This window comes from Pusillimonas sp. T2 (assembly GCF_002236805.1).
Classification (GTDB): Bacteria; Pseudomonadota; Gammaproteobacteria; order Burkholderiales; family Burkholderiaceae_B; genus Neopusillimonas.
Genome location: NZ_NIQA01000004.1, coordinates 57672 through 173014 on the forward strand (window position 1 = coordinate 57672; position 115343 = coordinate 173014).

Below are 115343 nucleotides of genomic sequence, written 5' to 3' on the forward strand. Positions count from 1 at the left end.
CCGGGGTGCAGGTCGCCCCGCGCATACAGTCGTTCAACTTCATCCATCAAGCCTTGCTCTAGCATGAGCTCGTAACGCAGCGCGATGCGTCGATGCAATGCGAGGCGGTCTGAGGGTTCGAGGCTTAGCGTGATGAAGTGTCGAGGCGTGCCGATAGGCTGAGATTTTTGTTGTTGCAGCAATACCGACATTGGCTGTCCGCTAAGACGCCAGATTTCCAGGGCCCGCTGAATGCGCTGGCTGTCGTTCGGCGCAAGTCGCGCTGCCGTAGCCGGGTCCACTTCGGCCAGGCGCGCATGTAGCGCTGGCCAGCCTAGCTGTTTTGCATCGGCTTCAAGCTCAGCCCTAACTGCCTGGTCGGCTTGGGGTAAGTCGTTCAGCCCCTCGCGCAGGGCTTTGTAGTACATCATGGTGCCGCCGCAAAGCAGCGGGATGCGGCCCCGGGCAAGAATCTGGTCAATAAGTGTGGTTGTGTCGGTGCAGAAATCGGCGGCTGAATAGTTTTCAGCCGGGTCGCGGATATTAAGCAGGTGTTGCGGTACCAGGGCTTGCTCGGCGGGTGTCGGCTTGGCGGTGCCGATGTCCATTTCCCGGTAAATAGTGGCCGAGTCGACGTTGATGATTTCGATGGGCCAGCGTTTGGCCAGCGCCAGGGTCGATGCAGTTTTACCGGCAGCGGTGGGGCCGGCCAAGCACAATATAGGTAGGGGATTCATTGGCCGCGTAAAAAGAATTTGTCGAGTTCGGTCAGGGACCAGTGCACCCAAGTGGGACGTCCGTGATTGCATTGGTCGGCACGCTCGGTTTGCTCCATTTTACGCAGCAAGGCATTCATCTCGTCGAGTGTGAGGCGTCGATTTGCTCGAACTGACCCATGGCAGGCCATGGTGGCCAGCAAGACGTTACGTTGCTCAAGCAACTGCGCCGACGAACCAACAGATGACAAATCGTTCAAGACATTGCGGGCCAGCGATTCAATGTCGCCGCCGGCCAGCAACGCGGGGACGGCACGCACCATGAGTGTGGCCGGTCCTGCTGGGCGCAGGATCAGGCCTAGGTCTTCAAGTGCGTCGGTGTGCTCATCGGCGATTGCGACGTCTTTTTCGCTTGCCTGAAATACAACGGGTACAAGCAGTTCTTGTCTTGGCAGGTCGCGCATATCTATGGCGCGTTTGAGCTGTTCGTAGACGACGCGCTCGTGGGCTGCATGCATGTCGACCAGAATCAGCCCATTTGCCGTTTGCGACAGAATATAAATACCGTGCAGTTGGGCCAGTGCCATGCCCAGCGGGAACTCGTGATTGGGCAGGGCCGCCGGCTGTATGCGTGCAGTGTGGGCAGGTGCTGTCGGGGGCGCCAGCGGGCGATACAACGTTTGCCAGTCGGTACCCTGCGCTTGACCAGAGCGGCTATCGCGCAGGTTAAGGGCGTGTTGACCGTAGGGTGCAAATGAGGGCGCGCGGTGCTGGCCTGCCGGTGCAGGCGTACCGTACGGCATCAAGGACGGTGAGCTTTCGTTGCTTGTATTGACGGGTTCTGGTTGCGGGCGTGCATCGTGCTCGGACAACGCGCCAGGAGAGCCCTGGCCATCGGCGTATGCGGCGTCGACAGCTAGAGGCTGGCCACCGGCCGTTTGGGCCAATACTTGCGACAGCGCGCGCGCAACAAATTGGTGTACTGCACCGCTGTCGCGAAAACGGATCTCGTGCTTGGCCGGATGCACGTTGACATCGACCGCATTGGGGTCGATAGACAAAAACAAGACAAACCCGGGTTGGCGATCGCCATGAAGGACGTCGGCGTAGGCCTGACGGATGGCGTGCGAGACTGTTTTGTCGCGGACGTAGCGCCCGTTGACGTAAAGGTACTGACGATCGGCCCGGGCGCGAGCGTAGGTGGGGCGCGTAATCATGCCGTCGAGCCTGATCAACCCCTGGTCGACACTGACGCCCAAACCCTGGCTGACGAATTCGCTGCCGAGAACGTCGAGTATGCGCTGGGCGATATCGCCGGCCCGCCAGTGCCGTTGCGGCTTGTCGTTATGAAACAGCCGGAACGCAACGTGGGGGTGGGCCAGTGCAATGCGCTCCAGAATATCGACGCAATGTCCGTATTCGGTTGATTCGGTACGCAGGAACTTCCGGCGGGCCGGTACGTTTTCAAAGAGTTGGCGAACGTCGACCGTCGTGCCCTGCGGGCCGGAGGCTGCGGTGATGTCGGGTTGCTGGGCAGTGATTTGCCAAGCGTGAGGAGCGTCGTCGGTACGCGAGGTCAGTGTCAGCCGAGCCACCGCGCCAATGGATGCCAGCGCCTCGCCTCGAAAGCCCATTGAGGCGACCGACTCGAGATCATCCAACGACTTTATTTTGCTGGTGGCGTGTCGGGTTAACGCAAGGGCCAGTTCGTTTTGAGCAATGCCGCAACCATTGTCGGAAACGGCGATGCGTCGAATGCCACCGCCGTCAAGACGAACCTCGATGCTGGACGCGCCGGCATCGATAGCGTTTTCAAGAATCTCTTTCAGCACCGAGGCGGGTCGTTCGATAACCTCGCCGGCGGCGATTTGGCTGATGAGCAGATCGGGGAGGGGGGCAATTACGGGGCGTTGCGACATCGTAGGGGCAATTATGCCCGACGCGCGAGCCCCGGGCTAGTTGCGAAGTAGTCGTTAATGCCTTTGAGCATGGCCGTGGCGATTTTGTCTTGGTGCCCGGCACTGCGCAGCAGGCGTTCTTCTTCGGGGTTGCTGATAAATGCTGTTTCGACCAGGATGGACGGAATGTCCGGCGCCTTGAGGACGGCAAACCCTGCGCGTTCAACATATTTTTTGTGCAGCCGGTTGATCTTGCCGATTTCACTCAGGACCCGGTCGCCCACTTTGACCGAGTCGTTGATTTGCGCTGCCGTCGACATATCAAGCAGAACTTGCGCTACCTGCTGGTTGTGCGACCCTAGGTTAATGCCACCGATCAGGTCGGCGTCGTTTTGGTTTTTGGCCAGCCACCGGGCCGCAGCACTAGAAGCCCCGTTTTGTGACAAGACAAAAACCGAAGACCCCCGTGCACTAGGTTTGACCCAGGCGTCAGCATGGATAGATACAAACAGGTCGGCCTTCACACGCCGTGCTTTTTGCACCCTGACCTGCAGGGGCACGAAAAAGTCGCCGTCGCGGGTCAGGTAGGCGCGCATATTGGGCTGGGCGTCGATCAGTTTCTTGAGTCGACGGGCGATCGCCAGCACGATGTGCTTCTCGTATGTGCCGCTGGGGCCGACTGCCCCGGGGTCTTCACCGCCATGGCCTGGGTCGAGCGCAATCAGAACCGGACGATTGGGGCGCTCGGCGTCGGGTAGGGCAGGGGCGGCCGGGGGTGCCGGCCGTTTCTGGGCAATAGAGGGTAGTTGCTGGCCGTCAACCGACGGGATGGGGGCTGAAGGCGAGCCTGCCTGCGCTAAGTTCTCAAGAACTTCGGCCAACGGGTCGCTATCTTCACCCATTTTGCTAAGTGCCAAGAGCGGGTCTTGCGCAATTTTCGGGTACAGGTCAAGTACAAGGCGGTACTTGTATTCGCCAATGGGCTTGAGTGTGAAGACCTGCGGGGCAATGGCCTGCTTCAGGTCAAAAACCAGACGAATGACGTCAGGCCGGTTTTGCGCTACGCGCACGGAGGCAATGTACGGGTCGTTAGGTTTGACCTTGGAAACCAGCTCGTTAATAGCCTGGTTCATGGTCAGCCCGTTGATGTCGACCACGAGACGGTGCGGCCCTTCAAGGGTGAAGTGCTCGGCTTTGAGTTCGGTGTCGAGTTCCAGGGTGACGCGGGTGTATTCGTCGGCAGGCCAGGTACGGACCGCCAGAATGGTTGCTGCCTGGGCCATTTTCGGGATGACAGGCAGCGCAAACAGCGTGGTAGCGGTTGCGATCAGACGCCGGCGGACGCGCCCGGCGGGTGAGATCCCCTCGGTGGAAGCACTAGTCTGGTTAGCCATGATTGTCCTTTGTTGCTATAGGCGATTAATCGTGCTTGTCGTCCGGATTCTGCGTAGCTCAGGTTGATTTCAAGGTCGGGCAAAGGGAGTAGCCCGCCGGCCTGTTCCGGCCATTCAATGAGCACAACTGCTTGTTTTTGCAGGATATCTCGGAACCCAGCATCTATCCATTCTCGTGGATCGCTAAATCTATAAAAATCAAGATGATACAAGTATAAGTTAGAAACTTTATAGCTTTCAAGCAAAGCATAGCTCGGGCTTTTGATTCGGCCGGTGACGCCGCACGCCCTCAGCAGGGCGCGGGCAAAGCTGGTCTTGCCTGCACCGAGGTCGCCACGAAGATGAATGCGTCCGCCTTGTGGCGTGCCCGGATGACCAGGGTCGTCGGCCAGCAACAAGGGCGCAATTTGCGAGGCCAGTGCAATAGTGCTGCTTTCGTCCTCTAAAAAAGTTTCAACTTCGCCCAAAACACGGTTTTCTGTCGTCATGATGGTTTGCCTGATAAGGTCGGCGGCATTGTAGTGCATGCCGGCTTGGTGGCGGCATCGTTTAGCGTGCCGCTGTATCGTCTGCGGCCAGAAAAGCAACAGCACTTGCATTGTCCGGGAATGCAAGTGCTGTCATTAACAATTCGCGTTAATACTGAGACAAAAATACAACATTACATGCTGCTAAAATGGCGGCGCTGCGTCTCCGTAGTTAAATGGATATAACTTTCCCCTCCTAAGGGAAGATTACAGGTTCGATTCCTGTCGGGGACGCCAAACTCACCGATCTCAGCGCGGTTTCGATGCATACACCGTGGCGCCGTTAACCAAAGATCAAGCTGATATGGACTCAAAACATATGAGTAGGTGTTTCATAGTTGCACAATTGTTAGTAGGTGCAGTTTTGTTCGCTGTCCATGGTGGCGCCAACGCTGCTCAGACCAAGTGTGAGCAAAAGCTTGCAGGCTACGAAGCCGTCCTATCCAACGTTGCATCGGGCTCGAGTGTCAATGACCCTGATAAGCCGTTCAGAAAGGAAGTCTCGGCGGCCATATCCGGCATAAAAAACACCGCGCCACAATGTGATGATCAACGTTTCTCGCCGGGACACTTGTTGAATTCAGCGGTCCATCTGGCCCATTTTAGTCCCCACGAAGCCCGAACCGTCACCAAGCTGTACCTGGATTACGTGAATCGATATCCATATGCGTCCACGCAAGTCAGCGTGAGGGATATTGAGTGGATCCAGAAGGTAAACGATGAGCAAGCGCGGCAGCTTCTCGATATCGCACTAGAGCGCGGTATAAGCTTTGTCGCCAGACTGGATGAGTACATCGCCATTGCCAATGCTGAGTCGAGTAGCCCATTGTCCAAGTTGATCGGAACAAAAAGGGCGCAGCTGGAGCAATTAAGACCTGTACTTTTTGCGGCCGAGCGTGCCGCTGTGACTGCCGCTTGTCCGGCTAATACATGTAACCCCGAAGTTTTCAACACTACTTATGCTAGCGAACTGCGGCGTTTGGGCTATGGCGATACAGCACGAGCGCGTACGGCGGAGAATCTGGCTTTGATTCTTGCAAATAAGACACCGCTAGCCGACAACAAAGCCGCCGTGCGAGCACATCAAGGGAAAAACGCCGCTGCGACCAGCGCTGGTTGCCAGAATGAAATGGCGAGCTATTGCCAGGCGCGGATGGATGGTCAGTTAAGAAGGCCATACGATTACATCGAATTGACTTACGATGAGTGCATCTCCTTGGCTAAGGGTTGGGCCAACTATGATCTGCAAGACAAATACTTCATGGACATCATCCAGGAAGCCGCGACGAGCGCCAGTACAGAGCGGCAGCTATATGCGAAAACCTTGCAGTGCCTGTCGCAAGCAAAGAAATCTGGCTCCGATAGGGGAGCCGCTGCCTCCCCTGCCAAAGGGAAGGGTGCGTCCCCATCCGGCAAGCAGAAAGAGTATCGTCAGGCAACGCAATGCATTAGTTTTCAAACGGCGCACGGCCAATATCCAAATCGCATACATAACGGGTGTAACTTTCCGGTGCTCGTGAAATGGTGCGATAACAAAGGTTGCGGTACTGAGTGGGCGACAGACGGCATTAAGCCTGGCGCAACCGTTTCCATTTCGGCAATTAAGGGTACGTACACTTATGCGGCCTGCGAATATCCCGGAAGCCCCCGTGCTACCAATGGTGGAGACTGGCCCGGCGGCATGGTGGATTACTACTGTCGTCGGTGATAGGCATCGCCGGTCTGCAACGGTTGTGATAGAAAAATAAGAAGCTCTTTGTTTTGAACTAACGAGCGCGCGCTCAACGCGTCATTTCAACCCGGTTACGTCCATTTTTCTTGGCGTTGTATAGCGCATCGTCAGCCCGTTTCAGTGCAACTTCTACGCTGCCGCCTTCGGGTGACCAATAAGAAACGCCCAAAGAAATCGTAATGTGCCCCGGTCCGGGTAAGCCGTGCCACGTATCAACGTGGGTGCGCAGACGTTCGGCGACCTGCTGGGCGCCTTCTGGCGGCGTTGCGGGCAGCAGCATTAAAAATTCTTCGCCGCCGCTTCTGCACAGCAGGTCTTCATCGCGCGAGCAAGTGCGCATGGCGTCAGCAAGGAACTGCAGGATCAGGTCGCCGGTGTCGTGCCCCCAGGTGTCATTGACGGGCTTGAAGTGGTCGATGTCGACCGCAACGATCGAGAAGTCCTGGCGGCTTTGCTCCAGAGCGGCCAGGGCCATTTCCTGGCCTCGGCGATTTAACAGGCCTGTGAGGGCATCGGTTTGCGCATCAAGATTGAGTTTGACTATACGGTGATGAAAAGTGTTCATGCTTTCGAGCATGGCCTTTTTCAGCTGGCTGGCTTCGTAGTACCAAGGTTCGACTTGAGCGATTTTTTCAGCGGTTTCGGGTTGATCGAGGGCGCGGGCGCCTTGGGCCAGTTGCGATAGCGGCCGGGAAATCAGGCGGGCGATCCACCAGGCCAGGCCAAGAATGATCAGTGCCGGTACGGCCGTGTCTTGGAGTACGCCGGCCATCAGGGCGCCAAGGGGTTCAAGTGCCGCATTGGTGGGGGCTTGGGCCACAATGCCCCAGCCGGCAATTGTCAGTGGTGCATAGCCCGCCAGCATTTCTATTCCTTGGCTGTTGCGTGCCTGCATGTAGCCGGTTTCTCCGGCCAGCACGGCATCGACGACCTGGTTTTGACCAACCGTGGTGCCCACTCGGCGCGACTCGGGGTGGTAGATTAATTGTCGATCTTGGTCGACGGCGAACAGGTAAGACCCATCGCTGTAGTAGTGTTCGCTGAGTAACCGGTCAAGACTGTTGGCTTGCCCTAGGTAAATACTGCCGCCGATATAGCCCAGGTATTTTCCCGAAGCCGAAAAAATAGGTTGGGACAACACAATGATCCGATTGCCGCTGACGCCGGTGTAAGGCTTCGAAATAACAGGGCTCTGAAGCTTTAAAGCTTCCATTGCTCCGGGGGAGTGCAGTGTTTTGCCGACTAGCGTATCGAGGGGGGCGGTGGCCAGCACCTTGCCATTAGTGTCTGTGACCAGCACGGAGTCAAAGCTCTCGGTTTGCCTGTATACACGCGATACCTCGGTCTGCAACGCCTGAGGAATGTCCATGAGTTTGCTGACTTCTTTGGCGCTGTAGCGAAGTTGTTGCATGGCTGAGGCGAGATAGTCGCTGGTGGCCGAAGCTACTTTGGTGGCATAGGCGTGATTAAGTTGCAGCCGGTTCTTGATGAGGATTTGTTCCTGTGCTTTGTAGCTGGCATAAAAACTGTTGGCGAGCATGATCAGGCCGGTAATAACGGCCAGAGAAATAATCAGTCGGCGCAGGTCAAGCTGTTTGAGTCGTGTCATTAGGTTTGGCTGTTTACCTTCGTACTTTCAAGGCTTAACCCCGCGGGTGATGTTGTGCATGCAGGGTTTTTAAACGTTCGCGCGCCACATGGGTGTAAATTTGCGTGGTCGAAATATCAGCATGACCTAACAGCAACTGCACAACGCGCAAGTCGGCGCCATGGTTCAGCAGATGGGTGGCAAATGCGTGACGCAGTACGTGCGGCGATAACGGCACGGTGATGCCCGCTCTGAGCGCATATTTTTTGACAATAAGCCAGAATGACTGGCGGGTCATTGCGCTGCCTCGCGTCGTGATGAAGAGTGCATCGCTGCGCTTCGCGCCGAGCAAAGCATGGCGTCCGCCCCCTAGATAGCTTTGCATCCAGTGTACCGCCTCGGCGCCAAGCGGAACCAGTCGGTCTTTCCCGCCCTTGCCCATCACTACTCGGACTACGCCTTCGTCAAGGTTGACATCCAGCAGTTTCAGCGAAACCAGTTCGGTGACTCGAAGGCCTGTGGCGTAGAGTGTTTCCAGCATTGCCCTGTCGCGCATGCCAAGCGCAAGATTGGTGTCGGGCGCGGTCAGCAAAGCGTCGACGTTGGCTTCGGAAAGCGTTTTTGGAAAACGAGTTGGCTGCCGCGCGCTTTTCAGCGTAAGGCAGGGGTCATGCTGTACATGATTTTGCCTTTTCGCCCAAAGAAAAAATCGTCTCAACGTGGCCAGGCGACGGTTGGCTGTGGTGGCTTTGGACGTCGCGTGCTGGCTGGCAAACCAAGCCTGGATGTCGGACGTTTGCGTGTGGATGAGCGTTTTGCCCTGTGTGTCGCCCAGCCATTGGGTAAACGCAGACAGGTCTCGCCGGTAGGCGGCAAGGGTGTTGTTTGCCAACCCGTCTTCAAGCCACAGGGCGTCAAGAAAGGGCTGAATCAGGGGCGACGGGAGAGGCGAGGTTCGGGCAAGGCTCATGAGGAACAACTCGTAGGCAAAATGATCTGGCCGGGAAGCGAGCGACCATGAACGACACGGTAAACTGCCGGTTTCTGAACCGGGCCGCAGCCATGCAAAGTACTGTAACTGATTTGGATTCATTGGACATCACGACGCTTGCACAATTGTTGGAAATGGACAGCCAGCAGACGTTAGTGTTGACGGTGAACAACCGGCATGCTCGTCGTTTGTTATCTGAGCTTTCGGATTCGCTGCGCGATGATCGGCGTGTGATGCCCTTGCCCGCCATAGTGCCGCTGGCGGCGTGGTTCCGGCAGGCGGCAGATCAGTTATCGTTTTTGGCTCAGGCCGGTACACCTGCGCACTATCTTGATGTTTTTGCGGCGCGCGGTCTTTGGCAGCAAGTCATCGAGTCGGTTGAGGGTGACGATACGTTGCTGGATACGAGTATGGCGGCACGACTGGCCGCCGAGGCCGACACGCTGATGAGTGAATGGCAGCTTCATGTTGATCCCGCCGCCGAGACGCACGATTTTCAGCGGTTTGCGCTTTGGCAAAGCCGTTACGCCGAATGCCTTGCAGAACGTGATGCAGAGGATGTGAACGCTAGCATTGGGCGGGTATGCGATGCCGCCGCAACGGGTGAGTTGCCGCTTGATTTTACGACCCTGGTATTGGCCGGCTTCAATGAGTTGTCCCCGCGGATGACCACTTTGTTGTCAGCGCTTGCACATCGCGGCGTGCATTGCTTGGTGTTGCAGGGCAGGCGGTCGTCTGCGGGTGCGCGCATGCGCTACGTTTTGCCCGACACCGACCAAGAGTGGTGGGCCGCTGCACGTTGGGCCAAGCATCGGTTACAAGAAAACCCCCAAGGCCGTTATGCCATCGTGGCCAGCCGCCTCGAGACGGATATCGCATTGGCGCATCGCGTGTTGCGACTGACGTTGCCGCCTGCCGAAGGCTACAACGTCGCTGTAGCGCGCCCGTTGGCGCAGTGGCCGCTGGTACGAGCTGCGTTGGCATGGCTCAGTGTGCTTGCCGATTTTCGTATTTCAGGTGTTTCTACACCGCGTCAACTGGGCGCGGCGCTTTTGGCAGGCGCTTGTGTGGGGGCTCATGCCGAAGCCGCGGCGCGCGCACGGCTCGATGCCGATTGGCGTCACAAATCGGTTATCCAGATATCGTTACCCCAGTTCACCGGCATGTTGGCCAATGTCACGCCGCAATTGCATCAAGCCTGGTTGGGGTGCGTTGATGTACTGATGGCTGATCGCAGCCGTCTGGGTTTGCATGCCTGGGCGGCGAAATTTCGTGACCTGTTGGGTAGGTTGGGGTTTCCCGGGCAGTCCCCAGGCAGCGCCGCGTTTCAAACCCTCGAAGCTTTTGACCGCGCCTTGGGGCAGTTAGGCCAGTACGACGTCGTCTGGGGCGAAGTGTCCTTTGCAAAGGCCGTTGGTTTGTTGACTCGATTGGTGAACGAAACCTTGTTTCAGCCCCAGCGCGACCCATCGGCTCGTCTTGATGTGTTGGGTCTGCTCGAAGCCGAGGGCGGCAGTTGGGACGGCGTTTGGGTACTTGGCCTGACCGATGAGATTTTACCGGCGGCGACGCGTCCGAACCCTTTGCTGCCGGCCCATGTGCTGCGCCATGCGGGTGCGCCTCGCGCCACGCCCGAACGAGAGTTGCAATGGGCGGGAGTACTGTTCGAGGACTTGTGCCGCTTGGCGCCGCAGGTGTGTTTCAGTCATGCAGAGCACGAAGGTGAGCGCGAGTTGCGGCCCAGTCCCTTCATTGCGCAAACTGATGAAGCCGCAATACCCCATTATCTTCAGCCTTCGCCTTTAAGCGTGGGCATCCGCCTGGAGTCCGTGGTCGACGACTTGGGCCCTGCGTTGCAGGCCGACGCGGTCGTGCCAGGAGGGATATCACTCATTGATTATCAATCGCGTAATCCGCTCTGGGCCTTCGTCAAGTATCGACTAGGGGCGTCGCAGTTGCCTGACTATGGGCAATTGGCAGATCAGAATGCACGAGGTTTGTTCATGCATCGGGCGCTGGAGCTTGTCTGGAAGCGTTTGGGTCATCAAGATGCCCTTCATGACGCCGTAATACAAGGGCAATTGATATCGATTGTTGAAGAGGCCACGGCTGTTGCGGCCCAGGAATATCTGGCGGGTTATGGCGATACGTTGACGCGGCTTGAGCAAGGGCGTGGGTGCGCGGTTGTGCTGCAGTGGCTCGCGTTGGAGCAGGCCCGTACGCCGTTTGCCATCGAAGCGCTTGAGCAGCCGGTGGTCTGGCAGTTTGGCCCGCTTGGTTTGAAGCTCCGGCTTGATCGTATCGATCGAATGCACGATGGCAGTTTGGCTATCCTCGATTACAAAACGGGTAACGGCAATATCGACCCTAAAGCTAACTGGTCGCGTCTGCGATTGGTCGATTTACAGTTGCCGTTTTATGCAGCAGTCATGGGGGCTGCCGACAACGATGCCCAGGTGGGGGCGTTAGTGCTCGCGCAGTTGCATGCCAAAGGCTGTCAGGTCCGAGGCTTGGCTGACGCCGACGTTGGCGTGCCCGGTCTGGCGTCAGTTTCCGATTGGCCCGCACTCGAGGGCTTGGATTGGTCTGCTGTGCTGGCACGCTGGCGTCAGGCCATCGAGGGTCTGGCCAGCGACTTTATTCGAGGCGATGCCCGTAACCGGTTCGAGAAGAAGACCGATCTTGATTACTGTGATGTGTTGCCCTTTTTAAGATTGAATGAGGACGGGGTTGCTAATGTCTGAGCCCATTCACGATGCCGCTGCGCGACAGCAAGCGCTCGATCCGCAACGTTCGTTCCTGGTGCAGGCGCCGGCAGGCTCCGGAAAAACCGAACTATTGACCGATCGTATTTTGGCTTTGCTGGCTACGGTTGAGCGACCAGAGGAAATTGTTGCCATTACCTTTACGCGTAAGGCCGCCTCTGAAATGCACGCCCGTGTGTTATTGAAGCTGGGGCAAGGCTTGGGGCCGGAGCCGCCCGAGGCGCATCGCCGTGAAAGCTGGCGGCTGGCGCGTGCGGCCATCGAGCGTGATCGTCAGATGGGGTGGCAATTGCTGCAGTATCCAGCACGGCTTAGCATCCGGACGATCGACGCATTCTGCGCGCATTTGGTCAGGGGTATGCCATGGCTAAGCACAATGGGCGGAATGCCTGGGGTGTGCGATGACGCCGGTCGGTATTACCGCGAAGCGGCGCAGGCAACGATAGGATTGGTTGACGATGTCGAGTCAGTGGCGCGGGTGCTGGCGCACCTCGACGTTGATCTGCGCGCCGCCGAGACTTTGCTGGCCGAAATGCTGGGCAGTCGCGACCAGTGGATGCCGTTGCTCGATGCCGGCAGTGACGCGCGGTTGTTATCCAGGTTTTTGGCTGAAACTATTGACGAAGACGTCGCGCGCCTGGCCGTGCTTATGCCGGTGGGGTGGTCGCACGACTTGGCAGTGTCTTGCCGAACTGCAGCAGACATTCTGGCTCAGGAGGGGAAGATGCCAGAGGTCTTGCCGTTGGTGGACTGGAGTGGCGCGCCGTTTGACACATCGCAGGCCGATCTGCCTCGATGGCAGGCCTTGGCTGCATTGTTGCTGACCAAAGACGGGCGTCTGCGCAAGACAGTCAACAAGACAACCGGCTTCGAGGCCAAGTCGGATCACCGAGCCGCCTTTATGGCCTGGCTTCAGCATTTTGACGGCACTGAGCCTTGGGTGTCTGCGCTGGCTGAAATCCGGACGGCGCCTGCTCAGGGGTATCAAGACTGGCAGCTTGACGTGCTGAGTGACCTGCTGGAGGTGCTTCGGTTGGCCTGGGCGCAACTGATGGTTCAGTTTTCACAGGCGGGCGAAGTCGACTTTATCGAGGTTTCTCAACGGGCGCTGCGTGCGTTGGGTAGCGCCGACGACCCGACTGACTTGTTGCTGTCCCTAGACGGCGCTATTCGCCATTTGCTGGTGGACGAATTTCAGGACACCAGCCAGGCGCAGATAGAGTTGCTGGAACGCTTGACGTCAGGCTGGATGCCCGACGACGGTCGGACCTTGTTTCTGGTGGGTGATCCCATGCAGTCCATTTATCGGTTTCGTAAAGCCGAGGTTGGGCTGTTCTTGAAGGTGCGCGAAGCGGGCTTGGGGCAGGTGCCGTTGACGTCGCTTCAATTAACGACCAATTTTCGCTCCCAAACGTCAGTTGTTGATTGGGTCAATAGCGTCTTCGGGCCCTTGTTCCCGGCGGCGCCTCATATTGGCCTGGGGGCGATTCCTTATTCGTCTTCTGTGGCATTCAATCCGCCGCTTGATGGGTTGGGCGTTTCCCTTCATCCGGTATGGTCGGTTGGCGAGGAAGGCGCTGACGAGTCGGGCATGCAGGAAGCCGCTCAAACAGTCGTGCAGCTCGCGCGTGACGCCTTGGCACGCAACCCAGACAGCGGGCATCCCGTCGCCATACTGGTGCGTGCGCGCAGCCATTTAAAAGACGTTGTCCGTCAATTGACAAGCCAGGGTATCCCGTGTCGCGCTGTTGAACTGGTGTCATTGAAGACCCGTCAAGTGGTGGCCGATCTGGTGCAGTTGGCGCGTGCGTTGTCTCATCCGGGTGACCGGCTGGCTTGGCTTTCGGTGTTGCGTTCGCCCTTGTGCGGCTTGCGTTTGCACACCCTGCATGCGCTGTTTGGTCAAGAGGCTTCTAGACCTGCGCCGTTGATGCTGGCCGACTATGTGCGTGACGACGATCCGGCCGCCTGGGGGGTGGACCAGGATGAGCATCAGCGCGTGTTGCACGCGGCGGCCGTGTTGCTTGACCGGACTAACGATGAGGGCGTTGTACCGTTTGCTTCCTGGCTGCAAACCGCTTGGCAGCGGCTGGGCGGTAGCATGGTTTACGCGACCCAGGACGACGAGGCCGACAGCCAGGCATTTTTCCGTCTTATCGAAAGGCTGGCTCCGTTTGGCGGGCTGGACCCTGCCGAGCTTGAAATCCAGTTGGATAAACTGTTCGCTAAACCAGGGCATCAGGCCGGCCCTGCGGTTGAGGTCATGACGATTCACAAGTCAAAAGGCTTGCAATTCGATACCGTCATTTTGATGGGGTTGCATCATGGCGCGACCAGCGATAGTCAGCGACTGGTGCATTTCGAGTTCAGCGAAGGGCGCTTGTTGATTGGTCCGATCAGGCCCAAGGCGTCCGAGCAGGCCGATCCGATTACGACTTATTTGCGTGAGCGCGAGAAAAAAAGATCGGCGTATGAAATTGACCGTTTGTTGTATGTGGCGGCCACCCGTGCCCGGCATCAACTCTGCCTTGTCGCCCAGCTTTCGCTCGATAAAAATGGCGAAGTGGCGGCGCCCAGGGCGGGCAGCTTGTTGAGCCGGCTTTGGCCGTATATTTCACAGCCGTCAGCACCCGAGATTACCGCGATGTCGTCCGGTAGCGTCGAGGGCGTCACTGATACAGCAACCGATGGCCGACCGTTGTTACGCCTGCCATCGAAGGCGTTGCCGGCGCCCGACAAGTCGTCATCTGCTTTATCGAGCGATGCCGGCCGGCCCTGGGAGTGGTCGCAGGCGCTTAATGAAGATGCACTTGTCGGAACGGTGGCGCACGCCTGGCTTGAGCGCTTGGGCAAAGCGGGTGCCGACACGTGGACCGTCGAGGGTGTCAGGGCGCAGGAGCCTGTGGTTCGGCGTCAGTTGTCGCGAGCCGGTGTGCCCGGCGATCGCCTTGATGCCACCGCGGCCGCAGTTTGTGAAACATTGGAAGCTACCTTGAGCAGTGCGCGTGGCCGCTGGCTGCTGGCTTTGGCCAAAGCGTATCGCGAGTGGTCTTTGCTTGACGTCTCGGGGCGCGTGTCGGTGATTGACCTGGCTGTATCCGACGAGCAGGGCTGGTTGGTTGTAGACTATAAAACCGGCCGCCCTCAAGAGGGCGAGTCTGCCGATCAGTTCGCCGACCGCATGCGGGTACGCTACGCCGAACAGATGGCGCGCTATCGTGCGCAGGTCAGTGCGCTCGATGGTCGGCCTGCACGTTCGGCGCTTTATTTTCCGCGCGCCGACATTTGGATCGACGATTGAAAATCCTGTTAAACTGCTTGTTGGCGGGCCCCTTCGCATGGTTCGGCGGCAAACCTGGTCAGGTCGGGAACGAAGCAGCCATAGTCGTTCAGAACCAGTGCCGAAGTCAGGCTCGCCTCTTCATTGATACGTACACTTAATGACATATCTGGTACTGGCGCGCAAATGGCGGCCCCGCTCGTTTGACACCCTCATTGGCCAGGATCATGTGGTCAGGGCCCTTACCCACGCCCTCGAGACCCAGCGTCTACATCATGCGTGGCTGTTTACCGGCACGCGTGGCGTTGGCAAGACAACGCTGTCCAGGCTGCTGGCTAAATCCCTAAATTGCGAAACCGGCATTACGGCGAATCCGTGTGGCCACTGTCGCGCTTGCGTCGAAATCGATGAAGGCCGGTTCGTAGACTATGTCGAACTCGATGCAGCCTCAAACCGCGGCGTCGACGAAATGACGCAGTTGCTCGAGCAGGCGGTATACGCGCCGAGCGTGGGGCGGTTCAAGGTTTACATGATCGACGAGGTGCACATGCTGACCGGGCATGCGTTCAACGCCATGCTCAAAACCCTCGAAGAGCCGCCCGCTCACGTCAAATTCATTCTGGCAACAACCGACCCGCAAAAAATTCCGGTGACGGTGTTGTCGCGTTGCTTGCAGTTCAATCTTAAGCAAATGACCGCCGACGCCATCGTTGGGCATTTGCAGGGCGTACTTCAGCACGAAAACATTCCCTTCGATGTGCCCGCTTTGCGCCTTATTGCGCAAGCCGCCTCTGGTTCCATGCGCGATGCCTTGTCGCTAACCGATCAAGCTATCGCCTACAGCGCGGGCCAGTTGTCGGCCGATGCGGTACGCGGCATGTTGGGCACTATCGATCAGCGTTATTTGGTACGTTTGTTGCAGGGTTTGGTGGCCGGTAGTGGTCAATCGGTCCTCGAAGTGGCTGACGAGCTCGCAACCCGTGGTTTGTCGTATTCGGGTGCGCTGGCCGATTTGTGCATTTTGTTGTCGCGTATTGCGATCGAGCAACGCGTACCCGGGGTTGCGCCGGCCGATGATCCGGTTGCGTCCGAGCTGGCTGCCCTGGCCGCCGGCATGCCGCCCGATCTCGTCCAGTTGTTTTACACCGTAGCGGTTCATAGTCGTTCCGAGCTGGCGCTCGCGCCCGACGAATACGCGGGCTTTGTCATGGCGTGCCTGCGCATGCTGTCGCTTGCGCCGGCCAATGCCGGCCAGCCTTTGCCGCCGCCGTCCGGCCCTTCTACCCGTGCAGATAGCTCCGCGGCATCTGCAATGTCCCAGTCCGCGCCATCGCCGGTAGACATCAGCCGGGCAGCGCCGACACCCGCCGTGTCGCCAGTGTCGGCTAGCAACGCTGCGCCTGCATCCAGTGTGTCGCCTGTTGCCAGTAATGCGGCGCAGTCAGACGTCCCTCCGGCCGTCGACGACTCCGTCAGGTCGGACGATACGGCTGTATCGGTGGCGTTGCCTACCCCAGAGTCTCAAGCGATGCCGGAGCGCGATGCCGAGGCTGATACCGAGGCTGATACCGAGGCCGAGATCGAGACCGCTTTGGTGCAAGCCCCCCGGTCGGTGTCTGCACCGGTAGCCGCGTCTGCTCCTGCTGTCTCTGCCACGCACGGCCTCGCGCCAGCGGCGGTTTCTGCCGAAGACGGCATTCCGGCCTGGGAAGATATTCCCTCAAACGACACCGTTGATCCTCTTCCCGAGGATGACTTCGAAACCATGGTTGCGGGTGGCGCCTACGACGACGCTGCCATGATGGGGCAGGGGTACGATGCTGGTGTAGACGAGAACTACGACGATCTCGCTTTGTCGCGCGACCCGGGCGACGATATCAATCCTATACCCGCCGACGTTCTGGCCGGTTTGTCCGCCGACGCGCCGACACGGCGCGGCCGGGCACCTCGGCTGTCCAGTATGGACAGCAAAGCCTGGGTGACGCTCGTCGCGTCGCTGCCGGCTACCGGGGTGGCCTCTGAACTGGCCCGTCAAAGCGAATGGGTCGGTGTCAAAGACAACGAAATTCATTTACGTGTCGGTATTCGCATGTTTGCTGACAGCGCCGGCCAGGCGCGCTTGTGTACACTGCTGTCCGAGCACTTTGGCACGGTTGTCCGGCTCAAGGTCGAGTATGGTCAAACCGGCGACGATACCGCGCATGCCGTCGAGCAGGCCGAACTTGCGGCCCGTCAGCGCGATGCCGAGGCGGCAGTCGATGTCGACCCGCTGGTGCAAGCTTTGGTTACCGATTTCGGCGCCAGGGTGATACCGGGCTCCATTCGTCCTTTACCGCAAAGCAAAGCGGCCTAGTCGCCGGCATTGTTTTGCGGTACCTATGAATCCATTCAATTTCTATCTCAGGAAGTTCATGCCATGATGAAAGGTCAGATTGCCGGCTTGATGCGCCAGGCACAGCAAATGCAAGAAAACATGAAGAAAGCCCAGGAAGCGCTGGCAGACATCGTTGTTGACGGTGCTTCGGGCGGCGGCCTGGTCAAGGTCTCCATGACGTGCCGCCATGATGTCAAACGGGTACAGATCGACCCCAGCTTGCTGGCCGACGACAAAGACATGCTCGAAGATCTGGTGGCTGCCGCGTTCAACGATGCCTTGCGTAAAGCCGAGGCGACATCGCAAGAAAAGATGGCTTCGGTCACCGCCGGCATGCCCTTGCCCCCCGGCATGAAGCTGCCGTTCTGATTGTCGCAGTCGCTTACCCCTGATGGACGTTCAGCTACCCGAACCCGAGCCCCTCAAGGCCTTGGTCGACGCTTTGCGTCGGTTACCAGGCGTTGGGGTGCGCTCGGCACGGCGCATGGCCTACCATTTGCTGCAAAACGATCAGGTTGGCGCACAACGATTGTCGCAGGCGCTTGCCTCGGCCCTGCAGCAGCTTCGGCATTGTCAGCGCTGTAATAACTTTACCGAAGACGATCTGTGCGCAACCTGCGCCAATCCCCGACGCGACCCGTCTTTGCTGTGCGTTGTCGAAAACCCCGCCGATCAGAATACGCTTGAATCTACCCACGGTTATCGGGGGCTGTATTACGTGCTGATGGGTAGGTTGTCACCGCTAGAAGGTGTTGGCCCGGTCGAGCTCGAGTTCGAGCGCTTGTTGAAGCGGGCCTGTGACGGCGAGGTCAAAGAGGTTATTTTGGCCACCAATTTTACGCCCGAGGGCGAAACTACCGCCCACTACCTGACCGAGCTGCTGCGCGCCCGCGGGTTGACGGTGTCGCGTTTAGCCCGTGGTGTGCCGGCAGGCAGCGAGCTTGAATACGTTGATGCCGGCACGTTGGCATGGGCCCTGCTCGAGCGTCGTAACGCCTAGGCTGCCCGCGCCGCGTTCAGTAGTGCGTCGAGCTTGATGGCGTCGGCGACAAACAACCTGATGCCTTCAGCCAGTTTTTCGGTGGCCATGGCGTTTTCGTTGAGTTGTGTCCGAAATGAAATTTCGTCACACGCTAGCGCGGGCACGGCCTGTTTGGCGGTTGCGGTGCTGTCTAGTATTTTTTCGAGCGGTTCCGTGCTGTCTGCAAGTTGGCCCAGGAGTTCGGGGCTGATGGTCAGCAGGTCGCAGCCTGCCAGAGCTCGTATTTGATCAATGTTCCGGAAGCTTGCCCCCATGATTTCGGTGGCAATACCGTGATGCTTGAAATAATTGAAAATAGCCGTGACCGACTGAACGCCGGGGTCGTTGATGCCGGCGCTTGCAGCTTCGTCCCATTGGGGGCCGGCGGCTTTTTTGTACCAATCGTAGATGCGGCCCACGAACGGCGAAATAAGTTGCACTTTGGCATCGGCGCAGGCAACGGCCTGGGGTAGCGAAAACAGCAATGTCAGATTGCAGGCAATACCTTCGGCCTGCAGTATGCGTGCAGCCTGGATGCCTTCCCAGGTTGATGCAATTTTGATCAGAATGCGTTCGCGCGGTATGCCCGCTTGCGCGTACAAATTGATGATGTCCCGTGCGCGGGAAAGGGTGGCTTGTGTGTCGAACGACAGGCGGGCGTCGACTTCGGTGGAAACGCGGCCGGGCACGATCGCCAGAATTTCGCGGCCAAACGCCACCAGTAGCCGGTCGGTCAGTTCGGGCAGCGTTGCGTGGGGAAAGTCTTGTACGGTGCGCTCGAGCAGTGGCCGGTAAGTGTCTTTTTGAACGGCTTTCAGGATGAGCGACGGGTTCGTGGTGGCATCGGTAGGTTGATGCGCGCGCATGGTTTCGAAATCGCCGGTATCGGCAACGACCGTGGTGTACTGGCGCAATAATTCAAGTTGGCTGGGCATGGGTGATAACAATTGGCTTGGCTTCGAAAAGCGGGTGAACAGACCCCGAGCGCGCGGGGTGATGGCGCAAACTAATATCGTTTGATTTTAGCGGCAACTGAAAGGCTGTGCTTCTTCAAGGTATAATTCCAAGGTTTACTTATCGACTTTATAACCGGGGTTCACTGTGCTGCCGTCTCTACTTCCCGAGGGGATTACATCGTCCTCTCCTGCGATCTTGGCTTTGGCGGACGGTACCATCTTCAAGGGTGTCTCTATCGGCGCCGATGGACATACCGTCGCCGAGGTTGTTTTCAATACGTCAATGACCGGGTACCAGGAAATTCTTACCGACCCGAGCTACAGCGGTCAAATTGTCACCTTAACCTACCCGCATATCGGCAATACCGGGGTCAACCCCGAAGATGTCGAATCCGACCGTGTGCATGCGGCTGGTCTGGTCGTGCGCGATTGTTCGCTGCGTGTTTCCAACTTCCGCGCCACGCAATCATTGCCCGAATACCTGCGTGCTCAGGGTATCGTGGCTATTTCGGGTATTGATACCCGTAAGCTCACCCGCATTTTGCGCGAGGGCGGCGCCCAAGGGGCGTGTATTTACGTGGGTACCGATCACCACGAGGCCGTGCGTCTGGCAAAAAGTTTTGCCGGCATGGCGGGTCAAGATCTGGCCAAGGTCGTTTCCACAAAAAGCCAACACGAATGGACGCAAGGTACCTGGCAATTGGGTCAGGGCTTTGCCAAGCCAGAAGGCAATCAGTATCACGTCGTAGCCTACGACTTCGGCGTGAAATCGAATATTTTGCGTTTGCTGGCCGATCGCAATTGCCGTGTAACTGTCGTGCCCGCGCAAACGCCGGTCGAAGAGGTGCTGGCCCTTGATCCCGACGGCATCTTTTTGTCGAACGGCCCAGGCGACCCAGAGCCTTGCGACTACGCCATTCATACCGCGCAAGTCGCCATCCAGAAAAAAATCCCGCTGTTTGGTATTTGCCTCGGGCATCAAATCATGGGTCTGGCCCTTGGCGCGCAAACACTAAAAATGAAAACCGGCCATCACGGTGGCAATCACCCCGTGCAAGACCTCGATTCGGGCCGTGTTTTTATTACTAGCCAAAACCACGGCTTCGCCGTCGAGGCCGCCAGTTTGCCGGCTAACGCGCGTGCCACTCACGTTTCGTTGTTCGACGGCACGTTGCAGGGCTTCGAGCTCACCGATGCGCCGGCATTTTGCTTCCAGGGTCACCCCGAAGCCAGCCCCGGCCCACACGACATCGTGGTGCTCTTCGATAAATTCATCAGCCTTATGGCCGGTCAAAAGTAAATCAGCATTATGCCCAAGCGTACAGACATAAAAAGCATTCTTATCATCGGTGCCGGCCCCATTATCATTGGTCAGGCCTGCGAATTCGACTATTCGGGCGCACAGGCCTGCAAATCGCTCAAAGCCGAAGGCTATCGCACGATTCTGGTCAACAGCAACCCGGCCACCATCATGACCGACCCGGAAACGGCCGATGTTACCTACATCGAGCCCATCACCTGGCAGGCCGTCGAGAAAATCATCGAAGTCGAAAAGCCCGATGCCTTGTTGCCCACCATGGGCGGCCAGACCGCGCTTAACTGCGCGCTCGACCTCGAACGTCACGGTGTTCTGGCCAAGCATGGCGTCGAAATGATCGGCGCTAACGCTCATGCCATCGACAAGGCCGAAGACCGCCAGAAGTTCAAAGAAGCCATGACGAAAATTGGCCTCGAATCGGCCAAGTCGGGCGTAGCGCATTCTATGGACGAGGCCTGGGAAGTACAGCGCCGTATCGCCGAAGATACCGGCACGTCGGGCTTTCCGACGGTTATCCGGCCGAGCTTTACCATGGGTGGTTCGGGCGGCGGTATTGCCTACAACCCCGAAGAGTTCGAAGCCATTTGTCGTCGCGGTCTCGAGGCTTCGCCGACCAACGAACTGCTTATCGAAGAGTCGTTGCTGGGCTGGAAAGAATACGAAATGGAAGTGGTGCGCGACCGCGCTGACAACTGCATTATCGTGTGCTCGATCGAAAACCTCGACCCTATGGGTGTGCACACGGGCGACTCGATTACCGTCGCGCCTGCCCAAACCCTGACCGACAAAGAATATCAAATCATGCGCGACGCCTCGATTGCGGTGTTGCGCGAAATTGGTGTTGATACCGGCGGTTCGAACGTTCAGTTTGCGGTCAATCCCGATAACGGTCGCATGATCGTCATCGAAATGAACCCGCGTGTTTCGCGTTCGTCGGCGCTGGCGTCCAAGGCAACGGGCTTCCCCATTGCCAAAGTTGCTGCGCGCCTGGCCGTAGGTTACACCCTCGACGAACTGCGCAACGAGATCACCGGCGGGGCGACACCGGCGTCTTTCGAGCCCTCCATCGACTATGTCGTCACCAAGGTTCCTCGTTTTGCTTTCGAGAAATTCCCCCAGGCCGACTCGCGCTTAACGACGCAAATGAAGTCGGTGGGCGAAGTTATGGCTATTGGCCGTACATTTCAAGAATCATTCCAGAAGGCCCTGCGCGGCCTCGAGGTCGGTGTTGATGGCCTTAACCAAAAAACCACCGATCGTGAAAAGCTGCAAATCGAGTTGGGTGAGCCCGGCCCCGAGCGTATCTGGTACGTGGGTGATGCTTTCGCCCAGGGTTTCAGTCTCGAAGAGGTTCATCAACTGACCAAGATCGATCTCTGGTTCCTGTCGCAAATCAAAGAAATTGTCGACATCGAATTGGCGCTCGAACAAAAGACGCTGGCCGACCTCGGCCAAGACACCATGCGTGAGCTCAAGCGGCGCGGCTTCTCCGACCGTCGTTTGGCCTTTTTGCTCGACACGTCCGAAGCCGAAGTGCGCAAGGTCCGCCATCAGTTGGGGGTTCGCCCGGTTTACAAGCGCGTCGATACCTGCGCAGCCGAATTCGAAACCAAAACAGCGTACATGTACTCGACCTACGAGGAAGAGTGCGAGTCCGAACCCACTGACCGCAAGAAAATCATTGTGCTGGGTGGCGGCCCCAACCGTATCGGGCAGGGTATCGAGTTTGATTACTGCTGCGTTCATGCCGCACTGGCGTTGCGCGACGATGGTTACGAAACCATCATGGTCAACTGCAACCCCGAAACGGTTTCCACCGATTACGATACCTCCGATCGTCTTTACTTCGAGCCGTTGACGCTTGAAGACGTACTCGAGATCGTTCACAAAGAAAACCCGGTCGGGATGATCGTGCAGTATGGCGGGCAAACCCCCCTGAAACTTGCGCGCGCGCTCGAAGCCAATGGTGTGCCGATTATCGGCACCAGCCCAGAGTCCATCGACGTTGCCGAAGACCGCGAGCGTTTCCAGAAGCTTCTGACCAAGTTGGGTCTGCGTCAGCCACCCAATCGCACAGCACGTACCGAGGGCGAAGCCCTGGCCCTGGCTTCCGAAATTGGTTATCCGTTGGTGGTTCGTCCTAGTTATGTGCTGGGCGGTCGTGCCATGGAAATCGTTCACGAACAGCAAGACCTCGAGCGCTACATGCGTGAGGCGGTCAAGGTCAGTAACGATTCCCCCGTATTGCTTGATCACTTCCTGAACAACGCCACCGAGGTCGACGTCGATTGCATCTGCGATGGCGAGCGTGTGTTTATCGGCGGCGTCATGGAGCATATCGAACAGGCGGGTGTTCACTCGGGCGACTCGGCGTGCAGTTTGCCGCCTTATTCGTTGTCGGCCGACGCCATTGCCGAAATCAAGCGCCAAACAAGTCTGATGGCGCGTGCACTTAATGTCAAAGGCCTGATGAACGTTCAGTTTGCCATTCAGGACGGCGACGTTTACGTGCTCGAAGTCAACCCGCGCGCATCGCGTACCGTGCCTTACGTTTCCAAGGCCACAGGGCTGCAATTGGCAAAAATTGCGGCGCGGGCCATGGCAGGCAATACCCTGGTTAATCAGGGTGTCACCGAAGAAGTCGTGCCCAAATATTTCTCGGTCAAAGAGGCCGTGTTCCCGTTCGTCAAATTCCCGGGCGTCGACACGATTCTTGGCCCCGAAATGAAGTCAACCGGCGAGGTCATGGGTGTGGGCGAAAGCTTTGGCGAAGCCTTCGTCAAGTCTCAAATGGCGGCTGGTGTGACGTTGCCCGAATCGGGTACTGCATTCATTAGCGTCAGGGCTCAAGACAAGCCCAAGGCCGTCGAAGTAGCGCGCGGTCTTGTGGCGTTGGGTTTCAAAATCGTGGCTACCCGTGGTACGGCAGCCGCCATTGCCGATGCTGGAATCCCCGTACAGGTGGTCAACAAGGTCACCGAGGGTCGCCCGCATATTGTCGACATGGTTAAAAACCAGGAAATCGCCCTGGTCATTAATACGGTCGAAGAACGGCGCAACGCTATTGCCGACTCGCGTCATATTCGGACTGTAGCGTTGGCGTCTCGCGTGACCTTCTTCACCACGATCGCCGGTGCGCGTGCAGCGGTCGAAGGTCTGCAGTATATGCGTCAGGGCGAGGGCCTCAAGGTCTACAGCCTGCAAACCATGCATGCTTAAGCCGGGTTAAACCAGCGCATGCAGCGTGTGTTCATCACGGGGGCGAGCAGCGGCATAGGTGCCGCGCTCGCCCGTTTTTATGCGGCCCGCGGCTGTCAGCTTGGTCTGGTGGGGCGTCGTGCCGATGCCCTTGAAACCTTGGCCGATGCGCTTCCGGGCGTGCATAAAGTCTATGTCCTCGACGTGATCGATCGCGATGCGCTGCATCGGGCCGCAAACGATTTCCTGTCTCTGGGGCCCGTCGATGTTGTTATCGCCTCGGCCGGTATAAGTGTAGGCACACTCACCGAAGAGGCCGAGGACTTCGATGTCTTTCAGCGTGTCATGACCACTAACGTGGCCGGTACGGTTTCTACATTCGAACCTTTTGTGGCCGCCATGAAGGCGCAAGGGCGGGGCACTTTGGTAGGGGTGGCCAGCGTTGCTGCCGTGCGGGGCTTGCCGGGTGCAGGCGCTTACAGCGCGTCTAAAGCCGCTGTGCGAAATTATTGTGAAAGCCTGCGTGTTGAGCTTTACGGTACAGGCGTTAAGGTGGTGACTTTGGCGCCGGGCTTTATCCGTACACCAATGACCGCGAAAAATCCCTACAAAATGCCATTTTTAATGCCCGTCGATGCTTTTGCCCGGCGGGCGATACGCGCTATCGATAACGGCGTGTCGTATATTGTGATCCCCTGGCAAATGGGATGGGTTGCAAGGTTACTGCGCTGGGTGCCAAATAGTCTGTACGATCGCGTGGCATCACGACGCGAGCGCAAGCCTCGCCAGACGTCTCAGCCTTAAACGGCATTTTCGATTATCCCGTCTACGTAAAGCCACTGGCCATTTTCTTTGATGAAGCGGCTGGTTTCGGTCAGGCGGTGCGCCCGTCCTGCTTCGCGGTACCTTGCGGTAAAACTTACTTCCGCATGCGTGTCGTCGATCTCGCGAAAGGTGTGAACGGTCAGCCCAAGCCAGCGTGTTCCGTGCGGGGCATCCGGTGCGTCGAGCACCAGTTCGGTTGGTCGGGTGTCAGAGTGCCAGCTCGCCCTTAGGTAGTCGGCGCGTGCCAGGGTATAGGCGGTATATCGTGAACGCATCAGGTGTTCGGCGCTTGGCGCAATATGTCCTGCGTCGATGTACTTTGCGCAACATCGGTCGTAAGACGAACCCGTCGGTAGTCCGCCGCATGGGCAACCCTCGGTCGCTTTTTTTTTCTTCATGACTTATTCCAGCAATTATTTGTTGCGAACGGGTCTAGCCTGCCCGTAAACTTTCGGCTTTGTGAGAAGCTCCATTTCATAACTACTTCAAGAAGGCATTTCAATGTCAAACTCATATTTTCCGCGGTGGCGCCAGGTTAACCCCGACGCCTCGGGCGGGGTCGTACAGCCCGACGAACGCTTGTCGTGGCCTCAGAATGTTGCCATGGGCGCCCAGCACGTGGTTGCTATGTTCGGTTCTACCATTCTTGCGCCGTTACTCATGGGTTTTGACCCGAACGTCGCTATTTTAATGTCCGGCATCGGCACGCTTATTTTCTTCTTGTTTGTGGGTGGGCGTGTGCCCAGCTATCTGGGCTCTAGCTTTGCATTTATTGGGGGTGTGATTGCGGTCACCGGGTATGCCGGCGGCGGTGCCAACGCCAACATCGGTGTAGCGCTGGGGGCTATCATTGTCTGCGGTCTGGTTTATACCCTTATTGGTCTGGTGGTGTGGTTGCTTAATGCCCGTTCAGCTAATGGTTCCGACTGGATCGATGCCTGGATGCCGCCCGTGGTGACGGGTTCTATCGTTGCGGTCATCGGTCTTAATCTGGCGCCTATTGCCGCTAAGGGCGCCATGGGCGGGTCAACCTTCGAAGCCATCATGGCGCTGATCACGGTGCTGTGTGTTGGTGGCGTTGCAGTTTATACACGCGGCGTCACACAACGGCTGCTGATTCTGGTCGGACTTATCCTGGCCTGCGTTATTTATGCCATTTTGGCTAATGGCTTCGGGTTGGGTAAACCCATGGACTTCAGCGGTATTGCCGGCGCGGCTTGGTTTGGCCTGCCGACATTCTCCAGTCCAGTCTTCGAAGTCGGCGCCATGAGCGTCATCGTGCCTGTCGCCATAATTCTAGTCGCCGAAAATTTGGGCCACATCAAGGCGGTCAGCGCTATGACGGGCCAAAACCTCGATAAATACCTGGGCCGTGCGTTTGTGGGCGACGGTGTGGCCACCATGGTGTCGGGCTCGGTGGGCGGTACTGGCGTCACAACCTACGCTGAAAATATCGGGGTTATGACTGTCACCCGCATTTACTCTTCAATCGTATTTGTGGTGGCTGCGTTTATTGCTATTTTCCTGGGCTTCTCGCCCAAGTTCGGTGCGCTCATTCAACTCATTCCTGGTCCCGTTCTTGGGGGGATGTCGATTGTTGTATTTGGCTTGATTGCTATTGCCGGCGCCCGCATTTGGGTGGTCAACCAGGTCGATTTCAGCGACAACCGTAACCTCATCGTCGCGGCCGTAACATTGGTGTTGGGCGCGGGTAATTTCTCGCTCGAACTTGGCGCCTTCCGTTTGGACGGTATTGGCACGGCTACTTTTGGTGCAATTATTCTTTACGCACTGCTAAGACAGTCAAAACGCGGCTAACTACCGGCTATTTTTGGTTTTTTAGCAATTTTTGCCCAAGGGCTTGCTTTTTGGGCCAACTTTGCCGACAATAGGTTCAAATCCCCGGTTGTCACCGACCGGGGATTTCCTTTGTACCTTGCAGTATTAACGTTTTACCAATCGGGCGCTCCTTTGGGGCGTCTTTTTTACTTTTTATTCAGGAAGCATTATGTCTGCGATCCCGTTGACGGTAAGTGGCGTTGAGCGCTTGCAAAAAGAACTACATCGACTGAAAACAGTCGAACGCCCCGAGGTCATTAACGCTATTGCCGAGGCGCGTGCTCAGGGTGATTTGTCTGAAAATGCCGAATACGACGCGGCGCGTGAGCGTCAGGCGTTTGTAGAAGGCCGTATCCAGGAGCTTGAGGGTACGCTATCGAATGCGCAGGTTATTGATCCGGCTGCACTCGACGCTGAAGGCAAGGCGGTATTTGGCGCTACCGTAGAAATTGAAGAGTTGGAATCGGGCAAACGTGTGGCCTACCAAATTGTGGGCGACATCGAAGCCGACATCCGTGAAAATCGTATTTCAGTATCCAGCCCAGTCGCCCGTGCCCTAATCGGCAAAAGCGAAGGCGATGTTGTTGAGGTACAGGCGCCCGCCGGTGTGCGCGAATACGAAATTCTTTCTGTCAGCTACGTCTGATTTTTGCGCCGGCTGGCTGGCGCCCCTAATGTAAAGCCCGAGCGAGTTTTGCCGGGCTTTTATTTTTACCTTGCCACTACAGAAGCCTGCAACATGAGCTGCAGGCCAGACGCGTAGCGCTTTAACGAATTTTTGGCCGAGCAACAGCAGAGCGGCGGGCGCCAGCCTTGAGCGACAAGGCGCTGCCGCCACGGCGCGGAATACCGTGTGCAGCACCAGCGGCGGGTTTTGCGGCCGTTTTGCGTGCTCCCGATGCCACTGTGCCGGGCGTTGATGCGCGGCGTACTTTTGGGGCTGCATTTTCGAGGCGTTCGGTTTTACGCGCCGAACGTTCGGCGATGCCTGCCTTACGGGTTTTGGTGACCCCGGCAGCAGCCAGTTTTTTGGGTGTGTGCGGCTCGGTGGGTTTGCGCACCGCGCGCGTGGCGTTAACGCTTTCTTCTTCGGCCCGACGCTGTTTTGGGTCGGGGCGGAACAAGATAAGTGTTTTACCCAGGTGGTGCACCGGGGCGCATGACAATTGCTCGCACAATGATTCGAGCGAAGCTTCACGCTCGTCGCGCTCTTGGCCGGCCATTTTGACCTTAATGAGCTGGTGCGCGGTAAGATTACGGTCGATCTCTTGAATAACCGATTCCGTCAGGCCACGGTCGCCGACGAGGACGACAGGGCGTAAAGGGTGGGCGCGGGCGCGAAGTGCGCTGCGTTCTTGCGAAGTAATGTCTAATTTGGGCATATTTGAATTGTACGGGAATGGCCAAGAAAAAATTCTCAAAAGAGTGGGTTCAGCAACACATTAATGACCCCTATGTGAAAATGGCGCAACAAAAAGGCTATCGAGCCCGCGCTGCGTTCAAACTTATCGAAATTCTCGACACAGAAAAGCTCATGCACAAGGGCGATATCGTTGTCGACCTTGGGGCGGCACCGGGCAGCTGGTCGCAGGTGGCTCGCGAACGCCTGGTAGGCACCGGTGGTGTTATCGACGGGCGGGTCATAGCGCTTGACCTGCTTCCCATGGAGCCTATTGCCGGGGTCGAGTTTTTGCAAGGCGATTTTCGCGAAGACACGGTTTTGCATCAACTTGAAACCATGCTTGAAGGCAAGCAGGTGAATCTTGTAATTTCAGATATGGCCCCCAACTTATCAGGGGTAGGGTCTGCTGATTCAGCTCGTATTCAGCATGTTTGCGATTTGGCGTTAGAATTTGCTGTGAATCATCTCAAGCCCGATGGCGCGCTGATTGTCAAAGCGTTTCATGGCAGTGGTTTTTCGCAAATCGTCGAGTCGTTCAAAAGACATTTTGTCCGGGTTGTCGAGCGCAAGCCCAAGGCATCGCGGGGCAAGTCGTCCGAAACTTTTCTGGTCGGCCAGCGTCTCAAGTCTTGAGCCACACTTTATTATTAACGGGTTAGAATGACCTGTTAACCGTATTATCGGGGCCGCCTTATATGTTCCCCGCAAGCCGCAGTTTCTAGGAGGTTGGCTTTGAACAACTCGTTTTCCAAAGTAGCGATCTGGATGGTGATTGCGCTGGTGTTGTTTACTGTTTTTAAACAGTTCGACGGCCGGCCTGCCACCAGCGATTCCGTGACCTACACTCAGTTCATGGATGAAGCGCGCGCGGGGCGCATTTCCAAAGTCGACATCCAGGGCGACACCATTTTCGTTACGCCCGATTCCGGCCGACCCTATAGCCTGACGTCTCCTGGCGACCTCTGGATGGTTCCAGAACTGGTCAAGGCTGGCGTACAGGTGTCTGGCAAAGCTCGCGAAGAGCCCTCGTTCTTGACCAGTGTGTTCATTTCCTGGTTCCCCATGCTGTTGCTTATCGGGGTCTGGGTCTTCTTCATGCGTCAAATGCAAGGCGGCGGCAAGGGCGGGGCTTTCAGTTTTGGTAAGTCGCGTGCTCGCATGCTCGACGAAAACACCAATAACATCACGTTTGCAGATGTCGCCGGGTGCGACGAGGCCAAAGAAGACGTCAAAGAATTGGTCGACTTCCTGCGTGACCCCACAAAGTTTCAGCGCCTGGGTGGTCGTATTCCCCGTGGCGTGTTGCTGGTAGGCAACCCCGGTACAGGTAAAACCTTGCTTGCCAAGGCTATTGCTGGCGAAGCCAAAGTACCGTTCTTCAGTATTTCTGGCTCCGACTTCGTCGAAATGTTTGTTGGGGTGGGCGCTGCCCGCGTCCGCGACATGTTCGAAAACGCCAAAAAGCAGGCACCTTGCATTATCTTCATCGACGAAATCGATGCAGTCGGCCGTCAACGCGGTGCAGGCCTGGGTGGCGGCAACGACGAGCGCGAGCAAACCCTGAACCAGTTGCTGGTTGAAATGGACGGCTTCGAAACAGGCCAGGGCGTCATCGTTATTGCGGCGACTAACCGCCCCGACGTCCTCGACCCCGCCTTGCTGCGTCCCGGCCGTTTCGACCGCCAGGTGGTCGTGGGCTTGCCTGATATTCGTGGTCGCGAGCAAATTCTTAAAGTGCATATGCGCAAAGTACCGTTGGCGTCCAATGTAGATGCTATGGTCCTGGCGCGCGGTACGCCCGGGTTTTCGGGTGCCGACCTGGCCAATCTGGTCAACGAGGCTGCCTTGTTCGCTGCGCGCCGTAGTGGCCGCACTGTCGATATGCAAGACTTCGAGAAAGCCAAAGACAAAATTATCATGGGTGCCGAGCGCCGTGGTTTGGTCATGCCCGAAGAAGAGCGTCGCAATACGGCTTATCACGAATCCGGTCACGCACTGGTGGCGCGCTGCTTGCCTAAAACTGATCCTGTCCACAAGGTCACCATCATTCCGCGTGGCCGTGCCCTGGGCGTTACCATGCAGTTGCCCGAAAGCGATCGCTACAGTATGGACAAAGAGCGTTTGCTCAATATGATCGCGGTTCTGTTTGGCGGTCGTATCGCTGAAGAGGTCTTCATGAATCAAATGACGACCGGCGCGTCCAACGACTTCGAGCGTGCCACGGCCATCGCCCGCGACATCGTTACCCGTTACGGCATGACCGATACGCTCGGGCCTATGGTGTACGCCGAGAACGAGGGTGAGGTGTTCCTGGGCCGCAGCGTGACCAAAACCACGCATATGTCCGAGTCCACCATGCAAAAGGTCGACCAGGAAATCCGTGCCATCATCGACCAGCAGTACACGGTTGCCCGCAACCTCATCGAAAGCAATCGCGACAAAATGGAAGCGATGGCCAAGGCGCTGCTCGACTGGGAAACCATCGACGCTGACCAGATCAACGACATCATGGAAGGTCGTCCTCCCCGTCCTCCCAAAGACCTCGATGATCTGTCTTCTTCGGGTGGTGCATCAAGCGGTGGCACACCCTCCGAAGGCGTCTCGTCATCCGACGGAAAAGACAAGGGCGCTGCCGATACCGCTGCAACGCCTGTGTAATTCACTTTATCGCCGCGTGCTCCCTACATGACGCAACGTCTCCAATGCGGGCGCTTCGAACTGACCTTCGAGCGCCCGCTTGTCATGGGTATCCTTAACGTTACCCCCGACTCCTTTTCCGATGGCGCCCTGCATTTTGCAACCGAAGATGCCATTGCTCACGCGCGTCAGCTCATTGCCGACGGCGCGGACATTATCGATATTGGTGCCGAGTCTACCCGGCCGGGCGCACAACCTGTTGAAGCCGACGAAGAGTTGTCGCGCCTGTTACCTGTCATCGAGGCGTTACGGCCGCTGGGCGTGCCCCTTTCCGTCGACACGTTCAAGCCCGATGTCATGCGCTGCGTCATCGATGCGGGCGCCGACATGATCAACGATATATTTGGCTTTCGGCAGCCTGGTGCGATTCAGGCGGTCGCGGGGTCGCAGTGCGGGTTGTGTGTCATGCATATGCAGGGTGAGCCCCGCACGATGCAGCAAGCCCCCAGTTATATCGACGTCGTTGCCGAGGTACGTGCGTTTTTGAACGAGCGGGTGCAGGCCCTGCGGGCCGGTGGTGTGGCCGCTTCTCGAATTTTGCTCGACCCAGGTTTCGGTTTTGGTAAAACAGCAGCTCAAAATTACCAGTTGCTTAAGCAACTTCACGATTTACAATTCGACGATTATCCTTGGTTGGTGGCGCTGTCCCGCAAGTCCATGATTGGTCATGTGACCGGGCGTCCGGCGCACGAGCGTCTGGGCGGCAGTGTGGCAGGTGCCCTTGCCGGGGTAATGCGGGGTGCAGCCATGGTGCGTGTTCACGACGTTGCGCCCACCCTCGATGCCATCAAGGTCTGGCAAACAATAGAAAATGGAATAGAAGAATGAGTCAGCGCAAGTATTTTGGCACAGACGGGATACGCGGGGTTGTTGGTGGTGCCACCATCAACCCCGAGTTTGCCTTGCGATTAGGTTATGCAGCGGGTCAGGTGTTGGCCAGGCATCACACGCACGGGCGCGGCCGGCCTACGGTGGTTATTGGCAAAGACACGCGTATTTCAGGCTATATGCTCGAGTCGGCACTCGAAGCCGGGCTCTCGGGGGCCGGTGTCGACGTCTTGTTGGCCGGGCCAGTGCCTACGCCGGCTGTGGCTTACCTTACGCGGGCCCTGCGTCTGACGGCGGGTATTGTCATCAGTGCGTCGCACAACCCTTATCAAGACAATGGCATCAAGTTTTTCTCGGCACAGGGCATGAAGTTGCCTGACGATATCGAGTCTGAAATCGAATCGGCAATCGATGCGCCGCTTGGGTGTGTGTCATCCGAGGCCCTGGGCCGTGCCCGTCGCATCGACGACGCTGCAGGGCGGTATATCGAGTTTTGCAAAAGCACCTTTCCCAACGAGCTCGACCTTTCGGGCATGAAAATCGTGGTCGATGCGGCGCACGGTGCGGCGTATCACATCGCTCCCCATGTGTTCCGCGAACTGGGTGCTGAGGTCATTGCCATTGGCTGTCAGCCCGATGGTTTCAATATCAACGAGGGTGTTGGCGCATTGCACCCCGAAAATCTGGCGCAGACGGTTCGCGAGCACGGCGCTGATCTGGGTATCGCACTAGACGGCGATGCCGATCGACTGCAGATGGTTGACCGCGAAGGCCGCGTTTACAACGGCGACGAACTGCTTTACGTGATTGTGGCCGGGCGTCACAAGGCGCATGCGGTCGAGGGCGTCGTCGGCACGCTGATGACCAATTTTGGTTTCGAAAAGCGTATGGCCGATATGGGTATTGGCTTTGCCCGTGCCAATGTGGGCGATCGCTATGTGCTTGAGCTCATGAAGCAGAAGGGCTGGTTGTATGGCGGCGAAAGTTCGGGGCATTTGTTGTGTCTCGATTGCCACACGACAGGCGATGGCATTATTGCCGCGCTGCAAGTGCTGACCGCTTTGCGCCGTTCAGGGCAGACGCTCCCGCAACTGGTTGCCGACCTGAAAATGTACCCACAAAAAATGGTGAATGTGGCGCTAACGCCCGGTTTGCAATGGCAAACTCATCAAGGTTTGCAACACGCACGCGAAGCCGTCGAGGCGCGTTTGGGCAATCGTGGGCGGGTTTTAATCCGTGCTTCGGGTACCGAACCTAAGCTACGCTTGATGGTCGAGGCTGAAGAGGCTGACTTGGCTGAGCAATGTGTGCGAGAATTGGTTGCAGTTAATTTAACAAAGCAGTAACGTAATTGGCGAATACTTGAAACATTACCCGGTCATAATCGCTGCATGTTTGTGGAGTAATGTCTATGCTCGAGCTTGTGCGTGTTAACGCAAACGTCGATACCACTGCTGTATGGTCAGCTCCGGCTGAAAGCCTTGTCATGGGTTTGGCGCGTACCAACGAAGAACTCGAGGCCATCCAGCGCCTGAGGTTTAACGTGTTCACCGAAGAAATGAACGCGGTTTTCCCCGACGCTGTCGATGGTCTTGACGCCGATCGCTATGATCCATGGTGTGAACATGTCATGGTCAAAGAGGCTAATTCCGGTCGCGTGGTTGGGACCTACAGATTTTTGTCGCCCGCCAACGTGGCTAAAGCTGGTGGGTATTACTCTGAGTCCGAGTTCGATATCAGCGCTTTGCAAGGGCTGCGCTCGAACATGGCCGAAGTCGGTCGTTCGTGTATTCATGCCGATTACCGGAACGGCTCGGTCATTATGTTGCTCTGGTCTGGTATTGCCACCCTGGTCAAGCAGCATGGCCTTCGGTACGTGCTGGGGTGTGCCAGTGTTAGTCTGCGCGACGACGGCGTTACGGCTGCCGAAGTCTGGCGTTCGGCTAAAAAAGAACTCGATGCAGCGCCCGAGATGCCGCGAGTCATTCCCCGTCATCGCTACCCGGTTGAGCGTCTCAACAGCGAGCTTCCTGCCCGCGTGCCTCCGCTTATCAAGGGGTATTTGAAACTGGGCGCCACGATTTGCGGCGAACCTGCCTGGGACCCCGACTTCAACACAGCCGACTTCCCTGTGTTGCTCGATATGACCCGCATGGACGATCGCTACCGTAAGCATTTTGGTCTGGCTTAGTCGCTAACCGATTACTGCAGACATCGTCGTTAACAATGCAAAAAGCCTGTCGGCATACCGGCAGGCTTTTTGCATTGGCTGGCGCTGCTTTACGCTGCGCTTATTTTTGGGTGGCGTTTATTCCAGAACGACGTTAAAGCCTGTTTTTACCCATTCGGTTACTTCGTTTTCAAGTGAATAGGCCGTGAGCGAATGATTGGCCATCCAAACTTTGTTGGTAATGATGCGCAGGCTGTTGTCATCGAGTTCGATACGCATGGGCAGGCGCTGCAGGCTTTCCCGGCGGCGCATGAGTAGCACCGCAAGGCGCAGGCAGAGCAGCGCAGCCCATTGGTTACGTGTTGGCTTGCGCGATTTAAGCTTGCCCAGTTTGCCCAGGTGTCCAAGCACCAACCACGATAGTGCGGCTTGTTCGTCGTTTGAAAACCCAGGCATATCGGCGTGTTCTAGGATATACGCGCTGTGCTTGTGATAGTGGTCGGCGGTGATGGAAAAGCCGATCTCGTGAAGTTCGGCGGCCCAGCCCAGTGATTTTTGCAGGTCTTCTTTTTGTTGCGGGTCGATGTTCAGGGGTTCGAACAGTTTGAGCGCAGCCTGGCGGACGCGCGATGCTTGCGCAGTGTCGACATGGTAGCGGCGCATGAACTGTTTCGAGGTTTCGTCGCGTTTGTCGTGCGCGGACTCTCGCCCCAGCAGGTCGTAAAGCACGCCTACCCGCAAGGCCCCTTCGCCAGACCACATGCTTTCGATTTTAAGCTCGTGGAAGGCCGCCAGCATGATGGCCAGGCCGCCGGCCAAGACGTTGGCCCTGGACGCTTTGAGCCCAGGTAGTTGGTCGACCACAACCTTGCCATCTGAGACCAGCTTGGCGCGTAGTTTTTCGAGCCCTTCCAGCGTGATACCCTGGCGTGACATGTTTGAGTCGGTCAGGACCGCGAACAATGCCTTGGCAGTGCCGGAAGAGCCGTAGGCTTCTTGCCAACCTGTTTTGCGAAATTTGCGAGAGATGGTTTCAAGCTCGCGCCGGGCGGCAATTTGCGCGCGATCCATGCGGTCGGCGGTAATTTTGCCATCTGGGAAAAAACGCTGCGTGTAGCTGACGCAGCCCATGAGCAGCGACGACAGTTGCAGGGGTTCAAACCCGCATCCGATGATGAATTCGGTTGAGCCGCCGCCAATGTCGATGACCAGGCGGCGATTTTGCGAGGGGGGGAGTTCGTTGGCCACCCCAGAAAAGATAAGCCGGGCTTCTTCCTGGCCTGCAATGACTTCGATGGGAAACCCCAGCGCCTCTTCGGCGAGGGGCAATAACACATTGGCATTTTTGGCGACCCTGAAGGTGCTGGTGGCGACGGCACGTACGCGGTCGGGATGGAAGCCGTCCAGACGTTCGCCATAGCGGCGTAAGACGGTAATGGCCCGGGCGATTGATGCATCGTCGAGGATGTCGTCGGGCCCCAGGCCGGCAGCCAGCTGTACTGACTCTTTCAGCCTGTCGACAGCGTAGATATGGGCTATGTCGTCTTGCTGGACGACGCGGCCAATAGAAAGCCGGAAGCTGTTGGAGCCGAGATCGACGGCGGCAAGTAGGTGGTCCATTCGTGGTTATCCGTTGTGTGGCTCCTGGATTATAAATTCTGTTTGGGCTCAAACCGGCGGCGGGTGCAAAGGTTTATTGTGTCGCGGCGTTGTCATCGGTCAAGTCGGCACGGGGTAACGGCTTGAATGTACCGTTGCAGGTTGTCATAATCCTGTCAAGAAACTGACGTATAAGTCTGGCAGCCCCCCTTGTAACCTGGATTCCGTATGCCTTCGATTGTCCCGTTAAATGGTGATCAGCCCACTCTGCTGAATCGTGAGTTGTCTTTGCTGAAGTTCAACGAGCGTGTTCTGGCCATGGCCGACTACGCCACTACTCCGCTAATCGAACGTTTACGTTATGTTTGCATCGTCAGTTCGAACCTTGACGAGTTTTTCGAAATACGGATTTCCAGTCTTAAAGAGCAAATGGCCCGCAATGCCAATGTGGTGGGGCCCGATGGCTATAAGCCAACGGAAGCCTTCGAGCGCATTCAGGTTGCCGCCCGGGGGTTGATCGAGCGTCAGTACCATCTGTTGACTACCGAAATTTTGCCGGCCTTGGCCAAAGAGGGCATTACGCTGTCCGACCCTCACCACTGGACAGACGAGCAACGGATGTGGGCGCACAATGTTTTCATGCGCGACGTCATGCCGTTGCTCACGCCGATTGGTCTGGATCCGGCGCATCCGTTTCCCCGGGTGTTTAATAAAAGTCTGAACTTTATTGTGTCATTGTCTGGCGAAGATGCATTTCGCCGTCAGGGGCAAATTGCTATCGTGCAGGCGCCTCGCGCTTTGCCGCGCGTCATGCGCGTACCGCCCGAAATTTCCGGGGTGCAGCACGGGTTCATCCTGCTCTCTACGCTTATTTCAGAGTTTGTGGGCGAACTGTTCCCAGGGCTTGAGGTAGGGGGCTGTTATCAGTGGCGAGTTACGCGCAACAGCGACCTGTTTGTCGACGAAGAAGAAATCACCAACCTGCGTCTGGCATTGCAGGGCGAGTTGTCGCAGCGCAACTTCGGGGCGGCAGTGCGCCTTGAAGTCGATCACGTGATGCCGCAAAAGCTTATCAACTTCCTGCAGCAAGAGTTTTCTCTCGAGCCGCACGATACCTATCGTGTGAACGGGCCGGTCAATCTGTCGCGTCTTATGCAGGTATGCAGCGCAGTCGATCGTCCCGACCTGCAGTTCTCCGAGTATCGGCCCAAAGTGCCCGAGCCCTTTGCCCATTTGCATAACGACCCGGCGGGCGTGTTCGACGCCATCAGCGTTAAAGACCATTTGCTGCACCATCCTTATCAGTCATTTCAGCCTGTACTCGATTTTTTAATTGCCGCAGCGCGTGATCCCGATGTTGTCGCCATCAAGCAAACCATTTACCGTACCGGCGAAGATTCCGAGTTGATGGCGGTGCTGTTGGCCGCTGCCAAGGCCGGTAAAGAGGTCACGGTAGTCGTCGAGTTGATGGCGCGTTTCGATGAGCAAACCAATATCAACTGGGCCGCCCGCCTCGAAGAGGTTGGCGCGCACGTCAGTTACGGCGTCGTTGGTCATAAAACGCACGCCAAAATGGCGCTGGTGCTACGACGTGAAAAGGGGCATATCAAGCGCTATGGCCACCTGGGCACGGGGAACTATCACGTGCGTACGTCGCGTCTGTACACCGATTTTGGATTGCTGACGGCCAACCAGCGCATGTGCGAAGACATGGATAAGGTGTTTTCGTTGCTTACCGGGCTGGGCGCGCGCCGGCCGCTCAAGTTGCTGCTGCAGTCGCCGTTTACATTACACGACACCGTGGTTGAGTTTATTCGCCAAGAGGCCGAAAACGCCCGCGCGGGTAAAAAGGCCCGGGTCATGGCAAAAATGAACTCGTTGCTCGAGCCCCGGGTGATCGACGAGCTGTACAAAGCCAGTCAGGCCGGCGTAAAGGTTGATCTGGTCATCCGTGGCGCCTGCGCATTGCGTGCCGGGGTGCCTGGGTTATCTGAAAACATCCGGCTTCGGTCAATCGTCGGACGCTATCTCGAACATTCTCGTGTATTTTATTTTCATGCCAACGGCGAAGAAAAGGTCTACTTGTCGTCCGCCGACTGGATGGATCGCAATTTTTTCCGCCGTGTCGAAGTGGGGTTCCCCATCCTGGACAAAGCCCTTAAAAAACGGGTTATTACCGAGGCCTTTACCTGGGCGCTGCGCGACAACGTGCTGGCTTGGCGTGCCCAGCCCGACGGCTCGTACCTGCGCGTCAAGTCGCGCGCCAGCCGTATAAACATGCAAGAAAAGCTCATGGCATTGCTGGGGCATTAAAAAACGGTCGCTGTCACGAACATGTCATATTGGGCTCGTACGATATCGACTGTGCAAGTTGTTGCATGTGTCAATTCTTAAACAGTCCAAGAGGATCACTCGATGTTTAAACGCGTTTTATTGCAAGTTTCCGTTGGTATCGCCTTTGGCGCCGCCTCGCTGGCCGCCCACGCTGCCGATATCACAGGCGCTGGTGCTTCGTTCCCGTACCCCATTTATGCCAAATGGGCTGCCAAGTACCAAGAGGTAACCGGCAATCGTGTTAACTACCAGTCCATTGGTTCGGGTGGTGGTCAACAGCAAATTATTGCCAAGACCGTAGACTTCGGTGCCTCCGACGATCCAATGAAGGCCGATCTGCTCGAGAAGCACGGTTTGTTCCAGTTCCCCGCGATTATTGGCGGTACGGTGCCCGTCATCAACGTTGATGGCGTTAAGCCTGGCGAACTCAAGCTGACGCCTCAGGTTTTGGCTGACATTTTCCTGGCTAAAATCACCAAATGGGACGACGAAGCCATCAAGAAAATTAACCCCGACGTTAAATTGCCTTCGGCTTCTATCGTTGTGGTACACCGTTCCGACGGTTCGGGCACGACATTTGGCTGGACAAACTACTTGTCCAAAGTATCGGCCGAATGGAAAGAAAAAGTTGGCGAAGGCAAAGCCGTTAAATGGCCTACCGGTCAGGGTGGTAAGGGTAACGAAGGCGTTGCCGCCTATGTTCGCCAGTTGAAGAACTCGATCGGTTATGTTGAGTACGCTTACGCCAAGCAAAACAACCTGTCCTGGACAGCGCTGCAAAACAAAGACGGCAAGTTTGTACAGCCCTCGCAAGAAGCGTTTGCCGCTGCAGCAGCTAACGCCGACTGGAAGAGTGCGCCTGGCATGGGCGTTGTCCTGACTGACGAACCTGGCGCTGAGTCCTGGCCCGTTACCTCGGCTTCGTTCATTCTGGTTCACAAAGCTCAAGACAAGCCCGAAAACGCCAAAGAAGTCCTGACATTCTTCAATTGGGCCTTCGAAAACGGCGCGAGCATGGCTGCAGAGCTCGACTACGTGCCTATGCCCAAAGCGGTTACAGACCAAATTCTGGCCGGCTGGAAAACAGATATCAAAGCAGCTGATGGCTCTGCTATCTGGAAGTAAATTTTGGGTGTAACGCGTTGATCGTGTGACTCAAACCTGACGGACGGTGTCGCAGTACCTGCGGCACCGTCTTTATCGTGTGTAAATATTGGTCATTTGGCGCCTCGCCGCCAAAGGTCGTAATCGGCTAGAAACAAACATGGCAAACAGAACCGGCACCTTGATGGATATTGCGTTCAAAAACCTGACACGCACATTCGCTTTTTTGGTTTTCATCCTGCTGGCTGCAATCATGGTGTCGCTGATTTACGGCAGCCAGGAATCCATCGCAAAGTACGGCATCAGCTTCTTGTGGACCAATGAATGGAACCCGGTTGAAGACCAGTACGGGGCATTGGTACCTATTGTCGGTACGTTGCTCAGCTCGGTAATTGCGCTGGTTATTGCTGTGCCTATTTCTTTCGGGATCGCGATGTTCCTGACTGAACTGTCGCCCACCTGGTTGCGTCGCCCTTTGGGCACCGCCATTGAAATGTTGGCCGCTATCCCTTCGATTATTTACGGGATGTGGGGCCTGTTTGTTTTTGTGCCTCTGTTCCAGGAATTCATTCAACCCGGCCTGATTTCGTTCTTCGAACCTATCCCTGTCCTGAACCAGTTTTTTGCGGGCCCTCCGTTTGGTATTGGTGTGTTTACGGCCGGGCTCGTGCTGTCCATCATGATCATCCCGTTTATTGCGGCGGTGATGCGCGATGTGTTTGAACTGGTGCCGCCATTGCTTAAAGAGTCGGCATATGGCCTAGGGGGGACCACTTGGGAAGTGGTCTGGAAGGTGGTGTTGCCGTTCACCAAAAATGGCGTGGTTGGCGGCATTATGCTGGGCCTGGGACGTGCCCTGGGTGAAACCATGGCAATCACCTTTGTTATTGGTAACTCGTACAACCTGCCCAGTTCTATTTTCTCGCCCTCTAATTCAATTGCGTCAGCATTGGCTAACGAGTTCAACGAAGCCGGTGGGATGCAAAAGTCTGCATTGCTCGAGTTGGGGCTGATTCTGTTCCTGATCACGACCGTTGTGCTGGCATTGTCAAAAATGATGCTGCTGCGTCTGGGTAAGAACGAAGGAACGGCGCACTAACGCCCAACGAATACGAGAGAAACCTTAATGTTTAATTCTGACTCCATCGTTACTGTCGACAACCCGGTTTACCGCAAGCGCCGGGTATTCAACAAGATCATGCTGGTGCTGTCGATGGCTGCGCTGCTTTTCGGCCTGTTCTGGTTGTTCTGGATCATCGGCACGCTGGTATTCAAGGGGGGCAGTGCCTTGTCACTGACGCTCTTTACCGAGCCCACGCCCGCGCCCCGTGCGGTAGGTGGACTGCTGAATGCCATTGTTGGCAGCGTGATGATGGCCACTGTGGGTACGCTGATCGGTACACCGATTGGCGTTCTGGCCGGTACTTATTTGGCCGAGTATGGCCAGCGGGGCTGGCTGGCGCCGGCAACGCGTTTTCTTAATGACGTCTTGCTGTCAGCGCCTTCCATCATTATTGGTTTGTTCATTTATGCCGTATATGTGGCGCAGGTGGGCCACTATTCAGGTTGGGCCGGGGCCGTCGCGCTGGCGATCATCGTTATCCCGGTTGTGGTGCGCTCTACCGACAACATGTTGTCGTTGGTGCCTAATAGCTTGCGCGAAGCCGCAGCAGCCCTGGGTTGCCCGCAATGGAAAATCATTTCATTCATTTGCTACCGCGCAGCGCGCTCGGGCATTGTGACCGGTATCTTGCTTGCGGTGGCCCGTATTTCGGGTGAAACGGCGCCGTTGCTGTTTACCGCCCTGAACAACCAGTTCCTGTCGTTCAACATGAACGCGCCCATGGCGAACTTGCCCGTTGTCATTTTCCAGTTTGCGGCCAGCCCGTTTTCTGACTGGAACGAACTGGCCTGGGCCGGTGCCGTACTTATTACTTTGCTTGTGTTGGGTATCAATATCCTTGCGCGTGCGCTTTTCCGGAAATAAATCATGAACAGCAATGTCTCTGACGAGCGCGTGAAGCTCGAAGTCAAGAACCTGAATTTTTACTACGGCAAGTTCCACGCCATTCGCGATGTCAATATGTCGATTCGCGAGAACAAGGTGACAGCGTTTATTGGCCCATCGGGGTGTGGCAAATCTACGCTGTTGCGAACATTCAACCGTATGTTCGAGCTGTATCCCGGCCAGCGGGCCGAAGGCGAAATTTTGCTGGGTGGCGAGAACATCCTGATGTCCAAAATGGACATTTCCCTGATTCGCGCCAAAATCGGCATGGTGTTCCAGAAGCCAACGCCGTTTCCCATGAGCATTTACGAGAACATTGCCTTTGGTGTGCGCCTCTTCGAAAAGCTCAGCAAGGGCGAAATGGACGAGCGGGTGGAATGGGCGCTGACTAAAGCCGCCTTATGGAACGAAGTGAAAGACAAGTTGCAGCAAAGCGGCAATAGCTTGTCGGGTGGGCAACAGCAGCGTTTGTGTATTGCGCGCGGTGTGGCCATCAAGCCCGAAGTGTTGTTGCTCGACGAGCCATGTTCGGCGCTTGACCCGATTTCAACGGCCAAAATCGAAGAGTTGATTACCGAGTTGAAAACCGATTACACCGTGGTTATCGTAACGCACAACATGCAGCAGGCCGCGCGTTGCTCTGACTACACCGCCTACATGTATCTGGGCGAACTGATGGAGTTCGGTGAAACGGACAGCATCTTCGTCAAGCCGCAGCGCAAAGAAACCGAAGACTATATTACCGGTCGTTTCGGTTAAGGTATACGAAACGGCCCTGTCGCGTCGTATGTGACAGGGCCGTTTTCATTGTGCTCAGGTGGTCAGGCCTGGTTTCAGCGAGAAGCCGTTACAGCGTTAATAAACGTTGTGACGGCTTCGTCGTATCCGGTTGCCCGGCTTGCGCCGGAGTGTGATGCGAGCTCGAACTTGACCAGGCGGCTGGCGGGGTGCGATGCGGGTTTTATTGCCTCGAATAGTCGGTCGCTCATGCCATGAGGGACGACGCGGTCGCCAGTGCCGTGCATGATCAGGGTAGGCAGGCGTTGCCGCGTCAGCGCCTTTTCTGTGTCAAATGGTTGGGTGACCAACCATTCAAGCCCGGGTATGTCTGCCCACTGACTGGTCTCAATCATGTCTTTGATATTGGTAAATGTCGACTCCAGAATCAGCCCTGCGATGGGCGGGCGTTCAGACTGTGCAGTCGCAATGGCGGCGATTGCGCCACCCAGGCTATGTCCGTACACAAAACGCTGAGTTGGGTCGGGCTGCAGGCGGGCAAGTTCGTTGATAGCGGCTAACGCATCTTCGACGGCGCTGCTTTGTGAGGGCAGGCGAGGGGTGGATTCACCGAACCCTCGGTAATCAATCGCTAATATGGCATAGCCCATGTCCAGCCAGCGCTCGATTCTGAAGACGCTACTGTTCAAGTTCCAGCGCGACCCATGCAAGTACAGCACTGTGGGTGCGTCAGCTGACTTCCCCGCAACGTACCACGCATGGATCTTTTCTTTATTTGGTGTATCGAGGAAGTAGGCCTGCGTTCCTGCCGGGGCTTCGCGCGCCCAGCGCGCTTCACCCAGTTCAACCGAAAAAATGGTGGCGCGTTGCCAGCGATCGAGTGCGGTGTAGCCGGCGGCAACCGCCACCACAAGCAAAAGACCAATGAAATACAGCAGGCGTCGTCTGAAACGTATGGGCATGTCTGGGTATTAAGAAAATGAGTGCTTTATACAAGACTGCCTGGCGTTGGAAAAGTTCGCCCGATGGGCGCGCACGATGGGGGCGTACGGAAGGTTTGTTATTTGTGATGTGAGTGACTGAGCATGCGGATGCCAGCCCGGCTTTGGATATAAAAACACCCCGGAAACCTTGATGCGGTTTGCGGGGTGAGCCTGAGTGGCGTTTGCTGTTTCTTTTGACAGCGGCGCCGTTGGTGGGGACGGTGACGCTTAATTTAACGGTTTTGACCGCGGAACGCCCAACCTGTAAAACGCTGTTCGACCAGCGCTGTAGCCACGTACAAAACAATACCCAGGAAAGCCAGCACCAGCAGGCCGGCAAATACGATTTGTACCTGGAAGGCGGCCTGAGCATCGAGCATGAGTTTCCCAATGCCTTTGTTAGCCCCGACGGTTTCAGATACAACCGCGCCTACAAACGCCAGCGTGATGGCTACCTTTAGCGAACCGAAAAAGTACGGTAACGCCCCTGGGATACCGACTTTGCGCATGATGTCGAGCTTGGAGGCGCCAAGGGCGCGCAATACGTCTTCGAGCTCGGGGTTTGTGGTGGCCAGGCCGGTTGCTACGTTGACCACAATGGGAAAGAACGAAATGAGAAAGGCCGTAATGATGGCGGGAATTTCGCCCAAGCCGAACCACAAGATAAGAATGGGTACGACGGCGACTTTAGGCACCGAGTTAAAGCCCACCAGCACAGGGTAGATAGCCGAGTAGATGTTTTTATGCCAGCCCACGGCAATGCCCAGAAGCAGTCCGCCAATGGTGGCCAGTAAAAAACCGACCAAGGTTGTCCAGAGGGTGACCCAGGAGTTTTCGGCGATGGGCACGCGGTATTGCCACAACGCGATGAAAATGTCGGAGGGTGCCGGCAAAATGGTTAGTGGAATGGCGAAGCCTTTGCAGATCACTTCCCAGACAACAAACAAAATGATGGTAAATGCCAGTGGCGGCAAGACGTTTTGAAGAATTTCGTTGCGCTGCATTTAGTGTTTCCCCCCGATCATTGACCGTAGTTCGTGGACAATGTCCTGGAATTCCTGGGTGTAGGTCACGTCGAGGTCGCGTGGACGCGGGATATTGACCTCGCATTTTTTAACAACCTTGCCCGGGCGGTCGGACATGACGTAAACCGTGTCGGCCAGGAAAACGGCTTCGCGCAAATCGTGTGTTACCAGCATGACAGTGACTTGCCGTTGGGCCTGGATGTCGCGCAGGGCGCACCAGAGCTCTTCGCGGGTGAAGGCGTCGAGCGCCCCGAAGGGCTCGTCGAGCATGAGGATTTCGGGTTCGTGAATGAGCGCGCGGCAAATGGAGGCACGCTGTTGCATGCCCCCTGAAAGTTGCCAGGGGAATTTCTCGGTAAACCCCTTGAGCCCGACGGAATGCAGCAGATCTTCGGCCTTCTTTTTGTACTCGGCCCGGTTGGACGAGATTTTGCTGCGATACGGTTGAACGATTTCAAGGGGCAGCAATATATTGTCAACGCAGGTGCGCCAGGGCAACAGGTTGCTGGCCTGAAAAGCCATACCGACCGACTTCAGGGGGCCGTTGACGGGCTTGCCTTCGACAGCCAGCTTGCCCGACAGCGGCGCATGCAGACCTGAAATCAGTTTCATGAGCGAGCTTTTGCCGCAGCCTGACGGGCCGACCACGGCAATGAATTCGCCTTTGCGGATTGATAATGTGACTTCTTGTATGGCCAGAACGGCGGCTTCGCCTTTGCCATACGCCATAGATACATTATCGAGCTCAACCAACATTTCCGTCATGGGGACTCCTGTGAAACCAGTTGTTGTTATGAATTACTTGACCATGCGCTGATCAAGCGGCGGCAGGAACTCGTTGGTGAAGACGTCTGATACTTTGGGCTTGTTGGTGTACTTGAATGTCAGGCCGATTTGGTCGATAGCTTTTTCGAAGCGTGCTGTGTCAACATCACCCAACCCGTTTTTAAGTACGTCGGGCGACACAAAGTTACGCTCGAGCGACATTTTGAGGCGCTGTAGTTCGACATCACGGTTGGCAATGGCATTGCGCTTCATGAGCGCATCAATCGCCGACTCTGGGTCTTTGATGGTTTCTTGAATGCCTTTGATGGTGGCTTTGACGAACCCGGCGACTGCTTTCGGGTTGTTTTTGGCGAAGTCGGGGTTGGCCATGAGGGCATTGCCGTATAGGTCGACACCAAAGTCACGCATGAGCAAGACCACGATGTCTTCGTCTTTGACGCCGTTGGCTTTAAGGTTCATGTACGACGAAAACCAGAAGCCGGTAATGGCGTCGACTCTGCCTTGCGCCAGCATGGGCTCGCGCACCGGGAAGCCGATGTTCTCGATTTTGACTTTTGAGGCATCGATGTCGTTTGCGGCGACGAAGATTGGCCACTGGGCGTACGCACCGTCTGGTGCGGGGGCGCCCAATGTTTTACCTTCGAGGTCTTTCGGCTTGCTGATGCCTTTGTCTTTAAGGGTAACGATAGAAAACGCCGGCGTGTCGTACACCATCATGACCGCCTTGACCGGCGGGTTTTGCGTGTTGTCGCGGTACTTGACCAGCGAGTTGATGTCGGCAAAGCCCATTTGGTAGGTGCCGGTGGCGACGCGATTGATGGGCTCGACTGAGCTGGCGCCCGGATCAATGGTGACATCGAGGCCTTCGGCCTTGTAATAGCCTTTGTCGAGCGCCACAAAATAGGGCGCGGCGGGGCCTTCAAAGCGCCAGTCGAGCGCGAAACGCACAGCCGTTTGTGCCATGGCGGCACTTGAGCTTAAGGCAATGGCTGCTGAAAGGATGAGTCGGGAAACGCGCATACTTACCTCCGGTAGTGGAACGCCGGCCAAATGGCCGGCGCGTCGAACAAGGTCATTGAACGGGTGCGTAGCTGGCTAATTTCTTATGCGTGCGCTTGAACAATTTTTATATTGATCAGGCTGACTCAATAGTATTCAAATCCATTACAACTTAGCCCTTAGTAGTTTCCCGATAAATCGGGCTTTTTAGGCCTAAAGTGTCAGACAATAAAAGGAATTAAAGTCATTGTTCTCTTGCGTGCCGTCTGGATTACCCACGCCGCGGGGGTTGGTGACTACGCGTGTACCTTGTTTTTCGGTGCCTATCCGGTAATCGAAAGAGTCATGCGAGTGTCCGTGAATGCATAACATCGGCGGTGCCGCCAGAATGAGGCTTTCGAGGTCGCTGATGAAGCCGCCATTAGAGGCTTGGCCTGCCCACTTTGGGTGTATAGAGCCGGGTGAGATGCCGTGGTGGGTGACCAGAACTGTCTTTTCGTTGCGGGCATGTAAAGAGGCCAGCGTGGCGCTGATCCAGCGTCGTGCCAGGTGGTGGGCCGTGAACTGATGCTCGGGTGTTAAAGGTTCGGGTGAGCTTGGCGCTTCGCGATATTGCGTATGGATGAAGTCGGGAGAGAACTTCAGGCACGCGGCCAGGCAGTCTGGGTCGAGATCGTAAAAGTCGGTCCAGAGTGTGGTGCCGGCAAAGGTGATGTCGTCAATTTTGATTGTTGTGTTTTCAAGTACATGCAGGTTGGCGGGCAATTGCCATTGACGCAGCGTTTTCCGGCTGTCCGGGAAGTCGCCTTCGTAGTATTCGTGGTTGCCCATGACGTAAATCACATGGGAAAAACGCGCCGCCGCGTTACGCAGGAAAGGTTCAAGGATTTCGCGTTGGCTAATTTGCCCGATGTCGCCGGCCAGGACCAGTGTCGACGTGTTGTCATCGGGGAGCGGCGGGATTTCGAAAGGGCAGTATTCAAGATGAAGATCTGACAAAATACGCAGTTTCATGACGGTACCTCGGCGAGTTTCAAAGGCGGGGTGCGGCAAGCGGGCTCAATGCGCTGCGACCGTTGCCGGCAACCGTAATCGGTTTTTTTGTCATTATGGGCGCAACACAGGAAACTTTCATGCACAACTGGATCTATCTGCTGTTGGCCATCGTGGCCGAAACCGTTGCAACCTCGGCATTAAAGGCCAGCAATGGTTTTACGCAGCTTTGGCCTTCAGTCGTTACGGTCGTAGGCTACGCCATTGCGTTTTATTTGTTGGCGCTGACTTTGCGTACCATTCCGGTGGGGGTGGCCTATGCTATTTGGTCTGGGCTGGGAATTGTTCTAATTACCGGTGTGGGGTGGGTGGTATTCAAGCAAACGCTCGACGCGCCGGCGCTGATCGGTATCGGGCTGATACTGGCCGGGGTGATTGTGATGAATGTATTTTCGAAGTCGGGCGCGCACTGACACTGAAATGCGCGGCCACGTGCAGCTACAGGTTCTGGCGGGCCGTTGCGGCCAGCTGTACCGCTGCGTTACGCAAAAGAGCGGTATCGGCGCCCAAGGCCATAAAGCATGCACCTGCTGCGCGATAAGCAGCTACTTGTCCTGGGTTGCCGCAAAATAACCCGGCGGCGGTGCCTTGTTGGTTAATGCGGCTTAGGGCTAATGTAATTGTGTTCTGAACGTCGGGGTGTTGCGGGTTGCCTAAATGACCTAGCGCTGCAGCAAGGTCGGATGGCCCGATAAACACACCGTCTACGCCATCAACCGAGCAAATCGCCTCGAGGTTATCCAGCCCCTGAATCGACTCGATTTGTACGACCAGGCAAGTATTGCTCTCGGCGTGCTTAACGTAGTCGGTGACGGCGTTCCAACGGGCACCGCGCTCGAGCCCTGTTCCAACGCCTCGTGTACCCCGAGGGGGGTAATGCAAAGCCTGCACTAATTGTTCGGCCTGTGCTGCGGTATCTACCATAGGCGCCAGAATGGTTTGTACGCCCATGCCTAACAATTGCTTTAGGGTCGCGGGGTTGTGATCAACCGGGCGAACCAGTACCTGCGTAGGGTAGGGTGCCATGGCTTGCAGTTGGGCTTGCACTGTAGGCATGTCGTTAATGCCGTGTTCGCAATCGATCAGTAAAAAATCAAAACCGCATGTCGCGAGTATTTCGGCGCTGACCGGGTTGTTCAGCCCCATAAACATGCCCACTTGGGGACGATGGCTGTGCAGGGCGTGTTTGAAGGTGTTGACGAGCGGAGCAAGCTGGGCGGAGGACATGAGGCACTCGGAAAACGACAGAGGCCTTAATTATGTCATGGCCGGTTGGGCTCGTGCCTGACGCAGGCACGACTGGCGTGTGCAAAAACAAAAAGGGCTGATGCTTTTGGCATCAACCCTGTTTGCTTAAAAATGGTGGTCGGGGCGGCGGGATTCGAACTCGCGACCCTCTGGTCCCAAACCAGATGCGCTACCAGGCTGCGCTACGCCCCGACAAGACCGCAATTATGACACATTCAAAAGACTTTGTGCAAATTTTTGCGTGTTTATTGTTTAACCATTAAATGCGGCAGCGTGTACTGCCCTTGCTTGTATACCTGGTTGGGCCAAAGGGCATGCGCCAGTGCTTCGCGATGCAGCGCTTCGTCGAGCGGTTGGGGCGCGTAAGTGTCGCCGCCGCTATACGTGAACTGGCTGGCCGGGCGGTGCGGTTCGAGGACAACCAGTTGGTTGTCTTTGAGGTAACCGTAGTTTTCGCTAAATTGCATCATGGCACGGCCTCCTGTGCGTGGCTGATTCAGGTCTTGGCCGATCATGGGGTGGTCGAGGTTGACGCCTGCTAGCGATAACAGTGTGGGGGCCAGGTCGATCTGACTCACCAGGCGGTCATCTTGTTTGGGCGCGATGGTGCCGCCCAGGAAAAGCGCCGGAATATGAAAGTGTTTAAGGGGTATCAGGCTCATGCCGCCAACACGCGCATCGTGGTCGGCTGCAATAAGAAAAATGGTGTTGTCCCAGTAGGCGCTTTGACGGGCCTTTTCGAAAAACTGGCCGATGGCCCAGTCTGCGTATCGAATAGTGTTGTCGACTGTGGCAGGGTCGCCATCGGGAACAATCCGGCCTTGGGGGTATTCCCACGGTGAATGGTTGCTGACGGAAAAGGCCAGTGTAAATGTGGGTGATTCAGACGGCGTGCTTAGATGACGGTGCAGTTCGTTGAACATGTCTTCGTCGCTGGCGCCCCAGGTACCCACAAAGGCGGGGTTCTGGAAGTGTTCGCGTTCGATGATTCTGTCGAACCCGTTGCCCAAAAAGAAGCTTTTCATGTTGTCGAAGTGGGCCTCGCCGCCATAAATGAACGTGCTTGAGTACCCTTGCAGGCGTAGTGCCTGAGCCAGCGTGAAAAAACGTGATTGCGCGCCGGGTAGACGAAGGGCGGCATCGGAAACCGTTGGGGGGAAGCCGGCCGACAAGGCTTCGAGGCCGCGGACTGAGCGGGTGCCGGTGGCATAGGTGCGCGTCAGATTCCAGGCTTGTCTCGATAGCGCATCGAGCTGTGGAGTGAGGCCTTGGCCTTTCAGGTAGCCCGTGAACTGCGCGCCCAGACTTTCTTCGACGATGATGACAATGTTAAGAGGCTGTGTGTGCGTATGCGCGGCCGTCTGGTGATGCAGTGTTGGAATGCTGGGGTTTGTATTTTCTATGCCCGCACATTCGCGTACAACAGCGCTCACCTCGTCGGCAGACATGTTGCCGTATACATCGGCTGCGGAGCGTTCGTTTTTCTTGCTGTAAATGGCGTAAATAACGCTGTACAGCGAATTGAGCGGCAGCGTGTTGAGCATGCTGTCGCCGCAGTAAGCTACGCTGGACGGGTTGATGGGCCGGTGTTTAAGGGTGCCGCGAATGGCCAGAAACACAATGACGGCAGTGACCAGCGAAAGCACGATGGCTTGCCACCAGACGACGGGGGTGTCGGGGGCTACCTGCCCGAACAAGACGTGCCCGCCCCAGCCGAACAGAGCCAATGTCCCAACACCGCCAAAAATTACCGGCTTGTAGCCCTTCCAGAGCATACCGAATACTTCTTTTGGGTGTTGCAGGTATTGCACGTAAAGGCGGTCGGGTCGGGTGTCGTACTCATACACAAATTGTGGTGTTGACACTTCAAGTAGCACGAGCAGCAGCCAGGAAAACTGCAGCCAGAAACCCGTGATGTCGACGAACAAGGGGGAGTGGCCCAGCCAGGGTGCAAGTAGGGCAGGAATGCCGACCAGAACCGCAATTTGGTGCGCATCGATGCGTAAACCGCCAAGCATGATGGGGGCCAGCCCGCCGTTAAGGCGGACACGCTGCCATTGCCAAAGCGACAAGCACAGGCGGCTGGTCGACAGTAGCAGGAAGCTGGCGGCGATAAATATAAGGGTTTGTTCCTGCATACTTTTGGGTGCTTACGCTCGAAAATTTACCTTGCGTAATATATAGTGCGTAGGGCTAAGCGCATAGTGTTTTCACGTCTCATTAACAAAATAGAGCCTGTAATGTCTGATAACCACACCCGCAAACCCGCATCACCGTCCGGTGAGCCGCAATACGACTTTTCCCAGCAGGTGGGGCATTTGCTTAGGCGGGCCTATCAGCGCCATACGGCGTTGTTCCAGCAAATCATCCCTGACACCCAACTTACCGCAGCCCAGTTCGTGGTGTTGTGTGCGGTGCGCGACTGCGGCGCGTGCTCGCTTAGCGAAATCGTCAAACGTACAGCGATCGATCAGGCCACCGTGCGGGGTGTTATCGATCGCCTCAAGTCACGCAAGCTGCTGGGCGTTCGTCACGACGACGCCGACCGCCGCAAGGTGTTGGTCAGTCTCACGCCGGCCGGCCTTAACCTGGTTGACAGCATGGTGCCGTTTGCTTTCGACATTACCGAAAAGACATTTGCCGGGTTTAATCCCGCCGAAAAGCTGGCGCTAGTGTACCTGTTGAACAAAATGTGTGAGTCAGATGCCGCAGACTCGTCTGGCAATTAAGCGTATGCGCTTTAATGGTTCATCTTCGCACCACGTTGCTACGGATTCGATCCTGCATTGTGCGCTGCGGTAAATATTTAGGTGGATTAGGCACCTATCGCAGTTTGATTTGCTTTTATAGTCAAGGGTTTATCCCTAGTAAAAACAGTCTTGTGGCTGAAAACTTAGGTGTGTACACTTGAAAGGTGCTATTACTCTTGCAATAGCGTTTTGCCGATATCCACCCGGCAAGGCGCGCCACATAGGAAACTAACAATGAAAGGCATGAAATTTTATTCATCGCTGCTGGGCCTGGCGCTCGGCGCGGCGGTAAGTACATCCGCCCTGGCTCAAGATGTTATTAAAATCGGCGAACTGAACAGCTATAAAACACAGCCGGCCTTCCTGGGGCCCTACAAAAACGGCATGGATCTGGCCATTAGCCAAATCAACGAATCCGGCGGCCTGCTGGGCAAAAAAGTCGAACTGATCATCCGCGACGATAACTCCAATACGGGCGATGCAGTTCGTGCCGCCGAAGAGCTCATTTCGCGCGACAAGGTCGACGTCCTGACCGGTACGTTCCTTTCGCACATTGGCTTGGCGGTTACCGACTTTGCCAAACAAAAGCAACGTTTCTTCTTGGCCAGCGAGCCGCTTACCGACAAAATCGTCTGGGGTGACGGCAACCGCTACACCTTCCGTCTTCGTACTTCAACTTACATGCAGGTGGCCATGCTGGTCCCCGAAGCGGTCAAGTTGAACAAAAAGCGTTGGGCGGTGGTTTACCCCAACTACGAGTACGGTCAATCGGCCGTCAATACCTTCAAAACGCTCATGAAGGCCGCCCAGCCCGATATCGAGTTCGTGGCCGAGCAGGCTTCGCCGTTGGGTAAAGTTGATGCTGGTAGCGTTATCCAGGCCTTGTCCGATGCCAAAGCCGATGCAGTCTTCAACGTGCTTTTTGCTGCCGACCTGGCCAAGCTGGTACGTGCCGGTTCGCAGCGTAACTACTTCGACAACGTGCCTGTAGTCAGCCTGCTGACTGGCGAACCCGAGTACCTCGACCCGTTGGGTAACGAGACGCCCGAGGGCTGGATCGTGACCGGTTACCCTTGGTACGCTATCGATACGCCCGAGCACAAGGCTTTCCTTGAGGCTTACCAGGCCAAGTTCAACGACTATCCTCGTTTGGGTACAGTAGTTGGCTACGCTGCAATCATGTCTCTGGCCGAGGGCATCAAGAAGGCCGGCTCGACCGATACCGAGGCGCTGATCAAAGCCTTCCGTGGTCTTGAGCTCATGTCGCCGTTTGGCCCCATTACCTACCGTCCGCAAGATCATCAGTCGACCATGGGTATTTATGTGGGTAAATTGGCCAAGAAAGATGGCAAAGGCATCATGACCGACTTCGTCTATGTTGACGGTAAAAGTGTTCAGCCTTCCGACGAGCAGGTAAAAGAGTGGCGTAAGGCTGCTGAGTAAAGCAATGCAACAAACCTCTGTCACCTGTTCCGGTGGCAGAGGTTTTTAATTTTCAGGTGGCAATCAAATGGATTTGTCGGGTTTTATCGTTCAGATGCTGAACGGGTTGGCCGAAGCGTCATCATTGTTCTTGGTGGCGGCGGGGCTTTCCCTTATTTTCGGCGTAACGCGCATTGTTAACTTTGCGCACGGTTCGTTGTACATGCTGGGCATTTATGTGGCTTTCACTATTGTCCAGTCGTTCGGAAGCAGTCCATTTGGTTTCTGGTTCAGTCTGATTGCAGCGGCATTATTGGTAGGCGCGTTCGGCGCGCTGGTCGAAATTATTCTGCTTAGGCGCATTTATCGTGCGCCCGAGCTCTTTCAGTTGCTGGCGACGTTTGCGCTGGTGCTGGTCATTCGTGATGCCACCTTGTTTTTGTGGGGGCCCGAAGACTTGTTAGGGCCTGTCGCCCCGGGTCTGAATGGCTCCATCATGATTCTGGGTAGCTATTTCCCCAAATACGACATCGTCCTGATTTTTATTGGTCCGGTTGTGTTGGGTCTGCTGTGGCTGCTGTTGACGCGTACCCGTTGGGGGACGCTGGTTCGCGCCGCGACCCAAGACCGCGAAATGCTGGGTGCCTTGGGCGTGAATCAAGCCTGGCTCTTTACGGCCGTTTTTGCTTTGGGTTCTTTTCTGGCCGCTTTGGGTGGTGCAGTGCAAATCCCGCGTTTGCCGGCTAACCTTACCCTCGACCTGAGTATCATTGGCGATGCCTTCGTGATCGTGGTGGTTGGCGGTATGGGTTCCATCCCTGGGGCCTACGTGGCTGCGCTTATCATCGCCGAGCTTAAAGCGCTGTGTATTGCGTTGGGTACGGTCAGCCTATTTGGCATCAGCTTCGAATTCCCTAAATTGACGCTCGTTGTCGAGTTTATTTTTATGGCGCTTGTGCTGGTGTTCCGTCCTTGGGGTTTGTTTGGCACTGTGTCCGCCGTCAGCCGCAACTCTGCACCGATCGAAGCGCCTATTCGACCGGCTACCATGCCGTTCAAGGTGTTCATTATGGTGTCGGTGGCGGCCATTGCAGCGCTGCCTTTGTTGTCCGATATCATGCCGTATGCCACGGTATTGGCGCTCGATATTATGGTGGCCTCACTGTTTGCGCTTAGTCTGCACTTCATGATGGGGCCGGGCGGCATGCACTCGTTTGGTCATGCCGCGTACTATGGTTTGGGTGCTTATGCCGCAGCGCTGTTGCTTAAAACTGCCGCGTTTTCGATGGGTTGGTCGATGGCCATAGCACCCATTATTGCGGGTTTCGGCGCACTGATTTTTGGCTGGTTCTGCGTGCGTCTGTCGGGTGTGTATCTGGCCATGCTAACCCTTGCCTTCGGTCAAATCGTCTGGTCCATTATTTATCAGTGGGACGACTTCACCGGTGGTTCGAACGGCATGATTGGTATCTGGCCGGCCGAGTGGCTGTCGGGTGATGCGTATTACTACTTTGCATTGACCGTGGTGGTGCTGTCGGCCATTGTCCTGCGCAGGCTCTTGTTCTCGCCGTTCGGTTATGCGCTGCGTGCTGCGCGCGACTCAACCTTGCGCGCCGATGCTCTGGGCATTGACGTCAAGCGGGTGCAGTGGGCTGCCTTCGTTATTGCGGGTGTGTTTGCCGGGTTGGCTGGCGTGTTGTATGTCTTCTCAAAAGGCAGTGCATCGCCCGAGATCATCTGGGTCGGCAAATCGGTTGATGGTCTGGTCATGGTGTTGCTGGGCGGTATTCAAACACTGATTGGCCCGGTTGTCGGCGCAGCCACCTTCAGTTTCTTGCAAGACTATTTCAAAGGCCTGACCGATTACTGGTTAGCGATGTTCGGTGGCGTTATTTTGCTGATCGTTCTGGCGTTTCCGCAAGGCATCGCGGGCTATATCAAAGAACTTTTTGAATACTGGGGCGCCAAGCGTGCCGCCCGCCAGGAGCAGCCACTATGAGTTTGTTGGAAGTTCGTAATCTCAGGAAGGCCTTCGGCGGCAATATCGCCGTCGATGGCGTCAATTTCGATTTGCAGGCCGGCGAGCTGCTTGCGCTTATTGGTCCTAACGGTGCCGGTAAAACGACAACGTTCAATATGGTCAACGGCCAGTTGCAGGCTACGGCAGGCTCGATCAAGCTTAACGGCGTCGAGCTCACCCGTTTGCCGCCGCGCGAAATCGCCTATCTTGGCGTGGGTCGCACGTTTCAGATCGCCGCGACATTTGCTTCGTTGACAGTGGTTGAAAACGTGCAAATGGCCTTGCTGGCACACAACCGCAAGGTGTATTCATTCTGGAAACCGGCTGCCTCGTACTATCGCGACAAAGCCATGGCCTTGCTTGCGCAAGTGGGCATGGACTCGCAGGCCGACCGCGCCTCCAGCGAGCTGGCGTACGGTGACGTCAAGCGTGTTGAACTGGCCATGGGCCTGGCCAACGACCCCAAGCTTCTGCTTATGGATGAGCCCACCGCCGGTATGGCGCCCAAAGAGCGCAATGATCTGATGGCGCTGACTAAAAAACTGGTGGTCGATCGCAACATGGCGGTGCTGTTTACCGAACACAGCATGGACGTGGTGTTTGCCTATGCCGATCGCATGATTGTGCTGGCCCGTGGGCAATTGATTGCCGAAGGCAGTGCCGAAGAAATTCGTAATCATCCCAAAGTCCAGGAGGTTTACTTCGGGACAGGTAAAACTTTCGAGAAGAAAAAAGCAGGGGCGCAAGCATGAGCAACACCCAATTCAACCCCGACGAAACGTTATTGACGGTATCGAAACTGAATGCCTGGTACGGTGCCGCACATATTCTTTTCGACGTCGATCTGAATGTCCGGCGTGGCGAGGTTGTGGCCCTGATGGGGCGCAATGGCGCGGGCAAGTCCACCACGTTGAAGTCCATCATGGGGCTGATGGAGAAATCCAAAGGCGATATCCATTTCATGGGCAAAAAAATCAGCGGACGCCAGCCTTATGAAATCTCCCGGGCTGGCATCGGGTTCGTGCCTGAAGACCGCCGTGTCTTTGCCGACCTGACCGTAACCGAGAACCTTGAAGTGGGTCGGCAGGCCGCGCGCCAATGGCCTGACGGCACCACTGCCTATACTTGGACGCCCGAGGCGCTGTACAAGCTGTTTCCCAATTTGGGGGCCATGCAAGATCGCCCGGGCGGTCAAATGAGCGGTGGTGAGCAACAAATGCTGACGGTAGCGCGTACGCTCATGGGCAATCCGTTCCTGGTGCTGCTCGATGAGCCCTCTGAAGGTGTTGCACCGGTCATTGTCGAGCAAATGGCCAACACCATTATTGCTCTGAAAGAGCATGGTGTCAGTGTTCTGCTGTCAGAGCAAAACATCCACTTTGCCGAACTGGTGTCAGATCGCGTGTATGTCCTCGAGAAGGGGCAAATCCGTTATGCTGCAACCATGGAAGAACTGGCCGAGAACGAAGAAATCCGTCGCAGTTACCTGACTGTGTAGCATCGTTGTTATTGGTCGTTTAAAACAATTCAGCCCGGGTGATCCCGGGCTGAGTTGTTTTTGGGTAGGCGGCTAATTGGGGTTAGGGCCCATGCATAGTGCGGATCGACGATATTTTTTCGTCGAGCCCTTGCCACTGGGGTTTGCCGGGCGCAAAGCGTGCTCGCATGTATTCGATCATTTCGCGAATTTGCTTGTCGTTCAGGCTGTCTTTGAAGCCTGGCATATAGCCCAGCCCCTGGCCGGTTGGGTCGTCGATGCCGTGCATCAAGACTTGGATCACGTTGTCGGGATGGTCGCTGTGTATGTTGGTGTTCAGGGCTAGCGACGGTCGTGCGCCAAACAGTGGGGGGGCTTCGCGGGCGTCGTGACAGACGGCGCAGGCACCTTCGAAGAGCGCTTCGCCGGGCATCGTCATGACTCCGACGTTGCTGCGGCTGGCCTCTTCTAGTTTTGCGGCAGTCAAGGCCGCTGGTTCTGCCGAGGCGGGGGGCGGATTGATGGCTGCCAGGTAATGCGCCATGGCGCGAACATCGGACTCGGGCAGTTGTGCCAGGTTTTGCACCACCGGACCCATCGGGCCCGAAGCGACGCCATGCACTGACGAATAGCCGTTGCGCAAGTAATCGAAGAGCGTGTCTTCGGTCCAGGCTATGGGGGCTTTCGAAAGGGCGTTCAGGGCCGGGGCTTCCCAGCCATCGGCGAAACCGCCGGCCAGGAAGTTTTGGGCGCCTGACTTTTCGGCTCCCATGCTGTTGCGTGGAGAATGGCAGGCCGCGCAGTGACCAGCGCCTTGTACCAAATACGCGCCACGGTTCCAGAGGGTGGATTGCGTCGGGTCGGGTTGATAAACCTCGTTTTTGTGGAACAAGGTGTTCCAGCCTGCCATCAGGGGGCGCGCGTTGTACGGGAAAGCCAGCTCGGTTTTGGGCGGCGTTGCGGAAACGGGTTCCCGCGTCATCAGGTAGGCATACAACGACTGCATGTCGGCGTCGGTGATTTTGGCAAACGCTGTATATGGGAACACCGGATACAAATGGCGGCCGTCGCGATGGATGCCTTCGCGCATGGCGCGTTCGAAGGCCGCGTAAGACCAGTTGCCTATGCCAGTTTGCGAATCGGGCGTGATGTTGGTGGTGTACACCGTACCGAAAGGCGTTTCTAGGGGGCGCCCGCCGGTGTTTTCGATGCCGCCTTCAGCGGTATGGCACACCATGCAGTCGCCAGCCAGAGCCACCAGCCTGCCGCGTTCGATGGCCGCGGCCGAGTAGATTGTGGTGTCGACAGCGACAGGGGCTATGGCGCCACGCAGGGGTAGGGCTGTGAGGACCAAGCCGGCGGCGCTGGCCGCAATGCCGCCCAGCAAACCGTAGGCCCAGCGTTTGCTACGCTTGCTTTCGGTGCCGTCACCTTGCGGTAGAAGGTTGCCGGTGTTGAAGGGGGCCTGGCGTATGCGGGTGCCGGTTGCCTTGTATATGGCGTTGGCAATGGCGGCAGCTGCCGGCAGTTGCGCATTTGGGTGCCACGCCAGGGGTGTGCCGACGGCGCTTTGCTGCGGCACAACCGACACTTCGGGTAGCGTCAGTGCCCCTGTTGTGTAGGTGTTGGCATCGGCCCACTGGTCGAATGTGTCGGGTGCGCCCAGAAGACCACGGGCGGTATCGCGCACGTGGTGTTCGATCTTAGTTGCATCGCTTGTCGATGTTAGCGTGTTGGCGGTATGGCCGACGGTTAGGCGGGTGATGTCGATGGCGCCGTCGTTGACGGCCACTTCGGCCACCCAGGCCGACCATACTGCTTGAGGCGGGTCTTGTGCGTTGTCGATAATTTGGGCGCAAGCAAAGCCCTTGCCGGCCCCGGGTTGGGGCGGGTCGAACCAGCCCGCTTGCTGCGCCACCGATTCGACCAGCGCTTTGCCGGTGGGATCGGTAATGGTGTCCAGCCGTGCTTTTACTGGATCCTGGCTTTGCAGCGCGCACAGTTCATCAAAAAATGATTCTCGGGCAAACACGCCGGCGGCAATAGCGTTGTCGTTGGCTGGCCCAAGGGCGTAAGCGGTTGCAGCAGGCTGTTGGCTAACCGGTACACCGTAGAGTGTGTCGGGTTGAGCCATTGCGCTGGCGTACCGATGCTCGACGCCGCATAGCAGTGCAGCAACTGACGGCCGTAATGCGTTGGCCATGTTTGCACGTTCTGTGTATTGGCTGGCCGGGGTGCCGTCGGCTTGCAGCTCGAGGGCGATGGTTGCGGGCCCCGTCGTTGTGTCGTGTTGTACGCGAACGGGTTTGCTGCGGCCAAAAGCCAGGAGCGCGGCATCGACGGCGGCATCGTAGCCTTCGCCGGGTTGGTCGTTAGTAACCAGAGTGACCTGTTCTGCCGGTAAGCCGCACAACGATGCGATCTCGGCTCGTAACTGGGCTGCCCGGCTGGTATTTGCCCAGAGCGTCAGGCCGGTTGGGGTATGACGTGCAATTGCCCATACCGGCTCGTCGTCTGGGGTGTTTACCCACGTATAACTGCGGGTGATGCCGGGAGAGGCCGGTTGGGGGGCGGCTGAGGCTTGCCCCGTATTGGTCAGCTGCGCGACGCGTTGAGGTTCGGGGTCACGCCATTGGGCCTGAATTTGCGCGCGGGCGTGCGCTGCTTGGTTGGGCTGCGACGCAATAGCCGCCACAAAGTTGTGGCGGATAACAATATCGACAACGCCCGGCACGTGTCGGGCGGCGTCGACCTGAATGTGTTGAAGCACCGGCCCGCAGTAGGCGTGGCCGTTCCAGTGGATGTTGGGTGGGCGAAGCACGGCGCCATGCAGCAGGTCGCCAGCGCCGGGAAGGGCCAGGTCGTGGTGCCCAACAAGGCGGGCAAGGTTCGGGTTGTGTTGTGCTGGGGTGTTGGCCGGTACGGTCATTGGGTGGTTTGCAGCGCTTTTGCAGCTTCGAGGGCAGCTTCGACGATTTCGACATGCGTGCCGCAGCGGCAAAGGTTGTATTTGAGCTCTTGGCGGATTTGTTGTTCGGTGGGGTTTGGGTTGCGGTTCAGCAGCGCCTGAATAGTCATGATCATGCCGTTAAGGCAATAGCCGCACTGGGCGGCTTGCTTGTCGATAAAGGCCTGCTGTACCGGGCCGGGTGCTGCGGCGGTGCCCAGCCCTTCGAGGGTGACGATATCGTGACCGACAACTCCCTTGACGGGCAAGACACAAGACCGCGCGGCGACGCCATCGACCAGAACGGTACAGGCGCCGCATTCGCCCAAGCCACAACCAAACTTTGGCCCATTCAGTTCAAGGTCGTTGCGCAGCACATAAAGTAGCGGGGTGTCGGTTTCGACCTCGATGTGATGCGCGTGACCGTTAACATTGAGCTCAACAAGTTGGGGCGGTTTGTTCATTATTTTTTTTTGCGTCGACCAGCGGTGTGGTGAATACGTCGTATCCGAAGCACCAGTCGGGGTTTTCGTTGGTTTTTAGCCAGGTGTTGTTATGGGAAACCAGTTGTACCTTGCTCGCACGCTCGGCACGATTGGCTTCGTATAGGTTAAACACTGCATCAAGGTCTGTAAAGCCCATTTCCTGGAAGCAGCGGGTAAGAATGGCGGCGTCTTCGATAGCCATGGCGGCGCCTTGTGCCATATGGGGCTTCATGGGGTGGCAGGCGTCGCCCAACAACACCATGCGGCCACGGCTCCAGAGGGGCAGTGGGTCGCGTTCCAGCAGGGGCCAGCGGGTGACTTCCTGGGTGCCTTCAATGAGGGCTTGAACACTTGAGTGCCAGCCGCCAAATACGCGTCGCATTTCGTCTTTGGAGCAGGGCTCCCAGCTTTTGCTCATGTCCCAGGTGCTTTCAGGTACGCCGGTCACGTAGTAGATTTCGTCCTTTTTGCTGGTAACGAAGTAGACCATCATGTGGTCATTGCCGGCCCACCATTTGCAGCACATGTCGAAGGGTAGTGCGCCGCTGTCGATGGGCGTCGGGAACACGGCGCGGTGCGCGACGTATCCGGTGTATTTGGGCAGTTCGGAGCCCAGCAGAGTATCGCGGATCTTTGAATTAATACCGTCGGCGCCAACGACAATGTCGGCTTCTTCGGTGGTGCCATCAGCGAAGCTCAGAACCACTTTATCGCCCAAGTCTTCGACCTTGGACAGTTTTTTGTTGAATTCGAGAATGCCGGGTGGCAATGCATCGGTCATGAGTTTGTGGAAGTCGCCGCGGTGAACCGTGAGATAGCTGGCGCCGTAATGCGAGACCGCGTAATCGCCCAGTGGGATCTGGGCCATGACTTCGCCGGTAACGCCGTCGCGGCTGTACCAGTAGTCGGGGTGGGCGCCAATGCGGTTGAGTTCATCTTCGATGCCTATGGCGCGCATGACCTTCATGACGTTAGGGCCCAGGTGGATGCCGGCGCCAATACGGGCGAACGCGGGCGCCTGTTCGTACACCTTGACGTTGAAACCTGCTTTGGCCATAAGGGCTGCACCGGCGGTGCCGCCAAGGCCGGCGCCAATAATTGCGATACGAGGGTTCTGTTTCATGGCAGGGCTCCTGAGAAGTGAAATTGCCAAATGCTGGAATCAAGTTATTTGTAGTGTATACACTCTAATTTTTTTGGTAAATAAAATTCTATTAGGTGTTTATACCTAGATTTATCTAATTCTGTTTTATTCGTAAGTCGCTGTATTTAATTCATATATTTTATTATTTAGATATTTTTTCGCAATGTGAAACGTTGAAATACCATGTGAAAAATTGGCTCTGCTCAGGCCTTATAAAGTGTATACGTTGTATATGGCTGTGTTTTTATGATTCTTGGCGCTACAATGCGCACATGTGCTGTACTTCGTTGCACTTACGAGGCCTTCTATGCAATTTCTCGACCCAAAAGCCGACCGCGAGGCACTTTTTTCACGCGCGGGCACATTGATCGTGGTGCGCCCGGCGGCAGCCTCGCCCAAGCCCGCGCCAGGGCAACCCGGTATTGCGTCCGACTATCAACAGCCCTATCCAGATATCTTTGTGGCAATGCTCGATGACGGTCGGGTGTTGGCTTTCAATGGTCACGTCGACCTGGGTACGGGTATCAGGACGGCGTTGGCGCAGATCGTGGCCGAAGAGCTCTACTTGCCACTTGATCGCGTACGCATGGTGTTGGGCCATACCGAGGCTACTCCCAACCAGGGGCCCACCATTGCCAGCGCCAGCATCCAGATTTCCGCGGTACCTCTGCGTAACGCCGCTGCAGTAGCGCGCGAGTTTTTGCATGATCGCGCTGCGGTTCAGCTTGGCGTTGCGCGCGATACCCTTCAGTTGGTCGATGGGGTGTTCTGCGCGCCCGATGGTGCGCGTATCGATTACGCCGCTTTGCTATCTGGGCAGCATTTTCAGCTCGAGTATCAGGCCGAGGTCCCAATCAAAGACAGCGGTCGTTACGCGGTAGTGGGCCAGTCGGTACGCCGTGTCGATATCCCCGCTAAGGCAACCGGCCAGTTAACGTTCGTGCACGATGTTCGGGTGCCCGGTATGTGGCATGCACGCGTTATTCGTCCGCCGTATACAGGGCGTGACAGTGGCGATTTTGTCGGCCATTCATTGCAGTCTGTCGATACGTCGTCGCTCAGTGCCATTGCCGACGACATCCAGGTGGTGGTCATTAAAGATTTTGTTGCTGTGGCCGCGCGGCGCGAAGAGCATGCCATCAAGGCCATGAAGGCACTCAAGCTCACCTGGAGGCCCGTGCCGGCGCTGGAGCATCTGGACGACCTGGACCAGGCCTTGCGCGCCCAGACGCACAAGGTCAGGCCACTGGTTCAAAAAGATGAAGCCGATCCGGCCGCTCAGCCTGGCGTTACCCTGAAGCGCACCTATATATGGCCCTTCCAGATGCATGCGTCCATTGGTCCGTCGTGTGCCGTGGCCGATTATGCGGCCGATCAGGTCCGCATCTGGTCCGGTACCCAAAACCCGCACATGTTGCGCGTCGAGTTGTCGCGTTTGCTCGAACGTGACGAAGGCGAGATCGACATCATCCGCTACGAGGCTTCGGGCTGCTATGGACGCAATTGCGCCGACGATGTCTGTGCCGATGCAGTGCTGGTGTCGCGGGCCATTGGCCATCCGGTACGCGTTCAGCTCACACGTGAGCAAGAGCATGGTTGGGAGCCCAAAGGCGCGGCCCAGCTTATTGATATTGAAGGCGGGCTTGACCAGCACAACGAATTGCTTTCTTACGATTTCGTGACGCGTTACCCCTCCAACGATGCGCCGACCCTGGCCCTGATTCTGACCGGAGTTGTCAGCAACCAGCCGCGTATGCTCGAAATGGGCGACCGCACGTCAGTGCCTCCTTACAGTTACCCGCGGCAAACTATTACATGCCACGATATGCCGTCCATAGTGCGTTCGGCGTGGTTGCGCGGTGTATCGGCGTTGCCTAATTCGTTTGCCCACGATTGCTTTATCGACGAGCTTGCCGTCGAGGCAGGGGCCGATCCGGTCGAGTTTCGCTTGCGTAATTTGCCCGACGATCGCGCGGCCGATTTGCTCCGTGCAACGGCGCAGCGCGCTAACTGGGTGGCGGGTCAGTACGGTTCGCGCGGGGTGCCAGACACCTCACATGAATTGCATGGGCGCGGCGTTGCCTACGCGCGTTATGTGCACAGCAAATTTCCAGGCTTTGGGGCAGCGTGGGCGGTATGGGTCATCGACCTGACGGTCAACGCCAACACCGGCAAAATTCGTGTGAAAAACGTGGTGGTGGGTCAGGACACCGGCCTGATCGTCAATCCCGACGGCGTTCGTCATCAAATCGAAGGCAATGTTATTCAATCTTTAAGTCGGGTACTTAAAGAGCGGGTAGCCTTTAATGCCAAGGGCGTTGTCGATCAGGAGTGGGGCGCGTATCCGATTTTGCCCTTCACCGAAGTGCCGCCTATCGATGTGTTTTTATTACGTCGCGATGACCAGCCGCCCATGGGTTCCGGCGAGTCGGCAACGGTGCCCAGCGCTGCGGCGATTTCAAATGCCTTATTCGATGCCACCGGCGTGCGCTTTCGTGAAATCCCGTTCACGCCCGACAGAATTTTGGCCGGCCTGGCAAGCGTGCTTGAGGGCCAGGCCGAGCCGGTAGCGTAATGACAGGGTTTCGGCGCGGCTGGGTCAGGGCACCAGTGCAATCCCGATGCGCACCTGCCCATCACTTTTCTGGTTGTAACCCAGCAGCGTTTCGCCCCAGCCCCTGAAATACTGGACATGCAAAAAGCCATTCATGTTCAGGAACGTGCGTTGCAGGGGCCAGGCGGCTTCCAGCTGAGTGGTGGTGCGGCCGCTCTTGCCTTGCCGGTATAGCCCCGTCAAGATCAGGCCATTGGGCTGCGCCCATCTTAGTTTCCAGTCGACATAGCCGGCGTAATCGGCAAAATCGGGGTTCTCGTTTTTACTGAAGTAGGCCTTGGCCTTTGGCATGAAGCTTAATAGGCTGCCACCATCAAAGCGGTAATTAACTTCTGGCTGGACATACACGTCGTTAATCGATCGCGAATCGATACCGCTTTTGCCATTTGACCGATGCTCGACCCCCATGGCCAGACCGCCGACCCATTGTTGGTCCGAGGTACTCATCAGGGCGGGGTTGTGCCAGAAAATGCCGGGGTTGTAAGTGCTGTCAATAAAAGGCTTTGAACTGCCTTCCAGATCCCATAGCGAGGTTTGTGTGTAGCCCAGATAAAGATGGTCATACCAGGCTGGCCGCGCGGGGTTGTCGGGTGAAAACAGTCGATACTTGAAGCTGACCTGAAAGCGGGCATTGGTGCCCTCTCGGCCACCGACATCGAAGTAAATGGGCTCGTAGGGTGAAATTGCGCGTCGGAAGTTCTCGAAAGGCGAGGAGCTGACGGGAACTGCTTCGGGGGCCGGCGGCAAACCTGCGGCATCGGCATGATGTGCAGGCACGGGCTGGTTGGGGTTGTCGGCTTGCAGGGCCAGGAGCGTGGGGCTGTTGTCGACAGCCAGCGTTTGCAGGCCCTGGATGTCTTTTGGAACTGTCACGGCCCAGCGTCGGGCGGCAAATTGGCCTGGTGCAAGGGCAACAGGCGAGGGGCTTTCAACCATTTCTGCCGTCACTGTCATGACTTGTCCGGCGGCGTCACGCCATTGAATGGACAAGTCCTGCCTCGGCGTCCAGGTGATTGGAGCCTGGCTTTCGTTGGTGGCTACGCCTTTAACGTACAGCGTTTCGCCAGGTTGGGCGCGACTGGTGTCCAGCTGGTAACTGACAAAAGCCCATGCCGGGCGTGCGGTCGCAGCGACGGTGACCAAAAGCAGCAAAAGGGTGTGTTTGAGTAGAGGGCGCATAATGATAACCAGCCAGGCAATGTGAGTGCACGGCCACACAAGTGGAATTTGATTGTCAGTTTAACCGTTTGGCGTGCGCCGTCGGGCACCAGAGGCCATCAGCTATAATGCGCCCCGGTAGTGTTTGCTACCTGTGCGTCGTTAGCTCAGCTGGATAGAGCACGGGCCTTCTAAGCCTGAGGTCGGGGGTTCGAGACCCTCACGACGCGCCATCGGTTCCTGTGGAAAGTGCCTGTACTACGCGGTTACGGCCTTGGCTTTTGGCTCGGTATAGCGCCTGGTCCGCGGCAAGTAGCCAATGGGTGGGCACGGCCTTTTTTGTGGGTGTTTGCAGGCAGTAACCAATACTGATCGTCAGGTGCAATACCTGGGTTTCGTATTGAATCGGCATGGCGCTTACTGCTTCGCGCAGCAACTCAAGGCGGTTGTGTGCCTCGCCCACCGACCCTACCGCTGCAAAAATAACAAACTCTTCGCCACCGAAACGTATGACGTTGTCTCCGGTACGCTGGAAGTGGCTACGTAGTGTGTCAGCCAGTACTTTCAGGCACTCGTCGCCTGCGGCGTGACCATAATCGTCGTTTACTCGCTTGAAGTGATCAATATCGACCATCGCCACCAAAAAAGGCGTGGCGCTGCGCAAGCAGTGTTGAAACAGAATATCGTAGGTTTGGTCGAAGCGAGTCCGGTTGCCCAGACCCGTCAACTGGTCTGTGGCGCTAAGCTTGGCCAGTTGTGCGTTGGCCTGTTCCAGCTGTCGGTTCAGCGAACGCAGTTTCCGGTTCCAGGCATAAAACCCCAAAATCAAGACCAGCGCGCCGGCCATCAGTTGCCACACCAGGCTGTAGTCAACATGGGCACTCAGATGTACCGAGCGCCACTGGTTCTCGATTTGGTTCAGCTCGTCTGCCCCCGCGCTGCCCACGACTTTTTGCATGATACCGGCCAGAATCTGGTTGTCTTTTACTGTGGCAATGGCAAGTGTGGTGTCCATGGGGACCCGGCCAATTACCCTGATGTCGGCCAAGCGCATGTCTTGCAGTTGCTGGCTGGTTGTGGCCAGCGTGCCAATGTAGCCGTATAGCTCGCCGCTTTGAACTTTACGTAGGCCCTCTGCTTCGTTGGCGACGGGTATCAGGTTCAGATTGGGGTGACGTACGCGCAAGTCCTGGAAGAGTCCGAAGTCGCGCGTGATGCCGATGGGAGAGCGTTCGAGTTCGGCCAGGGCGGTGATGAAGGGCGATTCGATGCGCCCGAGCAGCACGGTGGGCAAGGCATAGTAAGGGGCTGAATAGGTAATGTCAGAGTGATGCTGTAGCCCGCTGCCATTTGATGCGCCTGGGATCAGATCGCAGCGTCCGGCCTGCAGCGCGTCAAGCGATGCACGCCACGACGTGGTTTCGTAAAGTCGGGTTTCGATGCCCAACCTGCGACTAGCCAGTCTTAAAAAACCCGAGGCAATGCCCTGGTGTTGACCTTTGGCGTTGATGCCATCGAGCGGCATCCAGTCGCGGTGGGCGCAGAACGTCAGGGTGTGGTTCTTTTGCGTCAGGTAGGCGTTTTCAACGTCTGATAGCAGTACCGTGCCGGCAGCGTTGCTGGAAGTTTCAAAATAGGCGCCCAGCCATCGGTTCTCGATAGCCCGCATTTCTGAGGGGCTAATACCATTGAGCGCCTGATTAAGCACCGGTACCAGCGCGTCAAGTTCTGGGCGAATGGCGAAGCGCAGGTCTTCGCGGACGATGTCGTCAAGATGCAGTTCGCCCGCGATATGAATATTTCTCAAGCCTTGGTCGCGTATCCAGTGGTTGCCGTTGTCGAGTGCAGCAAGCACCAGATCGACCTGCCCGTTTGCCAAGGCCACAAACATAGAAGCTTGATCGTCGAAGGCAATGGCGTCTTTGCCCAGAACGTCGCGCAACGCGTCGGCATAAAAGATGCCGGCGCCGTAACCCACGCGCAAGCCGTGAAGGTCTTCTTTTCGGGTTAAGCGAAGGTCGGGCGATTGGCTGAAGCCAACGACAGACACAAAGTGATAGGGCTGCGTGAAGCGACTGAATTCGCGCCGGGCGGGAAGGTCGGAAATGTTGGCCATGATGTCAATTTCGCCACGCTGAAACATTTCGATCAGCTGACTCCATTGGCCCACCACGGGCACGGCTCGAAGCCCGGTCAGATCCATGATGCGCGCCAGAATGTCGACCGTTAAACCTTGGACTTGTCCGCCGTCTTCGAAACTGAGTGGTGCGTAGTCTCGCATCAAACCCACCCGAAGCGGGCCTTGTTGGCGAAGTAGCGTTTTTTGTGCTGGCGTTAGCTGAAACTGCGGTACCTGTAGGGATTTTCCGCCAAATTCCTGCCATTTTTCCCGGGTGTCTTCAAGCCATTTGGGGTCAAGGCCGGCCAGAGCCGTTTCCAGCTTTTCGTGCAGGTTGGTCAGTTCTGGCTGAACGGCGATCCGGAAGTCTTCGTTTTCTTGGCCGCCTAGGGGCGCTGGGCCGATGGGTTGCACGCTGACCAGACCCTTTTGTCGCGCAAAATACGACAGGGTGACCTCGGAGCCGATGATTGCGTCAACCCAGCCAAACGACAAGGCCTGAATCATTTCTGGTTGAAGGCTGTATTCGATCAGGTTCAGGCCGGCGTCGCGCAACGTCTGTAGGTAGTACACATCGCGCAGTACGCCGATACGCTTGCCTTTCAGGTCGGCCAGGCTGTCTGCCCCCGATAACGGCCGGTTGGCGTCGTGCATGATAATGGTGCGACGCAAATGGTAGGGGCGGGTAAAGTGCATCAGCCTGACGCGGTCTTCGCGCCAGGAAACTTCGTCGAGGGCATCAAGTTCGCCGCGCAGAAACGCGGCATAAATGTCGGTCCAGCTCCCGACGCGATAATCGAAGTTGACGCCTGATATTTCGCCGACCTTGTTCAGGATGTCGACTGAAAAGCCTTGGGGGCCGTTGGTGCCGAAGCTTGAGTAGGGTTCGTTGTCGGCGACGATGCCGATGGATACGGTGTTCTGGGCGGATGAAGATGCCGGGAGTGCTGCCAGCAGCGGGGCGCAAAGCAGAAAAAAAATCAGTATCAACCGTTGAGGCCAGTGCATCTTGAAGCTTGCCAATCCGTAATCTGGAGCAATTTCTCAATGTGCCTGTTCCTGCAGAGACTTTCCAGTCTCAATTCTCTCAGTTGTCTCGATTGTTGACAAAATTAGGGGTCGTGGCTGACCAGGACGACCCCTTTGCCGAAGATGGTGCGCAACGGCAGCGGGAAATGCTGCTGGCGGGCTTTTGAGCGCAGCCGGTTCAAGATGACATCGATACGGTGAATGTCGGGTTCGGGTTCGTAGCCAAACAGCAGGTTGTGCAGCATCTCTTTGCTGCATACCTCGTTACGGTGACGGTAAAGGGCCTCTATGAGGCGGTGTTCTTGCGTCGTCAGATGCAGGGTGTTGCCGTCGGGCGCTTTAAGGCTGTTGTGCTCGAGCTGCCATTTTGCCGCTGACGCAGGCGCTTGCCCGGTGGTGTCGAGTAATGACTGTTTTTGCAGGCGCGACCAGAGCGCCTGAACGATCTGCGCCAGGTCGGCAAAGTTGATGGGCTTGATCAAATAATGGTCGGCGCCCAGCCCAAGGCCGCGCAGCTGGTCGTCACGACTGCCGCGCGCCGATATGACAATCAGTCCATAGCTGCCAACGGTACGTAGATACTCGATCACGCTAAAGCCGTCCTCTCCTGGCAGTCCGATATCGACCAGGACAATGTCGGCGGGCGTGCGGTGTAGTTGTTTCCAGAATGATTCGGCGCTGCTTTGACCCCATACACTGTGACCTCGCGACTGCAGAAAGAACATCAGCTCTTCGCGCAAATCGTCGTTGTCTTCAATAATGGCAATGCGTGCGTTGTCTGTCATTGTCTTTTTTTGGCGCTGCTTTTTGCGGGTAGGGTGAGGATAAACTGGCAACCTTGCGGATGATTGGGTTTTAGCACAAGCGTTCCGCCGTGCGCGGTGGCGATTTCTTGGGCTACATGAAGCCCAAGCCCTGTTCCGTTGGTGCGGCGGCCTGGGCTTTCGACGCGCTGGTAGCGTTCGAAGATCCGTTCGGCGTACTCGGCGGGGATGCCCGGTCCGGTGTCGGTAATGCTGACAGCCACCGTGTCGGCAAAGGTAGAAATATCAATGTTAATGGGGCCCGGGTCGGTATGCTTGAGCGCGTTGTCGAGCAAATTGGACAAGGCAATACGCAACAAGGCGGCGTCGGCCGACAAAACGACCAGCCCCGGTACGCGCAAAGTCGGCTTCCCGTTGATCGTCAGCTTGATGTGGTGTTCGCTGGCTGTGTTGAAGAGGTCGATGACGGATCGGGTGAGCCCGACCAGGTCGGTTGATTGGCGGTCAAGGTATAGGTTGGCTGACGAAAGTCGTGAGTCGGCCAGGCAGTTGTCGGTCAGTTGGACTAGCCGGTCGGTAGCGCGCTGGATCTTGTCGTACCTGATTTCGCGTTGCGCATCGTTGATTGGCGTGAGCCGCAAGTTTTGCAGGGCACTCGAAATAATGGCAAGGGGGGTGCGGAACTCGTGAGCCACCATGCCAATGAACTGACGTTGATGCACATTGGCCTCGCGCTCAAGCTGCAGTTCGCGCGCCAGAAGGCGTTTTTCTCGAGTTTGCCGGTTTTGGGTCTGAACCCGGTGAACCGCCAGGCCCAGGACCGTCAAAATATTAAGCATGAGTGCGTATTGCCAGACGACGTAAATGGCGTCGTAGTATGGGATCAGCCCATACAGCGAGAGCTGCGCCATGATGCCGGTAGCAAAGTAAACCAATGGCGACATGCCCAGCAACAGCAGCCCCAGGCTTATTTTTTTCTGAAAGTAAAGAACTAGAGGCCAGACCAGAAAGGTGGCGACGCCGACGCCGAAGATCAGGGTTTGCATTTTGACCGCCAAAGCGTATTGACCCAACGGAATCAGCAGCGTCAGCAGCGCAATCAACACGGCCGCACCCAGCACGAATCGATACACTCTTGGGGCATGCTGCCTGAACTCAAGCATTTCGGCCCACATCCAGAGCAGGCTGGAAAAAGCCATCAGGTTCAGGACGCTGGTCAGGTAGTGTTGCAGGTTTGGGGCATAGTCACCCAATAGCCAATTGATAAACCCTTCTATGCAAGCCACCAGCATGTAGGTGAGTGAAAACAGGCAGATGGACCACAAAAAGGGCTTGCGTATAAAAATGGCCAGCAATAACGCCAGCCCAAACGAGATGGCGGCAAGCCCAAAATAAAAGCTCCAGAACCCAGTGGATTTGGCGGTGTGCTCACTCAACCCGGCAGGCGTCCAGAGGGTTGCCTTCAGCAGTAGTGCGCTATCGCTTTCTGCTCTGAAGACAACGTCGTATCCCGGGCTGTCGGGTGCGGGGGCGGGGATGTTGAATACCGCAAAGCGGTAATCGATGTCGCCACGTTTGCCTGGCCAGAGGTCGCCAGCGCTTTTGCGTGTCCAGGCCCCGTCTGAGCCGGCCGGCCTGAAGTACACGGCAATATCATTAATGAAGTTAGGCCCGACGGTGAGCCACCCGTCTTTACCTTCGAAGGCGCTGGCGGGTAAAAAAGTTTTCAACCAGAGCGCGGATGCGGTGTAACCCAGCGAAACCGGAACTTGACTGCGTTGCAATGCTGATTCGGGCAGGGCCAGGAATTCGTCGAGGTGTATGGCGGCGGTCGTGTCTTCGTGCCAGGCAAACGGCAGGTTTGGTCCCAGGTGCATTTGCGCCTTAGCGGCGGGCCATATACCCAGGGCGGCCGCCAGCAAAACCAGTTGGGCCATAATTCGCCACGGTGCACTAGTGTGCCAGGCCCGGTTTGGCTGCATGTAACGGTGCTCCGGTTGAGGTGGATGGGCCACTTTTGTAACCCGGGCAGGGCGCGCCGCGCAAGGCTTTGGGGGTAGGGTGCGTGATAGAATCTTCGCCATCTTTCAACATGAAAATCAAGCAATCAGTTTGCGCCGGAGACTCAATTTATGTCCAGCTTTAATGGTTTGTCCAATGGTCGCGTCAAGTGCCCAACCGAACTTAGTGAAAAGGGTTATGCCTTGCGGGCGGCTTTCCCAGACTTTCCCGAAGTGGCCAAAGGTTGGCAAGACAAGACTGCAGCCCTGATCGCCCGCCTGAATCCCGAGCGCGATATTGCTTATGGTGACGAACCCCTGCAAAACCTTGATTTTTATCGTGTCGAGAAGCCCAACGCACCACTGCTGGTGTTTGTCCATGGTGGCTACTGGCAAAGTGGTGATAAAAGCGATGTCGGTCTGATTGCCGAGCCCTATGTTGCAGCGGGTATTAATGTCGCCGTCATCAATTATTCGCTGGCGCCCCAGGCGCGCATCGAGGACATGGTCGTCGAAGTGCGTCGTTGCATCAAGTGGCTCCATACCAATGCGGCGCGCTTTGGCTTTGACGCGGGTCGTATTTCCATCATGGGGCACTCGGCCGGTGGGCATCTGGTGTCCGAAATGGTGGCTAACGTTCCCGAGAATCAGGGGATGCCCGAGATCAAATATTGTTTCGCCATCAGCGGTGTGTTCGATCTGCCGCCACTGGTACCGTCCAGCGTCAACAAGGCGCTTTCGCTCGACCCGGCTCGTGCCGAAGCCTTGAGTCCAGCTGCAAAAAAAGCACCGGTATCGACGCGTGTGCACACGATCATTGGCGAACACGAAACAGGTCAGTTTCATTTGCAGTCGGCCGCGATCGCTCAACAGTGGGGCGCCGCGGTAACCGATCATCACGTTGTGCCCGACACCCATCACTTTACGGTGCTTGATGTCCTGGCCGACCCAGCATCGCCCTACAGCCGTGTCATTGCCGACACGATCAATGCGTAAGGCACGGGGTGACCGGCGTGGCTGACCTCGCGTCTTCCGATACCGATTGGGTAGCTCGCAGCCTGCGTAGTGTCTGGCATCCGTGTACTCAAATGCAGCACCACGAAACTGTGCCGTTAGTGCCAGTGGCGCGCGGGCAGGGGGCTTGGTTGTTCGACCACGATGGGCGCAGGTTCCTCGATGCCATCAGCTCATGGTGGGTCAACTTGTTCGGGCACGCCAATCCACGTATCAACGCGGCGCTAAAAGATCAGCTCGATCGTCTTGAGCACGCCATGCTGGCGGGGTTTACGCACGAGCCGGTTGTCATGTTGTCCGAGCGCTTGTCGGCGCTGACATCAGGGCGGTTGGGGCACTGTTTTTATGCCTCCGACGGCGCCTCTGCCGTCGAAATTGCCCTAAAAATGAGCTTCCATTATTGGCGTAATACGGGGCGCTTGGCCAAGCAAAGCTTTGTGTGTCTGGAAGGCAGCTATCACGGCGAAACCATCGGGGCGCTGGCCGTAACCGATGTGGCCATTTTCCGTGATGCTTACGGGCCGTTGCTTGGGCGTGCGCATGTGGTGCCGTCGCCCGACCCGCGCCATATCAACGCGGCCACTCCGGCGCAGGCAGCCGAACAGGCGCTTGCCTCGGTGCAACGCCTTTTCGAAGATCAGGCCGACACCATTGCCGCCATCATCGTCGAGCCCCTGGTGCAATGCGCCTCGGGCATGGTGATGTATGACGCAAGCTATCTGACGGGGTTGCGGCGATTGTGCGACCAATATCAGGTGCACCTTATCGCAGACGAAATTGCGGTGGGTTGCGGGCGTACAGGCACGTTTTTTGCATGCGAACAGGCCGGCATATGGCCTGATTTCATGACCTTGTCCAAGGGGATCAGCGGCGGCTATTTGCCTTTGTCGCTGGTCATGACGCACGATACCGTCTATCAGGCGTTTTATAGCGATGATATGTCGCGGGCATTTTTGCATTCTCACTCGTATACGGGGAATCCGTTAGCGTGTCGGGCGGCGCTGGCTACGCTCGATATTTTCGAACAAGATAACGTACTGCTCACCAATCGCGATAAGGCCGCCAAACTGACCCAGGCTCTGGCGCCGGTAGCGGCGCATCCGCGGGTGCGGCATTTCCGTCATATGGGCATGATCTGGGCATTCGACGTTCACTTCGACGACGCAGCCCAGGCCAAGGCGTTTTCAAAAGCTTTCTTTACAACAGGCTTGTCGTACGGGCTGTTGGCGCGCCCCATTGGCACGACCGTCTATTTAATGCCGCCCTACATACTCGACGACACTCAGATCCGCTTTCTGGCCGACGCGGTGCTGGCCGTGTTGTGCCAAGTCATAGGCGCAACGCGATGACGCTGCACGACAAGGTGTTGCATCGTCTACAGGCGCTCGATGACGCCGGCTTGCGTCGTCGGTTGCGTGTGGTCGATACCCCATGCGGGCCTTATGCTCGCGTCGACGGCCGGGAGTTGCTGGCGTTTTGCAGTAACGACTATCTTGGTCTGGCAGCTCATCCGCAAGTCATACAAGCCTTGCAAGAGGGTGCTGCTCTTTATGGGGCCGGCAGCGGTGCTTCGCATATGATCAGCGGGCATTCTCGTGCACACGCCTTGCTCGAAGATCGTTTGTCGGCGCTTTATGCGCCGTTCATTGATCAGGCGCGTGCATTGTATTTTTCTACGGGCTATATGGCCAACCTTGCGCTGCTGACTGGTTTGGCGCAGGCAGATGATTCGGTTGAGTTCTTTTCAGAAGGTCTTAATCATGCTTCGCTGATTGATGGCATGCGTCTGGCACGGGTGCCGGTGCAGGTATATCCGCACGGCGATGTTGAACAGCTCGAGCAGATGCTGAAAGAAAGCACCGCATCAACGCGCATTATCGTTACCGACAGCGTGTTCAGCATGGATGGCAACCTTGCGCCGTTGCGTCAGCTCGACGCGCTGGCCCAAGCCTACGATGCCTGCCTTGTCATTGATGATGCCCACGGTTTTGGCGTGTTGGGACACCAAGGGCTGGGGGCGCTGGAGCATCTCGATTTGCGCTCGCCCCGCGTTGTTTATATGGGTACGCTAGGGAAAGCAGCCGGCGTTAGCGGGGCGTTTGTTGTGGCCCACGCACATATTACCGAGTGGTTGGTGCAGCGCGCGCGTCCTTACATTTACACCACGGCGTCGTCGCCTGCGGTGGCTCATGCCCTGATGACAAGTCTAGATATTTTGACAGCTGATGAGGGGCGGGAAAGACGCGAGACCCTGGCATCGAACGTTCGTCGTCTTCGCGAGCTGCTGTACCTGCAAAAGTGGTCTGTACCACCAACTGATACCGCCATCCAGCCTGTCATTATTGGCGCCAACGCTGCAGCAATGCAGGTATCGTCTTTTTTGTTAACGCAGGGGTTGTGGGTGCCGGCGATCCGTCCGCCAACTGTTCCACCCGATACCGCCCGCTTACGCGTTACGCTATCGGCAGCGCACGATATAGACGATGTTTCTCGTCTGGCACGCGCGCTGAACCGGGCAGAGCGAGAGTTCTACGATTATGAGTCTTACTAAGGCGCCACTTAAGTTCGCCTGTTTCGTGACCGGTACCGACACCGAGATCGGCAAAACTTTGGTTGCGGCGGCCCTTATACATGGCTTGGTCAAGCGGGGGCTGTCTGTGGCGGCCATGAAACCCGTAGCGGCAGGAACCGAGCGCAGGCAGGGGCGCGTGTCGAACGAAGATGTGGACACGTTGTTGGCTCAGGTCAATGTGCAGTTGCCCGCCGATCTTGTCACGCCTTACTTATGGGACGAGCCCATTGCCCCGCATATCGCCGCCGCCAAGGTCGGTAAGGTCATGGCGGTCGATGTGGTTCTTGATGCATATCGCCAGGTGAGCAGAGCCGCGCAAGCCGTTATTGTCGAAGGCGCCGGGGGCTTTTGTGTGCCTTTGTCCGACACGCAAGACATGGCCGACATGGCGCGTGCGCTCGGCCTGCCGGTAGTGCTGGTGGTAGGCTTGCGCTTGGGGTGTATCAGTCACGCCGTGCTCACTGCCGAAGCGGTGCGTGCGCGTGGATTGTCGCTTTGCGGCTGGGTCGCCAATACGGTTGACCCTGCGATGCCTTATCAGGCCGAAAACATTCAGACGCTTCAGGCCCGGTTGGGCGCGCCATTGTTAGGGGTGATTCCGCGTTTGCCCGAGGCCGATCCGGCGCTTGCTGCTTCGTATCTCGATTTTGCCTCGTTGTCGATATGAAGGCGTTGGTATGCGAACAGTTTGGCGCGTTGGACAACCTGCGGCTTCAGTCGGTGTCATCTCCAACGCCTGGGCCGGGGCAGGTCGTTGTTCAGGTTCACGCCGCATCGCTTAACTTTCCTGACGTGCTGATGTGTCAAGGCAAGTATCAGGTCAAGCCGCCATTACCTTTTTCGCCCGGCGCCGAGGTGGCGGGCGTCGTGTGCGAGGTAGGTGCGGGCGTGACCGATTGGCAACCGGGCGAAGCCGTCATGGCTTCAACCGGTTATGGCGCGCTGGCCGAGCAATGCGTTGTCGACGCGGCGCGTTTGGCCCGGTTGCCTGCCGGGATGTCATTCGCTCAGGCGTCGGCCATGGTGGTGACTTACGGAACGGCGCTTCATGCCTTAAGAGACTGCGCGGGTTTACAAGCGGGTGAAACGGTTCTGGTACTTGGTGCTGCCGGTGGGGTTGGGTCGGCCGCGCTGCAGGTGGCTCGTCAGATGGGCGCACGCGTCATCGCTGCAGTTTCGTCTGAAGCCAAGGCGGCCCTTTGTCGTCGGCAGGGCGTTGATGCCGTGTTGATCTACACCGAGCCGGCGCAACTCAAGTCCCAGATTGGTGCACTCGCTGGCGAAGGTGGCGTACAGGTGGTTTTCGATCCGGTGGGTGGAAACTTTGCGCTGCCCGCGTTTCGTTCTTTGGCTTGGGGCGGCCGGTATTTGGTCGTTGGGTTTGCAGCGGGCACTATTCCGGCATTCCCATTGAATTTTGCCTTGCTGCAGGCGCGTCGCGTATTGGGCGTGTACTGGGGCGAAGTAATCCGTCGTGACCCGGCCGCGTATCAGGCCGTTTTGCGTCAGTTGTGCGACTGGGTTACGGCCGGCCTTATTGCGCCGGTTATTAGTGCCGAAATCGGGCTTGAACAAGCCGTCGAGGGGCTTAAAGCCATCGAAGCCCGGCAGGTGAGGGGCAAAGTGGTGGTCAAATTTACAGATACGGACTAGCTAGCCAGATCACTTTGTTGCGCAATTTTTTGGCAAAGGGCAGGCCCGACAGTTTTGACAGGGTCAGCGGCTCACTGTTGTTGATTTCGTCATCAATGATCGACGAAATCTGCAATGCAATGTCATGGCTGTAAATCTCGATATCAAGCTCGAAATTCAGCCGCAGGCTGCGAGGGTCGAGATTTGACGAGCCCACATACGACCAGGCTCCGTCGATAGTGATCAGTTTCGAGTGGTTGAAACTGCCTTGGCATACCCATACATTGCAGCCGCTTTTGATCACCTGATCGATTTGCGCCATCATCGCGTAGTTCACCAGGCGCAGATTGTTTTTGCCTGGGATGACAATGTCGACCCGGATGCCGCGACGCGCTGCCGTGTTGATGGCACCGAGTAAGGTGGCGTCGGGCAAAAAATAGGGCGACTGAATGCGGACGTGATGCTGGGCAACCGCTAATGCCCCCAGCAGCATGCTGTGGTTGCTGCCCAGGCTTCGGTCCGGGCCCGATCTGATACTGCGTGCGGGTACCGTGGGCTGGGGAGGCGTCCACTCTTCGGCACACCATGTTTCGTAGGGCAGTGCTTCTCGTGTGGTGAACTTCCAGTCGTGGGCAAACACGGTCATCAGCTGCTGGACAATCGGACCTTCGAACCGGAAGTGGGTGTCGCGCGCGGGCGGGCGGCCGTCATCGCCTTTGACGAACGCTTCCCGAATATTCATGCCACCGGTAAACCCGATTTTCCCGTCGATTACCAGAATCTTTCGGTGGCTGCGCAAATTAGCGTAAGGCATGCGCATGCCCAGTGGGTTGGTCATGAAGAGCGCCGTTTTTATACCCAGTTTCTTCAATAGCCGCGTAATGGGCGGGCGCGAATATTTTGCGCCGACTGCGTCAATCAGCACTCTGATTTCAACGCCTCGGTCTTTGGCGCGCGCCAGTGCCTGCGCTATTTTTTGGCCTTCGGCATCATTGTCGAAAATATAGGTTTGCAGTGCAATCGAGCGACATGCATTGTCGATGGCGTTGATCATGGCCGGGTAGGTTTGGTCCCCACCCGTCAGCATTTGTACGTGGTTGTCTTGATGCAGGACAAAGTGGCTGACCCGATCGCCCAGCGTGCGCAGCGAGGCAAATTGCGGCGCCGAATACGGGGTAACATCGGCCAGCGGGGGCAAGTCGACCTCGGCATAATCGCGCAGCGATGCGTCGCGTTGCTGCGAAATTTGGTCCTTGCGGGTGCGGTTGATGCCGGCAATGATGTAAAGCAGGGCGCCAAAAAAGGGCGATAGCATGATGACCCCGACCCAACCGATAGCCGCACGGACATCGGTTTTAGTCATGGCCGCATGTATGGCCGCCAACGCGCCAATGATCAGGCTCAGGGCAAACGCCACATGAGGCCAGTATTCTGCAAACAGTGCTTCAAATGCGGTCATATTCCGTGGCTCAGGGTAATAAGGGTCGGCTTGGGGCAAGTATATAGAAAGTCAAACGCGGGCATGCCACGTGTTTTTGCAAAATTTAAAATACCTATGTTAGAATAGCGTTCTTTAGTGGTGACCGTAGCTCAGTTGGTAGAGTCCCGGATTGTGATTCCGGTTGTCGTGGGTTCGAGCCCCATCGGTCACCCCAGAATTTAAACGGGTTTCGTGCAATTTGCCGAAACCCGTTTTGTTTTTGTGTTGTCGTTTTGACCTGACAAGAAATTGGCGGCTTCGGTCATGCCGCGCTTGCAAGCGGGGTATGGGCGTTGTCGGCGCTAAAATCCCGTACAACATCAAACCGGGAGGGGTTATGCGTAAACTAGGGTTTTCAGTGATTGCTGTGTTGATGGCTTCGGGATGCACCATTTCGGGGCCTGACCCAGCACTTTCCATTGGCATGCCCAACCCAGCGTCTGTGTATTGCATAGAGCGGGGCGGCACCCTCGACATTCATCAGCGTCCAGACGGTGACGTGACGATGTGTGTGCTTTCTGATGGCTCGAAAGTTGAAGAGTGGGCGTTTTATCGGCGCAATCATCCACAGCAATAACATTAACGCCTGCCCTTACGCGTACCCTTTTATTTCCGGGTTTTCTTCTTGCGTTGCATCATGCGCAACGAGGACTTACACTTGGCCGGCTGTGCTGTGCGTTTTGCGTGTGCAGCAAACCTAACGTATTCGTGTGTACCGCCCATGGCCCAGTTATTTACCGTTCACCCTCAAAATCCACAACCCCGGTTACTCAAGCAGGCTTGTCAGCTTATTGAAAAGGGTGGCCTTGTCGCCGTGCCTACCGACTCTAGTTATGCGGTTGTGGCGCACCTTGACGACAAGGCGGCAGCCGATGCCTTGCGCAGGTTGCGTGGGCTCGATGAACGCCATCACCTTACGCTGCTGTGTCGTGACTTGGCCGAAATCGGCCATTTCGCGCGAGTCGACAATCGTCAATACCGCTTTCTCAAAATGGCGACGCCAGGGCCCTGGACGTTCATTCTCGAGGCCACGCGCGAGGTGCCCCGCCGGGTTTCGCATCCATCCCGTAAAACCATCGGTATCCGAGTGCCCAATAACCCGGTTCTGCTCGAGTTGTTGGGTCATGCCGGTGCGCCGTTGCTGTCAACCACGCTTATCCCCGAGGGGGAAGAAGACCCGCTCAACGACGCACAAGACATTGCCGACCGTTTCGGGCATGCGTTGGCGGCAGTTATCGATGGCGGGGCCTGCCCGTTGCAGCCTACAACAGTGATTGATCTTACCGGCGACGAGCCCGTCGTATTACGGCGCGGGCAGGGCGATCTGTCCAGTCTGGGTCTGGACTGACGTTCAATTTTTAAAAAGCCTGTATGGAATCCATCATTCAAACCATTACGGTGTATGCGTTGCCAGTACTTTTTGGCATTACGCTGCACGAAGCGGCCCATGGCTATGTGGCGCGCATGTTCGGTGACCCCACCGCGTATCAACTGGGCCGGGTCAGCCTGAACCCTATCCGGCATATCGACCCGATAGGCACTATTGCCGTTCCCCTGTTTTTATTACTGACGACAAAATTGATGGGCGGGGCAGGCCTTTTGTTCGGCTGGGCCAAGCCGGTGCCTGTCGATTGGGGGCGTTTGCGCCATCCCAAGCGGGACATGATGTGGGTCGCCCTGGCAGGGCCGGGTTCGAACATTGTCATGGCCATTATTTGGGCGCTATCGCTGCGTTTGTTCATGTCCACGGGTATGGCGCCCGACGATTTCTGGGTCCGCATGGCCATTGCCGGTATTCAGGTCAATTTGGTGCTGATGGCGCTTAACTTGCTGCCTTTGCCCCCGCTGGACGGGGGCAGGGTTGTATTCAGCTTGCTGCCCGACCGCCTGGCGTATCAGTACGCCAAAATCGAGCCCTACGGCATGGTTATACTTATTGTGCTGATGCTGACCGGCGCTTTGTGGGTGCTGCTGCAACCCCTTTTAATGTTGGGGCAGGGCATTGTTCGCTGGTTTCTATAAAAAACCCAGACGGGCAATATCTGTTTGGCGGCTAATCCGTTAAACTTGCAGGTTACTGTGTATTCTCGGAGCTAATACTCATTATGGTCAGTACCGAAACTGCGATTCCAACGTTTCAGGGTAGTATGGTTGCGCTTGCAACCCCCATGCACCCTGATGGCAGCCTCGACCTGCCTGCGTATCGCAAACTTATCGATTGGCACGTGCAAGAAGGCACTGATGCGCTGGTCGTTGTGGGTACCTCCGGCGAATCTCCCACAGTCAGCATGGAAGAACATGCCGACCTCATTCGTATTGCCGTCGAGCACGCCGCAGGCCGTATTCCCGTGATTGCCGGGGTGGGGGCCAACTCCACCTCCGAGGCCATCGAGTTATCTGAATACGCCCTCAAGGCAGGCGCCCAGGCGGGTCTGTCTGTTGTGCCTTATTACAACAAGCCTACCCAAGAAGGCATCTATCAGCACTTTCGCACTATCGCCGAGGCTGTGGATCTGCCCGCTATTGTGTACAACGTGCCCGGCCGTACGGTAGCCGACATGTCCAACGATACCGTGTTGCGTCTGGCACAGGTGCCGGGCATTATCGGCATCAAAGACGCCACTGGCGATATCGCACGTGGCGCCTGGTTGCTGCATCATAAGCCCGCTGGTTTTCAGGTCTTCAGCGGAGACGACCCCACCGCAGCCGCCCTTATCATGCTGGGCGGCCATGGCAATATCTCGGTTACAGCCAACGTGGCGCCACGTCTTATGCACGACCTTTGCGCAGCAGCGCTTGCCGGTAATGTGGCTCGCGTGCGCGAACTAAATGGGCGTCTTGTTCAGCTGAACAAGGTGCTGTTTATCGAAGCTAACCCTATCCCCGTCAAGTGGGCCATGGCCGAAATGGGCTTGTGCCAGGCGGGCTATCGTTTACCTTTAACTCCCTTAAACGAGCAGTACCACGCCGTTGTGCGTAATGCTTTAAAAGACGTGGGCTTAATTTAATGATCAAGATGCGCTTAAACAAACGCTTTACCGCCCTTACCCTAGGTCTGGGCGTGGCTTTGCTCTCGGGTTGTTCGCAACTGAACCAGTTCATGGGCTCCGAAGATGCCGTCAACTACAAAAGTACGGTAGCTGGCGATCCGCTCAGTATTCCGCCCGACCTGACTCAGGCCAACCGCGACGCTCGTTATCGTGCGCCTGAAGGCACCACGACGTTCAGTCAGTACGCTGCTGCGCAACAAGAGCGCGGCCCCAATACCGGCGCCCAAAACATTTTGCCCAAGGTCGACGACGTCAATGTCATGCGCGATGGCGACATTCGTTGGCTGGTGGTTAATCGCCCCGCTGAAGCGGTTTACCCACAGGTTATCGAGTTCTGGGGTGAACAAGGCTTCACCATCAAAACTCAAGACGCGCAGGCCGGCCTCATCGAAACCGACTGGGCCGAGAACCGCTCAAAAATCCCCGAAGGCTGGATCAAATCTGCGCTGGGCAGCATTTTCGACCAGGTTTTCGACAGCGGCGAACGCGAGCGTTTCCGCACCCGCATCGAGCGTCTTAACGGCAAGACCGAAATTTATATCAGCCACCAGCAAATGGTTGAAACCGGCACGGCCGATAACTCAGGCTGGAAATGGACAGCCGGCAAAGAAGACCCTAATCTGAATGCGGCCATGCTGGCGCGCCTGATGGTTTTCTTGGGTACTGATGTTCAGTCGGCCCAGCAAAAAGTAGCCAGTGCTCAAAAAGATGCGGCTATGCCTACTGTTGAACCCGTGGCTCCCGACCAGGCGGCCATTACGTTGGGCGAGTCTTTCGATCGCGCCTGGCGTCGTGTGGGCGTTGCCATTGACTCCGCCGGCTTCTACGTCGAAGATCGCGACCGCTCGGCAGGTGAGTACTTCGTGCGCTACCTCGATACCGATACTGGCCAGAAAATCGAGCAACCTAATTTCTTCAGCCGTATGTTCGGTGGCAAGGGCACATCCGAGCCCAAAACCTTCCGTATTCGTGTCGCTGATCAGGGCTCAAGCTCGGTGGTGACCGTGCTCGACGCAAACGGTCAGCAAGACAACTCCGATACCGCCAAACGAATCATCAGCGTGTTGTCTACCAATATGTAAATCAGGCAGTGGCCAGTTCGGTCTGGGGTTCTTCCAGCGTCTGGCCAAACCATTTAAGTTGCGGGCCCAGCCCGGCAACTTTACCCACGATAAGCAACGACGGCGCCTTCATTTGGTGCCGTTTTGCTTTTTGCGGTAGGTCTAGCAATTGCCCATAAAGGGTACGCTGGCCTGGGCGTGTTCCGTTTTCTATTAGTGCAAAGGGCGTGTCTGCATCTAGCCCTTGGGCCAACAGACGTTGCGTCAAGGACTCGAGTTGGCCAACACCCATATAAAATGCAAGGGTTTCGTTCGGCGTTATGGGTTTGGCTGATAACGGTGCACTGGGTTGGGCGGGCGGCACGCCGTGTTCTGTATTGTGGTCTGGTACGTGGCCATTGTTTGCTTGCGCTTGCGGCAATACAGGGGCTTCTTGCTCGTGTGCCGTTACCAGCCGCATCGATTGCGCGTGGTCGCGGTGGGTCAGAGGCACCCCGGCATATGCAGCGCACGCCAGTGCGGCGGTAATGCCCGGCACGACTTCGTAGTCTATGCCGTGTGCAACCAGGTACTCTAATTCTTCGCCGCCTCGGCCAAATACAAAGGCATCACCGCCTTTCAATCGGACGACTGTCTGCCCGTTGGCTGCATGTTCGACCATTAGCGTGTGAATTCGGCGTTGGGTAGCGTCGTGATCTTCGCCAGGTCGTTTCCCTACTGAAATTTGCGTGGCGTCTCGTCGCGCCAGGTCGAGAATTTCGGCGCTGACCAGACGGTCGTACAGAATGACATCGGCTTCGTTCAGGGCGCGTAGCGCTTTCAGGGTCAGCAGGCCAGGGTCTCCTGGGCCTGCTCCCACCAAAATGACTTTGCCGGGTCGGTCTACTGATGGTTGGGCCAGGTGCTGCGTCAGTAGTTGCTCGGCCTCGTCGCCCCGGTGCTGGCGCAGTGCTGCGGCAACCGGGCCGTCAAGCAGTTCATCGTAGAAGGCGCGGCGCGCGCGCAGGTCGGGGCGTTGGGCCTTGATAGATTTACGATGCTTTTCTGCCAGCGTCGCCAGGGCGCCCAGGCTATGGTCAAGCAGGGTCTCTAGTTTCTCGCGGATGCGCCGGGCCAGTACTGGCGCTTGCCCTGAAGATGACACCGCAATGATCAGTGGGCTGCGATCGACGATGGAGGGTACCTGAAAAGAAGAGAGCTCTGGGTCGTCGACAACGTTGATGAGTAAACGACGCGATTGGGCGGCATCGGCAATATGCGTGTTGACATGGCGATCGTTGGTGGCGGCGATGACCAGCCACTTCCCGTCTAGCCAGTCCGGGGTGAAGACGTCTTGTATAACCGTGACTTTGCCCAGTGCTTGCCAATGTCTGATAGTCGGGTTTAGTGCGGGCGCGCCGACTGTAACGCGGGCGCGCGTCTTGAGCAGTGCGGCAATTTTTCGCTCAGCGACTTCTCCGCCACCAACGACGAGCACATCCCGGTGATCAAGACGTGCAAACAACGGGAAGAGCTTCATGACGGAATTCCTGGAAGTATGTGACTAAACGAACAAAGCCCATTCTAGGAAGAATGGGCTTTGTCACAAACGACCAGATAACTATGTCGATATGCCTGGCAGATATTAAAGAACGGCGCTTTGTTAAATAAGGTAATGAATCCAGCCGTCGTCGAGCCAGGCATTCAGCGTATCCAGGGCCTTGGCTGAGAGTCGCGCTTTGCGCAGGGTACTACAACTGATCTGCCGATCGTCGGCCAGTTGCCGAAGCCAGGGCTTGGCTGAAATGGATGCCACTTCGCCATTAATGAAGACGTTGTTGTCCCGGTACATCAATCGGCTGCAACGATCGAGCTTCAGCAGGCCTTCGTCGGGTATCCCGTCCAGCAGATCCAGAGACTGGTCTCCTGGTTGGAACCACGCGGCCTGTGACGGCTCTGTCAGCCATTGCCCTAAAAAGCGTGCCGCCAACTGAGGGGTGAACGGCACGCGACGTACCGCCTCAAGCGCTGCGTTGATCAGGGCTTCGGGCAGCTCAGCCGGGTGTGTTGTTGCGGGTATGCCGCGATCTTTGTAGCGCGCGTCGAGCGTAGGGCCGGGCAGGGGCGGGCTGGCATACAACCCGCCGGTGTCGCCCAGTTTGGCCATGATCTGATCGCCGGCCGCATCCAGCAACCCGCGCGCCAGTGCGCCGGCGGTTGGGGCGCGAAACCCGATAGATATTGTCATGCAGTCGCCCTGCGCTACGCCGTCGTGGGCGATATGCGGCGGCAAGTAAAGCATGTCGCCGGGCTCTAGCACAAAGTCTTCTTCGGCCTGAAAGTGCGACAGAATTTTAAGCGGCAGGCCAGGCACTAAAGAGAGGTCTTTCTGACCACTGATTCGCCAATGGCGACGTCCTACCGCTTGCAACAGGAATACATCGTAGCTATCGAAGTGCGGCCCCACGCCGCCACCGTCAGTCGCAATGCTGATCATGGCGTCATCTAGACGCGCGTCACTGATAAACCGGAACTGATGCATCAGTTCTGCCATGGCGTCGTCGTGTGCATCGACATTCTGAGCCAGAACCGTCCAGTTGGGCTTGCGTGCGCCGGGCAAACGCTCAAGCGGGCCGCTCTTCATGTGCCAGCCTTGTTCATCATGCCAGATCAACCGGGATTCGACTTCTTCGCGCTTGACCAGGGCCTTGATGTCGGCGATGGAAAGCGATGGCTTGAAACCGGGGATGGCTTGTCTGATCAGCAGGGGCTTGCGCTGCCAGTACTCGCGCATGAACGTGTTGGGGCTGATGCCGCCCAACAGTGGCAAAGGGTTTTCCAGTTTCATGATAATTGGGCTCGCAATTTGTATAGCAGGTCCAGCGCTTCGCGCGGGGTCAGCGTGTCGGGGTCAACTTGCTTGAGGGTGTTGTGTAGTTCGGTCAGGACGGGGTCCGCGGCGTCTGGGGCAAGTGCAGGGGCACTCTGCGCCTCGGCTTGATCCGTCTCGGGCTCGACCGGGCTGAACAAGTCGAGTTGCGGTTGTGCCGCACCAACCGATTCGAGCCTGGCCAGTTCGCGACCGGCATGACGAATGACGGCAGCCGGAATACCAGCACGCTGCGCTACCTGTATACCGTAGCTTCGACTGGCCGGGCCGGGCTGAACCTCGTGCAAAAACACAATGCCTGACGCCGATTCGGCCGCAGCCAGGTGCACATTGACGGCGCCCGCGGCTTCGTTCGGCAAGCGGGTGATTTCAAAATAGTGCGTGGCGAAAAGGGTCAGTGCCTGATTGTGCGTCAGCAAGCGGTGAGCAATTGCCCAGGCCAGTGCCAGGCCGTCGTAGGTCGACGTGCCGCGTCCGATTTCGTCCATCAGAACCAGGCTGTTTGGCGTACTCGCCGACAGAATGGCAGCCGCTTCCGTCATTTCCATCATGAAGGTCGAGCGCCCGCCGGCCAGGTCATCCGCAGCGCCGATTCGGGTAAAAATGCGGTCGACCTGGCCAATGGTTGCCTGTGAGGCAGGTACAAAACTGCCGACGCGCGCGAGCAGAACGATAAGTGCAATCTGGCGCATGTAGGTTGACTTACCGCCCATGTTTGGGCCGGTGATCAGCAGCATGCGTCTGTCGGGGCCCAGCTCGCAGTCGTTGGCTATGAATCGTTCGATGCTGTGTTCGACCACGGGGTGGCGACCCTGTTCGATGACAATGGCGGCGCTTTCTGACAGCTGCGGTGCAACCCACTCATTGGCCATGGCGTGCTCGGCCAGCGCGGCCAGCGCGTCGATGCGTGCAAGAGCCTGAGCGCATGCAGAGAGGCCATTGACGTGCGGCGCCAGCGTGTCAAGCAGGCTTTCGTACAGAAACTTCTCGCGAGCCAGACTGCGGTCTTGCGCAGACAGCACTTTGTCTTCCCAGCCTTTCAGTTCGGGCGTAATGTAGCGCTCGACGTTTTTCAGGGTTTGGCGTCGGCGGTAATCGTCGGGGACTTTATCGGTTTGGCCTTTGCTGACTTCAATAAAAAAGCCGTGCACTCGATTGAATTCGACGCGTAGGTTGGCAATGCCGGTGCGTTCCCGCTCGCGCGCTTCCAGGGCTACCAGAAACTCGCCACTGTCTGTCGCCAAACGTCGAAGCTCGTCGAGCGAGTCGTCGTAGCCGTCGGCGATCACACCACCGTCTCGGATCATGAGGGCAGGTTCGGCCGCAATGGCTTTCTGCAGCAGGGTCGTCAGGCTGTCTTCTAGGCCGAGTTGTCGGGCCAACGCGCTCAGGCCGGCATTGGCCTGGAAAGAGGACAAAAGTTGCTGCTGCAAGGGGGGGATCACTTGCATGGCATCGCGTAAGCTGGCTAGTTCTCGCGGACGCACCGATCTTAAGGCGATGCGGGTTGCAATGCGTTCGATATCCGGAATTTTTCGGAGCGTTTGCCGCAAGGCATGCAGCGGGGCGGGGGCGCTGAACTGGTCTGAACCGGCGGCGGGCGACAGCAGGCTCTGAATAATGCTTTGTCGTTCGATGACGGGATTATTGTCGCGCAGTGGGTGATGTAGCCAGTAACGTAGTAGGCGGCTGCCCATTGGGGTTTGGCAGTGATCCAGCGTTGAAAACAGGGTTGGGCTGTCTTCGCCCGACAGGGTTTGGGTGATCTCCAGATTCTTGCGGGTTACCGGGTCCAGAACCACGTATTGCCCGGCACGCTCGACACGCAGGCTTTGTATATGGCTCAGGGTCTGGCTTTGTGTGCGGCTGACATAGTGCAGCAAGGCGCCTGCTGCGCCAATGCTGGCGGGCTGATCTGCCAAGTCGAAGCCGGCCATCGAGTCAACGCCAAAATGCGACTGCAGGGCTGTTTGTGCGTTGTCGAGCTCGAAATGCCATACAGGCATGCGGCGTGTCGATGTACTGTCGCCCATGGTTATGGGTTGTTGCTCCGGGAAAATCAATTCGGCGGGCGCAATTCGGTGCAGTTCGGTGTCCAGCATTTCGGGGTCGCACGAGGTAACGGCAAAGTCACCATTGGCCAAGTTCATCCAGGCAACGCCAGCCGTCTTGGTGCGTTGCTGTGACATTACCCAAGCGGCTGCAATCAGGCGGTCTGCTTTGGCCGGCAGCAGGGCTTCGTCTGTCAGTGTGCCGGGTGTGACGATGCGCACAATCTGGCGATCGACGGGCCCTTTGCTGGTGGCTGGGTCACCAATTTGTTCGCAGATGGCCACCGACTCACCCAAGGCGACCAGTCGCGCCAGATAGCCTTCCATGGCATGAAATGGTACGCCGGCCATGGGGATAGGGGCACCGTTCGATGTTCCCCGTTTAGTGAGTGTCAAGTTCAGCAAACGCGCCGCACGTTCGGCGTCGTCATAGAACATTTCGTAGAAGTCACCCATCCGGTAAAACAGCAGATGCGATCCGGCCTCTTCTTTAAGGCGCAAATACTGGCGCATCATGGGGGTGTGGTTGTCGTGGTTGGTTACTGTCATTGCGTAAAACGATGAGGGTCCGGTGTGGCCGCAGAGTGGGTCCGACAGTATATCTGCCCCGATGCTCGTGCTGTGCATGGCTTCGGATCTCGGTGTACCAAAATCCTTGTTGGTATACCGAAGTTAGATTTTTTATGTGTTTTAAGGCAAAAAATAGCTTCTTGGTATACATCTTTTTTATTTTGGTATACATTAATGGAAAATTAAAAATGACATACAGAGACAACATGACCGATAACAAGCGCATCGATACGCAAACCACACGCCTGGTCGTCCGTTTACGCGACATGATCATGAAGGGGGAGTTCAAGCCGGGTGAGCGGCTGGTCGAAGCTGTGCTGTCCGACCGTCTGGAAGCCTCGCGCACGCCGGTTCGCGCTGCGCTCATGACCCTAGAAAAAGAAGGTCTGGTTGAGCGTGCCCGTGGCGGCTATGTGGTGCGTACGTATACGGTGCGCGAAATCTCCGAGGCCATTTCGGTGCATGCCTGTCTGGAGGGCATGGCCGCGCGGCTGTTGGCCGAGCAAGGCCTGACGCGCGAACTCGACGACGCCCTGCAGGCCTGTCTCGATGAAGGCGACAAGGCACTGCAGCCGAACGAATTCAGTATGGAAGACATTGCTGCGTATTTGTCAGCCAATGTCAGGTTTCATAACCTGATCGTAGAGGGGGCCGGCAATCGGGCGCTGCAAGAAACGCTCGAGTTTCTGGATCGCTTCCCGTTCGCGTCCGCTGGCGGGATGCTGCCTTTCCAGGCCAAGCACACGGCCGACGGCGACAGTGTGATGCGGTTTGCCCAGCGCCAGCACCACATGTTGGTCGAGGCCTTGCGAAAAGGTCAGGGGGCACGTGCGGCCGCTCTGGCAGAAGAACATCGACAAATCGCACTTTTCAATCTACGGCACGCCACGCGCCATGCCGATGACAACCAAGATGTCATTCCAGTGCTGCGTGCTGCCGCCCAAGGAGACGCTAATTGATAACTGCAGTACACGACGCCTTTGCCGACTACCGGCTGTGGGAAGGCAAAGCTTTGCTCGACGGCTGGAACACCACGTTAGGCGGCCGCTTTGACGTCATCGAGCCGGCCACGGGTCAGGTGCTTCACACCATTGCATTGGCCAACGAAAAAGATATTGCCGAAGCCACTCGTATTGCCAAGGCGGCCCAGCCTGCGTGGGCGGCCACGCCTTTCGAAGCTCGTGCCGAGGTTTTTCGGCGCGCGGCTGACCTGATCGATAAAAATCGCGACGCCATCAAGCCGCGCTTTATCCGGGAAACCGGCAGCGTGTCGCCCAAAGTCGATTTTGAACTGGGGTTGGCCATTGGCATGTTGCGCTCGGGCCAGTGATTAATGCGCGTCAGCTGCAGCGTATTGATGGCATTGTTAAAGACACCGTCGCTGCCGGGGCAACCCTGCGTGCCGGGGGCCGTTACGAAGGGCTGTTTTACCGGCCAACTGTACTCACGGATGTGCGCCCGGGCATGCGGTCGTACGAAGAGGAAGTGTTTGGTCCGGTGACATCAGTGGTCACGTTCTCGACTGATGACGAGGCGATTGCCATTAACAATGCGACTGAATATGGCTTGTCTTGCGGCATTCTCACGCAGTCGCTCGAGCGAGCCATGTATGTGGCGCACCGTGTCAATACCGGAAAAGTTCACATTAACGACCAGACGGTCGGCGACGAACCCTGGGTGCCGTTTGGCGGCTCGGGCGCTTCGGGTAATGGTGGGCGCCATGGCGGCCCCGCCAACTGGGAAGAATTCACGCAATGGCAGTGGATCACGATGCAGGATAAGGCCATGCCTTATCCCTTCTGACAACAACACAGAGACCTTCAACGAGGAGAAGACATGAGTCAACCATTTAATTTCAAGCGCCGTCTGATGATGGCGGCAATGGCCGCCGCTGCAGTAGCTGCGCCATTGGGCAACCTGGCCCATGCCGAAGACCCGATTCGTATCGGCTACACCATGTCGCGTACGGGCCCTTACGCAGGCGGTGCGCAGGTGTCGCAAGAGCCCAATTACGTGTTGTGGGCCGAGCAGGTTAATGCGGCAGGCGGTTTGTCGGTCAAGGGTCAAAAGCGTAAAGTCGAATTGATCGCCTATGACGATCGCAGCGAAATTGAAACCGCTGTGCGCACCTATCAAAAACTCATGGGTAGCGACAAGGTCGACTTGATTCTGCCGCCCTGGGGTTCGGCCATGAACTTTGCTGTGGCACCGCTCGCCAACCGCTTCGGTTATCCCTTTGTGGCCCCGACAGCCCTGTCGCGCAAACTCATTGACATGAAGCTGCCGTACTTTTTTTCGTTGTTGCAGCAGCCCGATAAAATGATGACTTCGCTGGCCGATATGCTCGCTGCGAACCAGGTCAAGACAGTGGCCATCGTTTATATGGATGATTTGTTTGGCCTTGAGAATGTGGCAGCCTTGCGTGAAGCCCTGAAAGCCAAGAATATCGAAATTGTTGAAGATAAGAGCTATCCACTGGGTGTTAAAGACCTGTCGCCGGTGCTCAAGTCGATCAAAGATAAAAATCCTGATGCGTTCATTGGTATTACGTACCCGCCCGACACTTTGCTGGTATCCAGCCAGTCGCGCGAAATCGAATTCAACCCTAAATTCTTCTACGTGTCAGTGGGTACGGCTTTCCCGTTATACAAGCAGCGCATTGGGGACAACACTGAAGGTGTGATGGGCATGGGCTCTTGGAACGCGAAAGTGTCGCCCGGCGCCAAGGCTTATTTCGATGCGCACGTTGCCAGCGCGGGCAAAGAGCCCGATCGCTGGGCCAGCGGCCACGCCTGGGCCGGTCTTGAGATCATTGAGCAAACGGTAGACGCCGTTGGCCTCGATCGCAAGGCAATGCGCGACTATATCGCCAAAAACGAGTTCGATACTATTCTGGGCAAAATCCGTTTTGAAGGCGGCGAAAACGCAAGTATCCCCGGCACAGTCGGTCAATGGCAGGGTAGCGAGTTCGAGGTTGTCTGGCCTCAAGATCGTGCGACCGCCAAGCCGATCATTCCCAAACCCAACTGGAAGTAACGCATAGGCAGGGCGGGGGCGGCGCCGTCTTGGCTGCCCCCGTTGGTGCAGCGGCGCCTCCGCGCAGGCGCTCGCATCTGGCTTCTCCTTCGACGTAATGCCTGAGCACCGTGTGAGTGTGCAGGGCGAAAGAAGACACAATGAATTTATCGTTATTTGCCGATCTGGCCGTCAATGGCCTGGTCATCGGCGGCATTTACGCGGTTGTCGCGATTGGCTTGAACATGCAGTATGGCCTGATGCGCATTCTGAATATTGCGCACGGTGAGTTTCTCATGATCGGCGCATTCCTGACATTTACGCTGCATACCGTTACCGGCATCAGCCCGCTGGTGTTTATCCCTGTCGTGATGCTGGCCAGTTTTGTCCTGGGCGTCATTTTGCACCGACTGGTGTTTCGGCGTCTGACGGCGCAGGCCAAATCACTCGATCAGGTTGAAGAACGCAGTCTCATTATCGGGTTCGGCTTGATGTTCATTTTGCAGAACGTGGCCACACTGATTTGGGGCTCCGACCTGCATGGGTACGACTTTTTAAGTGAGCCGGTCAAGTTCGGCGGTGTGATCGTTACCCAAAATCGCTTACTGGTGCTGTTCCTTGCATTGCTGATCAGTATTTTCCTGATCTTGTTATTGCAACGCACCCTGATCGGCAAGGCCGTGCGCGGCATGCTTCAGTCGCCCATAGGTGCGCAACTGGTGGGTGTCGATGCCGCACGGCTCAACCCGTTTGTATTTGGTCTTGGTATTGCCATGGCCGGGTTGGCCGGTGCGTTGCTCAGCATGATTTACGAGGTCACACCGTCGATTGGCGAGTCTTACACCATCATGGCGTTAATTGTGATTACGCTGGGCGGGTTGGGTAGCATCGGCGGCAGTTTCATGGCGGCGTTATTGCTGGGCATGATTGAAAGCTTCGGTACCCATCTGACGAACCCGTCACTCAAGATGATCCTCAGCTACAGCGTGTTTGTGCTGATTCTGATGTTCAAACCCAAGGGGTTATTCGCCAAATGAAATTGTTTTATCCTGCCGTTGCAGCCAGCGGCATTATTCTGGCTGCCGGGCCTTGGGTGTTGTCCGAGTTCTGGCTATCGCTGCTCATGAGCTGCATGATGTATGTCGTACTGGCGGTCAGTTGGTCGATGTTCAGCGGCGCCACTCGTTACTTGTCGCTGGCAACCTCCGCCTTGTTCGGGCTAGGGGCTTATACCACCGCCTGGGGCTACGAGTTCTTGCCCTGGCCTATGCTGATAGTGGCAGGTGCGTTGGTTTCTGCCGCGTTTGCGGCCGTGCTGGGCGCCGCCGTCATGCATCTGCGTGGCACTTATTTTGCCATTCTTACTTTTGGTATGGGCGAGCTGGTCAAGCACAGCATCACCTATATAGAAAAGAGCGCTTTCGGTACAGTGGGGCGCGTCATTATGGATGTGCCCTCAAACGATGTGGTGTACTGGACGGTTGTTTTCCTGGCGCTGCTCACAGTGTTGGTTTACCACTGGGTAGCGAACTCGCGTCTGGGTTTTGCCATGCGCGGCATTGGCGCCGACGAGCAGCGTGCCGCTACCTTCGGCGTCAACCCCCGCATCGTCAAAATTGTGGGTTTTGCGCTCACTGCATCGCTGGCCGGTGCCATCGGCGCGGCGATGGCGGTGCGCTGGACCTACATTGACCCACATACGGCGTTTCATCCGTTCATCGGTTTTCAAACCGTACTGATCGCCATGATTGGGGGCGCAGCCACGTTACGCGGTCCGCTGGTTGCGGCTATCGCTCTAAGCCTGTTGTCTGATGTGTTGCGTCTTAATTTTGCGAATGCCTATCTGATTTTGCTGGGTACCTTGCTCATCCTGAGCGTGCTGTTTATGCCCCAGGGGATTGCCAGCGTTCAGTGGCGCAAGTTACTGGGGCGGGGAGACACGAAATGACGACACCTTATTTGTTGGAAGTGAACAATGTCGGCATGCAGTTCGGCGGGCTTAAGGCGTTGTCCGATATCAATATCCGAGTACGTGCGGGCGAGTTCATGGGCATTATTGGGCCCAACGGTGCTGGCAAAACTACGTTCTTTCATGCCATTAGCGGTGTGTTGCCGCCCACCAGCGGAGAAGTGCTGATTGGTGGGCAGTCAATGAAAAATCGCCAGGCGCAGGCGTTTTGTCGCGCCGGTGTGGCGCGCACCTTCCAGACGCCGCGTGTGTTTGGCGAAATGACGGCCCGTGAAAACGTTCGGTTTGCGCTGTCTTTTGGGCGCTCTGCAACCGCACCGAAAGGGCGCAGCTCGTTGGTTATTGACGAAGTGATGCAGGCAGTTGGTGTCGATGATGTGGCCAATGAAATTGCGGGGGCTTTGCCGCCCGCCCGCCAACGTCAGCTGGAAATCGCCATGGCTCTAGCGACGTCACCGCGGTTGTTGTTGCTCGATGAGGTGGCGGCGGGTCTGACCGAAGGCGAGGTCGAAGACGTTGCCAGGTTGATTGCCCGGTTGCGCACCGAATACAACCTGACCGTCGTCTGGATCGAGCACGCCGTCAAAACATTGATGGCCGCAGTAGAGCGGGTCGCTGTACTGAACTTTGGCCAGCTATTGGCCGACGGTACGCCTGCCGAAATTGCCGCCAACCCCAAAGTGATCGACGCCTACCTGGGCGCAGAGGTGCAGTCATGACTCTTCTTCTGGAAGCCCGCAACGTGACCGCAGGTTATGGCGCGTTGCAGATTATTCACGACATTAATGTCAAAGTGCCAGTAGGCCGGTTCACCGTGATCGTCGGCCCGAACGGAGCCGGTAAGACAACGTTGATGAGCGTTCTTTCAGGGATGCTGCCTGTTATGTCCGGCGAGGTGATGCTGGCGGGTCAGCCGGTGTCAGGGTGGGGCGTGGCGCGGCGGGTCAAGGGGGGCCTCGTCTTGGTTCCCGAAGGGCGTCACTTGTTCGGTCAAATGACTGTCGAAGAGAACCTAGAGCTGGGAGGGTACCTGGTGCCCGCTAAAGAGCGAGCCGCGTTAATGGATGAGGTGTTTTCTTTGTTTCCGCGTCTTGCCGAACGACGTAAACAGGCGGCCGGCAGCATGAGCGGCGGTGAGCAGCAAATGGTGGCTGTCGGACGAGCGTTAATGGGCAAGCCCAAATGCATCATGCTCGACGAGCCTTCGTTGGGCCTGGCGCCAAAGATGGTCAGCGAGCTATTTCGCATTCTTAAAGAAATCGCCCAGCGCGGCACGGGTATTTTGCTGGTCGAGCAAAACGTGCGCCAGGCCCTCAGTATTTGCGACCATGCGTACATTCTTGAGCAAGGTCATATGGCGGCCGAAGGCGCCGGTCGTGACCTTCTAGAAGGCGAACGTATTCGTAAATCGTATCTGGGCTTGTAAGCAGGCCAGTGCCGGGGTGGCGCGGCGGCGCCAACCTTGATAACGGAGGTTGATGCCGCCGGCTTTTAGCGGGTCAGCGTAGCCGTGAACGGGTGTGGGTTTTGTTGCGGGTGTTCTGCCTATAAAATAAGCGCACATTTGTGCAACGACCCATGTTTTGACGGCAGACTTACCCCATGCAAGAACTCACCCCTGCGCCCGCAGCCGATAATGACCTTACCGATCTGTATATTCAGCCGGGTCACTTGTTGCGTCGTGCGCATCAAATTGCGGCGTCGATATTTCACGACGAGCTGGGGCACATGATCACGCCGGTGCAGTATGCCATTTTGCGAACTCTGCGCGAGCACCCAGGTATCGATCAGGTATCGCTTGCGGGGTTGGTCGCTATGGACACCTCGACGGCAGCCAGTGTGGCTACCCGTCTTGAAGAAAAAGGTTTGCTCGACCGCAACATCGACCCGTCCAACCGTCGGCAACGGGCCTTGTACTTAACCGAACAAGGGCGTAAGTTGCTTGAAAACGCAGTAGGCGGCATTAACCGATTGCACGATCGTCTTTTTGCGGGGTTTACCCCCCTCGAAGAAGAGCAGTTCATGGATTTGCTTAAAAAACTTGTTCACCTTAACAACCTGCAAAGCAGGGCGCCGTTTGCTCCACCCAAGGATAAAGTCGTTAACGTCGATTGAACCGCATCGCGACCGCCAACCTAGGGTAAACCCTTGTTGTGCGGTTTTTTGACAGGCGTAAAATATCGTCCACGTTCAGTACACTGAATCTGCCCCGCTACGGTGCATTTTAGTGTGCAATCATTCACTCCGTGCGAGGTTATTATGTTTTTGAAAAATGCGTGGTATGTCGCCGCTACACCCGACGAAATCGATACCAAACCCCTGGGCCGCCAAATCTGTGGCGAGCGTATCGCGTTTTATCGCGGCGCCGAGGGTAAGGTTGCTGCCGTAGAAGATTTCTGTCCGCACCGTGGCGCAGCATTGTCGCTGGGCTACGTCGAGAACGGTAACCTGGTCTGCGGTTATCACGGGCTAGTCATGGGGTGCGACGGTAAGGTCGTGTCCATGCCTTTACAGCGCGTGGGCGGTTTCCCTTGTGTCAAAAGCTACCCCGTCATCGAACGCTATGGTTTTATCTGGGTTTGGCCCGGCAACCCCGAAAAGGCCGACCCTGCACTGATGCCTGACCTGTTCTGGGCCGAGAGCGATGAATGGGCTTATGGTGGCGGTCTGTACCACATCAAGTGCGATTACCGCCTCATGATCGATAACCTGATGGATCTGACGCACGAAACTTATGTGCACGCCGACAGTATCGGCCAGGAAGAAATCGACGAAACGCCGGTTAACACTAAAGTCGAAGGCGACGAAGTTGTGACCAGCCGCTATATGGAAAACATTATGGCGCCGCCATTCTGGGCGGGTAACCTGCGCGAAAACGGTCTGGCCGACGACGTTCCTGTCGATCGCTGGCAAATTTCGCGGTTCACGCCACCCAGCCACATTCTTATCGACGTGGGTGTCGCGCATGCTGGCAAGGGTGGCAAAGACGCCCCGCCCGAAAACCGTGTCCGCGCTATTGTGGTCGACTTCATTACCCCTGAAACCGAAAATTCGCACTGGTATTTCTGGGGGCTGGCACGTAACTTCCGTCCCGACGACGCCGAGCTCACCGCACGTATCCGCGAAGGCCAGGGCCGTATTTTCGGTCAAGACCTCGACGTACTCGAAGCCCAACAGCGTAACCTCGAAGCCTACCCCGAGCGCCGCTTGTTGATGCTCGGTATTGATGCGGGTGGCGTACAATCTAGGCGCGTCCTCGACCGTCTGGTCAAGGCAGAGCAGGAAGAAGAAACCACGCAAACAGCCTGAGCCTGATTGTCTTATCCACAGACGGTCGGCAGGGCGGTTTTCATACGCCCGCACCGCCTGTGGGTAAACCAACCATGTATACAAAATGAGTCAATTAACCGTAAAAGTCGTCAACAAAGTTCTGGAAGCCGTAGATATCGTCAGCCTCGAGCTGGCCAGTGTCGATGGTAAACAGCTTCCGCCGTTCAGCGCCGGTGCTCACATCGACATCCATTTGCCCGGTGGTATCGTTCGCCAGTATTCGTTGCTTAACGATTCTGCCGAACAGCATCGCTACATTGTTGGTGTACTCAAAGACCCAGAATCGCGCGGCGGCTCTGTGGCTGTACACGACAAGGTCAATGTCGGCGACGTCCTCGAAATCAGCGCGCCCAAAAACCATTTCGAACTGGTGCATGCCAAGCGCACATTGTTGTTTGCAGGCGGTATCGGTGTCACGCCTATTTTGTGTATGGCGCGGCGTCTTAGCCAAACCAATGCCGATTTCGAAATGCACTATTGCACGCGCTCACCCGATCGCACTGCGTTCGAAAAAGACATCAAGGCGTCGACTTTTGCCGACCGGGTACATTTTCACTACGACAGTGGTGATGAAGCCCAAAAACTCAATCTCAAGTCATTGGTAGCCGGCCCCCAAGACGGCACGCACCTGTATGTGTGCGGTCCCACAGGTTTTATCGACTACGTGGTCAACACGGCTAAAGAAGCCGGCTGGGCGGCGGGTAACATCCACCTCGAATATTTCGGTGCTGCCGACGTCGACACCAGTGGCGATACCTCGTTCGAAGTCAAAATTGCCAGTACGGGTAAAAGCTTTACGGTTCCGGCCGATAAAAGCATTACTCAGGTGCTCGACGAAAACGGCGTGTTCGTACCCGTATCGTGCGAAGAGGGTGTTTGTGGTACGTGTCTCGTGCGCGTCCTCGAGGGTGAGCCCGAGCACCGCGACTTGTATCTTACCGATGCCGAGCATGCAGCAAATGATCAAATGACACCGTGCTGCTCTCGCTCGAAGTCACCCGTACTTGTGCTCGACATTTAATAGTTTGACTGTGCCGGCTTCGCCGGTGCCATAAAAACGCCGCTGTTGCGGCGTTTTTATGGCCACTATCGGTTATTTCGTTATGCAAGCCTCAGGCCTTAGGTCTGTCCAGACCAAGGCCGGTTTTTCGTTTTCTTTTCGTTTTAGTGGTTTTTGCCTGTTGTCCTGATGACTGCTTTTGCAGTATTTGTCTGTGTTGCAGTTCGGTCAGGTTCGGCAGCATCTGTTTTTTCAAAATAACCGGAGGATCTCTCTCATGCCTCACGTCTTGAAGGGTGGCATTGGGCTGCCCGCTGTACGTTTGTTTCGGAGGCCGCCATGCTAAGTAATTTGGTGGGCGTCTTGTTTGACGGTATTGCCTTTGGGGCTCTGCTGTTTCTGATCAGTGTGGGGTTGTCCATCACTATGGGCCTCATGAACTTCGTCAACCTGGCACACGGGGCATTTGCCATGCTCGGCGGCTATGTGTGTGTCGAGTTGATGAACCGCATGGGCGTGCCGTTTCTGGCAACGCTTCCTATTGCTTTCATTGCGGCGGCTGCCGTCGGTTTCGTGCTCGAGCGCACCTTGTACCAGCGCCTCTATCAGGCCAGCGCCCTGGACCAGGTATTGTTCTCGATTGGCCTGGTATTTATGGTCATTGCGGCAGCGACGTTTGTATGGGGCCCAACCCAGCAACCGGTGTTCTTGCCTGAGTTCTTGAAAGGGCAAGTTACCGTCTTCGGTATCGGTCTGGGTATTTATCGTCTCTTCCTGATTGCGGTGGTTGTATTGGTCACCATTGCGCTGGGTCTCATTATCGAGCAAACCCGTTTCGGCGCCATGATCCGTGCATCAGTCGATAACCAGCAGGCTTCTGCCGGCCTGGGTATCAACGTCAATCGCGTTTTTAGTCTGACATTTGCGCTGGGTTCGGGTATGGCCGGCCTGGGCGGTGGTCTGGGTATCGACGTCCTGGGCCTCGATCCGACTTTCCCGCTCAAGTACATGGTGTACTTCCTTATCGTGGTTGCAGTGGGTGGCGCCGGTACCATCAAAGGGCCCCTGGTTGCAGCTATCTTGCTGGGTATCTTCGACGTGGCCGGCAAGTACTACGTGCCCGAAATTGGCGCCTTCGTCATTTACGGCATGATGGTTGTCTTGCTCCTTCTCTTCCCATCCGGGCTTATCTCGAGGCGCGCATGAACTTGAAGTCCTTCTCTATCATCGACAATCTCCCCGCGCCGCGGGTACCCAACGATCGCTGGCACAAGCTTGAGTATCTGTTCTGGGTACTGCCTTTCGTGGCGTATTTTCTGTTTCCCAACCATCTGGTACTCGTTAGTCAGATGATGATTCTGGCGCTGTTTGCCTTGTCGCTTGACCTGATCGTCGGTTACGCAGGCATTGTGTCGCTGGGTCATGCCGCATTCTTCGGGCTGGGCGCCTACACGTCGGGCTTGTTGTCTGCTCGTTACGGGTGGGGCGAACCTATCAGTGCCATGCTTATTGCCGCATCGTTGGCCGCTATTCTGGGCTATCTGACTAGTTTCCTGGTGGTGCGCGGACACGAGCTTACCCAACTGATGGTCACCCTGGGTATAGGTCTGATGCTCTACGAAGTTGCCAATAAGGCCACCGACTTTACCGGCGGTGCCGACGGTCTGTGGGGTATCGAAACATGGCCTATCTTCGGCATATTCGAAATCGACCTGTACGGTAAAACGGGCTTCTTTTATAGCTTTGTCGTGTTGTTTCTGATGTTCTTGCTGGCGCGTCGTATAGTCAGCTCAACATTTGGCCTGAGCCTTATCGGTATTCGTGAAGGCACCAAGCGTATGCCGGCTATCGGCGTCAACGTCGAGCGTCGTCTGGTTGCGGTGTATACCGTCAGCGCGGCCATGGCTGGCGTGGCCGGCGCCTTGCTGGCGCAAACCACACAGTTTGTCAGTCTCGATGCCCTTGGCTTTATCCGCTCGGCCGACCTGATGATCGTGCTGGTGTTGGGCGGTACAGGTCGTTTGTACGGCGCACTTATCGGTGCGGTAGTTTTCATGTTTGCACATCACTATATTTCAGACATTAATCCGGTGTACTGGCAGTTCTGGTTAGGTTTATTGCTTATCGTTATTGTTATGGTTGGCCGTGGCGGTATCTTGGGCACTATCGAAGCCATTTTCGAGCGCCGGCGCGAGCGTTTGGCAGGGGGGCGTTCATGAGTCAGCAAAACACAACATTGCGTACCGAAGGCCTGACCAAAATCTGGGGTACCTTCAAAGCTAACAGCGACGTCACCCTCGAGTTCAAACCCGGGGCACGCCATGCGCTTATCGGCCCCAACGGGGCAGGTAAAACCACTTACATCAACATGCTGACGGGTGCTCTCAAGGCCACCAGCGGCAAGGTGTATTTTGGCGATCGCGACATCACCAATTTGCCCCAGCACGAACGGGTCAAACTGGGTATGACGCGTACCTTCCAGATCAACACCTTGTTTGCCGGGCTGACCGTGCTCGAATCCGTTATTCTGGCGATCAGCGAGCGTGAGGGCATGTCGGGTCAGTGGTACAAAACCATCGAGAAGCAAACCGCGCTTATCGAAGAAGCCATGGCGTTGTTGCAAACGCTGCGCCTGGCCCAAGAGGCCAATACTCGCACGCGCAACTTGCCTTATGGCAAACAGCGTTTGGTAGAAATTGCTTTGGCGCTGGCAACCAAGCCCAAGGTATTGCTTCTCGACGAACCCGCTGCAGGTATTCCGTCGGCCGAAAGCCAGGAACTCTTCGAAGTCATTTCTCAGTTGCCACGCGACGTCACCATTCTGTTCATCGAGCACGACATGAGCCTCGTGTTCCGTTTTGCCGAACGCATTACGGTTCTGGTGGGCGGTAAGGTGCTTACCGAAGGCACACCCGATGAAATTGCCAATGACAAGCGTGTCAAAGAAGTCTATCTGGGGGAAGCAGAACATGAAGAGTAATGGTGGCAAAGAAATGCTGGCTCTCGAAAATGTTCGGGCCGGCTATGGCGAGTCTGTCATCCTTGAAGACATCTCGTTCACGCTGAATGAAGGCGACACGCTGGCTTTATTGGGCCGCAACGGGGTCGGTAAGTCGACCCTGTTGCTGACGATGCTGGGCCTGACGCAAATGCATGGTGGTTCGGTGCGCTGGCAAGGCGCCGATGTTACCCGTATGCCCACTTACCGTCGCGCCCAGGAAGGCATGGGTTGGGTGCCGCAAGAGCGCCATATGTACCCGTCGCTCACCGTTGAAGAGCACCTGACGGTGGTGGCTCGCCCCGGCGAGTGGGACGTGAAAAGGGTTTACAACCTGTTCCCGCGTCTTGAAGAGCGTCGTAACAACATGGGTAACCAGTTGTCGGGAGGGGAGCAGCAAATGGTGGCGATTGCACGTGCACTCATGCTCAACCCCAAAATGCTGTTGCTCGACGAGCCCATGGAAGGTCTGGCACCCATTATTGTGCAAGAGCTTCTGGGGGTCATTCGTCGCCTGGTCGAAGAAAGCGGCATGACCGTGATCGTGGTCGAGCAACATGCCCGTATGGCGCTTGGCCTGACCGACCGGGCCATTGTGCTTGATCGCGGCCAAATTGTGCATCAGTCCAGCAGTCAAGAGCTGCTCGCCGATGGCGACAAGCTCGATCGTCTGGTGGCGGTGGCCTGACGTACATAGCCTGGCTAGGGCCGGCGCGCCTCATGGTGTGCCCGCGTTTAGCCTGGTAATTTGCAACCCTGTGTTCTGGTGTATCCGGAGCACAGGGTTTTTTCATTTTCTGAAGAAGGGGGCTTGCCCCGAGGCACCTAACGCACCCGCGTTTTGGTATTTGTCAGTGCAGAGGGTGTCACGCAACAGGCAGCACTTGGTAAAGCGCGGGGCGTAAACGGAGCAATATGGTCAATATTGTCACCTGACGTGCAGGCCATTGTTATGTAATGATAATTTGATGTAATCAAAAGCTTGTCCATGCAGTTGTCCACATTTTTAGTGGATAACTGCCTGTTAACATGGACGAATTTCGCACGTTTTATATAACATCTTGATCCTTTGGGTGAATTTTCACCTATTGCCAAGTTATCAATGCGCTTGTCCACAATTGAAGTGGATAACTCAATGTGTACAACTGTATTTCGCAACTGTTGAAGGTAGGTATGTCTGAGTCTGATCTGAGCAAATTTTTCGAATGGGCCCTGGGCGGTTTTAACGCCATTGCATTCGATCTGGTCGTTGCGCTTGTGCTGCTTGTGGTGGGTTGGGTGGTGTCGAACTGGGTGGGCCGGCTGGTGCGCCGTGTGGCGACCCGGTCAACGCGCATTGATCCCACTATTGTTCCCATGGCGCATTCGGTGGCGGTCTGGTCGATTCGCGTTGTGGTGCTGGTGGCTGTTCTGGCGCGTCTGGGTGTGCAAACGGCCAGTATCATTGCCGTGCTGGGTGCAGCGGGTTTGGCCATTGGTCTTGCGCTTCAGGGTACGCTCCAGAACATTGCCGCGGGCATTATGTTGTTGGCCTTGCGCCCTCTACGTGCCGGCGAGTCGGTGTCTGTGGCGGGCAAGGCCGATGGCACGGTCGACGAAGTGGGCTTGTTCTTAACGCGCTTCAAACAATCCGACGGCACTTTCATTACGTTGCCCAACAGCCTGATCTGGGGCAGTCCTATCGTTAATTTCAGCCGTCACGATACACGCCGCGCCGAAATTCAGGTGCTGGTGCCATATGGGGAGGATATCGATCTGGCTTTGTCCGAGCTACGCAAAATGGTTGATACCCACGAACTGGCCCTGAAAGACCCCGAGCCGCTGGTCATGGTGTCGGGCTACCGCGATAACGCCATGTTGGTGACGGTGCGCGCGTGGGCTGCAGCATCCAACTGGTTCGAACTGCAAAACGATATGAATCGCCAGGCACAGCGCGTGCTTAAGGCAGCAGGGATTGAGTTGCCGCCATCGCGCCCACGCTGCTAATGTGGTCGTTCGGCTCAGTCTTTGCGCAGTTGGCCTTTGGCGGCCTTGATCATGGCGGTACATACGCCGCGCATCATGTCGACTTCGTCATTGGTCAGGGCGCTGCGGCTAAACAAATGCTGCATGCGAGGAATCAATTTTTTCGGGTACGCCAGGTTTAAAAACTGGATCTCGATCAATGCTTCTTGCCAGTGGGCCAGAAAGGCCTGTACTTTTTCATTGGATGCCAGGGCGTTACCTTCGTCTGACGACGCGACTGGGGCACTGTTGTCGGCGGGCGTGGCTGCCTTACCGTCAAGGTTGCCCAGGGCATAACGCAATTCCCAGGCGGCCAGCTGCAGGGCTTGGGCGACGTTCAGCGAACTGTATTCGGGGTTGGCCGGGATATGGCAAATGCGTTGGCACTGCGCAATGTCTTCGTTGGTTAACCCCGAGCGCTCGGTGCCTAGCACCACGGCGATGTGGCCCTCGTTGTGTTCCAGCAGATGCTGCCGGCTGAGTGTTGCTGCCTCGCGGATATCGCAGACCGGCGGCCCCAGCACTCGCTCGCGGGCAGTCATGGCAAAGGCCAGGGTAATGGGTGCCAGGGCTTGCGCCAGGGTGTCGACAACTTGTACCGACGCCAGAACATCTGTGGCGCCGCTTGCCAGTGCCTGCGCTTCGGGCAGTTCGGCCACGTTGTCAAAACGGGGCGCAACTAGGCAAAGCTCGCGAAACCCCATCGTTTTGATGGCGCGTGCCGCTGCGCCGACGTTTCCGGGGTGGCTGGGGTGCACCATAATGAAGCGAGCACGATTAAATAGGTCTGTCATTTCGGGGAATTGCGTCTATCAACTAAAATAGGCGGTTAACTATAATCAGCCTGTTTCAGTTTTTGTTATTTACGGATACTTATGCACCCCATGCTCAATACCGCCATTAAGGCGGCACGCCGCGCCGGCTCCATGATCAACCGGGCAAGCCTCGACCTCGAGCGCTTGCAGGTGGCGCGCAAGGGGCCCAGCGATTATGTCACGGAAGTCGACCAAAGCGTCGAGGCCGCCATTATCGACATCCTTAAAACCGCGTATCCCGACCATGGGTTTTTAGGCGAAGAGTCTGGCGAGCAGCCCGTGCCTGAAGGGCAGGCCGCACCCGAGTATCAGTGGATCATCGATCCGCTCGACGGCACGACCAACTTTATTCACGGGTTTCCGGTCTATGCCGTTTCCATTGCTCTGGCGCATCGTGGGCAGGTCGTGCATGGCGTTATTTACGACCCGGCGCGCAACGAGCTCTTCACTGCCAGTCGCGGGGGCGGTGCCTTCCTCAACGATCGTCGCGTGCGCGTGTCGGGTATGGCCCGTTTTCACGATGCCATGCTGAGTGCCTATGTGCCCGACTCGGGGGGCGGTGTGTCACCCAATTCAAAGTTTTCCGGCATGCTTACCGGCTGCGCCAGCGTGCGGCGCATGGGGGCTTCGGTGCTTGATCTGGCCTATGTGGCCTGCGGCCGCCTCGACGGTTTCTGCGGGGTTAACCTAAAACGCTGGGATCTCGCCGCGGGCGGGTTGCTGGTCCTTGAGGCCGGCGGCCTTATTTCCGACTTTCAAGGCGAGCAAACCTGGTTTCAAACCGGCAGCGTTATTGCGGGTACGCCCAAAGTCTTTACTCACATGCTGGCCAGTTTGCAGTCCTGAACGCTTCATTTACTAGCCATGACCTCACCAACAGACGGCAGTACGGGCGGGTTCGCCCGCACCTTTTATATAGGCGCCCCTCAAGGGGGTAGCGTCCGGACAGGGCAGGGGGGGCGCTAATGGAAGCCTTTTCCTTCGATTGGCTCTCGCACCCGGCAGCCTGGGTCGGGCTGCTGACACTGGTCGTGCTCGAAATTGTTCTGGGCATCGACAACCTTATCTTCATCGCCATTCTGGTCGAGAAGCTGCCGCCCAAGCTGCGCGATCGCGCTCGGGTTATGGGGCTGTCGCTAGCGCTCGTCATGCGCTTGGCGCTGCTCACTGTCATGTCGTGGCTGATCAAGCTGACGACGCCCATTTTGTTTTTGGGGCCGTTTGTTTTTTCTGGGCGCGATCTCATTCTTATTGTGGGCGGTTTTTTCCTGCTGCTTAAAGGCACGCTCGAACTACACGAGCGCATCGAGGGTCGCGCGCAGCATGCCTCCGGGGCGCGGCTGCACGCCAGCTTCGGCCTGATCGTTACGCAAATCATTATTCTCGACGCAGTTTTCTCCATCGACGCCGTCATCACGGCGGTGGGCATGGTCGAACAGCTGTCCGTCATGATGGTCGCCGTTGTCATTGCAATGGGTGTGATGCTGTTCGCATCAAAACCGCTCACACGCTTTGTCAATGCTCACCCCACGGTAGTAGTCTTGTGTCTGGGCTTCTTGTTAACCATTGGTTTTTCTTTGGTGGCTGAAGGCTTTGGCTTTGCGGTGCCCAAGGGGTATCTGTACGCAGCTATCGGGTTTTCGGTCATTATCGAAAGTCTTAACCAGTTGGCCCGACGCAATATGCAAAAGGTCGAGCTGCGGCGCCCCATGCGCGAGCGAACGGCCGAAGGCATTATGCGCATGTTGGGTAAGCAGCCCTTGGTGGGACCTGAAAAACCCGTGGCTTCGCCCAAGCCGGCTGCCGGGCAGCAGGTGTTTGGCGAAGAAGAACGCAATATGGTTAGTGGCGTCCTTACCTTGGCCGACCGCACCATTCATTCCATCATGACGCCGCGCAACGATGTGTCCTGGATCAATCTCGACGACGCCGCAGAAGACATCCAGAAGCAGCTCATGAAAACACCGCACAGCTTCTTTCCAGTGTGCCGGGGGTCGCTCGACGATGTCATTGGCATTGGTCGCGCCAAAGAAATGCTTGCAGATGTGCTGACGCATGGGCATATCAAATTGTCCCGTTTGCGCGATCCACTTATCGTGCACGAATCCATTGGCGTGCTGCGGCTGATGGAAACCTTGAAGCGCTCACGCGGGCAACTGGTGCTGGTCACCGACGAGTTCGGCACCATCGAAGGTGTCGTTACGCCTATCGACGTATTCGAGGCCATCGCCGGCGAGTTCCCCGATGAGGATGAAACGCCTGACATCGTCGAAGCCGGTGACAATCGCTGGCGTGTCGACGGTGCGGCCGACGTGCATCACCTTGAACAGGTGCTGAACACCATCGGGTTGGTGGACGAAGAAGAGGGTTATTCAACCTTGGCCGGCTATTTGTTGGGGCGTTTCGGGCAGTTGCCATCGCCCGGTGACAGTTGCGAACTGGTGCAGCCTCACGCCACGTTCACATTCAAGGTGGTTCGCCTTGAGGGTCGTCGTATTGCAAGTGTTGAAGTCGAACGCGTCTTTGCCAATCCCGACGACGAAACTATTCAAGAAGGTTCTGCATGACCGAAAGCGCGCTGTATTTGTTCAAAGCTTTTTTTCTGGGTGTCATTGAGGGTTTTACCGAGTTCATACCGGTGTCCAGTACGGCACACTTATTGCTGATTGGTGAATGGATCAATTTCGATTCCGGTAGCAGTAAGGTGTACGAGGTGGTCATCCAGTTCGGGTCGATACTCGCCGTCATTTGGGTTTTCCGTCAACGTCTCTGGCAACTGATTCGGGGTACGCTGCATGGTCAACCTACCGAGGTCGCGTTCACACGCAATCTGATCATTGCATTTTTGCCGGCAGCGGTGATCGGTGCACTTACGATTCAGTACATCAAAATGATGTTCCACCACCCTGGTATTTTTGTGGTGACATTGATTTTGGGCGGAATCATTATGCTTTGGGTCGAACGCAAGCCGCATATGGCCAAGCACGGTGCAACCGGCAACGCGGCTGCAACCAACGACGTGTCCTCGGCGTCTTCCCAGGCAGGCGGGCGTTCAAGTCAGGCTGCTGGTTTGGGCCAGCCGGTGACGTTCGCGCTTGAAGACATCACCTGGAAGCAGGCGCTGGCGGTGGGTTTTGCACAATGCCTGGCCATGATTCCGGGTACGTCCCGTTCTGGCGCCACCATTATTGGCGCCATGCTGGCCGGGGTGCAACGTAAAACGGCGACTGAATTCTCGTTCTTTCTAGCGATGCCGACCATGTTGGCCGCTACGGTTTACGATATTTATAAACACGGCGCGGTGCTTACAGGTGAGCAAACCTGGGGTATTGTCATTGGCTTTATTGCCGCGTTTTTCAGCGCGCTGGTGTTGGTCAAAGCGGTGCTGATGTGGGTGTCGCGGCACACTTATCGCCCATTTGCGTGGTATCGCATTGCTTTGGGGCTGGTTGTCTTGGCCTGGCTAACGCTGCGTTAATCTGTGTCGGCGGCTTGCCTTGCGCCGGTGTAGGTATCGGCCAAGGTCCGCAGACGCAGGCCTTCTGCGTCTATTTCCAGCCAGCCGCCGCGCTTTTCGGGGCTTTCAAAGTCCCAATCGGGCAGTACGGCGCGGGTTAGCGTTCGGCCTTTGGCCGTCTGGTGGTGAATTGACGCGCGGTGGGTATGCCCATGCACCATCGTATCGACGCGGGCCGCATCAAAGGCCTGTAATACCGCTTCCGGGTTAACGTCCATAATGTCCGACGGCTTCCACGCATTGGCCTGCATACTGCGTTGGCGGGCGTAGCCTGCCCATTTCATGCGTTGCTTCAGGCTAAACGCCAAAAATATGCGCTGCACCCAGGGTCGTCGCACCCACGTCTTGAAGCGTTGGTAAGCGTGGTCGTCGGTGCAGTATTCGTCGCCGTGGCTAAAAAGTACCGGGCCGACATCAGTCATCAGCACGGTTTGGTCGGACAGCAGTGTGGCATGTATGCGTTTGCACAGGCCGTGCCCGATTAAAAAGTCGCGGTTGCCGCGGCAGACATAAAGTGGAATATCTTTGCCGGTGGCGGCCAGTGCGCTTAGCAATGATGCCAGCCAAGAGGGCGGGTTCTGGATAAGGTCGTCGCCGACCCAGACGTTGAAAATGTCGCCGCCCAGTAATAGCGCAGACGCGTGTTGCCGGGCTTGCGATAAAAACGTCAAAAAAGCCCGGGCGGTTTCTGGCGAATCGGGCCCCAGATGAAGGTCTGAGGCCAGCCAAACCGTGCCGGGCAGGTCGAGCTTACTCAACAACCGTAGCTTTCTCGATGATGACGTCTTCGGTGGGTACGTCTTGGTGAAAGCCTTTGCTGCCGGTTTTCACGACTTTGATTTTGTCGACGACGTCGGTGCCTTCGACGACCTTGCCAAATACCGCATAGCCCCAGCCATTGCTGGTGGGCGCGGTGTGGTTAAGGAAGTCGTTGTCGGCAACGTTAATGAAAAACTGTGCGGTAGCCGAGTGCGGGTCGCTGGTGCGCGCCATGGCCAGTGTGTAGCGATCGTTGCGCAGACCGTTGTTGGCCTCGTTTTCGATGGGGTCGCGGGTTTCTTTTTGCTTCATGCCGGCTTCGAAACCGCCGCCCTGGACCATGAAGTTGTTGATGACGCGATGGAAAATAGTGCCGTCAAAGAAACCGTCGTTGACGTAAGCCACGAAGTTTTCAACTGTTTTAGGGGCTTTTTCGGCATTCAGCTCGATGATCATGTCACCGAAGTTGGTTTGCATTTTGACTTTTGGGTTTGCACTCATGGATGATCCTTGTGACGAAGTTGATGAAGCGATGGCGGGGCCGGCGCTGATGGCGGGCAAGGCGACCAATGCAGCACAGGCGAGCCCCAGGGCATGCCTGCGAAGCAGGTGCGACCTGAAAATTCTGGTGATGAAGAAGCTCATGGTGATTAACGTTGAAGAATGGACTGGACGGCCTGGGCTCGGGCTGCGGCGGCGCGCATGCCTGCGCTTTCGGCCTCTCGGTACAGCGCGTATGCTTTCAGCAAATGAACCTGGGCCAAGTTGGCTTTGGCCGTGGTGTAATTGGGGTCGGCCCGCAGCGCCATGGTTAACGCGTCGTAGGCCATGTCGATTTTTTGCTGTTTAATGTACAGCGACGCCAGGTTGTTCCAGGGTTCGGGTAGCTCGGGGTAGTCGGTGGTCATGGCCAGGTAGGCGTCAACCGCTTCGTTGGTTTTGCCGTTGGCTGCCAGGGCCCGTGCCCGTAAAAACATCAGCTGCACGTCTTGCCCGATTTCTCCGCTGGCGTTGCGCTGTGCCTGACGCTTTTCTATAACCTCAAGTGCTTCTTGGCTGCGGCCGTCGTTTAGCATGTGTGCTATACGGTTGGTAATATCTGACGGCGTCATGGGTATCGACGTGTCGACGCTTGGTGTTAACGCATCGAGCACATTGGCCAACCCTTGCCAGCCTTCGTCGGCTTGGGGTGGGTCGATAAACAGCGGGCCATTTGCAGAAGCCGACTGCGCCAATGTAGTTGGCGCATGCAGCCCGCCACACGCAACCAGAACCAGGGCGGGCAGAAAGCGACGAGAAATTTGAAACACCGGCGATTACCTATTGGGGTGGAGTTGGGTTTGAATTGCTATACTTATCGACCGCCATTTTAGCCTTGCTTCACGTCAAACAAGTTTTACTAGCGAATGCTGCACATTTATAACACCCTTTCTCGCGGCAAAGTGCCCCTCGAACCCACCGAACCCGGTCACGTGCGTATGTACGTTTGCGGCATGACGGTCTACGATTTCTGCCACCTCGGGCACGCCCGCATGCTGGTCAGTTTCGACGTGGTTCAGCGGTGGTTGCGTGCCAGCGGCTACAAGGTTACGTATGTGCGCAACATTACCGACATCGACGACAAAATCATTCGTCGCGCCGTTGAAACCGGCCGTCGTCTGGGCGAGGTTACCGACTTTTATATCCAGGCCATGCACGCCGATGAACGCGCGTTGGGCGTTCAGTCGCCCGACGCAGAGCCGCGCGCTACGGCCCACGTTGGCGATATGCTCGATATCATCGGCCGCCTCGAAAATAACGGCTTGGCCTATCAGGCCGATAACGGCGACGTCAATTACGCGGTGCGCAGCTTTCCGGGCTACGGGAAGCTGTCAGGCAAGTCGCTCGACGACCTGCGTGCCGGCGAGCGTGTCGCCGTCGATTCGGGCAAGCGTGATCCGCTCGATTTCGTGCTCTGGAAATCGGCCAAGGCCGACGAGCCCGCCGAGTCGAAGTGGGAGTCTGCTTATGGCCTGGGGCGCCCGGGTTGGCATATCGAGTGCTCAGCCATGAGCAAAGCCCTGCTGGGGCTGCCCCTGGACATTCACGGCGGCGGGCCCGATCTTAAGTTTCCGCACCACGAAAACGAAATCGCCCAGACCGAGGGTGCTTTTGGCGGGCAGCTGGCCAACGTTTGGATGCATTGCGGTCCGCTTATGGTCGACAGCGACAAAATGTCCAAGTCGCTGGGTAACTTCCGCACCATCCGCGAAACTGTGGGGCTTGGTGCGTCGCTGTCGCCCAACAGCGCCAACTACGATGTCAATGCGCGCGAAGCCGAAATGCTGCGGTTTTTCATCGTGCGCAATCACTATCGCAGCATTCAAAATTACACGCCCGACAACTTGCGCGATGCGCAAAGCGCGCTCGATCGCCTTTACCAAACGCTGCACAATGTGTCGCCCGCGTCGGTTTCCATCGACTGGTCCCAGCCAGCAGCCCAGGCGTTTCGCGACGCCATGGACGATGACTTCAACACGTCGGGTGCTGTTGCCGTGCTTTTCGAGTTGGCCAACGAGGCCAATCGCACGGGTTCGGCTCAAACGTCGGGCCTGTTGCGGGCCTTGGGCGCCGTTTTGGGGTTATTGCAAACCGACCCGGCCATTTATCTGCAATCGTCCAGCCGGTTTACCGGTGCCGAGCAGGCTGCCGAGTCGCTCGACGCCGCGGCTATCGAAGCCCTTATTCAGGCACGTGCCGAGGCTAAAAAGCAAAAGCAGTTCGGGCAGGCCGATGCCATCCGAGAACAGTTGCGTCAGGCCGGTATCGAGCTTGAGGACAAGCCCGGTGGCACGCAGTGGCGTCGGGTTTAAGGGGCGGCCATGACCACGACTGCCATCGTCAAGCCCGATTACTGGGACGAAGCCGCCGCGCATCTGATGCGACGTGATCGTATTCTCAAGAAGCTGATTCCCCAGCATAAAGAGCAGTTCTTGCAGGCGCCGTCGCCACCGTTCATGACCCTGGCCCGCGCCATCATCGGCCAGCAAATTTCCACCAAAGCCGCCGATGCAGTATGGCTGCGCTTCACCGAAAAATGCGGAAAGCGGCCAACCCCCACGTCTGTCGTGCAGCTTGACATCGATGCATTGCGCGAGCTGGGGCTGTCTAAACGCAAGTCCGAATACATTTCCGATCTGGCCACGCACTTTGCCGAGAAAAAGGTTAAGCCTGCGGCCTGGTCAGCCATGGACGACGAGGCTGTCATTGCCGATTTATGCGCAATTCGGGGCATCGGGCGTTGGACGGCCGAAATGTTTCTTATCTTTAACCTGCAGCGTCCCGACGTCCTTCCGCTCGACGATGCCGGTCTTATCAAGGCAATTTCGTTACACTATTTCAGCGGTGAGCCCGTTTCGCGCTTCGAAGCGCGCGAAGTCGCCCAGGCCTGGGCACCGTGGCGAACCGTCGCGACGTGGTACTTGTGGCGCAGCCTTGCGTCTGTCGCCAAGTAAAACTAAAGTCGTATGATCCCTATCTGGAATTCAAGCTCTTATGCGTAATACTTTCCTGGAATTTGAACAGCCCCTGGCCGAGCTCGAGCAAAAAATCGAGCAACTGCGCTACATGCAGTCCGACTCAGCCGTCGATATCTCCGACGAGGTCAGCCGTTTGCAGCAAAAAAGCCAGACGCTGGCCAAGAATATTTACGCCAAGCTCACGCCCTGGCAAACTGCATTGGTGGCACGCCATCCGCAGCGGCCCTATACCTTTGATTACGTTCGCGAGATCTTCACCGATTTCCACGAACTGCACGGCGACCGCATGTACGCCGACGACCAATCCATTGTGGGTGGTCTTGCGCGATTTAACGGTACGCCCTGCATGGTCATTGGTCATCAAAAAGGCCGCGACACCAAAGAGCGCTCAATGCGCAACTTTGGCATGCCGCGCCCCGAGGGCTACCGCAAGGCGTTGCGGTTGATGCGTTTGGCCGAAAAATTCCGTTTGCCGGTGTTCACTTTTGTTGACACGCCTGGCGCGTACCCCGGCATTGGCGCCGAAGAACGCGGCCAATCTGAAGCCATTGGTCATAACTTGTATGCCATGGCCGAGCTCAAAGTCCCCATTATCTCCACCATTATTGGTGAAGGCGGCTCCGGCGGGGCGTTGGCCATTGCCGTTGGCGATGTCGTCATGATGCTGCAATATGCTACTTATGCCGTCATTTCGCCCGAGGGTTGTGCGTCGATTTTATGGCGCAGCGCCGATAAGGCGCCTGTGGCAGCCGAGGCACTGGCGATTACGGCGCCGCGGCTTAAAGAGCTGGGCCTTGTCGACCGTGTTGTCAACGAGCCCGTGGGCGGGGCGCATCGCGACCCCAAAACTATGGCTAATCAGCTTAGTCGCGCCTTGGCCGACGCTTACCGCCAGGTGGCCAACATGACGACCGAGCAAATGCTTGAGCATCGCCTGCAGCGTCTCATGTCTTACGGCCGCTTCCAAGAAGCCCGTTAACACGTCGTCATATGTTCCCGGGCTCTGACGCCCTGATTCATAAAATAAAGTCGGCGGTGGCGGCCTTGTCGTCGCAGCCCACCGGCCTGGGTGTGGCTGTCAGCGGTGGGGCCGATTCGGCCATGCTGGCGGTAGCCGCTGCGCAATATGCTGCCGGGCAGGGTTTGGCCTTGCATCTGTTCCATGTGCATCATGGGTTGCAGGCAACGGCCGACGAATGGTTGCATCGGGTGCACGATCTGGCGCATCAATTGGCGGTGCCTTGCCATAGTATGCGCGTGACGGTCAGTGAAACAGCAGGTTACGGTATCGAGGCTGCAGCGCGTGATGCGCGGTACAAAGCGCTGCATGACATGGCCAGAGTGGCGGGTGTGCGTCACATCTTGTTGGGTCATCACCTTCATGATCAGGCTGAAACGGTGCTGTTGCGGCTTCTGCGCGGCGCGGGGCCCGTCGGGCTGGCGGCCATGTCGCCACACGTCGAGCGTGACGGAATCGAGTATGTTCGGCCCTGGCTTGACGTGGACCGCGCCCAGATCGTCGATGCTGCCAATAGTTATGCTGCACAAACCGGGTGGCAGTACGTCACCGACCCGACTAACGCTCAAGATCGCTACACGCGTGCCGCCGTGCGCGAGCGGCTGGCGCCCACGCTTGATGCGCGTTGGCCCGGCTGGCGCGACCGGCTTGCGCGTCATGCCCGACAGTCGGCGCAAGCCGCGCAGGTGCTTGACGAGGTCGCATGCGCCGATTTGATGTCACTTGATTTTGCCGCGGCTGACCAGAGCTTTTCTTTGGCAAGCTGGCGTTTGCTCTCAGAGGCGCGTCAGGCGCTGGTGTTACGGTATTGGCTGGGCCAGCAAAGGCTGGCCATGCCGACCGATGCCCGGCTGCATAACCTGATGCGCCAAATGCGTCAGTTGCACGCTTTGGGGTTCGATCGCGCGATGCGGGTCGGGCACGGACCCGTCGACATTGTGTGCCAGAAGGGGCGGGTTTTTGTTGCGGGTCGGCACGCCAACGACGATCTAAATGCGCCTTGCACGGGCCCGTCTCATTAAAAACGTGTCGTGTTGATGTATCGACGCGGGTCGGCAAAATAACCCTTTAATGTTAAAATGTTGCGTTTTGTCTGTCTGTATTTGCAGGCAGTTGTCCTTTTTGCAGAGTAAAAGATGTCCCTGATTGTTCACAAATACGGTGGCACTTCAATGGGCTCGGTCGAGCGCATTCAAAATGTCGCACGTCGCGTCGCAAAATGGCACGCCGCTGGCCACCAGGTGGTGGTCGTTCCCTCGGCCATGTCGGGCGAAACCAATCGTTTGCTTGGGTTGGCCAAAGACATTTCCCCACGTCCCAACGAGCGCGAGCTCGATATGCTGGCCGCCACGGGTGAACAGGCCAGTAGCGCATTGCTGGCCATTGCCCTGATGGAGCAAGGTGTTGCCGCACGCAGCTACACGGGCTGGCAAGTGCCGGTAAAAACCGACTCGGCTTACACCAAGGCCCGCATTACGTCCATCGACGACGCGCGTATCAAAGCCGACTTGGCTGATGGCCGTGTGGTCGTAGTGACAGGTTTCCAAGGTATCGACGAAGAAGGCCACATCACTACATTGGGTCGTGGCGGGTCCGATACCTCGGCTGTCGCTATTGCTGCCGCTATTGGCGCCCAAGAGTGTCTTATTTACACTGATGTCGATGGTGTTTACACCACCGATCCGCGCGTGGTTCCAGAGGCTCGTCGTCTTTCGGTTGTTTCTTTCGAAGAAATGCTCGAAATGGCTTCGCTCGGATCCAAAGTGCTGCAAATTCGCTCGGTAGAATTCGCCGGCAAATACCGTATTCCCATCCGCGTATTGTCGTCGCTTACCGACCCCCTGATGTCGCTCGAAGAAGAAATGACTTCGGGCACTTTAATTACTTTCGAGGAAGACCAGAAAATGGAAGCAGCCGTCGTTTCGGGCATTGCCTTCAGCCGCGATGAAGCCAAACTTACTCTGCTGGCGGTTCCCGACAAACCGGGTGTGGCCTACTCAATTCTGGGTCCCATTGCCGCCGCCAACATCAACGTCGACGTCATTCTGCAGAACCAGTCTGTCGAAGGCACCACCGACTTCTCGTTTACTGTTAACCGTGCCGATTTCCCTCGCGCCCTCGAAGTGCTCGAGCAGCAGATCGGTCCGGCCGTCGGGGCTCGCGAGATCCGTTCCGACGACAAGGTGTGCAAAGTGTCTGTCGTCGGTATCGGTATGCGCAGCCATGTTGGCGTTGCCAGCCTGATGTTCCGCACGCTCAGCGAAGAAGGCATCAATATCCAGATGATTTCCACCAGCGAGATCAAGACATCGGTTGTTATCAGCGACAAGTACATGGAGCTGGCGGTACGTGCATTGCACAAAGCCTTCGGTCTCGATCAAGAGGGCGGCAGCCTGTAAGAAACTGCCGTTTTCGGCCCAAAGCTCGGCTTTCTTGTGCTAGAATGCTGAGCTTAATTCGGAGATGTGGCCGAGTGGTTGAAGGTACTCCCCTGCTAAGGGAGCATACGGCTTATACCCGTATCGAGGGTTCGAATCCCTCCATCTCCGCCAGTACAAACAAAAAAGCCCCTGTTCATCAGGGGCTTTTTTGTTTTCTGACGATGTTGGGCGAAGGTTGTGTTCGATGCCGGCGCTTCAACCCAACACCTCTTGCGCTGTCTGCAAAAAATGAGCAATTAAGGGTGAGTTTTTGCGTTCGACCCGACAGATCAATCGTGTGAACGTATGGGCATTGAATCCTTCAACATCAAGCGTCACGAGGTCAGGGCAGGGTTGATATGCGGTATTCGCGACGACACCAAGCCCCAAGCCTTGGATAACAGCCTCGCGCACGGCCTCACGGCTTCGCATTTCAACGCTGGTTTTAATCTGAATGTTCTTGGCACTGAGCGAATCTTCAAACGCTTTGCGGGTGCCCGAACCTTGCTCCCGCATTACGAACTCTTGGCCATTTAAATCGGTAAACCGCAGGCTCTTTTTCTTGGCTAACGGATGATCCGTGTGCGCAAAGATCACCAGTTTTTGGGCCCGATAGGGCAGACAGAAAATGTGTGGATCCGTTATTTCGTTGAGTACAAGGCCAATATCACCTTCGTAGTTCAGAATGCGTTGCGTTATGGACTGCGAGTCTCCCACAGTCACACTGATATGTACCCCAGGATACCGCGCACGGTAGGCTTTGATGATGGGGGTGATGTTGTGTGGGCCGATGGCATGCAAATTCAGCGTGCCACGATAGTTGGTTTTTGCCGCAATCAACAAAGATTGCGCATCTTGTTCTGCACTGAATAGCCTTTGCGTGTGCTCAAGCAGGGCGTTACCAAATTGCGTCAGCTCCAGCCGTCGGCCTTGACGATAGAAGAGCTCGACCCCGTATTCCGATTCCAGTCTGATGATATGAGCCGATACGGTGGGCTGGCGCAGTCCCAGTTGCCGTGCTGCTGTGGTGATTGTGCCTGTTCGCGCTGTGGCATCGAAGGCTTTGAGGGCTGCGATAAGTGAGGTCCCAGACATAGATGAAATCTATAGATAACTAAATTATTTAATGTAAAACGTACATATTGGTGAAATAGCATTTGATCATACTGTCGCCCAATGTCTGAAATACAGCTGCCGACGATTAACCGGCAATGTGCAGACCAATGAATTGAAAGGTGACCTTAATGACTGCTTCCCCATCGTCCTCATGGCTCTTGCAGACCAGAAGCCTTGCCGTGGTTTATAGCAATGGCTATCAGGCACTTCAGCCCACCTCTTTGACGATTCGCCCAGGTGAGTTCCTTGTGTTGCTTGGGGCATCTGGCGCGGGCAAGTCAACACTGCTGCGTAGCCTGAATGGCTTGGTACAACCCACGGCAGGTGAATTGCTATTGCACGATATCGATCAGCCATTGTCGGGTGGACGTGCCCTGCGAGAGCATCGTCGCCGCACGGGTATGGTGTTCCAACAACATCATTTGATTGGTCGTCAAACCGTTTTAGCTAATGTCTTGATGGGCTTGTTGGCAACGCGCAGCGGTTTGAGATCGCTCTTGCCTTGGTCCAAGGACGATAAAGAAAAAGCATTCAGTGCACTTGACCGGGTCGGTTTGATTGACAAGGCGTTGACACGTGCTGATGCCTTGTCGGGTGGTCAGCAGCAGCGCGTTGGAATTGCACGTGCCTTGATTCAGCAGCCCCGCCTGATGCTGGCTGATGAGCCTGTGGCTAGTCTGGACCCCCATACCGCTGAAAGCGTCTTGCAGCTGCTTCACGATATTTGCAAAACCGATCATCTCACTGCTGTGGTGAGTTTGCACCAAATTGATTTTGCCAAGCGATTTGCGGATCGGATTGTTGGGTTGAGTCAGGGGCGCGTCGTTTTTGACGGCAAACCTGCAGCTTTAACCGACGCCGATATTCAAAGGCTTTACACCGGGAACGTTAGTCATGACGCTCCCGAAACCCATCTAGATATCCCCGCCCTGTGTGCGGCTTGATTATTCAGGAGAATTTTATGTTGAAACGTCGTCATGTTTTGAAAGCCATTGTGGCTGGTTTTTTTGCAGTTGCATTGCCTTTATCGACCGCTGTACAGGCCAAAAACCCAGACCGCTTGCGCGTTGCGCTGTTGCCAGACGAGAACGCTGCAACGCTGATTCAAAATGCACAGCCGCTGAAGCAGTATCTTGAAAAAACGTTGAATAAAGACATTGAAATTATTGTGACGACAGATTATTCGTCCATGATTGAGGCCATGCGTTTTGGGCGTATTGAAGTCGCTTATTTTGGACCTTTCTCGTATGTTCTGGCAAAGAGTAAAGCACCTAAGATCGAGCCTTTTGCCGTCGGTGTTGAGCGGGGTTCACCGACCTATCAGTCAGTCATGATTGCCAATGTCGATGGCCCGGTGAAGCGCTTAGAAGATATCCGTGGTCAGTCTTTTGGTTTTGGCGACCAAGCATCGACGTCCAGCCATTTGGCGCCACGCGCGCACATTCAGACGAAAGTAGGCCTGGATGGCGAAAAGGATTACCGTCCTGTACATTTGGGAACCCATGATGCCGTAGCGCGTGCAGTGCAGACAGGGCAGGTGCCCGCCGGTGGTTTGTCGAAGCCTATTTTGGAGGCCTTGATTGCTAAAGGTACGATTGATCCGACAAAAATTGTTGAGCTGGACTTGAGTGCGCCGATTCCAAACTACCCGATGGTGATGCAAGACAATTTGGACCCAGAGTTGAAACAAAAAATTCGTAGTGCCTTTCTAGAAATGAAAGACCCTGAAGTTTTGAAGAGCTTCCGTGTCGAGGCATTCGCTGCGACCGATGATAAGGCTTACGACGTACTGCGTGAAACAGCTAAAGTCCTTAATCTTGATATCGGGACAATGAAGTGACAACGGATACCTTGAAGTATGCACATTTGCTGGCGGTTGACCGCCAGCGCAACCAGCGTACGTTCATGCTGGTGATGCTGATCGTGTTGTGTTGTCTGGTGGCATTGGGCATTACAGGGTTTTTTGATGCCCAGCGTTTCATCGATGGTGCACCCGCGATGCAACAGCTGGGATCAGAAATGATTCCGCCTGATTTTTCACGTTGGCAACATTGGGTTATTCCGTTACGTGACACCTTGGCGATGTCGGTGGCCGGTACCGCTTTGACGGTTGTCTTGTCGCTGCCCTTGGCATTGTTGGCAGCACCTAATACGACACCCCATCCGTTGGTAGGGCGTGCGTTGCGGGTTGTGTTGGCGGCCTTTCGGTCAGTGCCTGAAATTATTCTGGGCATTATTTTTGTGGCAGCCGTTGGCTTTGG

98 protein-coding genes, 5 tRNA genes and 1 other RNA gene (2 of these 104 cut by a window edge) are annotated in these 115343 nt (G+C 56.6%); 70 read left to right on the plus strand and 34 right to left on the minus strand.

What is annotated here, in order from left to right; genetic code table 11:
* The 4 genes in view from miaA to tsaE are tightly spaced (at most 11 nt apart) and all read right to left on the minus strand, a layout consistent with a single transcriptional unit that may run on beyond the window.
* Window positions 1-716, minus strand: the 5' portion of a protein-coding gene (gene miaA / locus PuT2_RS08470; protein ID WP_093970613.1) for a tRNA (adenosine(37)-N6)-dimethylallyltransferase MiaA. It extends 241 nt beyond the left edge of the window; only the first 716 of its 957 coding nucleotides appear in the window; its start codon is at window positions 714-716; its stop codon lies beyond the left edge, outside the window.
* The gene (gene mutL / locus PuT2_RS08475) at window positions 713-2614 is read right to left on the minus strand and encodes a DNA mismatch repair endonuclease MutL (protein ID WP_093970614.1); all 1902 of its coding nucleotides are present in this window, start codon (window positions 2612-2614) and stop codon (window positions 713-715) included. The genes miaA and mutL overlap by 4 nt, the downstream gene beginning before the upstream one ends.
* Before the next feature lie 11 nt (window positions 2615-2625).
* On the minus strand, window positions 2626-3987 hold the full coding sequence (locus PuT2_RS08480; RefSeq protein ID WP_093970615.1) for an N-acetylmuramoyl-L-alanine amidase: 1362 nt from the start codon (window positions 3985-3987) through the stop codon (window positions 2626-2628).
* On the minus strand, window positions 3921-4475 hold the full coding sequence (gene tsaE / locus PuT2_RS08485) for a tRNA (adenosine(37)-N6)-threonylcarbamoyltransferase complex ATPase subunit type 1 TsaE (protein WP_093970825.1): 555 nt from the start codon (window positions 4473-4475) through the stop codon (window positions 3921-3923). Before tsaE ends, PuT2_RS08480 begins: the two co-directional genes overlap by 67 nt.
* Before the next feature lie 201 nt (window positions 4476-4676).
* Between tsaE and PuT2_RS08490 the strand changes: the two genes are divergently transcribed.
* A tRNA-Arg gene (locus tag PuT2_RS08490) sits at window positions 4677-4751 on the plus strand.
* Window positions 4752-4878: 127 nt separating this feature from the next.
* The gene (locus PuT2_RS08495; protein WP_143516123.1) at window positions 4879-6222 is read left to right on the plus strand and encodes a hypothetical protein; all 1344 of its coding nucleotides are present in this window, start codon (window positions 4879-4881) and stop codon (window positions 6220-6222) included.
* Between the two features lie 73 nt (window positions 6223-6295).
* Here the strand turns inward: PuT2_RS08495 and PuT2_RS08500 are convergent, their stop codons facing one another.
* Window positions 6296-7855, minus strand: a complete 1560-nt coding sequence (locus PuT2_RS08500) for a diguanylate cyclase domain-containing protein (protein WP_093970617.1) — start codon at window positions 7853-7855, stop codon at window positions 6296-6298.
* A gap of 34 nt (window positions 7856-7889) precedes the next feature.
* Window positions 7890-8804 carry a site-specific tyrosine recombinase XerD gene (gene xerD, locus PuT2_RS08505; protein ID WP_093970618.1) on the minus strand — a complete coding sequence of 305 codons (915 nt, stop codon included), beginning with the start codon at window positions 8802-8804 and terminating at the stop codon, window positions 7890-7892.
* Between the two features lie 47 nt (window positions 8805-8851).
* Between xerD and PuT2_RS08510 the strand changes: the two genes are divergently transcribed.
* The 6 genes from PuT2_RS08510 (at window position 8852) to recR (ending at window position 18244) form a co-directional block, all read left to right on the plus strand.
* On the plus strand, window positions 8852-11569 hold the full coding sequence (locus PuT2_RS08510; protein ID WP_254046983.1) for a PD-(D/E)XK nuclease family protein: 2718 nt from the start codon (window positions 8852-8854) through the stop codon (window positions 11567-11569).
* Window positions 11562-14891: an exodeoxyribonuclease V subunit beta gene (locus tag PuT2_RS08515; protein WP_093970619.1), complete on the plus strand. Its 3330-nt coding sequence runs from the start codon at window positions 11562-11564 to the stop codon at window positions 14889-14891. Before PuT2_RS08510 ends, PuT2_RS08515 begins: the two co-directional genes overlap by 8 nt.
* A gap of 22 nt (window positions 14892-14913) precedes the next feature.
* An RNA gene (ffs, locus tag PuT2_RS08520) (signal recognition particle sRNA small type) lies at window positions 14914-15011 on the plus strand.
* A gap of 19 nt (window positions 15012-15030) precedes the next feature.
* Window positions 15031-17223 carry a DNA polymerase III subunit gamma/tau gene (locus PuT2_RS08525; RefSeq protein ID WP_093970620.1) on the plus strand — a complete coding sequence of 731 codons (2193 nt, stop codon included), beginning with the start codon at window positions 15031-15033 and terminating at the stop codon, window positions 17221-17223.
* Window positions 17224-17286: 63 nt separating this feature from the next.
* Window positions 17287-17613 carry a YbaB/EbfC family nucleoid-associated protein gene (locus tag PuT2_RS08530; protein ID WP_093970621.1) on the plus strand — a complete coding sequence of 109 codons (327 nt, stop codon included), beginning with the start codon at window positions 17287-17289 and terminating at the stop codon, window positions 17611-17613.
* A 22-nt stretch (window positions 17614-17635) separates the two neighbouring features.
* Complete coding sequence (gene recR / locus PuT2_RS08535; RefSeq protein WP_093970622.1) at window positions 17636-18244, plus strand: recombination mediator RecR; 609 nt, start codon at window positions 17636-17638, stop codon at window positions 18242-18244.
* On the opposite strand, the gene tal is transcribed toward recR, so the two are convergent.
* Complete coding sequence (gene tal, locus PuT2_RS08540; RefSeq protein WP_093970623.1) at window positions 18241-19200, minus strand: transaldolase; 960 nt, start codon at window positions 19198-19200, stop codon at window positions 18241-18243. The two genes, recR and tal, sit on opposite strands and share 4 nt — an antisense overlap.
* Window positions 19201-19366: 166 nt before the next feature.
* Between tal and carA the strand changes: the two genes are divergently transcribed.
* Genes carA through PuT2_RS08555 form a run of 3 tightly spaced genes read left to right on the plus strand, consistent with a single transcriptional unit; the run spans window position 19367 to window position 24541 of the window.
* Window positions 19367-20521: a glutamine-hydrolyzing carbamoyl-phosphate synthase small subunit gene (carA, locus tag PuT2_RS08545; RefSeq protein ID WP_371596608.1), complete on the plus strand. Its 1155-nt coding sequence runs from the start codon at window positions 19367-19369 to the stop codon at window positions 20519-20521.
* A gap of 9 nt (window positions 20522-20530) precedes the next feature.
* Window positions 20531-23758, plus strand: coding sequence for a carbamoyl-phosphate synthase large subunit (carB, locus tag PuT2_RS08550; RefSeq protein ID WP_093970624.1), 3228 nt, complete (start codon window positions 20531-20533; stop codon window positions 23756-23758).
* 18 nt (window positions 23759-23776) lie between these two features.
* On the plus strand, window positions 23777-24541 hold the full coding sequence (locus PuT2_RS08555) for an SDR family oxidoreductase (RefSeq protein ID WP_093970625.1): 765 nt from the start codon (window positions 23777-23779) through the stop codon (window positions 24539-24541).
* On the opposite strand, the gene PuT2_RS08560 is transcribed toward PuT2_RS08555, so the two are convergent.
* A complete protein-coding gene (locus tag PuT2_RS08560; protein ID WP_093970626.1) occupies window positions 24538-24960 on the minus strand; it encodes a YchJ family protein in 423 nt (140 codons plus the stop codon). The two genes, PuT2_RS08555 and PuT2_RS08560, sit on opposite strands and share 4 nt — an antisense overlap.
* Window positions 24961-25063: 103 nt before the next feature.
* Here PuT2_RS08560 and PuT2_RS08565 point away from each other — a divergent pair, with 103 nt between their 5' ends.
* Both PuT2_RS08565 and greA read left to right on the plus strand, forming a co-directional pair.
* Window positions 25064-26380 (plus strand): solute carrier family 23 protein, encoded by a 1317-nt coding sequence (locus PuT2_RS08565; protein ID WP_093970627.1) that lies wholly within the window; start codon window positions 25064-25066, stop codon window positions 26378-26380.
* A gap of 190 nt (window positions 26381-26570) precedes the next feature.
* A complete protein-coding gene (greA, locus tag PuT2_RS08570) occupies window positions 26571-27047 on the plus strand; it encodes a transcription elongation factor GreA (RefSeq protein WP_093970628.1) in 477 nt (158 codons plus the stop codon).
* A gap of 121 nt (window positions 27048-27168) precedes the next feature.
* Here the strand turns inward: greA and PuT2_RS08575 are convergent, their stop codons facing one another.
* Window positions 27169-27783 carry a YhbY family RNA-binding protein gene (locus PuT2_RS08575; protein WP_093970629.1) on the minus strand — a complete coding sequence of 205 codons (615 nt, stop codon included), beginning with the start codon at window positions 27781-27783 and terminating at the stop codon, window positions 27169-27171.
* A 17-nt stretch (window positions 27784-27800) separates the two neighbouring features.
* On the opposite strand from PuT2_RS08575, the gene PuT2_RS08580 reads away from it, so the two are divergent.
* From PuT2_RS08580 to PuT2_RS08600, 5 genes are all read left to right on the plus strand, one after another.
* Window positions 27801-28436 carry an RlmE family RNA methyltransferase gene (locus PuT2_RS08580; RefSeq protein WP_093970630.1) on the plus strand — a complete coding sequence of 212 codons (636 nt, stop codon included), beginning with the start codon at window positions 27801-27803 and terminating at the stop codon, window positions 28434-28436.
* Between the two features lie 99 nt (window positions 28437-28535).
* On the plus strand, window positions 28536-30461 hold the full coding sequence (ftsH, locus tag PuT2_RS08585; protein ID WP_093970631.1) for an ATP-dependent zinc metalloprotease FtsH: 1926 nt from the start codon (window positions 28536-28538) through the stop codon (window positions 30459-30461).
* A gap of 27 nt (window positions 30462-30488) precedes the next feature.
* The gene (gene folP / locus PuT2_RS08590; RefSeq protein ID WP_093970632.1) at window positions 30489-31328 is read left to right on the plus strand and encodes a dihydropteroate synthase; all 840 of its coding nucleotides are present in this window, start codon (window positions 30489-30491) and stop codon (window positions 31326-31328) included.
* Window positions 31325-32674, plus strand: a complete 1350-nt coding sequence (gene glmM, locus PuT2_RS08595) for a phosphoglucosamine mutase (protein ID WP_093970633.1) — start codon at window positions 31325-31327, stop codon at window positions 32672-32674. The genes folP and glmM overlap by 4 nt, the downstream gene beginning before the upstream one ends.
* A 65-nt stretch (window positions 32675-32739) precedes the next feature.
* Window positions 32740-33519, plus strand: coding sequence for a GNAT family N-acetyltransferase (locus PuT2_RS08600; RefSeq protein ID WP_093970634.1), 780 nt, complete (start codon window positions 32740-32742; stop codon window positions 33517-33519).
* Between the two features lie 117 nt (window positions 33520-33636).
* Here PuT2_RS08600 and PuT2_RS08605 read toward each other — a convergent pair whose 3' ends face one another.
* Window positions 33637-35118, minus strand: coding sequence for a Ppx/GppA phosphatase family protein (locus tag PuT2_RS08605; RefSeq protein ID WP_093970635.1), 1482 nt, complete (start codon window positions 35116-35118; stop codon window positions 33637-33639).
* A gap of 207 nt (window positions 35119-35325) precedes the next feature.
* On the opposite strand from PuT2_RS08605, the gene ppk1 reads away from it, so the two are divergent.
* The 5 genes from ppk1 to pstB all read left to right on the plus strand — a co-directional run bounded on the left by ppk1 (window position 35326) and on the right by pstB (window position 41302).
* Window positions 35326-37410, plus strand: a complete 2085-nt coding sequence (gene ppk1 / locus PuT2_RS08610) for a polyphosphate kinase 1 (protein WP_093970636.1) — start codon at window positions 35326-35328, stop codon at window positions 37408-37410.
* A gap of 102 nt (window positions 37411-37512) precedes the next feature.
* The gene (pstS, locus tag PuT2_RS08615) at window positions 37513-38556 is read left to right on the plus strand and encodes a phosphate ABC transporter substrate-binding protein PstS (protein ID WP_093970637.1); all 1044 of its coding nucleotides are present in this window, start codon (window positions 37513-37515) and stop codon (window positions 38554-38556) included.
* A 139-nt stretch (window positions 38557-38695) separates the two neighbouring features.
* Window positions 38696-39634 carry a phosphate ABC transporter permease subunit PstC gene (gene pstC / locus PuT2_RS08620; protein WP_093970638.1) on the plus strand — a complete coding sequence of 313 codons (939 nt, stop codon included), beginning with the start codon at window positions 38696-38698 and terminating at the stop codon, window positions 39632-39634.
* A 27-nt stretch (window positions 39635-39661) separates the two neighbouring features.
* The gene (pstA, locus tag PuT2_RS08625) at window positions 39662-40522 is read left to right on the plus strand and encodes a phosphate ABC transporter permease PstA (RefSeq protein WP_093970639.1); all 861 of its coding nucleotides are present in this window, start codon (window positions 39662-39664) and stop codon (window positions 40520-40522) included.
* Between the two features lie 3 nt (window positions 40523-40525).
* The gene (gene pstB / locus PuT2_RS08630) at window positions 40526-41302 is read left to right on the plus strand and encodes a phosphate ABC transporter ATP-binding protein PstB (protein WP_093970640.1); all 777 of its coding nucleotides are present in this window, start codon (window positions 40526-40528) and stop codon (window positions 41300-41302) included.
* Between the two features lie 74 nt (window positions 41303-41376).
* Here pstB and PuT2_RS08635 read toward each other — a convergent pair whose 3' ends face one another.
* From PuT2_RS08635 to PuT2_RS08655, 5 genes are all read right to left on the minus strand, one after another.
* Window positions 41377-42243 carry an alpha/beta hydrolase gene (locus PuT2_RS08635; RefSeq protein ID WP_093970641.1) on the minus strand — a complete coding sequence of 289 codons (867 nt, stop codon included), beginning with the start codon at window positions 42241-42243 and terminating at the stop codon, window positions 41377-41379.
* A 254-nt stretch (window positions 42244-42497) separates the two neighbouring features.
* The gene (locus PuT2_RS08640) at window positions 42498-43268 is read right to left on the minus strand and encodes an ABC transporter permease (RefSeq protein WP_093970642.1); all 771 of its coding nucleotides are present in this window, start codon (window positions 43266-43268) and stop codon (window positions 42498-42500) included.
* Complete coding sequence (locus PuT2_RS08645) at window positions 43269-44054, minus strand: ABC transporter ATP-binding protein (RefSeq protein WP_093970643.1); 786 nt, start codon at window positions 44052-44054, stop codon at window positions 43269-43271. It abuts the gene before it with no gap.
* Between the two features lie 33 nt (window positions 44055-44087).
* Window positions 44088-45095: an ABC transporter substrate-binding protein gene (locus tag PuT2_RS08650; protein WP_093970644.1), complete on the minus strand. Its 1008-nt coding sequence runs from the start codon at window positions 45093-45095 to the stop codon at window positions 44088-44090.
* Between the two features lie 192 nt (window positions 45096-45287).
* Entirely contained in the window at window positions 45288-46088 is an 801-nt protein-coding gene (locus PuT2_RS08655; RefSeq protein ID WP_093970645.1) for a metallophosphoesterase, read from the minus strand.
* Between the two features lie 119 nt (window positions 46089-46207).
* Between PuT2_RS08655 and PuT2_RS08660 the strand changes: the two genes are divergently transcribed.
* Window positions 46208-46540 (plus strand): multidrug efflux SMR transporter, encoded by a 333-nt coding sequence (locus tag PuT2_RS08660; RefSeq protein WP_093970828.1) that lies wholly within the window; start codon window positions 46208-46210, stop codon window positions 46538-46540.
* 25 nt (window positions 46541-46565) lie between these two features.
* Here PuT2_RS08660 and PuT2_RS08665 read toward each other — a convergent pair whose 3' ends face one another.
* From PuT2_RS08665 to PuT2_RS08675, 3 genes are all read right to left on the minus strand, one after another.
* Window positions 46566-47354: an HpcH/HpaI aldolase/citrate lyase family protein gene (locus PuT2_RS08665; protein WP_093970646.1), complete on the minus strand. Its 789-nt coding sequence runs from the start codon at window positions 47352-47354 to the stop codon at window positions 46566-46568.
* Between the two features lie 136 nt (window positions 47355-47490).
* A tRNA-Pro gene (locus tag PuT2_RS08670) sits at window positions 47491-47567 on the minus strand.
* A gap of 53 nt (window positions 47568-47620) precedes the next feature.
* A complete protein-coding gene (locus PuT2_RS08675; RefSeq protein ID WP_093970647.1) occupies window positions 47621-49513 on the minus strand; it encodes an LTA synthase family protein in 1893 nt (630 codons plus the stop codon).
* A 102-nt stretch (window positions 49514-49615) separates the two neighbouring features.
* On the opposite strand from PuT2_RS08675, the gene PuT2_RS08680 reads away from it, so the two are divergent.
* From PuT2_RS08680 to PuT2_RS08700, 5 genes are all read left to right on the plus strand, one after another.
* Window positions 49616-50104, plus strand: coding sequence for a MarR family winged helix-turn-helix transcriptional regulator (locus tag PuT2_RS08680; RefSeq protein WP_093970648.1), 489 nt, complete (start codon window positions 49616-49618; stop codon window positions 50102-50104).
* A 255-nt stretch (window positions 50105-50359) separates the two neighbouring features.
* A complete protein-coding gene (locus PuT2_RS08685) occupies window positions 50360-51568 on the plus strand; it encodes an ABC transporter substrate-binding protein (RefSeq protein ID WP_093970649.1) in 1209 nt (402 codons plus the stop codon).
* A 67-nt stretch (window positions 51569-51635) separates the two neighbouring features.
* The gene (locus tag PuT2_RS08690) at window positions 51636-53546 is read left to right on the plus strand and encodes an ABC transporter permease (protein WP_093970650.1); all 1911 of its coding nucleotides are present in this window, start codon (window positions 51636-51638) and stop codon (window positions 53544-53546) included.
* Window positions 53543-54319, plus strand: coding sequence for an ABC transporter ATP-binding protein (locus PuT2_RS08695; RefSeq protein ID WP_093970651.1), 777 nt, complete (start codon window positions 53543-53545; stop codon window positions 54317-54319). Before PuT2_RS08690 ends, PuT2_RS08695 begins: the two co-directional genes overlap by 4 nt.
* Window positions 54316-55065: an ABC transporter ATP-binding protein gene (locus PuT2_RS08700; protein ID WP_093970652.1), complete on the plus strand. Its 750-nt coding sequence runs from the start codon at window positions 54316-54318 to the stop codon at window positions 55063-55065. Before PuT2_RS08695 ends, PuT2_RS08700 begins: the two co-directional genes overlap by 4 nt.
* An 82-nt stretch (window positions 55066-55147) precedes the next feature.
* Here PuT2_RS08700 and PuT2_RS08705 read toward each other — a convergent pair whose 3' ends face one another.
* The 3 genes from PuT2_RS08705 to PuT2_RS08715 are packed head-to-tail and all read right to left on the minus strand — an operon-like array spanning window position 55148 to window position 59599.
* Entirely contained in the window at window positions 55148-57973 is a 2826-nt protein-coding gene (locus PuT2_RS08705) for a c-type cytochrome (protein WP_093970653.1), read from the minus strand.
* The gene (locus PuT2_RS08710) at window positions 57970-58455 is read right to left on the minus strand and encodes a (2Fe-2S)-binding protein (RefSeq protein WP_093970654.1); all 486 of its coding nucleotides are present in this window, start codon (window positions 58453-58455) and stop codon (window positions 57970-57972) included. The genes PuT2_RS08705 and PuT2_RS08710 overlap by 4 nt, the downstream gene beginning before the upstream one ends.
* A complete protein-coding gene (locus PuT2_RS08715; RefSeq protein WP_093970655.1) occupies window positions 58430-59599 on the minus strand; it encodes an FAD-dependent monooxygenase in 1170 nt (389 codons plus the stop codon). The genes PuT2_RS08710 and PuT2_RS08715 overlap by 26 nt, the downstream gene beginning before the upstream one ends.
* A 328-nt stretch (window positions 59600-59927) precedes the next feature.
* Between PuT2_RS08715 and PuT2_RS08720 the strand changes: the two genes are divergently transcribed.
* Window positions 59928-62195: a molybdopterin cofactor-binding domain-containing protein gene (locus tag PuT2_RS08720; protein ID WP_093970656.1), complete on the plus strand. Its 2268-nt coding sequence runs from the start codon at window positions 59928-59930 to the stop codon at window positions 62193-62195.
* A 24-nt stretch (window positions 62196-62219) separates the two neighbouring features.
* Here PuT2_RS08720 and PuT2_RS08725 read toward each other — a convergent pair whose 3' ends face one another.
* On the minus strand, window positions 62220-63413 hold the full coding sequence (locus PuT2_RS08725; RefSeq protein WP_093970829.1) for a phospholipase A: 1194 nt from the start codon (window positions 63411-63413) through the stop codon (window positions 62220-62222).
* A gap of 135 nt (window positions 63414-63548) precedes the next feature.
* On the opposite strand from PuT2_RS08725, the gene PuT2_RS08730 reads away from it, so the two are divergent.
* Window positions 63549-63625, plus strand: a tRNA-Arg gene (locus PuT2_RS08730).
* Here PuT2_RS08730 and PuT2_RS08735 read toward each other — a convergent pair.
* The 3 genes from PuT2_RS08735 to PuT2_RS08745 form a co-directional block, all read right to left on the minus strand.
* Complete coding sequence (locus PuT2_RS08735; protein ID WP_093970657.1) at window positions 63613-66519, minus strand: transporter substrate-binding domain-containing protein; 2907 nt, start codon at window positions 66517-66519, stop codon at window positions 63613-63615. The two genes, PuT2_RS08730 and PuT2_RS08735, sit on opposite strands and share 13 nt — an antisense overlap.
* Before the next feature lie 104 nt (window positions 66520-66623).
* Window positions 66624-67325 (minus strand): response regulator transcription factor, encoded by a 702-nt coding sequence (locus PuT2_RS08740; protein WP_093970658.1) that lies wholly within the window; start codon window positions 67323-67325, stop codon window positions 66624-66626.
* Window positions 67322-69241, minus strand: coding sequence for a sensor histidine kinase (locus PuT2_RS08745; RefSeq protein WP_158214028.1), 1920 nt, complete (start codon window positions 69239-69241; stop codon window positions 67322-67324). Before PuT2_RS08745 ends, PuT2_RS08740 begins: the two co-directional genes overlap by 4 nt.
* Before the next feature lie 195 nt (window positions 69242-69436).
* Between PuT2_RS08745 and PuT2_RS08750 the strand changes: the two genes are divergently transcribed.
* The 5 genes from PuT2_RS08750 to PuT2_RS08770 are packed head-to-tail and all read left to right on the plus strand — an operon-like array spanning window position 69437 to window position 74543.
* Complete coding sequence (locus PuT2_RS08750; protein ID WP_173862528.1) at window positions 69437-70300, plus strand: alpha/beta hydrolase; 864 nt, start codon at window positions 69437-69439, stop codon at window positions 70298-70300.
* Between the two features lie 17 nt (window positions 70301-70317).
* The gene (locus tag PuT2_RS08755; RefSeq protein ID WP_173862529.1) at window positions 70318-71667 is read left to right on the plus strand and encodes an adenosylmethionine--8-amino-7-oxononanoate transaminase; all 1350 of its coding nucleotides are present in this window, start codon (window positions 70318-70320) and stop codon (window positions 71665-71667) included.
* Window positions 71664-72869, plus strand: a complete 1206-nt coding sequence (bioF, locus tag PuT2_RS08760) for an 8-amino-7-oxononanoate synthase (protein ID WP_093970661.1) — start codon at window positions 71664-71666, stop codon at window positions 72867-72869. Before PuT2_RS08755 ends, bioF begins: the two co-directional genes overlap by 4 nt.
* Entirely contained in the window at window positions 72856-73557 is a 702-nt protein-coding gene (bioD, locus tag PuT2_RS08765; protein ID WP_093970662.1) for a dethiobiotin synthase, read from the plus strand. The genes bioF and bioD overlap by 14 nt, the downstream gene beginning before the upstream one ends.
* Window positions 73554-74543 carry an NADPH:quinone oxidoreductase family protein gene (locus PuT2_RS08770; protein WP_093970663.1) on the plus strand — a complete coding sequence of 330 codons (990 nt, stop codon included), beginning with the start codon at window positions 73554-73556 and terminating at the stop codon, window positions 74541-74543. Before bioD ends, PuT2_RS08770 begins: the two co-directional genes overlap by 4 nt.
* Here PuT2_RS08770 and cls read toward each other — a convergent pair.
* Window positions 74527-75981 (minus strand): cardiolipin synthase, encoded by a 1455-nt coding sequence (gene cls / locus PuT2_RS08775; protein WP_093970664.1) that lies wholly within the window; start codon window positions 75979-75981, stop codon window positions 74527-74529. The genes PuT2_RS08770 and cls overlap by 17 nt on opposite strands.
* Window positions 75982-76101: 120 nt before the next feature.
* Here cls and PuT2_RS08780 point away from each other — a divergent pair.
* The 6 genes from PuT2_RS08780 to bamC all read left to right on the plus strand — a co-directional run bounded on the left by PuT2_RS08780 (window position 76102) and on the right by bamC (window position 80134).
* Window positions 76102-76177 (plus strand) — tRNA-His (locus PuT2_RS08780).
* Between the two features lie 162 nt (window positions 76178-76339).
* On the plus strand, window positions 76340-76579 hold the full coding sequence (locus PuT2_RS08785; protein WP_093970831.1) for a DUF333 domain-containing protein: 240 nt from the start codon (window positions 76340-76342) through the stop codon (window positions 76577-76579).
* A 144-nt stretch (window positions 76580-76723) separates the two neighbouring features.
* Entirely contained in the window at window positions 76724-77350 is a 627-nt protein-coding gene (locus PuT2_RS08790) for an L-threonylcarbamoyladenylate synthase (protein WP_093970832.1), read from the plus strand.
* A gap of 23 nt (window positions 77351-77373) precedes the next feature.
* Window positions 77374-78024, plus strand: coding sequence for a site-2 protease family protein (locus tag PuT2_RS08795; RefSeq protein WP_093970665.1), 651 nt, complete (start codon window positions 77374-77376; stop codon window positions 78022-78024).
* An 83-nt stretch (window positions 78025-78107) separates the two neighbouring features.
* A complete protein-coding gene (gene dapA / locus PuT2_RS08800) occupies window positions 78108-79010 on the plus strand; it encodes a 4-hydroxy-tetrahydrodipicolinate synthase (RefSeq protein ID WP_093970666.1) in 903 nt (300 codons plus the stop codon).
* Between the two features lie 8 nt (window positions 79011-79018).
* Window positions 79019-80134 carry an outer membrane protein assembly factor BamC gene (bamC, locus tag PuT2_RS08805; RefSeq protein WP_173862530.1) on the plus strand — a complete coding sequence of 372 codons (1116 nt, stop codon included), beginning with the start codon at window positions 79019-79021 and terminating at the stop codon, window positions 80132-80134.
* A 1-nt stretch (window position 80135) separates the two neighbouring features.
* Here bamC and cysG read toward each other — a convergent pair whose 3' ends face one another.
* The 3 genes from cysG to mutS all read right to left on the minus strand — a co-directional run bounded on the left by cysG (window position 80136) and on the right by mutS (window position 85582).
* Window positions 80136-81632: a siroheme synthase CysG gene (gene cysG, locus PuT2_RS08810; protein ID WP_093970668.1), complete on the minus strand. Its 1497-nt coding sequence runs from the start codon at window positions 81630-81632 to the stop codon at window positions 80136-80138.
* Window positions 81633-81755: 123 nt separating this feature from the next.
* The gene (locus tag PuT2_RS08815; protein WP_093970669.1) at window positions 81756-82940 is read right to left on the minus strand and encodes a cupin domain-containing protein; all 1185 of its coding nucleotides are present in this window, start codon (window positions 82938-82940) and stop codon (window positions 81756-81758) included.
* Window positions 82937-85582, minus strand: a complete 2646-nt coding sequence (gene mutS / locus PuT2_RS08820) for a DNA mismatch repair protein MutS (protein ID WP_254046984.1) — start codon at window positions 85580-85582, stop codon at window positions 82937-82939. Before mutS ends, PuT2_RS08815 begins: the two co-directional genes overlap by 4 nt.
* Before the next feature lie 227 nt (window positions 85583-85809).
* Between mutS and PuT2_RS08825 the strand changes: the two genes are divergently transcribed.
* The 16 genes from PuT2_RS08825 (at window position 85810) to PuT2_RS08900 (ending at window position 99901) form a co-directional block, all read left to right on the plus strand.
* Window positions 85810-86562 (plus strand): GntR family transcriptional regulator, encoded by a 753-nt coding sequence (locus PuT2_RS08825; RefSeq protein WP_093970670.1) that lies wholly within the window; start codon window positions 85810-85812, stop codon window positions 86560-86562.
* On the plus strand, window positions 86559-86933 hold the full coding sequence (locus PuT2_RS16115; RefSeq protein ID WP_093970671.1) for an aldehyde dehydrogenase family protein: 375 nt from the start codon (window positions 86559-86561) through the stop codon (window positions 86931-86933). Before PuT2_RS08825 ends, PuT2_RS16115 begins: the two co-directional genes overlap by 4 nt.
* Window positions 86930-87406: an aldehyde dehydrogenase family protein gene (locus PuT2_RS16120; protein ID WP_093970672.1), complete on the plus strand. Its 477-nt coding sequence runs from the start codon at window positions 86930-86932 to the stop codon at window positions 87404-87406. Before PuT2_RS16115 ends, PuT2_RS16120 begins: the two co-directional genes overlap by 4 nt.
* Window positions 87407-87439: 33 nt before the next feature.
* Window positions 87440-88639: an amino acid ABC transporter substrate-binding protein gene (locus PuT2_RS08840; RefSeq protein ID WP_093970673.1), complete on the plus strand. Its 1200-nt coding sequence runs from the start codon at window positions 87440-87442 to the stop codon at window positions 88637-88639.
* Window positions 88640-88779: 140 nt separating this feature from the next.
* Window positions 88780-89655: a branched-chain amino acid ABC transporter permease gene (locus PuT2_RS08845; RefSeq protein ID WP_093970674.1), complete on the plus strand. Its 876-nt coding sequence runs from the start codon at window positions 88780-88782 to the stop codon at window positions 89653-89655.
* A complete protein-coding gene (locus PuT2_RS08850; RefSeq protein ID WP_093970675.1) occupies window positions 89652-90566 on the plus strand; it encodes a branched-chain amino acid ABC transporter permease in 915 nt (304 codons plus the stop codon). Before PuT2_RS08845 ends, PuT2_RS08850 begins: the two co-directional genes overlap by 4 nt.
* Complete coding sequence (locus PuT2_RS08855; RefSeq protein ID WP_093970676.1) at window positions 90563-91306, plus strand: ABC transporter ATP-binding protein; 744 nt, start codon at window positions 90563-90565, stop codon at window positions 91304-91306. Before PuT2_RS08850 ends, PuT2_RS08855 begins: the two co-directional genes overlap by 4 nt.
* A complete protein-coding gene (locus PuT2_RS08860) occupies window positions 91303-92013 on the plus strand; it encodes an ABC transporter ATP-binding protein (protein WP_093970677.1) in 711 nt (236 codons plus the stop codon). The genes PuT2_RS08855 and PuT2_RS08860 overlap by 4 nt, the downstream gene beginning before the upstream one ends.
* Window positions 92014-92189: 176 nt before the next feature.
* Window positions 92190-92702, plus strand: coding sequence for a MarR family winged helix-turn-helix transcriptional regulator (locus PuT2_RS08865; protein WP_093970678.1), 513 nt, complete (start codon window positions 92190-92192; stop codon window positions 92700-92702).
* A gap of 144 nt (window positions 92703-92846) precedes the next feature.
* Complete coding sequence (locus PuT2_RS08870) at window positions 92847-93896, plus strand: aromatic ring-hydroxylating dioxygenase subunit alpha (RefSeq protein WP_093970834.1); 1050 nt, start codon at window positions 92847-92849, stop codon at window positions 93894-93896.
* Between the two features lie 85 nt (window positions 93897-93981).
* Entirely contained in the window at window positions 93982-94938 is a 957-nt protein-coding gene (locus PuT2_RS08875) for a PDR/VanB family oxidoreductase (RefSeq protein WP_093970679.1), read from the plus strand.
* Between the two features lie 318 nt (window positions 94939-95256).
* Window positions 95257-96123, plus strand: coding sequence for a branched-chain amino acid ABC transporter permease (locus tag PuT2_RS08880; RefSeq protein ID WP_093970680.1), 867 nt, complete (start codon window positions 95257-95259; stop codon window positions 96121-96123).
* Window positions 96120-97136 carry a branched-chain amino acid ABC transporter permease gene (locus PuT2_RS08885; protein ID WP_093970681.1) on the plus strand — a complete coding sequence of 339 codons (1017 nt, stop codon included), beginning with the start codon at window positions 96120-96122 and terminating at the stop codon, window positions 97134-97136. The genes PuT2_RS08880 and PuT2_RS08885 overlap by 4 nt, the downstream gene beginning before the upstream one ends.
* Window positions 97133-97897, plus strand: coding sequence for an ABC transporter ATP-binding protein (locus PuT2_RS08890; RefSeq protein WP_093970682.1), 765 nt, complete (start codon window positions 97133-97135; stop codon window positions 97895-97897). The genes PuT2_RS08885 and PuT2_RS08890 overlap by 4 nt, the downstream gene beginning before the upstream one ends.
* Window positions 97887-98603: an ABC transporter ATP-binding protein gene (locus PuT2_RS08895; protein WP_093970683.1), complete on the plus strand. Its 717-nt coding sequence runs from the start codon at window positions 97887-97889 to the stop codon at window positions 98601-98603. The genes PuT2_RS08890 and PuT2_RS08895 overlap by 11 nt, the downstream gene beginning before the upstream one ends.
* Before the next feature lie 485 nt (window positions 98604-99088).
* On the plus strand, window positions 99089-99901 hold the full coding sequence (locus PuT2_RS08900) for a mechanosensitive ion channel family protein (RefSeq protein WP_093970684.1): 813 nt from the start codon (window positions 99089-99091) through the stop codon (window positions 99899-99901).
* A gap of 14 nt (window positions 99902-99915) precedes the next feature.
* Here PuT2_RS08900 and PuT2_RS08905 read toward each other — a convergent pair whose 3' ends face one another.
* The gene (locus PuT2_RS08905; RefSeq protein WP_093970685.1) at window positions 99916-100713 is read right to left on the minus strand and encodes an RNA methyltransferase; all 798 of its coding nucleotides are present in this window, start codon (window positions 100711-100713) and stop codon (window positions 99916-99918) included.
* Window positions 100714-100794: 81 nt separating this feature from the next.
* On the opposite strand from PuT2_RS08905, the gene PuT2_RS08910 reads away from it, so the two are divergent.
* The 3 genes from PuT2_RS08910 (at window position 100795) to PuT2_RS08920 (ending at window position 104212) form a co-directional block, all read left to right on the plus strand.
* Complete coding sequence (locus PuT2_RS08910; RefSeq protein ID WP_093970686.1) at window positions 100795-101580, plus strand: inositol monophosphatase family protein; 786 nt, start codon at window positions 100795-100797, stop codon at window positions 101578-101580.
* A 119-nt stretch (window positions 101581-101699) separates the two neighbouring features.
* The gene (locus tag PuT2_RS08915; protein WP_093970687.1) at window positions 101700-103301 is read left to right on the plus strand and encodes a TerC family protein; all 1602 of its coding nucleotides are present in this window, start codon (window positions 101700-101702) and stop codon (window positions 103299-103301) included.
* A complete protein-coding gene (locus PuT2_RS08920) occupies window positions 103298-104212 on the plus strand; it encodes an undecaprenyl-diphosphate phosphatase (protein WP_093970688.1) in 915 nt (304 codons plus the stop codon). Before PuT2_RS08915 ends, PuT2_RS08920 begins: the two co-directional genes overlap by 4 nt.
* Here PuT2_RS08920 and PuT2_RS08925 read toward each other — a convergent pair.
* The 3 genes from PuT2_RS08925 to PuT2_RS08935 form a co-directional block, all read right to left on the minus strand.
* Entirely contained in the window at window positions 104209-105009 is an 801-nt protein-coding gene (locus tag PuT2_RS08925; protein ID WP_093970689.1) for a UDP-2,3-diacylglucosamine diphosphatase, read from the minus strand. The genes PuT2_RS08920 and PuT2_RS08925 overlap by 4 nt on opposite strands.
* Window positions 105002-105511 (minus strand): peptidylprolyl isomerase, encoded by a 510-nt coding sequence (locus tag PuT2_RS08930; RefSeq protein ID WP_199722886.1) that lies wholly within the window; start codon window positions 105509-105511, stop codon window positions 105002-105004. The genes PuT2_RS08925 and PuT2_RS08930 overlap by 8 nt, the downstream gene beginning before the upstream one ends.
* 149 nt (window positions 105512-105660) lie before the next feature.
* Complete coding sequence (locus PuT2_RS08935) at window positions 105661-106320, minus strand: hypothetical protein (protein WP_093970691.1); 660 nt, start codon at window positions 106318-106320, stop codon at window positions 105661-105663.
* 96 nt (window positions 106321-106416) lie between these two features.
* Between PuT2_RS08935 and cysS the strand changes: the two genes are divergently transcribed.
* The 6 genes from cysS (at window position 106417) to PuT2_RS08965 (ending at window position 112098) form a co-directional block, all read left to right on the plus strand.
* The gene (gene cysS, locus PuT2_RS08940) at window positions 106417-107862 is read left to right on the plus strand and encodes a cysteine--tRNA ligase (protein WP_093970692.1); all 1446 of its coding nucleotides are present in this window, start codon (window positions 106417-106419) and stop codon (window positions 107860-107862) included.
* 9 nt (window positions 107863-107871) lie between these two features.
* Window positions 107872-108504 (plus strand): DNA-3-methyladenine glycosylase, encoded by a 633-nt coding sequence (locus PuT2_RS08945; protein ID WP_093970693.1) that lies wholly within the window; start codon window positions 107872-107874, stop codon window positions 108502-108504.
* Window positions 108505-108544: 40 nt separating this feature from the next.
* Complete coding sequence (locus tag PuT2_RS08950; protein ID WP_093970694.1) at window positions 108545-109507, plus strand: acetyl-CoA carboxylase carboxyltransferase subunit alpha; 963 nt, start codon at window positions 108545-108547, stop codon at window positions 109505-109507.
* A gap of 11 nt (window positions 109508-109518) precedes the next feature.
* Window positions 109519-110568, plus strand: coding sequence for a tRNA lysidine(34) synthetase TilS (tilS, locus tag PuT2_RS08955; RefSeq protein WP_093970695.1), 1050 nt, complete (start codon window positions 109519-109521; stop codon window positions 110566-110568).
* Window positions 110569-110682: 114 nt separating this feature from the next.
* Window positions 110683-111945 (plus strand): aspartate kinase, encoded by a 1263-nt coding sequence (locus PuT2_RS08960; protein ID WP_093970696.1) that lies wholly within the window; start codon window positions 110683-110685, stop codon window positions 111943-111945.
* 60 nt (window positions 111946-112005) lie between these two features.
* A tRNA-Ser gene (locus PuT2_RS08965) sits at window positions 112006-112098 on the plus strand.
* A gap of 84 nt (window positions 112099-112182) precedes the next feature.
* Here PuT2_RS08965 and PuT2_RS08970 read toward each other — a convergent pair.
* Window positions 112183-113061, minus strand: coding sequence for a LysR substrate-binding domain-containing protein (locus tag PuT2_RS08970; RefSeq protein ID WP_093970697.1), 879 nt, complete (start codon window positions 113059-113061; stop codon window positions 112183-112185).
* A gap of 149 nt (window positions 113062-113210) precedes the next feature.
* On the opposite strand from PuT2_RS08970, the gene phnC reads away from it, so the two are divergent.
* The 3 genes in view from phnC to phnE are tightly spaced (at most 26 nt apart) and all read left to right on the plus strand, a layout consistent with a single transcriptional unit that may run on beyond the window.
* Complete coding sequence (gene phnC, locus PuT2_RS08975; RefSeq protein WP_093970698.1) at window positions 113211-114026, plus strand: phosphonate ABC transporter ATP-binding protein; 816 nt, start codon at window positions 113211-113213, stop codon at window positions 114024-114026.
* Between the two features lie 20 nt (window positions 114027-114046).
* On the plus strand, window positions 114047-114922 hold the full coding sequence (gene phnD, locus PuT2_RS08980) for a phosphate/phosphite/phosphonate ABC transporter substrate-binding protein (RefSeq protein WP_370318038.1): 876 nt from the start codon (window positions 114047-114049) through the stop codon (window positions 114920-114922).
* Between the two features lie 26 nt (window positions 114923-114948).
* Window positions 114949-115343, plus strand: partial view of a phosphonate ABC transporter, permease protein PhnE gene (gene phnE / locus PuT2_RS08985; protein ID WP_256387469.1) — the 5' portion only. Its footprint extends 382 nt past the window's final position; the window shows 395 of its 777 coding nt (coding positions 1-395); the start codon lies at window positions 114949-114951; its stop codon lies off the right edge, out of view.

Excerpts from the sequence above, each read along its gene's own strand:
- mutL (WP_093970614.1), bottom strand. The coding sequence starts at position 2,614 with ATGTCGCAACGCCCCGTAATTGCCCCCCTCCCCGATCTGCTCATCAGC.
- PuT2_RS08480 (WP_093970615.1), bottom strand. The coding sequence starts at position 3,987 with ATGGCTAACCAGACTAGTGCTTCCACCGAGGGGATCTCACCCGCCGGG.
- tsaE (WP_093970825.1), bottom strand. The coding sequence starts at position 4,475 with ATGACGACAGAAAACCGTGTTTTGGGCGAAGTTGAAACTTTTTTAGAG.
- PuT2_RS08500 (WP_093970617.1), bottom strand. The coding sequence starts at position 7,855 with ATGACACGACTCAAACAGCTTGACCTGCGCCGACTGATTATTTCTCTG.
- xerD (WP_093970618.1), bottom strand. The coding sequence starts at position 8,804 with ATGAGCCTTGCCCGAACCTCGCCTCTCCCGTCGCCCCTGATTCAGCCC.
- PuT2_RS08510 (WP_254046983.1), top strand. The coding sequence starts at position 8,852 with ATGAACGACACGGTAAACTGCCGGTTTCTGAACCGGGCCGCAGCCATG.
- PuT2_RS08515 (WP_093970619.1), top strand. The coding sequence starts at position 11,562 with ATGTCTGAGCCCATTCACGATGCCGCTGCGCGACAGCAAGCGCTCGAT.
- PuT2_RS08525 (WP_093970620.1), top strand. The coding sequence starts at position 15,031 with ATGACATATCTGGTACTGGCGCGCAAATGGCGGCCCCGCTCGTTTGAC.
- PuT2_RS08530 (WP_093970621.1), top strand. The coding sequence starts at position 17,287 with ATGATGAAAGGTCAGATTGCCGGCTTGATGCGCCAGGCACAGCAAATG.
- recR (WP_093970622.1), top strand. The coding sequence starts at position 17,636 with ATGGACGTTCAGCTACCCGAACCCGAGCCCCTCAAGGCCTTGGTCGAC.
- tal (WP_093970623.1), bottom strand. The coding sequence starts at position 19,200 with ATGCCCAGCCAACTTGAATTATTGCGCCAGTACACCACGGTCGTTGCC.
- carB (WP_093970624.1), top strand. The coding sequence starts at position 20,531 with ATGCCCAAGCGTACAGACATAAAAAGCATTCTTATCATCGGTGCCGGC.
- PuT2_RS08555 (WP_093970625.1), top strand. The coding sequence starts at position 23,777 with ATGCAGCGTGTGTTCATCACGGGGGCGAGCAGCGGCATAGGTGCCGCG.
- PuT2_RS08560 (WP_093970626.1), bottom strand. The coding sequence starts at position 24,960 with ATGAAGAAAAAAAAAGCGACCGAGGGTTGCCCATGCGGCGGACTACCG.
- PuT2_RS08565 (WP_093970627.1), top strand. The coding sequence starts at position 25,064 with ATGTCAAACTCATATTTTCCGCGGTGGCGCCAGGTTAACCCCGACGCC.
- greA (WP_093970628.1), top strand. The coding sequence starts at position 26,571 with ATGTCTGCGATCCCGTTGACGGTAAGTGGCGTTGAGCGCTTGCAAAAA.
- PuT2_RS08575 (WP_093970629.1), bottom strand. The coding sequence starts at position 27,783 with ATGCCCAAATTAGACATTACTTCGCAAGAACGCAGCGCACTTCGCGCC.
- PuT2_RS08580 (WP_093970630.1), top strand. The coding sequence starts at position 27,801 with ATGGCCAAGAAAAAATTCTCAAAAGAGTGGGTTCAGCAACACATTAAT.
- folP (WP_093970632.1), top strand. The coding sequence starts at position 30,489 with ATGACGCAACGTCTCCAATGCGGGCGCTTCGAACTGACCTTCGAGCGC.
- glmM (WP_093970633.1), top strand. The coding sequence starts at position 31,325 with ATGAGTCAGCGCAAGTATTTTGGCACAGACGGGATACGCGGGGTTGTT.
- PuT2_RS08600 (WP_093970634.1), top strand. The coding sequence starts at position 32,740 with ATGCTCGAGCTTGTGCGTGTTAACGCAAACGTCGATACCACTGCTGTA.
- PuT2_RS08605 (WP_093970635.1), bottom strand. The coding sequence starts at position 35,118 with ATGGACCACCTACTTGCCGCCGTCGATCTCGGCTCCAACAGCTTCCGG.
- ppk1 (WP_093970636.1), top strand. The coding sequence starts at position 35,326 with ATGCCTTCGATTGTCCCGTTAAATGGTGATCAGCCCACTCTGCTGAAT.
- pstS (WP_093970637.1), top strand. The coding sequence starts at position 37,513 with ATGTTTAAACGCGTTTTATTGCAAGTTTCCGTTGGTATCGCCTTTGGC.
- pstC (WP_093970638.1), top strand. The coding sequence starts at position 38,696 with ATGGCAAACAGAACCGGCACCTTGATGGATATTGCGTTCAAAAACCTG.
- pstA (WP_093970639.1), top strand. The coding sequence starts at position 39,662 with ATGTTTAATTCTGACTCCATCGTTACTGTCGACAACCCGGTTTACCGC.
- pstB (WP_093970640.1), top strand. The coding sequence starts at position 40,526 with ATGAACAGCAATGTCTCTGACGAGCGCGTGAAGCTCGAAGTCAAGAAC.
- PuT2_RS08635 (WP_093970641.1), bottom strand. The coding sequence starts at position 42,243 with ATGCCCATACGTTTCAGACGACGCCTGCTGTATTTCATTGGTCTTTTG.
- PuT2_RS08640 (WP_093970642.1), bottom strand. The coding sequence starts at position 43,268 with ATGCAGCGCAACGAAATTCTTCAAAACGTCTTGCCGCCACTGGCATTT.
- PuT2_RS08645 (WP_093970643.1), bottom strand. The coding sequence starts at position 44,054 with ATGACGGAAATGTTGGTTGAGCTCGATAATGTATCTATGGCGTATGGC.
- PuT2_RS08650 (WP_093970644.1), bottom strand. The coding sequence starts at position 45,095 with ATGCGCGTTTCCCGACTCATCCTTTCAGCAGCCATTGCCTTAAGCTCA.
- PuT2_RS08655 (WP_093970645.1), bottom strand. The coding sequence starts at position 46,088 with ATGAAACTGCGTATTTTGTCAGATCTTCATCTTGAATACTGCCCTTTC.
- PuT2_RS08660 (WP_093970828.1), top strand. The coding sequence starts at position 46,208 with ATGCACAACTGGATCTATCTGCTGTTGGCCATCGTGGCCGAAACCGTT.
- PuT2_RS08665 (WP_093970646.1), bottom strand. The coding sequence starts at position 47,354 with ATGTCCTCCGCCCAGCTTGCTCCGCTCGTCAACACCTTCAAACACGCC.
- PuT2_RS08675 (WP_093970647.1), bottom strand. The coding sequence starts at position 49,513 with ATGCAGGAACAAACCCTTATATTTATCGCCGCCAGCTTCCTGCTACTG.
- PuT2_RS08680 (WP_093970648.1), top strand. The coding sequence starts at position 49,616 with ATGTCTGATAACCACACCCGCAAACCCGCATCACCGTCCGGTGAGCCG.
- PuT2_RS08685 (WP_093970649.1), top strand. The coding sequence starts at position 50,360 with ATGAAAGGCATGAAATTTTATTCATCGCTGCTGGGCCTGGCGCTCGGC.
- PuT2_RS08690 (WP_093970650.1), top strand. The coding sequence starts at position 51,636 with ATGGATTTGTCGGGTTTTATCGTTCAGATGCTGAACGGGTTGGCCGAA.
- PuT2_RS08695 (WP_093970651.1), top strand. The coding sequence starts at position 53,543 with ATGAGTTTGTTGGAAGTTCGTAATCTCAGGAAGGCCTTCGGCGGCAAT.
- PuT2_RS08700 (WP_093970652.1), top strand. The coding sequence starts at position 54,316 with ATGAGCAACACCCAATTCAACCCCGACGAAACGTTATTGACGGTATCG.
- PuT2_RS08705 (WP_093970653.1), bottom strand. The coding sequence starts at position 57,973 with ATGACCGTACCGGCCAACACCCCAGCACAACACAACCCGAACCTTGCC.
- PuT2_RS08710 (WP_093970654.1), bottom strand. The coding sequence starts at position 58,455 with ATGAACAAACCGCCCCAACTTGTTGAGCTCAATGTTAACGGTCACGCG.
- PuT2_RS08715 (WP_093970655.1), bottom strand. The coding sequence starts at position 59,599 with ATGAAACAGAACCCTCGTATCGCAATTATTGGCGCCGGCCTTGGCGGC.
- PuT2_RS08720 (WP_093970656.1), top strand. The coding sequence starts at position 59,928 with ATGCAATTTCTCGACCCAAAAGCCGACCGCGAGGCACTTTTTTCACGC.
- PuT2_RS08725 (WP_093970829.1), bottom strand. The coding sequence starts at position 63,413 with ATGCGCCCTCTACTCAAACACACCCTTTTGCTGCTTTTGGTCACCGTC.
- PuT2_RS08735 (WP_093970657.1), bottom strand. The coding sequence starts at position 66,519 with ATGCACTGGCCTCAACGGTTGATACTGATTTTTTTTCTGCTTTGCGCC.
- PuT2_RS08740 (WP_093970658.1), bottom strand. The coding sequence starts at position 67,325 with ATGACAGACAACGCACGCATTGCCATTATTGAAGACAACGACGATTTG.
- PuT2_RS08745 (WP_158214028.1), bottom strand. The coding sequence starts at position 69,241 with ATGGCCCAACTGGTTTTGCTGGCGGCCGCCCTGGGTATATGGCCCGCC.
- PuT2_RS08750 (WP_173862528.1), top strand. The coding sequence starts at position 69,437 with ATGTCCAGCTTTAATGGTTTGTCCAATGGTCGCGTCAAGTGCCCAACC.
- bioF (WP_093970661.1), top strand. The coding sequence starts at position 71,664 with ATGACGCTGCACGACAAGGTGTTGCATCGTCTACAGGCGCTCGATGAC.
- bioD (WP_093970662.1), top strand. The coding sequence starts at position 72,856 with ATGAGTCTTACTAAGGCGCCACTTAAGTTCGCCTGTTTCGTGACCGGT.
- PuT2_RS08770 (WP_093970663.1), top strand. The coding sequence starts at position 73,554 with ATGAAGGCGTTGGTATGCGAACAGTTTGGCGCGTTGGACAACCTGCGG.
- cls (WP_093970664.1), bottom strand. The coding sequence starts at position 75,981 with ATGACCGCATTTGAAGCACTGTTTGCAGAATACTGGCCTCATGTGGCG.
- PuT2_RS08785 (WP_093970831.1), top strand. The coding sequence starts at position 76,340 with ATGCGTAAACTAGGGTTTTCAGTGATTGCTGTGTTGATGGCTTCGGGA.
- PuT2_RS08790 (WP_093970832.1), top strand. The coding sequence starts at position 76,724 with ATGGCCCAGTTATTTACCGTTCACCCTCAAAATCCACAACCCCGGTTA.
- PuT2_RS08795 (WP_093970665.1), top strand. The coding sequence starts at position 77,374 with ATGGAATCCATCATTCAAACCATTACGGTGTATGCGTTGCCAGTACTT.
- dapA (WP_093970666.1), top strand. The coding sequence starts at position 78,108 with ATGGTCAGTACCGAAACTGCGATTCCAACGTTTCAGGGTAGTATGGTT.
- bamC (WP_173862530.1), top strand. The coding sequence starts at position 79,019 with ATGCGCTTAAACAAACGCTTTACCGCCCTTACCCTAGGTCTGGGCGTG.
- cysG (WP_093970668.1), bottom strand. The coding sequence starts at position 81,632 with ATGAAGCTCTTCCCGTTGTTTGCACGTCTTGATCACCGGGATGTGCTC.
- PuT2_RS08815 (WP_093970669.1), bottom strand. The coding sequence starts at position 82,940 with ATGAAACTGGAAAACCCTTTGCCACTGTTGGGCGGCATCAGCCCCAAC.
- mutS (WP_254046984.1), bottom strand. The coding sequence starts at position 85,582 with ATGACAGTAACCAACCACGACAACCACACCCCCATGATGCGCCAGTAT.
- PuT2_RS08825 (WP_093970670.1), top strand. The coding sequence starts at position 85,810 with ATGACCGATAACAAGCGCATCGATACGCAAACCACACGCCTGGTCGTC.
- PuT2_RS08840 (WP_093970673.1), top strand. The coding sequence starts at position 87,440 with ATGAGTCAACCATTTAATTTCAAGCGCCGTCTGATGATGGCGGCAATG.
- PuT2_RS08845 (WP_093970674.1), top strand. The coding sequence starts at position 88,780 with ATGAATTTATCGTTATTTGCCGATCTGGCCGTCAATGGCCTGGTCATC.
- PuT2_RS08850 (WP_093970675.1), top strand. The coding sequence starts at position 89,652 with ATGAAATTGTTTTATCCTGCCGTTGCAGCCAGCGGCATTATTCTGGCT.
- PuT2_RS08855 (WP_093970676.1), top strand. The coding sequence starts at position 90,563 with ATGACGACACCTTATTTGTTGGAAGTGAACAATGTCGGCATGCAGTTC.
- PuT2_RS08860 (WP_093970677.1), top strand. The coding sequence starts at position 91,303 with ATGACTCTTCTTCTGGAAGCCCGCAACGTGACCGCAGGTTATGGCGCG.
- PuT2_RS08865 (WP_093970678.1), top strand. The coding sequence starts at position 92,190 with ATGCAAGAACTCACCCCTGCGCCCGCAGCCGATAATGACCTTACCGAT.
- PuT2_RS08870 (WP_093970834.1), top strand. The coding sequence starts at position 92,847 with ATGTTTTTGAAAAATGCGTGGTATGTCGCCGCTACACCCGACGAAATC.
- PuT2_RS08875 (WP_093970679.1), top strand. The coding sequence starts at position 93,982 with ATGAGTCAATTAACCGTAAAAGTCGTCAACAAAGTTCTGGAAGCCGTA.
- PuT2_RS08880 (WP_093970680.1), top strand. The coding sequence starts at position 95,257 with ATGCTAAGTAATTTGGTGGGCGTCTTGTTTGACGGTATTGCCTTTGGG.
- PuT2_RS08885 (WP_093970681.1), top strand. The coding sequence starts at position 96,120 with ATGAACTTGAAGTCCTTCTCTATCATCGACAATCTCCCCGCGCCGCGG.
- PuT2_RS08890 (WP_093970682.1), top strand. The coding sequence starts at position 97,133 with ATGAGTCAGCAAAACACAACATTGCGTACCGAAGGCCTGACCAAAATC.
- PuT2_RS08895 (WP_093970683.1), top strand. The coding sequence starts at position 97,887 with ATGAAGAGTAATGGTGGCAAAGAAATGCTGGCTCTCGAAAATGTTCGG.
- PuT2_RS08900 (WP_093970684.1), top strand. The coding sequence starts at position 99,089 with ATGTCTGAGTCTGATCTGAGCAAATTTTTCGAATGGGCCCTGGGCGGT.
- PuT2_RS08905 (WP_093970685.1), bottom strand. The coding sequence starts at position 100,713 with ATGACAGACCTATTTAATCGTGCTCGCTTCATTATGGTGCACCCCAGC.
- PuT2_RS08910 (WP_093970686.1), top strand. The coding sequence starts at position 100,795 with ATGCACCCCATGCTCAATACCGCCATTAAGGCGGCACGCCGCGCCGGC.
- PuT2_RS08915 (WP_093970687.1), top strand. The coding sequence starts at position 101,700 with ATGGAAGCCTTTTCCTTCGATTGGCTCTCGCACCCGGCAGCCTGGGTC.
- PuT2_RS08920 (WP_093970688.1), top strand. The coding sequence starts at position 103,298 with ATGACCGAAAGCGCGCTGTATTTGTTCAAAGCTTTTTTTCTGGGTGTC.
- PuT2_RS08930 (WP_199722886.1), bottom strand. The coding sequence starts at position 105,511 with ATGAGTGCAAACCCAAAAGTCAAAATGCAAACCAACTTCGGTGACATG.
- cysS (WP_093970692.1), top strand. The coding sequence starts at position 106,417 with ATGCTGCACATTTATAACACCCTTTCTCGCGGCAAAGTGCCCCTCGAA.
- PuT2_RS08945 (WP_093970693.1), top strand. The coding sequence starts at position 107,872 with ATGACCACGACTGCCATCGTCAAGCCCGATTACTGGGACGAAGCCGCC.
- PuT2_RS08950 (WP_093970694.1), top strand. The coding sequence starts at position 108,545 with ATGCGTAATACTTTCCTGGAATTTGAACAGCCCCTGGCCGAGCTCGAG.
- tilS (WP_093970695.1), top strand. The coding sequence starts at position 109,519 with ATGTTCCCGGGCTCTGACGCCCTGATTCATAAAATAAAGTCGGCGGTG.
- PuT2_RS08960 (WP_093970696.1), top strand. The coding sequence starts at position 110,683 with ATGTCCCTGATTGTTCACAAATACGGTGGCACTTCAATGGGCTCGGTC.
- PuT2_RS08970 (WP_093970697.1), bottom strand. The coding sequence starts at position 113,061 with ATGTCTGGGACCTCACTTATCGCAGCCCTCAAAGCCTTCGATGCCACA.
- phnC (WP_093970698.1), top strand. The coding sequence starts at position 113,211 with ATGACTGCTTCCCCATCGTCCTCATGGCTCTTGCAGACCAGAAGCCTT.